Annotated in this window: 112 protein-coding genes, 1 tRNA gene and 3 pseudogenes (1 of these 116 only partly in view); 60 read left to right on the top strand and 56 right to left on the bottom strand. The window is 61.7% G+C overall.

All coding sequences use genetic code 11. The features are described from left to right. From BS629_RS34040 to BS629_RS34025, 4 genes are all read left to right on the top strand, one after another. Positions 1–724 carry the 3' portion of an ABC transporter ATP-binding protein gene (locus tag BS629_RS34040; protein WP_018244606.1) on the top strand. 221 nt of this gene lie to the left of the window's left edge, so the window shows 724 of its 945 coding nt (coding positions 222–945); the start codon falls outside the window, past its left edge; it ends in the stop codon at positions 722–724. Beyond that, positions 721–1,470, top strand: coding sequence for an ABC transporter permease (locus tag BS629_RS34035; RefSeq protein WP_018244605.1), 750 nt, complete (start codon positions 721–723; stop codon positions 1,468–1,470). Before BS629_RS34040 ends, BS629_RS34035 begins: the two co-directional genes overlap by 4 nt. A gap of 146 nt (positions 1,471–1,616) precedes the next feature. Further along, the gene (locus tag BS629_RS34030) at positions 1,617–2,012 is read left to right on the top strand and encodes a VOC family protein (protein ID WP_018244604.1); all 396 of its coding nucleotides are present in this window, start codon (positions 1,617–1,619) and stop codon (positions 2,010–2,012) included. 88 nt (positions 2,013–2,100) lie between these two features. Next, positions 2,101–4,554 (top strand): glycoside hydrolase family 2 protein, encoded by a 2,454-nt coding sequence (locus tag BS629_RS34025; RefSeq protein WP_018244603.1) that lies wholly within the window; start codon positions 2,101–2,103, stop codon positions 4,552–4,554. 49 nt (positions 4,555–4,603) lie between these two features. On the opposite strand, the gene BS629_RS34020 is transcribed toward BS629_RS34025, so the two are convergent. Then, on the bottom strand, positions 4,604–4,996 hold the full coding sequence (locus tag BS629_RS34020) for a PRC-barrel domain-containing protein (RefSeq protein WP_018244602.1): 393 nt from the start codon (positions 4,994–4,996) through the stop codon (positions 4,604–4,606). A 247-nt stretch (positions 4,997–5,243) separates the two neighbouring features. Here BS629_RS34020 and BS629_RS34015 point away from each other — a divergent pair, with 247 nt between their 5' ends. Together BS629_RS34015 and pgi are read left to right on the top strand one after the other, a co-directional pair. Beyond that, entirely contained in the window at positions 5,244–6,944 is a 1,701-nt protein-coding gene (locus BS629_RS34015) for a long-chain fatty acid--CoA ligase (protein WP_018447689.1), read from the top strand. A 184-nt stretch (positions 6,945–7,128) separates the two neighbouring features. Further along, positions 7,129–8,754, top strand: a complete 1,626-nt coding sequence (gene pgi / locus BS629_RS34010) for a glucose-6-phosphate isomerase (RefSeq protein ID WP_026188603.1) — start codon at positions 7,129–7,131, stop codon at positions 8,752–8,754. Between the two features lie 202 nt (positions 8,755–8,956). On the opposite strand, the gene BS629_RS34005 is transcribed toward pgi, so the two are convergent. The 3 genes from BS629_RS34005 to BS629_RS33995 form a co-directional block, all read right to left on the bottom strand. Next, a complete protein-coding gene (locus BS629_RS34005; protein ID WP_018244599.1) occupies positions 8,957–9,883 on the bottom strand; it encodes a carbohydrate kinase family protein in 927 nt (308 codons plus the stop codon). 62 nt (positions 9,884–9,945) lie between these two features. Next, complete coding sequence (locus BS629_RS34000) at positions 9,946–10,635, bottom strand: orotate phosphoribosyltransferase (RefSeq protein ID WP_018244598.1); 690 nt, start codon at positions 10,633–10,635, stop codon at positions 9,946–9,948. 72 nt (positions 10,636–10,707) lie between these two features. Continuing rightward, on the bottom strand, positions 10,708–11,364 hold the full coding sequence (locus BS629_RS33995) for a TetR/AcrR family transcriptional regulator (protein ID WP_018244597.1): 657 nt from the start codon (positions 11,362–11,364) through the stop codon (positions 10,708–10,710). Positions 11,365–11,465: 101 nt separating this feature from the next. Here BS629_RS33995 and BS629_RS33990 point away from each other — a divergent pair, with 101 nt between their 5' ends. From BS629_RS33990 to BS629_RS33980, 3 genes are all read left to right on the top strand, one after another. Beyond that, positions 11,466–12,290 carry an NmrA family NAD(P)-binding protein gene (locus tag BS629_RS33990; RefSeq protein WP_018244596.1) on the top strand — a complete coding sequence of 275 codons (825 nt, stop codon included), beginning with the start codon at positions 11,466–11,468 and terminating at the stop codon, positions 12,288–12,290. Further along, on the top strand, positions 12,278–12,775 hold the full coding sequence (locus BS629_RS33985) for an anthrone oxygenase family protein (RefSeq protein ID WP_018244595.1): 498 nt from the start codon (positions 12,278–12,280) through the stop codon (positions 12,773–12,775). Before BS629_RS33990 ends, BS629_RS33985 begins: the two co-directional genes overlap by 13 nt. Before the next feature lie 98 nt (positions 12,776–12,873). Further along, positions 12,874–13,515: a glutathione S-transferase family protein gene (locus BS629_RS33980; RefSeq protein ID WP_018244594.1), complete on the top strand. Its 642-nt coding sequence runs from the start codon at positions 12,874–12,876 to the stop codon at positions 13,513–13,515. Position 13,516: 1 nt separating this feature from the next. Here the strand turns inward: BS629_RS33980 and BS629_RS33975 are convergent, their stop codons facing one another. From BS629_RS33975 to BS629_RS33945, 7 genes are all read right to left on the bottom strand, one after another. Next, the gene (locus BS629_RS33975; protein WP_018244593.1) at positions 13,517–14,053 is read right to left on the bottom strand and encodes a glyoxalase superfamily protein; all 537 of its coding nucleotides are present in this window, start codon (positions 14,051–14,053) and stop codon (positions 13,517–13,519) included. A 202-nt stretch (positions 14,054–14,255) separates the two neighbouring features. Further along, positions 14,256–15,434 (bottom strand): GGDEF domain-containing protein, encoded by a 1,179-nt coding sequence (locus BS629_RS33970; RefSeq protein WP_026188602.1) that lies wholly within the window; start codon positions 15,432–15,434, stop codon positions 14,256–14,258. Positions 15,435–15,611: 177 nt separating this feature from the next. After that, the gene (pyrC, locus tag BS629_RS33965) at positions 15,612–16,658 is read right to left on the bottom strand and encodes a dihydroorotase (protein WP_018244591.1); all 1,047 of its coding nucleotides are present in this window, start codon (positions 16,656–16,658) and stop codon (positions 15,612–15,614) included. 112 nt (positions 16,659–16,770) lie between these two features. Next, positions 16,771–17,403 (bottom strand): nucleoside triphosphate hydrolase, encoded by a 633-nt coding sequence (locus BS629_RS33960; protein ID WP_018244590.1) that lies wholly within the window; start codon positions 17,401–17,403, stop codon positions 16,771–16,773. Beyond that, on the bottom strand, positions 17,400–18,182 hold the full coding sequence (locus BS629_RS33955) for an ATP-binding cassette domain-containing protein (protein WP_018244589.1): 783 nt from the start codon (positions 18,180–18,182) through the stop codon (positions 17,400–17,402). The genes BS629_RS33960 and BS629_RS33955 overlap by 4 nt, the downstream gene beginning before the upstream one ends. 2 nt (positions 18,183–18,184) lie before the next feature. Continuing rightward, on the bottom strand, positions 18,185–19,249 hold the full coding sequence (locus tag BS629_RS33950; protein WP_012755861.1) for an ABC transporter permease: 1,065 nt from the start codon (positions 19,247–19,249) through the stop codon (positions 18,185–18,187). A gap of 155 nt (positions 19,250–19,404) precedes the next feature. Then, entirely contained in the window at positions 19,405–20,424 is a 1,020-nt protein-coding gene (locus BS629_RS33945) for a sugar ABC transporter substrate-binding protein (RefSeq protein ID WP_018244588.1), read from the bottom strand. Between the two features lie 224 nt (positions 20,425–20,648). Here BS629_RS33945 and BS629_RS33940 point away from each other — a divergent pair, with 224 nt between their 5' ends. Both BS629_RS33940 and BS629_RS33935 read left to right on the top strand, forming a co-directional pair. Next, a complete protein-coding gene (locus tag BS629_RS33940) occupies positions 20,649–21,896 on the top strand; it encodes an ROK family transcriptional regulator (RefSeq protein ID WP_018244587.1) in 1,248 nt (415 codons plus the stop codon). Next, the gene (locus tag BS629_RS33935) at positions 21,880–22,356 is read left to right on the top strand and encodes an RbsD/FucU family protein (protein WP_018244586.1); all 477 of its coding nucleotides are present in this window, start codon (positions 21,880–21,882) and stop codon (positions 22,354–22,356) included. The genes BS629_RS33940 and BS629_RS33935 overlap by 17 nt, the downstream gene beginning before the upstream one ends. Positions 22,357–22,359: 3 nt before the next feature. On the opposite strand, the gene BS629_RS33930 is transcribed toward BS629_RS33935, so the two are convergent. Both BS629_RS33930 and BS629_RS33925 read right to left on the bottom strand, forming a co-directional pair. Further along, complete coding sequence (locus BS629_RS33930; RefSeq protein WP_018244585.1) at positions 22,360–22,842, bottom strand: RidA family protein; 483 nt, start codon at positions 22,840–22,842, stop codon at positions 22,360–22,362. Positions 22,843–22,861: 19 nt separating this feature from the next. Continuing rightward, on the bottom strand, positions 22,862–23,296 hold the full coding sequence (locus BS629_RS33925; protein ID WP_018244584.1) for a cupin domain-containing protein: 435 nt from the start codon (positions 23,294–23,296) through the stop codon (positions 22,862–22,864). A gap of 117 nt (positions 23,297–23,413) precedes the next feature. On the opposite strand from BS629_RS33925, the gene BS629_RS33920 reads away from it, so the two are divergent. From BS629_RS33920 to BS629_RS33895, 7 genes and pseudogenes are all read left to right on the top strand, one after another. Next, positions 23,414–24,946: a winged helix-turn-helix domain-containing protein gene (locus BS629_RS33920; protein WP_018244583.1), complete on the top strand. Its 1,533-nt coding sequence runs from the start codon at positions 23,414–23,416 to the stop codon at positions 24,944–24,946. 184 nt (positions 24,947–25,130) lie between these two features. After that, on the top strand, positions 25,131–25,805 hold the full coding sequence (locus BS629_RS33915) for a hypothetical protein (RefSeq protein WP_018244582.1): 675 nt from the start codon (positions 25,131–25,133) through the stop codon (positions 25,803–25,805). Between the two features lie 521 nt (positions 25,806–26,326). Next, positions 26,327–27,007: pseudogene (locus BS629_RS40615) on the top strand (diguanylate cyclase domain-containing protein); the annotation flags it as partial. A 21-nt stretch (positions 27,008–27,028) separates the two neighbouring features. Continuing rightward, positions 27,029–27,874 carry a putative bifunctional diguanylate cyclase/phosphodiesterase gene (locus BS629_RS40610; protein WP_245268259.1) on the top strand — a complete coding sequence of 282 codons (846 nt, stop codon included), beginning with the start codon at positions 27,029–27,031 and terminating at the stop codon, positions 27,872–27,874. Between the two features lie 244 nt (positions 27,875–28,118). After that, complete coding sequence (locus tag BS629_RS33905; protein ID WP_018244581.1) at positions 28,119–28,700, top strand: TetR/AcrR family transcriptional regulator; 582 nt, start codon at positions 28,119–28,121, stop codon at positions 28,698–28,700. Next, on the top strand, positions 28,697–29,059 hold the full coding sequence (locus tag BS629_RS33900; RefSeq protein WP_018244580.1) for a nuclear transport factor 2 family protein: 363 nt from the start codon (positions 28,697–28,699) through the stop codon (positions 29,057–29,059). Before BS629_RS33905 ends, BS629_RS33900 begins: the two co-directional genes overlap by 4 nt. After that, positions 29,052–29,431: pseudogene (locus BS629_RS33895) on the top strand (TfoX/Sxy family protein). The gene BS629_RS33900 and the pseudogene BS629_RS33895 overlap by 8 nt, the downstream one beginning before the upstream one ends. Before the next feature lie 75 nt (positions 29,432–29,506). On the opposite strand, the gene BS629_RS33890 reads toward BS629_RS33895, so the two are convergent. Then, on the bottom strand, positions 29,507–30,247 hold the full coding sequence (locus tag BS629_RS33890) for an SDR family NAD(P)-dependent oxidoreductase (RefSeq protein WP_018244579.1): 741 nt from the start codon (positions 30,245–30,247) through the stop codon (positions 29,507–29,509). Positions 30,248–30,328: 81 nt separating this feature from the next. Between BS629_RS33890 and BS629_RS33885 the strand changes: the two genes are divergently transcribed. Next, complete coding sequence (locus tag BS629_RS33885; protein WP_018244578.1) at positions 30,329–31,012, top strand: TetR/AcrR family transcriptional regulator; 684 nt, start codon at positions 30,329–30,331, stop codon at positions 31,010–31,012. Positions 31,013–31,262: 250 nt separating this feature from the next. Here the strand turns inward: BS629_RS33885 and BS629_RS33880 are convergent, their stop codons facing one another. The 4 genes from BS629_RS33880 to BS629_RS33865 all read right to left on the bottom strand — a co-directional run bounded on the left by BS629_RS33880 (position 31,263) and on the right by BS629_RS33865 (position 35,745). Further along, the gene (locus tag BS629_RS33880) at positions 31,263–32,300 is read right to left on the bottom strand and encodes a 4-hydroxyproline epimerase (protein WP_018244577.1); all 1,038 of its coding nucleotides are present in this window, start codon (positions 32,298–32,300) and stop codon (positions 31,263–31,265) included. Positions 32,301–32,315: 15 nt separating this feature from the next. Next, complete coding sequence (locus BS629_RS33875; RefSeq protein WP_018244576.1) at positions 32,316–33,026, bottom strand: SDR family oxidoreductase; 711 nt, start codon at positions 33,024–33,026, stop codon at positions 32,316–32,318. A gap of 9 nt (positions 33,027–33,035) precedes the next feature. Then, positions 33,036–34,286 carry an NAD(P)/FAD-dependent oxidoreductase gene (locus BS629_RS33870; protein ID WP_026188600.1) on the bottom strand — a complete coding sequence of 417 codons (1,251 nt, stop codon included), beginning with the start codon at positions 34,284–34,286 and terminating at the stop codon, positions 33,036–33,038. A 181-nt stretch (positions 34,287–34,467) separates the two neighbouring features. Next, positions 34,468–35,745: an alpha/beta hydrolase gene (locus BS629_RS33865; RefSeq protein WP_018244574.1), complete on the bottom strand. Its 1,278-nt coding sequence runs from the start codon at positions 35,743–35,745 to the stop codon at positions 34,468–34,470. Positions 35,746–35,944: 199 nt separating this feature from the next. Between BS629_RS33865 and BS629_RS33855 the strand changes: the two genes are divergently transcribed. After that, positions 35,945–36,328 carry a hypothetical protein gene (locus tag BS629_RS33855; protein ID WP_026188599.1) on the top strand — a complete coding sequence of 128 codons (384 nt, stop codon included), beginning with the start codon at positions 35,945–35,947 and terminating at the stop codon, positions 36,326–36,328. A gap of 419 nt (positions 36,329–36,747) precedes the next feature. Here the strand turns inward: BS629_RS33855 and BS629_RS33850 are convergent, their stop codons facing one another. The 4 genes from BS629_RS33850 to BS629_RS33835 all read right to left on the bottom strand — a co-directional run bounded on the left by BS629_RS33850 (position 36,748) and on the right by BS629_RS33835 (position 40,068). Further along, positions 36,748–37,644, bottom strand: a complete 897-nt coding sequence (locus BS629_RS33850) for an aldo/keto reductase (protein ID WP_018244572.1) — start codon at positions 37,642–37,644, stop codon at positions 36,748–36,750. 274 nt (positions 37,645–37,918) lie between these two features. After that, complete coding sequence (locus BS629_RS33845; protein WP_018244571.1) at positions 37,919–38,554, bottom strand: TetR family transcriptional regulator; 636 nt, start codon at positions 38,552–38,554, stop codon at positions 37,919–37,921. A gap of 19 nt (positions 38,555–38,573) precedes the next feature. Next, positions 38,574–39,239 (bottom strand): class I SAM-dependent methyltransferase, encoded by a 666-nt coding sequence (locus BS629_RS33840; protein WP_018244570.1) that lies wholly within the window; start codon positions 39,237–39,239, stop codon positions 38,574–38,576. A gap of 271 nt (positions 39,240–39,510) precedes the next feature. Further along, positions 39,511–40,068 carry a TetR/AcrR family transcriptional regulator gene (locus tag BS629_RS33835; RefSeq protein ID WP_018244569.1) on the bottom strand — a complete coding sequence of 186 codons (558 nt, stop codon included), beginning with the start codon at positions 40,066–40,068 and terminating at the stop codon, positions 39,511–39,513. Positions 40,069–40,175: 107 nt separating this feature from the next. On the opposite strand from BS629_RS33835, the gene BS629_RS33830 reads away from it, so the two are divergent. Both BS629_RS33830 and BS629_RS33825 read left to right on the top strand, forming a co-directional pair. Then, positions 40,176–41,207, top strand: coding sequence for an NADP-dependent oxidoreductase (locus tag BS629_RS33830; protein WP_018244568.1), 1,032 nt, complete (start codon positions 40,176–40,178; stop codon positions 41,205–41,207). A 5-nt stretch (positions 41,208–41,212) separates the two neighbouring features. Continuing rightward, entirely contained in the window at positions 41,213–41,536 is a 324-nt protein-coding gene (locus tag BS629_RS33825) for a putative quinol monooxygenase (RefSeq protein ID WP_018244567.1), read from the top strand. On the opposite strand, the gene BS629_RS33820 is transcribed toward BS629_RS33825, so the two are convergent. From BS629_RS33820 to BS629_RS33810, 3 genes are all read right to left on the bottom strand, one after another. Continuing rightward, on the bottom strand, positions 41,530–41,832 hold the full coding sequence (locus tag BS629_RS33820; protein WP_018244566.1) for a hypothetical protein: 303 nt from the start codon (positions 41,830–41,832) through the stop codon (positions 41,530–41,532). The two genes, BS629_RS33825 and BS629_RS33820, sit on opposite strands and share 7 nt — an antisense overlap. A gap of 154 nt (positions 41,833–41,986) precedes the next feature. Next, positions 41,987–42,358, bottom strand: coding sequence for a hypothetical protein (locus tag BS629_RS33815; protein ID WP_018244565.1), 372 nt, complete (start codon positions 42,356–42,358; stop codon positions 41,987–41,989). A gap of 191 nt (positions 42,359–42,549) precedes the next feature. After that, entirely contained in the window at positions 42,550–42,870 is a 321-nt protein-coding gene (locus tag BS629_RS33810; RefSeq protein WP_026188598.1) for a hypothetical protein, read from the bottom strand. Positions 42,871–43,070: 200 nt separating this feature from the next. Between BS629_RS33810 and BS629_RS33805 the strand changes: the two genes are divergently transcribed. Next, positions 43,071–43,772 (top strand): class I SAM-dependent methyltransferase, encoded by a 702-nt coding sequence (locus BS629_RS33805; RefSeq protein WP_018244563.1) that lies wholly within the window; start codon positions 43,071–43,073, stop codon positions 43,770–43,772. Between the two features lie 86 nt (positions 43,773–43,858). On the opposite strand, the pseudogene BS629_RS33800 reads toward BS629_RS33805, so the two are convergent. Further along, a pseudogene (locus tag BS629_RS33800) lies at positions 43,859–44,445 on the bottom strand (hypothetical protein). Between the two features lie 211 nt (positions 44,446–44,656). Here BS629_RS33800 and BS629_RS33795 point away from each other — a divergent pair. Further along, positions 44,657–45,112: a hypothetical protein gene (locus BS629_RS33795; RefSeq protein WP_018244562.1), complete on the top strand. Its 456-nt coding sequence runs from the start codon at positions 44,657–44,659 to the stop codon at positions 45,110–45,112. A 187-nt stretch (positions 45,113–45,299) separates the two neighbouring features. Then, positions 45,300–46,778, top strand: a complete 1,479-nt coding sequence (locus BS629_RS33790; protein WP_018244561.1) for a hypothetical protein — start codon at positions 45,300–45,302, stop codon at positions 46,776–46,778. 88 nt (positions 46,779–46,866) lie between these two features. Here the strand turns inward: BS629_RS33790 and BS629_RS33785 are convergent, their stop codons facing one another. Further along, the gene (locus BS629_RS33785) at positions 46,867–47,424 is read right to left on the bottom strand and encodes an SEL1-like repeat protein (RefSeq protein ID WP_018244560.1); all 558 of its coding nucleotides are present in this window, start codon (positions 47,422–47,424) and stop codon (positions 46,867–46,869) included. Next, positions 47,421–48,221 carry a hypothetical protein gene (locus BS629_RS33780; protein ID WP_018244559.1) on the bottom strand — a complete coding sequence of 267 codons (801 nt, stop codon included), beginning with the start codon at positions 48,219–48,221 and terminating at the stop codon, positions 47,421–47,423. The genes BS629_RS33785 and BS629_RS33780 overlap by 4 nt, the downstream gene beginning before the upstream one ends. A 160-nt stretch (positions 48,222–48,381) precedes the next feature. Here BS629_RS33780 and BS629_RS33775 point away from each other — a divergent pair, with 160 nt between their 5' ends. Beyond that, positions 48,382–48,903, top strand: coding sequence for a hypothetical protein (locus tag BS629_RS33775; RefSeq protein WP_018244558.1), 522 nt, complete (start codon positions 48,382–48,384; stop codon positions 48,901–48,903). 171 nt (positions 48,904–49,074) lie between these two features. Continuing rightward, positions 49,075–49,320 (top strand): DUF982 domain-containing protein, encoded by a 246-nt coding sequence (locus tag BS629_RS33770; protein WP_003588894.1) that lies wholly within the window; start codon positions 49,075–49,077, stop codon positions 49,318–49,320. Positions 49,321–49,645: 325 nt separating this feature from the next. Here the strand turns inward: BS629_RS33770 and BS629_RS33765 are convergent, their stop codons facing one another. The 4 genes from BS629_RS33765 to BS629_RS33750 all read right to left on the bottom strand — a co-directional run bounded on the left by BS629_RS33765 (position 49,646) and on the right by BS629_RS33750 (position 54,355). Beyond that, positions 49,646–50,422 (bottom strand): hypothetical protein, encoded by a 777-nt coding sequence (locus tag BS629_RS33765; RefSeq protein ID WP_018516580.1) that lies wholly within the window; start codon positions 50,420–50,422, stop codon positions 49,646–49,648. 58 nt (positions 50,423–50,480) lie between these two features. After that, positions 50,481–50,557 (bottom strand) — tRNA-Arg (locus BS629_RS33760). Positions 50,558–50,679: 122 nt separating this feature from the next. Beyond that, the gene (locus tag BS629_RS33755) at positions 50,680–52,200 is read right to left on the bottom strand and encodes an ATP-binding protein (RefSeq protein ID WP_018244555.1); all 1,521 of its coding nucleotides are present in this window, start codon (positions 52,198–52,200) and stop codon (positions 50,680–50,682) included. A gap of 157 nt (positions 52,201–52,357) precedes the next feature. Next, positions 52,358–54,355 (bottom strand): methyl-accepting chemotaxis protein, encoded by a 1,998-nt coding sequence (locus BS629_RS33750; protein WP_018516581.1) that lies wholly within the window; start codon positions 54,353–54,355, stop codon positions 52,358–52,360. Between the two features lie 120 nt (positions 54,356–54,475). Between BS629_RS33750 and BS629_RS39045 the strand changes: the two genes are divergently transcribed. The 9 genes from BS629_RS39045 to BS629_RS33710 all read left to right on the top strand — a co-directional run bounded on the left by BS629_RS39045 (position 54,476) and on the right by BS629_RS33710 (position 60,360). Next, entirely contained in the window at positions 54,476–54,619 is a 144-nt protein-coding gene (locus BS629_RS39045; protein ID WP_155256975.1) for a hypothetical protein, read from the top strand. Positions 54,620–54,773: 154 nt separating this feature from the next. Continuing rightward, positions 54,774–54,908 carry a 50S ribosomal protein L34 gene (gene rpmH / locus BS629_RS33745; protein ID WP_003545006.1) on the top strand — a complete coding sequence of 45 codons (135 nt, stop codon included), beginning with the start codon at positions 54,774–54,776 and terminating at the stop codon, positions 54,906–54,908. Between the two features lie 21 nt (positions 54,909–54,929). Further along, the gene (gene rnpA, locus BS629_RS33740) at positions 54,930–55,331 is read left to right on the top strand and encodes a ribonuclease P protein component (protein WP_018068735.1); all 402 of its coding nucleotides are present in this window, start codon (positions 54,930–54,932) and stop codon (positions 55,329–55,331) included. Beyond that, complete coding sequence (gene yidC / locus BS629_RS33735) at positions 55,331–57,124, top strand: membrane protein insertase YidC (RefSeq protein ID WP_077988771.1); 1,794 nt, start codon at positions 55,331–55,333, stop codon at positions 57,122–57,124. The genes rnpA and yidC overlap by 1 nt, the downstream gene beginning before the upstream one ends. A 153-nt stretch (positions 57,125–57,277) precedes the next feature. Next, on the top strand, positions 57,278–57,931 hold the full coding sequence (yihA, locus tag BS629_RS33730) for a ribosome biogenesis GTP-binding protein YihA/YsxC (protein WP_011650240.1): 654 nt from the start codon (positions 57,278–57,280) through the stop codon (positions 57,929–57,931). Between the two features lie 268 nt (positions 57,932–58,199). Further along, positions 58,200–58,409, top strand: coding sequence for a cold-shock protein (locus BS629_RS33725; protein ID WP_018244551.1), 210 nt, complete (start codon positions 58,200–58,202; stop codon positions 58,407–58,409). Between the two features lie 133 nt (positions 58,410–58,542). Beyond that, positions 58,543–58,767: a hypothetical protein gene (locus tag BS629_RS33720; protein WP_018244550.1), complete on the top strand. Its 225-nt coding sequence runs from the start codon at positions 58,543–58,545 to the stop codon at positions 58,765–58,767. Positions 58,768–58,886: 119 nt separating this feature from the next. Beyond that, positions 58,887–59,162 carry a hypothetical protein gene (locus tag BS629_RS33715; protein WP_026188596.1) on the top strand — a complete coding sequence of 92 codons (276 nt, stop codon included), beginning with the start codon at positions 58,887–58,889 and terminating at the stop codon, positions 59,160–59,162. A gap of 121 nt (positions 59,163–59,283) precedes the next feature. Further along, positions 59,284–60,360, top strand: a complete 1,077-nt coding sequence (locus BS629_RS33710; protein WP_032981392.1) for a sensor histidine kinase — start codon at positions 59,284–59,286, stop codon at positions 60,358–60,360. Between the two features lie 166 nt (positions 60,361–60,526). On the opposite strand, the gene BS629_RS33705 is transcribed toward BS629_RS33710, so the two are convergent. The 3 genes from BS629_RS33705 to BS629_RS33695 all read right to left on the bottom strand — a co-directional run bounded on the left by BS629_RS33705 (position 60,527) and on the right by BS629_RS33695 (position 62,480). Next, on the bottom strand, positions 60,527–61,081 hold the full coding sequence (locus BS629_RS33705; RefSeq protein WP_018244547.1) for a fasciclin domain-containing protein: 555 nt from the start codon (positions 61,079–61,081) through the stop codon (positions 60,527–60,529). Positions 61,082–61,224: 143 nt separating this feature from the next. Further along, a complete protein-coding gene (locus BS629_RS33700) occupies positions 61,225–61,944 on the bottom strand; it encodes an anti-sigma factor (RefSeq protein WP_026188595.1) in 720 nt (239 codons plus the stop codon). Then, positions 61,941–62,480: a sigma-70 family RNA polymerase sigma factor gene (locus tag BS629_RS33695; RefSeq protein WP_018244545.1), complete on the bottom strand. Its 540-nt coding sequence runs from the start codon at positions 62,478–62,480 to the stop codon at positions 61,941–61,943. The genes BS629_RS33700 and BS629_RS33695 overlap by 4 nt, the downstream gene beginning before the upstream one ends. A 143-nt stretch (positions 62,481–62,623) precedes the next feature. Here BS629_RS33695 and argB point away from each other — a divergent pair, with 143 nt between their 5' ends. Both argB and BS629_RS33685 read left to right on the top strand, forming a co-directional pair. Next, on the top strand, positions 62,624–63,511 hold the full coding sequence (gene argB, locus BS629_RS33690; protein ID WP_018068726.1) for an acetylglutamate kinase: 888 nt from the start codon (positions 62,624–62,626) through the stop codon (positions 63,509–63,511). 69 nt (positions 63,512–63,580) lie between these two features. After that, positions 63,581–64,729 carry an alpha-hydroxy acid oxidase gene (locus tag BS629_RS33685; RefSeq protein WP_018244544.1) on the top strand — a complete coding sequence of 383 codons (1,149 nt, stop codon included), beginning with the start codon at positions 63,581–63,583 and terminating at the stop codon, positions 64,727–64,729. 67 nt (positions 64,730–64,796) lie between these two features. Here the strand turns inward: BS629_RS33685 and BS629_RS33680 are convergent, their stop codons facing one another. After that, positions 64,797–65,567, bottom strand: a complete 771-nt coding sequence (locus tag BS629_RS33680) for an isocitrate lyase/PEP mutase family protein (protein WP_018244543.1) — start codon at positions 65,565–65,567, stop codon at positions 64,797–64,799. After that, positions 65,564–66,637, bottom strand: a complete 1,074-nt coding sequence (locus BS629_RS33675; RefSeq protein ID WP_018244542.1) for a bifunctional transcriptional activator/DNA repair enzyme AdaA — start codon at positions 66,635–66,637, stop codon at positions 65,564–65,566. The genes BS629_RS33680 and BS629_RS33675 overlap by 4 nt, the downstream gene beginning before the upstream one ends. Before the next feature lie 102 nt (positions 66,638–66,739). Between BS629_RS33675 and BS629_RS33670 the strand changes: the two genes are divergently transcribed. Further along, on the top strand, positions 66,740–67,465 hold the full coding sequence (locus BS629_RS33670) for a pyrimidine 5'-nucleotidase (RefSeq protein ID WP_018244541.1): 726 nt from the start codon (positions 66,740–66,742) through the stop codon (positions 67,463–67,465). Positions 67,466–67,638: 173 nt separating this feature from the next. Next, positions 67,639–68,265: a CREC-EF hand family protein gene (locus BS629_RS33665; RefSeq protein WP_018244540.1), complete on the top strand. Its 627-nt coding sequence runs from the start codon at positions 67,639–67,641 to the stop codon at positions 68,263–68,265. 245 nt (positions 68,266–68,510) lie between these two features. Here BS629_RS33665 and BS629_RS33655 read toward each other — a convergent pair whose 3' ends face one another. After that, positions 68,511–69,377 carry an LOG family protein gene (locus tag BS629_RS33655; protein WP_026188594.1) on the bottom strand — a complete coding sequence of 289 codons (867 nt, stop codon included), beginning with the start codon at positions 69,375–69,377 and terminating at the stop codon, positions 68,511–68,513. A 193-nt stretch (positions 69,378–69,570) separates the two neighbouring features. Here BS629_RS33655 and dapD point away from each other — a divergent pair, with 193 nt between their 5' ends. The 3 genes from dapD to BS629_RS33640 all read left to right on the top strand — a co-directional run bounded on the left by dapD (position 69,571) and on the right by BS629_RS33640 (position 72,309). Next, positions 69,571–70,431, top strand: coding sequence for a 2,3,4,5-tetrahydropyridine-2,6-dicarboxylate N-succinyltransferase (gene dapD / locus BS629_RS33650; RefSeq protein ID WP_018244538.1), 861 nt, complete (start codon positions 69,571–69,573; stop codon positions 70,429–70,431). Positions 70,432–70,532: 101 nt separating this feature from the next. Then, complete coding sequence (gene dapE, locus BS629_RS33645) at positions 70,533–71,726, top strand: succinyl-diaminopimelate desuccinylase (protein ID WP_018244537.1); 1,194 nt, start codon at positions 70,533–70,535, stop codon at positions 71,724–71,726. After that, entirely contained in the window at positions 71,713–72,309 is a 597-nt protein-coding gene (locus BS629_RS33640; protein WP_018447757.1) for a hypothetical protein, read from the top strand. Before dapE ends, BS629_RS33640 begins: the two co-directional genes overlap by 14 nt. Positions 72,310–72,334: 25 nt before the next feature. Here the strand turns inward: BS629_RS33640 and truA are convergent, their stop codons facing one another. The 6 genes from truA to BS629_RS33600 form a co-directional block, all read right to left on the bottom strand. After that, a complete protein-coding gene (gene truA / locus BS629_RS33635) occupies positions 72,335–73,135 on the bottom strand; it encodes a tRNA pseudouridine(38-40) synthase TruA (protein WP_018244535.1) in 801 nt (266 codons plus the stop codon). Next, the gene (fmt, locus tag BS629_RS33630; RefSeq protein ID WP_026188593.1) at positions 73,135–74,070 is read right to left on the bottom strand and encodes a methionyl-tRNA formyltransferase; all 936 of its coding nucleotides are present in this window, start codon (positions 74,068–74,070) and stop codon (positions 73,135–73,137) included. The genes truA and fmt overlap by 1 nt, the downstream gene beginning before the upstream one ends. Positions 74,071–74,090: 20 nt before the next feature. Continuing rightward, positions 74,091–74,510, bottom strand: coding sequence for a type II toxin-antitoxin system VapC family toxin (locus tag BS629_RS33625; protein WP_018244533.1), 420 nt, complete (start codon positions 74,508–74,510; stop codon positions 74,091–74,093). Beyond that, positions 74,507–74,767, bottom strand: coding sequence for a FitA-like ribbon-helix-helix domain-containing protein (locus tag BS629_RS33620; protein ID WP_018244532.1), 261 nt, complete (start codon positions 74,765–74,767; stop codon positions 74,507–74,509). The genes BS629_RS33625 and BS629_RS33620 overlap by 4 nt, the downstream gene beginning before the upstream one ends. Positions 74,768–74,832: 65 nt before the next feature. Beyond that, positions 74,833–75,348, bottom strand: a complete 516-nt coding sequence (gene def, locus BS629_RS33615; protein WP_020397424.1) for a peptide deformylase — start codon at positions 75,346–75,348, stop codon at positions 74,833–74,835. A 368-nt stretch (positions 75,349–75,716) separates the two neighbouring features. After that, positions 75,717–77,213: a globin-coupled sensor protein gene (locus tag BS629_RS33600; protein WP_018244531.1), complete on the bottom strand. Its 1,497-nt coding sequence runs from the start codon at positions 77,211–77,213 to the stop codon at positions 75,717–75,719. 205 nt (positions 77,214–77,418) lie between these two features. Here BS629_RS33600 and BS629_RS33595 point away from each other — a divergent pair, with 205 nt between their 5' ends. From BS629_RS33595 to BS629_RS33585, 3 genes are all read left to right on the top strand, one after another. After that, positions 77,419–78,645, top strand: a complete 1,227-nt coding sequence (locus BS629_RS33595) for a DNA recombination protein RmuC (RefSeq protein WP_018244530.1) — start codon at positions 77,419–77,421, stop codon at positions 78,643–78,645. Positions 78,646–78,725: 80 nt separating this feature from the next. After that, complete coding sequence (locus BS629_RS33590) at positions 78,726–79,625, top strand: ribokinase (protein ID WP_026188592.1); 900 nt, start codon at positions 78,726–78,728, stop codon at positions 79,623–79,625. Between the two features lie 347 nt (positions 79,626–79,972). Then, complete coding sequence (locus BS629_RS33585) at positions 79,973–82,312, top strand: methyl-accepting chemotaxis protein (protein ID WP_018516583.1); 2,340 nt, start codon at positions 79,973–79,975, stop codon at positions 82,310–82,312. Between the two features lie 88 nt (positions 82,313–82,400). On the opposite strand, the gene ptsN is transcribed toward BS629_RS33585, so the two are convergent. The 7 genes from ptsN to lptC form a co-directional block, all read right to left on the bottom strand. Continuing rightward, complete coding sequence (ptsN, locus tag BS629_RS33580; RefSeq protein ID WP_018244527.1) at positions 82,401–82,865, bottom strand: PTS IIA-like nitrogen regulatory protein PtsN; 465 nt, start codon at positions 82,863–82,865, stop codon at positions 82,401–82,403. A gap of 73 nt (positions 82,866–82,938) precedes the next feature. Further along, positions 82,939–83,514, bottom strand: coding sequence for a ribosome hibernation-promoting factor, HPF/YfiA family (gene hpf, locus BS629_RS33575; RefSeq protein ID WP_017958734.1), 576 nt, complete (start codon positions 83,512–83,514; stop codon positions 82,939–82,941). A 292-nt stretch (positions 83,515–83,806) separates the two neighbouring features. Next, positions 83,807–84,730 (bottom strand): DMT family transporter, encoded by a 924-nt coding sequence (locus tag BS629_RS33570; RefSeq protein WP_018244526.1) that lies wholly within the window; start codon positions 84,728–84,730, stop codon positions 83,807–83,809. Between the two features lie 129 nt (positions 84,731–84,859). Then, on the bottom strand, positions 84,860–86,419 hold the full coding sequence (rpoN, locus tag BS629_RS33565) for an RNA polymerase factor sigma-54 (RefSeq protein ID WP_018244525.1): 1,560 nt from the start codon (positions 86,417–86,419) through the stop codon (positions 84,860–84,862). A 155-nt stretch (positions 86,420–86,574) separates the two neighbouring features. Beyond that, entirely contained in the window at positions 86,575–87,351 is a 777-nt protein-coding gene (gene lptB, locus BS629_RS33560) for an LPS export ABC transporter ATP-binding protein (RefSeq protein WP_003556077.1), read from the bottom strand. Between the two features lie 40 nt (positions 87,352–87,391). Next, a complete protein-coding gene (locus BS629_RS33555; protein WP_018244523.1) occupies positions 87,392–88,027 on the bottom strand; it encodes an LptA/OstA family protein in 636 nt (211 codons plus the stop codon). A gap of 15 nt (positions 88,028–88,042) precedes the next feature. Then, positions 88,043–88,708 (bottom strand): LPS export ABC transporter periplasmic protein LptC, encoded by a 666-nt coding sequence (gene lptC / locus BS629_RS33550; RefSeq protein ID WP_018244522.1) that lies wholly within the window; start codon positions 88,706–88,708, stop codon positions 88,043–88,045. Positions 88,709–88,933: 225 nt separating this feature from the next. On the opposite strand from lptC, the gene sppA reads away from it, so the two are divergent. The 3 genes from sppA to BS629_RS33535 all read left to right on the top strand — a co-directional run bounded on the left by sppA (position 88,934) and on the right by BS629_RS33535 (position 90,708). Next, a complete protein-coding gene (gene sppA / locus BS629_RS33545; RefSeq protein ID WP_026188591.1) occupies positions 88,934–89,884 on the top strand; it encodes a signal peptide peptidase SppA in 951 nt (316 codons plus the stop codon). A gap of 29 nt (positions 89,885–89,913) precedes the next feature. After that, entirely contained in the window at positions 89,914–90,213 is a 300-nt protein-coding gene (locus BS629_RS33540; protein ID WP_003544934.1) for an integration host factor subunit beta, read from the top strand. A 162-nt stretch (positions 90,214–90,375) separates the two neighbouring features. Next, the gene (locus tag BS629_RS33535; protein WP_018244520.1) at positions 90,376–90,708 is read left to right on the top strand and encodes a LapA family protein; all 333 of its coding nucleotides are present in this window, start codon (positions 90,376–90,378) and stop codon (positions 90,706–90,708) included. Positions 90,709–90,760: 52 nt separating this feature from the next. Here the strand turns inward: BS629_RS33535 and BS629_RS33530 are convergent, their stop codons facing one another. Together BS629_RS33530 and BS629_RS33525 are read right to left on the bottom strand one after the other, a co-directional pair. Beyond that, positions 90,761–91,195, bottom strand: coding sequence for a GNAT family N-acetyltransferase (locus tag BS629_RS33530; RefSeq protein WP_026188590.1), 435 nt, complete (start codon positions 91,193–91,195; stop codon positions 90,761–90,763). A 37-nt stretch (positions 91,196–91,232) separates the two neighbouring features. After that, positions 91,233–91,688: an SRPBCC family protein gene (locus BS629_RS33525; RefSeq protein WP_018244518.1), complete on the bottom strand. Its 456-nt coding sequence runs from the start codon at positions 91,686–91,688 to the stop codon at positions 91,233–91,235. 121 nt (positions 91,689–91,809) lie between these two features. On the opposite strand from BS629_RS33525, the gene BS629_RS33520 reads away from it, so the two are divergent. The 6 genes from BS629_RS33520 to olsB all read left to right on the top strand — a co-directional run bounded on the left by BS629_RS33520 (position 91,810) and on the right by olsB (position 98,367). Further along, on the top strand, positions 91,810–92,400 hold the full coding sequence (locus tag BS629_RS33520; protein WP_026188589.1) for an NUDIX hydrolase: 591 nt from the start codon (positions 91,810–91,812) through the stop codon (positions 92,398–92,400). A gap of 187 nt (positions 92,401–92,587) precedes the next feature. Further along, complete coding sequence (locus BS629_RS33515) at positions 92,588–93,685, top strand: class I SAM-dependent methyltransferase (RefSeq protein ID WP_018244517.1); 1,098 nt, start codon at positions 92,588–92,590, stop codon at positions 93,683–93,685. Beyond that, entirely contained in the window at positions 93,682–94,542 is an 861-nt protein-coding gene (locus BS629_RS33510; protein WP_018244516.1) for a TrmH family RNA methyltransferase, read from the top strand. The genes BS629_RS33515 and BS629_RS33510 overlap by 4 nt, the downstream gene beginning before the upstream one ends. Further along, complete coding sequence (gene lspA / locus BS629_RS33505) at positions 94,539–95,042, top strand: signal peptidase II (protein WP_018244515.1); 504 nt, start codon at positions 94,539–94,541, stop codon at positions 95,040–95,042. Before BS629_RS33510 ends, lspA begins: the two co-directional genes overlap by 4 nt. A 55-nt stretch (positions 95,043–95,097) precedes the next feature. After that, positions 95,098–97,380, top strand: coding sequence for a hybrid sensor histidine kinase/response regulator (locus BS629_RS33500; RefSeq protein ID WP_018516596.1), 2,283 nt, complete (start codon positions 95,098–95,100; stop codon positions 97,378–97,380). Positions 97,381–97,488: 108 nt separating this feature from the next. Beyond that, positions 97,489–98,367, top strand: a complete 879-nt coding sequence (gene olsB / locus BS629_RS33495) for a l-ornithine N(alpha)-acyltransferase (RefSeq protein WP_018244513.1) — start codon at positions 97,489–97,491, stop codon at positions 98,365–98,367. 29 nt (positions 98,368–98,396) lie between these two features. On the opposite strand, the gene BS629_RS33490 is transcribed toward olsB, so the two are convergent. Together BS629_RS33490 and BS629_RS33485 are read right to left on the bottom strand one after the other, a co-directional pair. Beyond that, on the bottom strand, positions 98,397–99,386 hold the full coding sequence (locus tag BS629_RS33490) for a helix-turn-helix transcriptional regulator (protein WP_018244512.1): 990 nt from the start codon (positions 99,384–99,386) through the stop codon (positions 98,397–98,399). Positions 99,387–99,710: 324 nt separating this feature from the next. Beyond that, positions 99,711–101,996, bottom strand: a complete 2,286-nt coding sequence (locus tag BS629_RS33485) for an NADP-dependent malic enzyme (RefSeq protein WP_018244511.1) — start codon at positions 101,994–101,996, stop codon at positions 99,711–99,713. A gap of 113 nt (positions 101,997–102,109) precedes the next feature. On the opposite strand from BS629_RS33485, the gene mutS reads away from it, so the two are divergent. The 4 genes from mutS (at position 102,110) to murJ (ending at position 109,770) form a co-directional block, all read left to right on the top strand. After that, complete coding sequence (gene mutS / locus BS629_RS33480; protein ID WP_018244510.1) at positions 102,110–104,836, top strand: DNA mismatch repair protein MutS; 2,727 nt, start codon at positions 102,110–102,112, stop codon at positions 104,834–104,836. A gap of 12 nt (positions 104,837–104,848) precedes the next feature. Beyond that, complete coding sequence (locus BS629_RS33475) at positions 104,849–105,124, top strand: hypothetical protein (RefSeq protein WP_018244509.1); 276 nt, start codon at positions 104,849–104,851, stop codon at positions 105,122–105,124. A gap of 134 nt (positions 105,125–105,258) precedes the next feature. Further along, positions 105,259–108,165, top strand: a complete 2,907-nt coding sequence (locus tag BS629_RS33470; RefSeq protein WP_018244508.1) for a [protein-PII] uridylyltransferase — start codon at positions 105,259–105,261, stop codon at positions 108,163–108,165. Positions 108,166–108,189: 24 nt separating this feature from the next. Then, positions 108,190–109,770, top strand: a complete 1,581-nt coding sequence (gene murJ, locus BS629_RS33465; RefSeq protein ID WP_018244507.1) for a murein biosynthesis integral membrane protein MurJ — start codon at positions 108,190–108,192, stop codon at positions 109,768–109,770. A 24-nt stretch (positions 109,771–109,794) separates the two neighbouring features. Here murJ and BS629_RS33460 read toward each other — a convergent pair whose 3' ends face one another. Beyond that, complete coding sequence (locus BS629_RS33460) at positions 109,795–110,223, bottom strand: YcbK family protein (RefSeq protein ID WP_018244506.1); 429 nt, start codon at positions 110,221–110,223, stop codon at positions 109,795–109,797. A gap of 187 nt (positions 110,224–110,410) precedes the next feature. Between BS629_RS33460 and BS629_RS33455 the strand changes: the two genes are divergently transcribed. Further along, positions 110,411–110,809 (top strand): VOC family protein, encoded by a 399-nt coding sequence (locus BS629_RS33455; RefSeq protein WP_018447784.1) that lies wholly within the window; start codon positions 110,411–110,413, stop codon positions 110,807–110,809. The last annotated feature ends 73 nt before the right edge of the window (positions 110,810–110,882 follow it).

Genomic DNA, 110,882 nt, shown 5'->3' with positions numbered 1-110,882 from the left:
GCTTCGCCGCAAGATCGGCTATGCCATCCAGGGACACGGCCTGTTTCCGCACCGGACGGTGGCGCAGAATATCGCCACCGTGCCGCAGCTTCTCGATTGGGATTCCGCCCGCATCGCCAAACGCGTCGAAGAACTGCTCGGGCTTTTCAACCTCGATCCGGCAACCTTTGCCGACAAATATCCGCACCAGCTCTCGGGCGGCCAGCAGCAGCGCGTCGGTGTGGCCCGGGCGCTGGCGGCCGAGCCGGAGCTGCTGTTGATGGACGAACCCTTCGGTGCGCTCGATCCCGTCATCCGCGGCAAGGCGCAGGACGACCTTTTGGCGATCCAGAAACAGTTCGGTACGACGGTTATTCTCGTCACCCACGACATGGACGAGGCCTTCCATCTCGGCAACCAGATTGCAGTGATGAGCCAGGGCAGGTTGCTGCAATGCTCGACGCCGGAAAAGATCCTCACCGAACCCGCCGATCCCTTCGTGCAGCAATTGACCGGCACGTCCGACCGGGCCTTGAAGCTGATGTCGCTGCTGCCGCTGAAGGAGAGCATGGAGCCGGCCAAGAACGGTCTCGCCTATGCCCTGCCGCAGTCGCTCAGCCTGCGTGATGCGCTGGCCGAAATGATCTGGCAGGGGGTCGACGAGGCAGCCGTGCAGGACGGCGAAAAGGCGCCGGTTGGCTCGATCTCGATGACGCGGCTTCTCGAACTGGGCCGCAAGGCATGAAGCTCCTCGTCGCCAATCTCTTCCGCCTGGCGGCGCTGGCTTTGCTGCTCATCCTGCTGTTCAGGACGGAGTGGCTTTCCCTCCTGCTGGTGCCGCTGACCAGCAACAATGCGCCTGCCGTCTATACGCAGAACAGCCTTGCCTCGCTGGCCGCCGGGCACCTGCAGCTGGTGATCGGCTCGATTGTCTGCAGCGCCGTGCTTGCCGTTGTCGGCGGCATCTTCGTGACGCGGGAAAGCGGGGCTGACTTCCTGCCGCTGTCGCGCGCCATCGCCAATGCGGGGCAGACCTTTCCGCCGGTCGCGGTGCTGGCACTCGCTGTTCCCGCCACCGGGTTCGGCGCCATGCCGACGCTGATCGCGCTCTTTCTCTACGGCCTGCTGCCGATCTTCGAAAACACCGTCGCCGGCTTGAAGCAGGTTTCGCCGCAAGTGCTCGATGCCGCCGACGGCATGGGCATGAACGGCACGCAGCGGCTGCTGCGGGTCGAGCTGCCGCTTGCCCTGCCGCTGATCCTCGAAGGGCTGAAGGTGGCGACCGTGATCAATATCGGCACGGCGACGATCGGCTCGACGGTTGCGGCAAAGGGCCTCGGCGAGGTCATTATCGCCGGGCTGATCTCCGACAATACCGCCTTCATCCTGCAGGGCGGCCTGATCGTCGGCCTGATGGCGGTGCTGATCTATGACGCCATGGGTCTGGTCGAAGGGGCGATCACCCGAAGAATCGGCTTGCGCGCGGCGTAGGAGGACGAGTACCAAGACTGCCGTGACTACTGCATAATTCCTTAAATCGATTCCGATTTAAGGAATTATGCAGCAATTCAAAGTGCTACAGCGTCCTTTGCGCGTCTAAAAAGACGCGCGGCGCTGTAGTGCAATGGGAGGCAGAATTGGCGAAGATGATCCACTCCATGATCCGCGTTCTCGATGAGGCGCGCTCCGTCGAATTCTACGAGAGGGCCTTCGGCCTTTCGGTGGCCGACCGCGTCGATTTCGAAACCTTCACGCTGATCTATATGAGCAATGCCGAGACCGGCTTCGAGCTGGAACTGACCGTCAACAAGGGCCGGACCGCGCCGTATGACCTCGGCAATGCCTATGGCCATCTCGCCGTCTCGGTCGAGGAGGTGGCGGTCGAGCGGGAGCGGCTGTCGAAGCTCGGGCTCAATCCGGGTGAACTGGTAGAGCTCAACCGCGACGGCAAGCTCTTCGGCCTGTTCTTCTTCATCAGCGATCCCGATGGCTACAAGATCGAGGTGCTGCAGCGCCACGGCCGGTTTCTCTGACGCATCGTGCCGAGCCGGATTGCGGCCGCACCGTTCCAATCTCCCGATAATCCCACAGCTTCGAGCGGCATGAACTAGGAGCCCGCCCATGATCGAGAAGACCGAGCTCAATTCCGGCTGGACGCTCTCCTGTAACGATACAGCAAGGCCCGGACTGCCTGCCGCAATCCCCGCAACGGTGCCGGGCTGCGTGCATCTCGACCTGATCGCCAACCGGCTGATCCCCGATCCCTATATCGACGTCAACGAGATCAGCAGTGACTGGATCGGCAGGACCGATTGGACCTATCGCTGCACGTTCGAGGCGATGCCTGACGATGGCAGGGTGCAGGAGCTCGTCTTCGACGGGCTCGATACGATCGCGGTGATATCCCTCAACGGGGAAGAGATCGGCCGCACCTTCAACATGCACCGCACCTATCGTTTCGATGTTTCCCAGCTGCTGAAGGCTGGCCAAAACGAACTCACCGTCACCTTCCGCTCGGCTTACGCCTATGGTGCGGAGATGGAAAAACATTACGGCTACCGTCCCAACAACTATCCGGGACCGGGCAATCTGATGCGCAAGATGGCCTGCAATTTCGGCTGGGACTGGGGGCCGACGCTGGTGACGGCCGGCGTCTGGAAGCCCGTCCGGCTGGAAAGCTGGGATCGGGCGCGGCTTGCCGAAACACGGGTGTCGGCAACGCTTGCCGGCGGTGACGGGCTGGTGAAGGTGCATACCAGGTTGGCGCGGCATGGCGGCACGACGCCGTTGAGGCTTGTCGCCGAAATCGGCGGCGTAACCAAAACGCTGGCGATTGACGCTGACGAAGACGAGATCGCCTTCGAGCTTACCCTCCCCTCGCCGCAGCTCTGGTGGCCGCACCATCTCGGCGCGCAGCCGCTTTATCCCCTGACTCTCCGGCTGATCGGCGACGGGAGCGACGATCTGCTCGACGCTCACGAGCGCGAACTCGGTTTCCGCTCACTGCGGCTCGACACCGCAGCCGACGAGCACGGCTCGGCCTTCACCTTCGTCATCAACGACGTACCGCTTTTCATCTGCGGGGCGAACTGGATTCCCGACGATTGTTTTCCCCCGCGGGTGACGGCTGAGCGTTGTGCCGCGCGGATCGAGGAGGCAAAGGCCGCCAATATCCACATGCTGCGCGTCTGGGGCGGCGGCATTTTCGAGGCCGACGAATTCTATGAGGCCTGCGACCGCGCCGGCATGCTGGTCTGGCAGGATTTCCTCTTTGCCTGCGCCGCCTATCCGGAGGAGGAGCCGCTCAGAAGCGAGATCGAGGCGGAGGTGCGTGACAATGTCGTGCGGCTGATGCCGCATGCCTCGCTGGTCCTCTGGAACGGCAACAACGAGAACATCTGGGGCTTCGACGAATGGGGCTGGCGGCCGATCATCAAGGCGGGCGAAAGCTGGGGCCTCGGTTATTATCTCGACCTGCTGCCGAAACTCTGCGTCGAACTCGATCCGGACCGGCCCTATTATCCCGGCAGCCCCTATTCCGGCTCGATGGAGATCGAACCCAATGCCGACGCACATGGCTGCAAACATATCTGGGACGTGTGGAACGATGTCGGCTACGAGGTCTACCGCAATTATATCCCGCGCTTCTGCTCCGAATTCGGCTGGCAAGCGCCTCCGGCCTGGGCAACGATCGAAGAAAGCGTGCACGACGCGCCGCTGACGCCGCAATCGAACGGCGTCTTCCACCATCAGAAGGCCACACAAGGCAATGAAAAGCTGATCCGCGGCCTGTCCAGCCATTTGCCGGAGCCGCGGACAATGGATGACTGGCACTTCGCCACCCAGCTCAACCAGGCGCGCGCCATCCGCTTCGGCGTCGAACACATGCGCTCGCATCGGAATATCTGCAAGGGTGCGGTGGTCTGGCAGTTCAACGATTGCTGGCCAGTGACCTCATGGGCCGCGCTCGATTCGGCCGGACGCCGCAAGCCGCTCTGGTATGCGCTGAAGGCAGCCTATGATCCGCGCCTGCTGACGATCCAGCCGCGCGACGGCGGACTTGCGGCGGTGGCCGTCAATGAACGGACGCTGTTCTGGCGGGCGAAGATCAGCGGCAAACGCGTGACGCTCGACGGCACCGTGCTGGCCGAATTCGAATTCTGGCGCCTGCTCTGCGATCGTTTCGAGGCAAAGGAATTCCCGCTGCCCGAGGATATCGTCACCCCCGGCTTACCGAAGGACGAGCTCATCGTCGTGCAGATGCTCGACCGGCGGGCCTTCCATTATTTCGTCGAAGATATCGAGCTTGCCCTGCCGGCACCGCAGCTGACGGTCGATGTCGTCGGGATCGACGGTGGGTATGAGGTCAAGGTGACGGCGCAAAACTTCCTCAAGGATCTCTGCCTGATGGCCGATCGGCTGCATCCGGATGCCGTTGTCGATTCGATGCTGGTGACGCTGCTGCCGGGCGAGAGCCATGTCTTTGTGATCAAGACGGCAAAGACGATCGTGGCAGACGATATTGTCATCGGCACCGTGCTGCGATCGGCCAACGATCTCTTCGCCAAACACTAAAAAGGCCCCGCATCCGCGGGGCCCTTCCAGCTCGGCCTATCGGACGACGTTACATCCAGTAAGGCGGCACGCCGTAGTAATCATAGACCCGGCGGCCATTGTCGTTGTACCAGGTGTCGTCATCGTCCGAATAGCTCGGGGCGCCTTCGATCTGCTCCTTGGTCAGGTCGATGCGATAGCCATCCAGCTGGGTGTCGTAGTTCAGCTTTTCCCAGGGAAGCGGATAGTGGTCGTGACCGATGCCCAGGAAGCCGCCGAAACTCAGCACGGCATAGGCGACACGGCCGTCGAGCTTTCCGATGATCAGCCGTTCGATCGAGCCGATATGCCTGCCATCGGGCCCATAGACACGGGTGCCTTCGACGCGGTCGCTGGCGATCAGCGAGTGCGTGACCTTGACATTCGGGTCACGGCGGGTGGCGTCAGTATCCTGGTTCAACATTGTGCACCTCCTTTTGGTGTTTCCTCATGGTGAGTATGCAAGATCAACGTCATGGCGGACTCAAAGTTCCCCATCCTTTCCATGATCGTGCGCTGGCGGAATGTTGACGTTTACGTCAAGGTTAGTATAGCGTCATTCGGCTTGAACCATTCAGGCAATCGCATAAGCTGCCGGACTGGAAGATGGAGGATCTTTCCGGTTATCTGCCGAATGATGTCGGCGCGGCGGCCTCACGGGAGAGAGACAGATGAACAGCATTTCCGTCCATCCAAACGGCGCCAGGCCGGACAAGCCCTGGCTTGCCGCCTATCCCGATATCGTTCCGGCAGAGATTCCGCCGCTGGAATATGCCTCGCTTGCCGAACTGCTGGAAAAATCCTGCGCCCGTTACGCCGACCGGACCGCCTTTTCCAGCATGGGCAAGGGGATGCGCTACCGCGAACTGGAGAGCCAGACGCGCAAGGTCGCCGCCTGGCTGCAGAGCACCGGCCTTCAGAAGGGCGACCGCGTCGCCGTGATGATGCCGAACGTGCTGCAGAACCCGATCGCCACCTACGCCATCCTGCGCGCCGGTCTCGTGGTGGTGAACGTCAACCCGCTCTATACGCCGCGCGAACTCGAACATCAGTTGAAGGATTCCGGCGCCAAGGCGATCTTCGTGCTGGAGAATTTCGCCCGCACGGTGGAGCAGGTTCTCAACAAGACCGACCTTCGCCATGTCGTCGTCACCTCGCTCGGGGAAATGCTCGGGCCAAAGGGGCTGATCGTCAATTTCGTTGTGCGCAAGGTGAAGAAGCTCGTTCCCTCCTGGTCGATCCCTCAGCACAAGAGCTTCGGCCAGGTGCTCCGCGAAGGTGCCGGAAAAAAGCTCCAGCCGGTCACGCTGACAGGCAGCGACATCGCCTTCCTGCAATATACCGGCGGCACGACGGGCGTTGCCAAGGGCGCGGTGCTGACGCATCAGAACCTGCTCGCCAACAAGGTGCAGCTGTCGCTCTGGCTTCGATCGGCCTTCGAGCGCAAGAAAGAGCCGGAGGTGCTGAATTTCCTCTGCGCCCTGCCGCTCTACCACATCTTCGCGCTGACGGTGAATTCGCTGATGGGCATGTCGCTCGGCGCCCACAATATCCTGATCGCCAATCCGCGCGACATTCCCGGTCTCGTCAAGGAATTCGAAAAGTCGAAGGTCCATATCTTCCCCGGCCTCAACACGCTGTTCAATGCGCTGATGAACAATGCCGATTTCGCCAAGCTCGACTTCTCCTCGCTGATCATGTCGCTGGGCGGCGGCATGGCTGTGCAGCGCCCGGTCGCTGATCGCTGGCTGAAGATGACAGGCACGGCAGTGACGGAAGGCTACGGCCTTTCCGAGACATCGCCGGTTGCCACCGCCAACCGCTTCGATTCGGCTGAGTTCACCGGCACGATCGGCCTGCCGCTTCCCTCCACCGACCTCGATATCCGCGACGAGGCCGGCAATTCGCTGCCGCTCGGCGACGTCGGCGAGATCTGCATTCGCGGACCGCAGGTGATGGCCGGCTACTGGCAGAAGCCGGAGGAAACGGCGCGGGTGATGACCGATGACGGCTACTTCCGCTCGGGCGACATGGGCTTCATGGACGACCGCGGCTACACCAAGATCGTCGACCGCAAGAAGGACATGATCCTCGTCTCCGGCTTCAACGTCTATCCCAACGAGATCGAGGAAGTCGCCGCCATGCATGCCGGCATCCTCGAGGCCGCAGCCATCGGCGTGCCGGACGGACATTCGGGCGAGGCGGTAAAACTCTTCGTGGTCAGGAAGGATCCGAACCTGACGGAAGCGGAGGTCAAAGCCCACTGCATCGCCAACCTCACCAACTACAAGCGGCCGCGCTTCATCGAGTTCCGCACCGAGCTGCCGAAGTCGCCGGTTGGTAAGATCCTGCGCAAGGACCTGCGCGGCTGAATTTGACGAATTTAAAGTGTTACAGCGTCCTTTGCGCGTCTTTCGGACGCGCGGCGCTGTAATGAAATTAAAGCATCCGCTTGCGGCGGGTGGCTTTTTTCAATTTCGGCAGGTGGCTGAACTTGATTTGCGAGTGAGAAAGCGAATAGTTTCCGCAACCTTTCCGCCTCCAAAGGAGCCTCCCATGAACGCCATCGTCGAACAGCTGAAAAGCACCGCTGATGCCACCAAGGTGACCGATATCCGGGCCGCCTTCGCCGCCGATTCGCAGCGCTTTTCGCGCTTTTCCGTCTCGCTTGACGACCTGTTGATGGATTTTTCCAAGACGGCGGTGAATGACGACATCCTCAAGCTCTTGGTGAAGCTCGCCGAAGACGGCGGCGTCGAGAAGAAGCGCGAGGAAATGTTCTCCGGCAAGGCGATCAATTTCACCGAGGACCGCGCCGTTCTGCACACCGCGCTGCGCAACCGCTCCAACACACCGGTTCTGGTCGACGGCAAGGACGTCATGCCCGACGTCAATGCCGTGCTTGCCGCCATGGGCAAGTTTGCCGACGACGTCCGCTCCGGCACGCTGAAGGGCGCCACCGGCAAGGCGATCACCGATGTCGTCAATATCGGTATCGGCGGCTCGGATCTCGGCCCTGTGATGGCGACGCTGGCGCTTGCTCCCTTCCATGACGGTCCGCGCGCGCATTTCGTCTCCAATATCGACGGCGCCCATATCGCCGACATCCTGAAGCTGGTGCAGCCGGAAACGACGCTGTTCATCGTCGCCTCGAAGACCTTCACCACCGTCGAGACGATGACTAATGCGCAGACGGCGCGCAATTTCATCGCCAAGGCGCTCGGCGAAGCCGCCGTGCAGCACCATTTCGCCGCCGTCTCGACGGCACTCGACAAGGTCGCCGCCTTCGGCATCGACAGCGCCCGCGTCTTCGGCTTCTGGGATTGGGTCGGCGGCCGCTATTCGATCTGGTCGGCGATCGGCCTGCCGCTGATGATCGCCGTCGGGCCGGAGAATTTCGGCAAGTTCCTCGACGGCGCGCATGCCGTCGACAATCACTTCCGTAAGGCGCCGATTACCGAAAACCTGCCGATGCTGCTCGGCCTGATCGGCTTCTACCATCGCAATGTGCTGGGCTACCCCACCCGCGCCATCCTGCCCTACGACCAGCGCCTGTCGCGCTTCCCGGCCTATCTGCAGCAGCTCGACATGGAATCGAACGGCAAGGGCGTCACCATTGACGGCACGCCGGTCGAAGGCAATTCCGGCCCTGTCGTCTGGGGCGAGCCCGGCACCAATGGCCAGCACGCCTTCTACCAGCTCATCCATCAGGGCACGAGCATCATCCCGGCCGAATTCATGATCGCCGCCAACGCCTTCGAGCCGGAGCTGCGCCACCAGCACCAGCTGCTGATCTCCAACGTGCTTGCCCAGTCGGAAGCACTGATGAAGGGACGCAGTTTCGAAGAAGCCAAGAAGCAGCTGACCGACAAAGGCATGGACGACAAAAAGGCCGATTTCATCGCGCCGCACCGCGTCTTCACCGGCAACCGGCCGTCGATCACCTTCGTCTACGACAAGCTGACCCCTTACGCACTCGGCCGCCTGATCGCGCTTTACGAACACCGCGTCTTCGTCGAAGGCGTGCTCTTCCGCATCAACTCCTTCGACCAGTGGGGCGTCGAGCTCGGCAAGGAACTGGCGACGGGCCTGCTGCCGGTCGTCGAAGGCAAGGAAAGTGCGGCATCGCATGACTCGTCGACGCAGGGCCTGGTTGCGGCGCTGGCGAAGCTAGCGAAGTAACCGTTCAAGATTTGCCCCTCACCTAACCCTCTTCCCGCGCGCGGGGAGAGGGGACGTGCCACGCGAGACGTCAATGGGAATCGGGAGGCCGCGGCATTGTCCCTTCGCCCCGTTTACGGGGGTCCGAAGGACGGGGCGAGACACGTGGCTCGACCCCGGTTGGTGGCGGCAGGCGGATGAGGGGCAGTCTCGGGCTTAAGCCTTAAAGCCCAATCTCGCGTGCCCAGGGGGGGTTGGCGCCGGCGCGGGAGACGGTGACGGCGGCGGCTTTGGCGCCGAGGGTCAGGGCGTTGCGCAGCGCCTTTTCGTCAAGATTGGCCACCTGAGGCTTGGTCAGCAGATTATCCATCTTCAGCGACGCGAGGATGCCAGCGTCGAAGGTATCGCCGGCGCCGACCGTGTCGACGACGGTGACCCGTTCGCTCGGGACCGTCACCTTGCGCTCCTTGGTATAACCGGAGGCGCCTTCCGCGCCCTTGGTGATGACGACGAGCTTGGCGCCGTGGTTCAGCCAGTGGGCGGCGAGCGCATCATGGTCTCCCTGCAGGCCGAACCATTCGAGGTCCTCGTCGGAGAATTTGACGATGTCAGATTTAGCGGCCATGCGCTTGATGCGGGCCATATGCGCCGGCTTGTCCTTGATGAAACCCGGACGAATATTCGGATCGAGCGAGATGACCCGGCGAGCGGCTTCGCGGTCGAGAAGCGCCTCGTAGGTTTCGCCGCAAGGGCTCGGGATCAGGCTGATTGCGCCGAAATGCAGCGCCTCGCAATCGTCACCGAGAACAGGCAGGTCGGCCGTGGTGATCATGCGGCCGGCGGTGCCTTCGTCGTAGAAGGCATAGGTCGCCTGGCCGTTGACCAGCTTGACGAAGGCGATGGTCGAGGGACGCGGCGTAATGGCGCATGGGCTGTAATCGACATTGCTCGCCTTCAGCGTTTCCAGCAGGATTTCGCCCATCATGTCATCGGCGATGCCGGTGAAGAAGGCCGTGGGGATGCCGAGGCGGCCGAGCGCGATTGCGGTGTTGAAGATCGCGCCGCCGGCATAGGGCGCGAAGCCCTTTTCGCCCAGGGTCGTGTCCCTCGGCAGCATGTCGATCAAGGCTTCGCCGCAGCACAAAATCATCGTATTCCTCCCAACAGCATCTATACGTTCATCAACCGATTAAGCGAGCTTTTGTCAACTGGCTAGAGCGAAAGCTCACTAACCCCACCATTCCTTCCCGACCAGGCCAGCGGCGCATCGAGGAAGGCCTCGACTTCCGACAGCGTCTTGTCGTCGAAGAGCTTCTGCTCCTTGGCGACGGCCAGAACATTCCGCCAGGTGGCGATGTGATGCAGCCTGACCTTGCCGTCGGCAAAACGCTGTTCACCGAAGATGCCGTAGAAGAACAGCGCGATGCCATGATCGACGATGCCGCCGGCGGCACGGACCGCGTCGATGAACTTGAACATGCTGCCGCCGGCTGTCGTCAGGTCTTCGATGACGAGCACGCGCGACCCTTCCGGCATGTTGCCTTCGATCTGGGCATTGCGGCCATGGCCCTTCGGCTGCTTGCGGACATAGACCATCGGCAGGCCGAGACGATCTGCCAGCAGGGCGGCGAAGGGGATGCCGGCGGTCTCGCCGCCGGCGATGCAATCGAACTGCTCGAAACCGGCATCGCGCAGCAGGGTGCTGGCGGCGAAATCCATCACCGTCGAGCGGATGCGCGGGAAGGAGAGCAGCTTGCGGCAATCGATATAGACCGGGCTCGCCATCCCGGAGGAGAGTTTATAGGGCTGCGCGGCATTGAAATGCACCGCCTTGATCTCCCAGAGCATCTTGGCCAACAATTCGGCCATCACGGCGCGGTCGGGAAATGTGGTCTGGATCATGCGGCTCTCCTTCGGCTTGGATCCTTGCGGGAATAGCAGCAAGAGCCCGACGTTTCCAGACGAAAGGCGCGCTCATGACAGTAGCAGGCGGCCGATATCGGCGATCTGCATCTTCTTGAACAAGGCAATCGCCTGAGCGCCCTCCTCCGCATCTAGCGAAACGGCATAACGTACGCCGGCGGCAAGCAGCTGCATCGTCAGCCGGGCGATCGCCAAGAGCTCCTTGCGGTCGCGATCCGGCCATAGACGGATAAGCACGGCGAGAAATGCCTGGGCATGAAATTCCATGTCCTCGGCATCGACCTGCTGCAGCAGCTTGTCGGTATGGGTCGCATGCCAGATGTCGCGCATGACGGGCTCGCGGCGGAAGAAGGCATAATATTCATCGGCGATATTGGCGAGCGCGCGCTGCAGGGCCGCAGCGTCGGTCACCTTCGCCAGTTCCTCTTCGACGCACCGCCTGCCCTGCTCGTTGAAGCGCTCGGCCAATGTGCGGATGATCGAGGTCTTGTCGGGGAAATATTGGTAGAGGGCGCCGAAGGAAAGACCGGCCTTTTCGACGATCTCGCTCATCTTCAAGCCATCGCTGCCGTGGCTTTCGATCAGTTGCGAGGCAACCGCGAGGATCTTTTCGAAGCGCTCGCGGCCGCGCTGCTGGCTGGGGATGCGGCGCGGCTGGCCGGTAGACTCCTGCTGGCGCCTGCGCGTTGCGACCGGCTGTTCCGACATGATCTCTCCTTTTCCACGTTGACAAACAAAATAAGAGAGATTATCTCATTTTGCAAATGAGAGAGTTTCTCTTGTTTGCAAAATATGGAAGGAGTTTTGACATGCAGACGTCCGAAATCGTCCTCGTCGGTGGATCGGGAAAGACCGGCGGCCGCATCATCAGGCGTCTGGAAGCGCGCGGCCTGACCGTCCGCGCGGCATCACGCTCCAGCGCCCGTCCCTTCGACTGGGAGGACAGGTCGACCTGGCGCGGCGCACTTCAGGGCGCATCGAGCGCCTATGTCGCCTTCCAGCCGGACCTTGCCGTCGCCTGGGCGGCGGAGGCGATCGAAGCGCTCGCCAAGGTCGCCGTGGAATGCGGCCTTGAGCATATCGTACTGCTCTCCGGCCGCGGCGAAGAGAGCGCGCAGCGCAGCGAAGCGGCGCTGACCGCTTCCGGCATCGATACCACCATCCTGCGCGCCTCCTGGTTCTGCCAGAACTTCAGCGAGGGCGCCTTTGTCGAGCAGATCATTGGCGGCCGGCTGCAATTGCCGGCGGGCGAGATCGGTGAACCTTTCATCGATACCGACGACATCGCCGATGCCGCCGTCGCCGCCTTGACCGACCCGCGCCACCGCAACCAGACCTACGAGTTGACCGGCCCTCGGGCGCTGACCTTCCGGCAGGCGGTCGGCGAAATCGCCGCGGCCGCTGGGCGGCCGATCGAATATCAGCAGGTCTCGACGGCGGATTTCACCGGCGGGCTTGCGGCTGCCGGCCTGCCGCATGGCCTGATCGATCTTCTGGAGGAGCTCTTCGGCCAGGTGCTCGATGGGCGCAATTCCAATGTGATGGGCGGCGTCACCGAAATTCTTGGCCGCCCCGCCACCGATTTCAGCGAATATGCCCGCCAAACCGCGGCAACCGGAATATGGAGCGCCTGACCATGCAGATCATTCTCATCCTCTCCCTCGCGGCGGCGGCGATCGGCAGCGGCCTTGTCGCCGGCATCTTCTTCGCCTTCTCGACCTTCATCATGACCGCCTTCTCGCGGATTCCGGCAGAGCAAGGCATCGCGGCGATGAACTCGATCAACGTGACGATCGTCCGCTCGCCCTTCATGGGCCTCTTCGTGCCGACGGCGATCCTCTGCATCGTCATCGCCGTGCTCGCCCTGATCGACTGGCGCGGCGGGGCATCTTTTCTGATGCTGGGCGGAGCAGCCCTCTATGTCTTTGCCTCTTTCGTCTCGACCATCGTCTTCAACGTGCCGATGAACGATGCACTGGCGAAGGTCGGCGGCAATGGGCCGGAAGCGGTTCAGCTCTGGACCAGCTATGTCAGGGACTGGACATGGTGGAACCATGTGCGGACCATCGCCTCGCTGCTCGCCTCGGTCGCCTTCGTGCGGGCGCTGATGATCGTTTGAATGATTGCTTCCCGACGATCCGACGCCCCCGTCAGGAATCGGGTGGTTGGTTCGGGGCCGGCGTGTGAACATGAGCCGATTGCCGCGAAAGGACCGCCATGTTCACACTTCACGATTATCTGCCGTCGCAAAATGGCTGGAAGGTCAGGGTTTTGCTCGGCCTGCTCGACATACCCTACCGCAGTCGTATCGTCTCGATCTTCGAGGGCGAGAGCCGCACCGAGGCGTTCCTGAAACTCAATCCGGTGGGCGCCATTCCGGTCCTCGAACTCGACGACGGGCGTCCGATCGCCGAATCCAATGCGATCCTCACTTTTCTCGCCGAGGACACGCGCTTCCTGCCGTCAGACCACTATCTGCGCGCCAAGGTGATGCAATGGCTGTTCTTCGAACAGTATCATGTCGAGCCGGTCATCGGCTCGCTGCGCTTCTGGACATTGACGGGACGGCTGGAGCGTAGCCAGAGCATGGTTGCGGGCAAGCGCGAAGCCGCAACCCGCGCCCTCGCCGCCATCGATCGCGGCCTGACCGACAGCCCATTTCTTGTCGGCCAGGAGCTGACGATCGCCGATATCGCCGTTTACGCCTATAGCCACCGGGCCGAGGATTGCGGGTTTTCTCTTGCGGCCTATCCCGCCTTCGTCGCCTGGTCTGACCGCGTTGGAGATGCCATCGGGGCCGATTATCCAGTCTATCCCTATAGCATCGACCCGCACTCCAATGCCGGCGCGATGCCCTAGACTACGTCTGCTCGCAGAAGACGATGCGGTTGCTGAAGGGGTCGATGACGGTCATCTCCAGCCCCCACGGCTCTTCCTCGACACCGGGCTTCATGTAGCGGTAGTCCTTGCCTGAGAGTTCGGCGTGATAGGCCTGGACATTGGCGACGCGGACGAATGCCTTGGCGCCGGGGCTGGCGTCGCCGGAATGTTCGCTCAGGTGCAGCGCCATGCCGTCACGCGAAACCTGGCAATAGAGCGGAAAATTTTCGCCGAAACGGTGCTCCCAATCGAGACGGAAGCCCAGGAAGCCGCAATAGAATTCCATGGCTTTTTCGACCGAGAAGATGCGGAAGATCGGCATTGGCGGCTCGATGCCGATGACCGAGCGGGAGGCGCCCGCCTCCTCTATCTTGGCCGAGAGAATATTCCATTGATCGAGCCCGAACTGCCGGGCAACGATTTCGAGCGTTTCGCTGTGGGTGAGCGAAATGTCGCGGTCGGCCAGGGCCTGCCGCAATGTTTTTGCCATGAGCTTGGCATCGCGAAAATCGCGCATGAAGTCATCCTTCCGTTGACGGCAAACAGGAAGATCAGTGCCCGCGTCTGCTGACCCGTTCGCCATCGATCGCCTAACGGCAAGGATGTGAAGGATGTTGTCTGGATGCATTCACCATAACGCCAGAGCGTCAAACTCGAGCGTCGCGGGGCGGCTGGCCGCATCCGGCCGAAGGCGATAGTATGAGAGGATCGATCGGCGATCAAGACGCGGTGCGCGCTGCCTCGACGGGAACGGCCTGCAGATGGCCGGCAAGCTCGACACGGTTGCGGCCGGCGCGCTTGGCGACATAGAGCGCCTTGTCGGCGGCACTCAGCATGGCGTCGAAATCCTGTGGCTTCGAGCGGCCGGGCGCGACGCCGACGCTGACCGTGCATGTCAGCACCTCGTCATCGATATGGATCTCGCGCGCCTCGAAAGCCCGGCGGATGCGCTCGGCCGTCAGTTCCGCCCGGCCGGGCATGATTTCCTTCAGCACCAGCGCAAATTCCTCGCCGCCGAGCCGGGCGGCGGTGTCGCCGGTGCGGCAGCTGGCCGCGAGTTCGCCGGCGAAGACCTTGAGCACGCGATCGCCGGCAGCATGGCCGAAGCGGTCGTTGACGGATTTGAAATGGTCGATGTCGAAGACGATGACGGCGGTGGTCGTGCCCATCGGGCGCGTGCCGTACTCGTCGAACAGGGCGCGGCGGTTGAGCAGGCCGGTCAGCGGATCGGTGATCGCATCGAGACGGTGGCGGGCAGCGAGCCGCCATTGATGCAGCGCCAACGACAGCGCACCGATCCCGGTCATGCCGGCGATGCAGACGGCGAGGCTGAGATCCTCCGCCCAGTTGCTGGGGGCCTTGCCGAGAACCAGCTTGCCGTCGGAGATCAGCACGGCGGCGCAGAGAACGAAGGAGATCGCCGTCAGCGTATAGAGCGCGGTAATGCCGAGGAGCGGCGCGGGTGCTTCGGCACGGGCGAGCCAATATTGCCGGGCGGTGGCAAAGAGCAAAAGGGCGATAGCGAGATTGTCGGCGATGAAGGCCAGGCCGTCATACCCTGATAGCATAGGCACGATGGAAAAGACCATCGCGGCAAGCGCGCGGATCGCGATGGCCGGGATAGACAGGCGGCCGGTGAGGAACTGTCTGCCTGCCCCCCATATGGTGGCAAAGCCGGCATGAAACAGCACGAAATTGGCAACGCCCAGCCATGTCTCCGGCGTATTGACGTAGGCGCTGTAGACGAAAATGCCGCTGACGACGAGGACCAGGCCGATGGTGGCGGTGAGCAGCACCGTTTCCGCCCGGCGGACAATCCAACTGCCCATCAGCGTGACGGCAAGGCATGCCGCGGAGACGCCAAGCGCCAGCAAGAGAGAGTTATAGTCAAGCGTCATGCTTTTCAGTCTCCGCAGCTGTTGCCGCGCCAGATGTTGGCAGCTTATGGGCTCCGCGACGAGGAATGTCTTATGCATCCGTTAACAAATGATGCACTGCACAATGCAAATGTTACGCGTTTAACGTCGCGCCGAAATTTAAGATGAATATTCTATTTAAAATTGAATTCCGAAAGCTTACGCCTGCTGCACCACCTGCCAATGCAGGGGAAACATCGGATCGAACACCGTCACCGGACCGGCTCCGGTTTCAATCCTCGCGGGAAAGACGACCGGCTCGGCCTGCCTTGACAGGGTGATGCGCTCCTCGTTCGGCTGGAGCCCGTACCAGGCCGGCCCGTTCAGCGACACGAAGGCTTCGAGCCGCTCCAGGGCGCCCTCCTGTTCGAAGACATGGGCCAGGCAGCTCATCGTATTGACCGAGGTATAGATGCCGGCGCAGCCGCAGGCGCATTCTTTCAGCGGATCGACATGCGGCGCGGAATCCGTGCCGAGGAAGAAGCGGGCGTCACCGCTGACGGCGGCCGCACGCAGAGCCAGCCGGTGGTTTTCGCGCTTGGCGACCGGCAGGCAGTAGTAATGCGGGCGGATGCCGCCGACGAGGATGGCGTTGCGGTTAATGATCAGATGGTGGGTGGTGATCGAGCCGGCGAGATTGCCCTTGGCCGCCTTGATGTAATCGACGCCATCCGATGTCGTCACATGCTCCATCGTCACCTTCAGCTCCGGCAGGCGCTGCCGCAGCGGATCAAGCACGGTCTCGATGAAGACGGCCTCGCGATCGAAGATATCGACCTCCGGCGTCGTCACCTCGCCATGCACGCAGAGCGGCAGGCCGATCTTTGCCATGCGCTCCAGCACCGGCATCGCCTTTTCCATGTCGCGCACGCCGCCATGCGAATTGGTCGTGGCGCCGGCGGGATAAAGCTTCACGGCGGTGATGAGACCGCTGTTCTTCCCCTCCTCCACGTCATCGGGGCTGGTATGTTCGGTGAGATAAAGCGTCATCAACGGCTGAAAGCGATGGCCGTCCGGCAAGGCCTCGAGGATGCGCTCGCGATAGGCCTTGGCGTCAGTGGTGGTGACGACAGGCGGCACGAGATTGGGCATGATGATGGCGCGGGCGAAGGTGCGGCTCGTATCGGCGATCACGCCTTCCAGCATGGCGCCATCGCGCAGATGCAGGTGCCAGTCATCAGGACGGCGGATGGTGATCGATTGCATGGCAGACCTCCGAAGCGATGCGTCTGCGGCCTCGATAACACTAAAGCGCGTCGCATTGAAATTGAATCATGCGACGCGCTTTAGCTCTTTTTTTCGTGAATGTCGCGCGGCATCACGCCAGCGCGATCTCCAGCGTCACATCGGCCGGGCGGCGGTTTTCGAGGATCAGCCGGCCGTTCGGCAGGTCATTGCCGTAGACCTTGGCGCTGGCGGCCTCTTCGGTGAGCTTATAACCGCGCCAGCGCGCCCAGAGCCTCTCCTCGAGCACCTCGATCGGCGGCGCCAGCATGATCGAAAAGTCGAAGACGCCTTCGAGTTCGGCCCATTTGCCCAGCGAAAACAGCAGATAATTGCCCTCGACGATGATGAAACGGTGATCGGGCGAAACAGGCCGGGCCGAGGCAATGGCGAGTTCACGCGAGCGGTCGAAGACCGGCACCAGAACCTCCTGATCGGCCAGCCTGACGGCGCGGATGATATCGAGGAAACCACGAACGTCGAAGGTCTCGGGGATACCCTTGCGCGCCAGCAGGCCGCGTTCGATCAGGATGGCGTTGTCCATGTGGAAGCCATCCATCGGCAGGACTTCGGCACTTTCGCCCCTGGCTTTCAGCGCTTCCGCCAGGTTGTCGGCCATGGTGGATTTGCCGGCACCCGGCGGTCCGGCGATGGCGACCAGGAAACGTCTGGAATGGCCGGCGCGGTCAAGAACTGCGCCGGCGATTTCGTCGATGCGTGCCGTCATGCCGCGACGGGCTCCGTCGGCACCGCCTTGGCGCCGGTCATGAAGGCGACGGCGTCGGACATGGTGTATTCCTTCGGATCGATCACCGTCAGCCGCCGGCCGAGACGGTGGATATGAATCCGGTCGGCCACTTCGAAGACATGCGGCATGTTGTGGGAGATCAGCACGATCGGCAGCCCGCGGGCCCTGACATCGAGGATCAGTTCCAGCACGCGGCGGCTTTCCTTGACGCCAAGGGCTGCCGTCGGTTCGTCCATGATGATGACCTTCGAGCCGAAGGCGGCGGCGCGGGCGACCGCGACACCCTGGCGCTGACCGCCGGAGAGCGTTTCCACCGCCTGGTTGATGTTCTGGATGGTCATCAGGCCGAGTTCGGACAGCTTGTTGCGCGCCAGCTTTTCCATGGCCGGCCGGTCGAGCATGCGGAACATGGAGCCGAGCACGCCCGGTTTGCGGATCTCGCGGCCGAGGAACATGTTGTCGGCGATCGACAGCGCCGGCGACAAAGCGAGATTCTGATAGACGGTCTCGATGCCGGCCTCGCGCGCTTCCATCGGCGAGCGGAACTGCACCTGTCGGCCTTCGAGGGTAATCACCCCCTCGTCCGGGGTGACAGCTCCCGATATCGCCTTAATCAGCGAGGACTTGCCGGCGCCGTTATCGCCGATGACGGCGAGAATTTCACCCGGATAGAGGTCGAAATCGGCATTGTCGAGCGCGGTCACGCGGCCATAACGCTTGACGAGACCGCGGGCGGTGAGAAGGGGTTCGCGAGCCATGATTACACCGAAACCTTTCTGATCCACTGATCGATGGCGACGGCGGCGATGATCAGCACGCCTGTCAAAAGGACTTTCCATTGCGGGTCGGCGCCGAGCATGTTGAGGCCCATCGAGACGACGCCGACGATCATGGCACCGAAGAGCGTGCCGAGAATGGAGCCGCGGCCGCCGAACAGCGAGATGCCGCCGATCACAGTCGCGGTGATCGCCTGGAGGTTAAAATCGGTGACGGCCGAAGACGGAGAGATCGAGCCGTTGCGTCCGATCGAGACCCAGGCGGCCAAGCCGGCAATGACGCCTGATATGGCATAAACGGTCAGCAGCACCTTCTTGGTCTGAATGCCCGAGAGCTTGGCTGCCTCCGGATCGTCGCCGACCGCATAGACATGCCGGCCCCAGGCGGTGTGATTGAGGACATACCAGAGCACCAAGACGAGCAGCACCATGGCGATGACGCCGAGGGTGAGCACGGCGCTGCCGAGCTTGAAGCTCACGGCGAAAAGATGCAGCAGCGGCGCCTTTTCGTCGACATCGGTGTCGCGGATCGTCTCATTGGCGGAATAGATGAAATTCGTCGCCATGACGATGTTCCAGGTGCCGAGCGTGACGATGAAGGGCGGCAGTTTCATGTAGGCGACGAGGAAGCCGTTCAGCAATCCGCAAAGGCCGCCGACAAGCATGCCGGCTGCGACCGCGATCGGCGTCGGTATGCCGTAGGTGATCGCGACATTGCCCATGATGACCGCCGAGATCACCATGATGACGCCGATCGAAAGATCGATGCCGGCGGTCAGGATGACCAGCGTCTGGGCGGCGCCGAGAATACCGACGATGGCGATCTGCTGCAGGATCAGCGTCAGCGTATAGGACGAGAAGAACCGTCCGCCGATGGTGATCCCGAAGATGACGATCGCCAGCACCAGCACGATCAGCGGCACGGCGGCCGGCGTCGAGTGCAGAAAATGCTGCGCGCGCTTGATCAGCGAGACTTTCTCGTGCTCGAAGGAGGCAACGCTCTTGTCGCTGCCATCGAGGACACGTTCGAATTCCTGTGTTCCGGTCATGGTTCCTCCTCCGCATCCGCGCGCCGAACTCGCGCGGGGGCCGTCACCGATATCCATCCGGTCTTTGATTAGCCGGTTCGTGAGGCGACGGCACATCGTCCGTCGAAAACGGCCGGGGATCAAGCCCCGGCCGCTCTGCTTTCAACAATCAGGCCTCAGCCCCAGCACTTGTCCGTGCCTTCCTTGGTGTCGATCGACTTGACGCCGGAAACCGGCTTGTCGGTGACGAGCGAAACGCCGGTGTCGAAGAAGGACTTGCCTTCGGTCGGCTTCGGCTTCTCACCGCTGTCGGCGAACTTCTTGATCGCCTCGATGCCAAGGGCTGCCATCATCAGCGGATATTGCTGCGAGGTGGCGCCGATGACGCCTTCCTTGACCGACTTCACACCTGGGCAACCGCCGTCGACTGAGACGATCAGCACGTTCTTTTCCATGCCGACGGCCTTCAGCGCCTGATAGGCGCCGACAGCGGCCGGCTCATTGATCGTGTGGATGACGTTGATGCTCGGATCCTTCTGCAGAAGGTTTTCCATGGCCTTGCGGCCGCCTTCTTCATTGCCGTTGGTCACGTCATGACCGACGATGCGGGCATCGTCCTCGTCGCCGATCTTGTTCGGGTCCTTCGGATCGATGCCGAAGCCCATCATGAAGCCCTGGTCGCGCAGAACGTCGACCGTCGGCTGCGACGGGAGCAGGTCGAGGAAGCCGACCTTGGCGTCCTTGGCCTTGTCGCCCATCGTTTCCTTGGCCCACTGGCCGATCAGCTTGCCGGCGAGCAGGTTGTCGGTAGCGAAAGTGGCGTCGGCGGCATCGGCCGGCTCGAGCGGTGTGTCGAGAGCGATGACCAGCAGGCCGGCATCACGGGCCTTCTTGACCGAAGACACGATGCCCTTGGTGTCGGAAGCAGCAATCAGGATGCCCTTTGCGCCGTCGGCAATGCAGCTTTCGATCGCGGCCACCTGGCTTTCGCTGTCACCGTCGACCTTGCCGGCATAGGACTTCAGCGAAACGCCGAGTTCCTTGGCCTTGGCCGTCGCACCTTCCTTCATCTTGACGAAGAAGGGGTTGGTGTCGGTCTTGGTGATGAGGCAGGCAGCAACATCAGCCGCCATGACAGGAGCGGAAAAGGTGACACCAAGCGCGAGCGCGCCGAAAGCGAGAACAGATTTCTTCATGGAACTCCTCCCAGAGTTTGCCGGCGCCGCCCCTGCGGGGCCGGAATTTAAGATATAGCACTTCGCCGTGGATCGAATGCCTCCAGCGGTCCTGTGCCCTTGACGACGGCAATTAAGAGCGAAAAGAAATCGCCTTGTCAATAAATAAATCCAATTGAATTATTAATTCGATGTGGCATGCTCATTCGAATTAGGGCATAGGCCAACAATCGGGAGGAGCGGCCATGTCGTCCTTGGATGGACCGGCAAACATACCGGTCCCGCCACCAATTCTGAATCCGGCCGGCGGTGCGAACCAGGTCAGGGTGCGAGCCTATAACGAACGGCTCGTGCTGTCGCTGGTGCGTCTCTACGGCGCGCTGTCGAAGGCCGATATCGCGCGCCGCAGCGGGCTGTCGGCGCAGACCGTCTCCGTCATCATGCGGGTGCTGGAGAAGGAAGGGCTGCTGTCGCGCGGGGAACCGGTGCGCGGCCGTGTCGGCCAGCCGTCGATCCCGATGCATATCAATCCCGATGCCGTCTATTCCTTCGGTTTGAAGATGGGCCGGCGCAGCGCCGATCTGGTGTTGATGGATTTCGTCGGCCGCATCCGCATGCAGCTGCACCGGACCTATGCCTATCCGCTGCCGGATGAAATCCTCGCCTTCGTCACCTCAGGCATCCGGGAGCTGGAAGATCGGCTCGACGACAAGCAGCGCGGCCGCATCGCTGGCCTCGGCATCGCCGCCCCCTTCGAGCTCTGGAACTGGGCCGAAGAGGTGGGTGCGCCGCCAGGCGCCATGGATGTCTGGCGCGACGTCGACCTGCAGGCCGACATCGCCGCCCGCGTCTCCCATCCGGTCTTCATGCAGAACGACGCGACCAGCGCCTGCGGCGCCGAGCTCGTCTTCGGCGTCGGACCGTCCTATCCGGATTTCGTCTATTTCTTCATCGGCTCCTTTATCGGCGGCGGCATCGTCCTGAATTCGGCGATCTTTTCCGGCCGCACCGGCACGGCAGGCGCGATCGGGCCGCTGCCTGTGCGCGGCAAGAACGGCGAGACGATGCAGTTGCTTGAAATCGCCTCGATTTTCGTGCTCGAGAACATGCTGCGCGAGCGGGGCATCGATCCCGAGCCGCTGTGGTATTCCGCCGACGGCTGGGTGGATTTCGGCGAGCCGATGGAAGCCTGGATCCAGGATAGCGCCAAGGCGCTGGCGCAGGCGATCGTTGCCGCCGCCTCGATCGTCGATTTCAGCGCGGCTGTCATCGACGGCGGCTTTCCCGATTGGGTGCGCAGCCGCGTCGTGCAAGCCACGATCGACGAAGCCGCCAAGCTCGACCTGCAGGGCGTCGTCATGCCCGAAATCATCGAGGGCGCGGTCGGCGCGCAGGCGCGCGCCATCGGCGGCGCCAGCCTGCCGATCTTTGCGCGTTACCTCACCGACCAGAACGTACTCTTCAAGGAGGTAGACCATGCTGAAAGGACTTGATCCGCTGTTGAGCCCGGAGCTGCTTTTTACGCTTCGCGCCATGGGCCACGGCGACGAGATCGCCATCGTCGACGGCAATTATCCGGGCGTCGAACATGCCCGCCGGCTGATCCGGCTCGACGGCCACCACCTCATCCCGGTCCTCAATGCCGTGCTCAGCGTGCTGCCGATCGACGATTTCGTGGCGGAGGCGATCTTCCGCTCGACCGTCAAGGCCGAGCGCGACAAGCTCGATCCCGTGCATGAGGAGATGATCGACTGCTGCGCCCGCCATGAGCCGCACCGGCAGGTGGTGCCGCTGATCGGCCAGGATTTCTACGGAAGGGTGAAGACCGCCCATGCGGTGATCCAGACCGGCGAGCCCAGGCTCTATGCCAACATCATCCTGCGCAAGGGCGTGATCTATCCGAAAGAGCCGGGCGTCCACGGAACCGCCGGGGTAGACCCGTTCGTCTACTAGCGGTCACCCGTCGATTTCGACCTCCGCTTCACAGTTTACGGGCGCATTTAAAGGGATGGCCATGCCGATGGACGAGCGGGCGTGGGCGCCAACGTTGGGCCCGTACAGCTCCAGTATCAGATCGGAATAGCCGTTTGTGACCAGCGGCGTCTCATCGAAACCCGGAGCAACATTCACCATGGCGAAGACGCGCAGCCAAGCCGTGACCCGATCAAGGTCTCCGACAGCACGTTTGAGACTGGCGAGATGGGCCAGGGCAACGAGCCGGGCCGACGCGTAACCCTGCTCTGGCAAGACCTCCGCTCCGACCTTGCCAAGCGGGGTTGCCAATGTCCCATCGCGGTTGCACGCGACGTGACCCGAAATGTAGGCGCGGTTGCCGCGCACCCGAACCCAGACGAAGGGCATTCGCAGCCCTTCGCGAACTTTCAAGGGCTCGGGCAATTCAAGACCCATTTCGGCCAGACGTTGTTCGATGATGGCCACGGTGCACCTCCCGGCATGATCAAGGTACGATGTTGTCGAGCTCCGGCATCAGAACGACGCTCTCGTTTGCGGCGGGGTCATTGCGGGCACCGAGGAACTCGGCGTTTTCGTTGCTGCGATTGACGGCCACATGGGGAACGCCGGCCGGAATGAAGAGATAGTCGCCGGCGTGGACCAATTCGCACTGTTCGAGCTTCGACCCCGACCAGATCTCGATCTCTTGGCCCGCGGTCATGAGAAGGGCGGTCTCGTGTCCCTCATGGCGATGGGCCCTGGTTCGTCTGCCTGCGGGAAGCGAAATCGTCCCGAGCCACAGCATGGTTGATCCGACGCTTTCCGCCGAGACACCTGAGCGATAGACAGACCCCTGCTCGGCGACATGGCTGCCGCTCCCGCGTACGACTTTCGCGGTTGATACCTGCGGATTTTTCGGTTGCGTTGCTCCGTTCTTCATCACTCTCACCACTTCAACCGCTGCACTGAAGCGGAATCTGCGCGCTCAGCCGGCGCAAGTCCTGAAGCGGGGCCGAAAAATTCCGAAAAACTGCGAAATCGGGTATAATTCCGGGCCATGAACACCAAGCACCTTGCCTTCGGCCACTTCGAGTTCATTGCCGAGAACGGATGCCTGTTTCGCGACAATAGGCCAGTCGCTATCGGCGCCCGAGGTGCTTCGCTGCTTGCCGTTCTGCTTTCGGCTCAGGGGGGTGTCGTCCCAAAGTCCGCCCTGATGGATGCCGTTTGGCCGGGATTGGCCGTCGAGGAAAGCAATCTTTCCGTTCAGATTGCTGCCCTTCGCAAGCTGCTCGGCCCTGCATCAGACGGCAGCGAATGGATCGTCACGGTTCCGCGCGTCGGGTACAGATTCTCCGGCCCGGTGGAGAGCCGGACCGACGCAGCCGATAGCGGATGGCATGCGCAGACCGGTTCGATCCCGGCGATTGCGGTACTGCCGTTCGAAAATCTCGGCGGCGATGGTGAAAGACAGTATCTGGCCGACGGCATCACCGACGACCTGATCATGGCGCTCGTCCGGTTCAGATGGTTCCGGGTCGCGTTACGTGGGGCAAGTTTCACAAGGAGGAATGGCTCGAGGGATCCGCAATCTATCGCGCGCGAACTTGGCGTCGATTTTCTCGTGGATGGAGCTGTTCGGTATATCGGCGATCGGATCCGAATATCGGTGCACCTCGCCGTCGCAGCGAAAGGCGCCACCGTCTGGTCCGAACATTACGATCTTCAGATGGCCGAGGTATTTGCGGTGCAAGATGCCATCGCCGAGCGGATTGCAGCGGCGATCGAGCCCGAGCTGCTGTTGCGCCATGGGCTTCAGGTGGCTCCGCACACCGGCAACATCACTGCCTGGGATCTTGTCCGGCAAGGCACATTCCATTTCCACAAGGTCACGCAGTCCACCCACCTCATGGCACGGCGATTTTTCCGCGAGGCCACGGAGCTCGATCCCCTGCTGCCAGAGGCACAGATCTGGCGGGCGCGGGTCAATGCGGGCCTCATTGCCTACGGCTGGGCTGATAACCCCGCCGCGGACGGGAAGGAAGGGTTGGATGCGGCGCTGCGAGCGATCTATCTCGATGCGCGAAATCCGTACTCGCACTATGCGCTGGCGATTGTGTCGGCCTATACAGGCAGGGCTGACCAGGCGATCCTCGCAGCGGAACGGTCCATCGAACTCGGTTCGAGTTTCGCCTTGGGCTATCTCGTCCTCGGCATGGCCCGTCTTTTTTCGGGTGATGCGGCCGGCGCGCGCCAGCCCCTGGCTCGCGGCCTCGAACTCAACCCCCATGATCCGCAGAATGGGGTTTGGTTCAGTCTCTTGATGCTTGCATTGTTCTTTTCGGGTGACGTGGAGCGCGCGCTCGAAACGGGGCGTACGGCGCTAAAGGCGCGGCCTGACTGGCCGGCGCTTCTGCGCATTCAGGCGTGCTGCCATACGGCCGTGGGACATCGTGAGCAGGCTCGCCGCTTTGCTGCGGCGGCCAGCGACCTTCCCGAAGCTGCCGGCGATGCGCTTGGTCCTTTCAGAGACGGCAACCAGGAATGGGCCACCCGCCTGGACGAGCTGCTGCAAGAGGCGGAACGTTAAAACGACCGGTTAGGCATTCGGCCGGCCGAAGGGCAGTCTTCGCCATTCGTTCGATGGATGTTATTGTGCGGCCGGTGCGTTGGTCCACCGCGCCGGCAAACCGCTCGGCTGCGAACGGCGCCTCACCACCAGGAGCCGACGTCGCGGGATCAGGCCGGTGAAGCGATGAGAAGACGGATCTCACATGGCACCTGACATGAGCACGACTCCTCGTCGCAGCACCACCGGTCTGCGCAAGTTTCTCGATCCTGAGCAGCAGCAGGCGTGGATAGACGGCGAGGCAGACTTGATCGACGCCGAAGAGCGTCTGGAGTCCCTGGAACAGCGGTTCAAGTACGTCGCACGGTTCCAGAAGCTGCTTCGTCGCCCGCAGGCGCAAGACGTTCTGGAAATTCTCGGGGTATACGGGCAGACCTGCATCCCCATCCCGCGCAAGACCGAGCGTCACTACTGGTCAGCTTCCTGCCTGCCCACGACTTCCGACAAGCCGCTCGTCCGCGTTAATGCGAGCTGGATGGAGCTTTTCACGCTCTACGCCGACGGCGAAGGGCTGCGTGCACGATTCCTGGTGCATCTTTCGCATTTCACCACCGACCATTCACCCGCGCAGGGCGACGTGGACGAGGCTTTTCTCGAGCACTGCGTCACGACACCCGAAGACGTCGGTTACTTTTTTCCGCGCGGCGAGGACATTTTCGGCATCAATGTGCGGGGCTCGGCCTCGATCCGCAAATTCCTCGCGGAGCGCCGCATCTTGCGCGCCATTCGGACTTTCAATGTGACGCACATGAACCGGGGCCGGAACGCCTATCAGGCGAGCCACTGCTACAGCCTGGCGGATACCATGCTGGCAGGTTGATCGGCTCTGGGATGCGCCCTGCACCCATCCAGCGGCCGGGTCGATCCCTTTCGTGTACTAGCCAGGAAGTTTCTTCCCTCTCTCCCGCCTAGCTGTAAACGCGTTGGCAATTGTTATCTGTATTGGGTCTGTCAGCGGTCGGTTTGACGCCGATCCTCCGGCGGATTCTTCAGCCGATCGAAAGAATGGCTGTTTGCGGCGACCGATGGACAGGAACCGAATCCTCATCCGATTTACGGCAAAGATATCCATTGTGCGCAGCGAAACTCCCGTGCCTTCGTAAAGGCAACCCACCATTAACCTGCCAAGCGCACGATCTTTGGGATTTGTCGGTGCTGCGCGGCTTCATCAGCCATTGCGATACCGGCCCTCTTAATTCCGCCCGAATGAATTGAGGCGGTCTTCGATCACGGCGTAGGATCGCCGATGCCGTGAAGTTGCGCCATCCGTCGTCGGCATTCGCTGATACGAGCGTAGCAAACTGGCCATGACGGCTCTTCACACAACAGGAGCCTGTTCATATGCCTCGCATCCAACCAACCAGACCGCAGATGGAGATCGTTGCCTGGCTCGCGATCTTCCTGCTTCTCTTCTGCCTGTCTTGGCTCTTCCAATGGCATGAAGGGCTGGATGGATTCATCGAAAAGCATCATGACTATCCGCTGGACCACGCGCTCCTCGCCCTCAATATCTCCGGGTTTCTCGGGATCATTTATTCCGCGCTGAGGATCCGGGATCTTTCGAGGGAGGTCAATCGCCGGCTGCAGGCCGAAAAGAACGTAGACTGGATAGCCTGTCACGACACGCTGACCGAACTGCCTAACCGCAGGTTTCTGGATTCCGTATGCGCACAGGCGATGACCGATCAAAGGACACAAGAAACCTACGCCGTGTTCAGCATCGATCTCGACGGCTTCAAAAAGATCAATGATCTCCTCGGGCACGATCACGGTGATGCGGTGCTGAAGACTGTTGCCCAGCGGCTCTCTTCCCTCTTTCCCCGTGAGCACGTTTTCCGCCTTGGCGGAGACGAGTTCGTTGTTCTGGCGCGGCGCACTGGAAATCCCGATCTTGTCACCTTGGGGAACCGCATAGTGACCGTGATCGGCAAGCCGTTCACATTCAATGGAGTCGCCGTCGACCTCGGCGCCAGTGTCGGCTTCGCGCTTTATCCGGAGAACGGCGATGACCTCAGTCAAGTCATTCGACATTCGGACTGTGCGATGTATGTCGCGAAAAAGCAGGGGCGCAATCTGGTGAAGCCCTTCGTGCCCTCGATGCAGGACGAGTTGGCAAAGCGGATTCGAGTGGAAGCGGATCTGAGAGCAGCCATCAAGAAGGCCGAGATCGTTCCCTACTATCAACCGCTCGTAGACCTGAAGACGAATAGGATTATCGGCTTCGAGGCGCTGGCGCGCTGGAAGACGGCCTCCGGCGAATTCATCCCACCGAACGAATTCATTCCTGTGGCAGAGGAAGCCGGTCTGATCGTCGAATTGACAGACCAACTGCTTCGCCACGCCTGCACCGATGCGCTTTCCTGGCCAAATGAGCTCGTCCTGTCATTCAACCTTTCTCCGATCCAACTGAGCGATCGACTGCTGGGCCTGCGAATTCTCAAGATATTGGGCGATGTCGGTCTGCCGGCGCACAGGGTCGAGCTTGAGGTGACGGAGAGCGCCATCATCCAGGACGCTGTCACGGCACGAATCGTCCTTGACGATCTGGTGAATGCGGGGGTCAAGATTGCTCTCGACGACTTTGGAACAGGATATTCCAGCCTCTCACAACTATCCAATTACCGGTTCGACAAGATCAAGATCGACAGGAGTTTCGTCTCTTCATTCGAGACCAATGACAAGCAAGACAAGGTGATCAAGGCGATCATCGCTCTTGGTGTGGGACTTGGCGTGACGATAACGGCAGAGGGTATCGAAGAGGAGAGCCAACTTCAGCGGCTTCAGGACCTGGGTTGCGACATCGGCCAAGGGTATCTGCTTGGCAGGCCAGCGCCGGCCGAGAAGCTTGCCACAGGCCAGGTCAGCGCCAGAATTTTGCAACGCGGTTGATGGGGGCCGCGGTATGTCGGATTCATCCTGGAGATGCTGGAGGCTGTCGTCGAACAAGCGCCGTCCACCTGGCCGACCGGCCATTCCACCGAAACATCATCCTAAACCTTAAGCGATGGGTGCCCACGCGCTTGGGATGACCGAGGTCGTCCAGGCGAGAACTTGCGCCGAAAGTCACTGAGGCAGTTGCGTTTGAATTCTTTATCGGTCATTCTAGAACAATCGATAAAGAATCGGAGTGACGATGGGCCGAACGCGGGAATTCGATGAGCAGGCGGTGCTGACGGGGGCGATGCACATCTTTCGCAAGCAGGGCTATCAAGCTGCATCAATCCGAGACCTCGAGGAGGCGACGGGGCTCAAGGGCGGAAGCATCTATCACGCCTTCGGCGACAAGGCCGGCCTCTTCGACGCAGCGTTCGAACATTACCACCGAACCGTGCTGGGGGGACGGATCGAGCGGTTTGCGCCGCCAGGAAGCGGGCTTCAGGGGTTGCGCGAATTGTTCCTCTCGCTCCTGCATGAGCCCGACGATGGCTCCCTTGGCTGCCTGATCACCAATATGGCGGTGGAATTCGGCGGCGGCGTCAATCCGCATCCCCGTGTCGAAGCGGCGCTCGGCCTCCTTCGTACCACATTCCGCTCGAGGCTGACCGAAGTGCCGACCATCGTTCGAGACGGTGACGGAGCCAAGGCGAACAGGACAGCCACCCGCCTTCTGGCCTTCTATCAGGGACTCCTCGTGCTCATTCGCGGCGGCGATGACAAGGCCGGCCTGCGGCAGGCGATAGAAGATGAATTCAATCAACTGGAGACGATGTCATGACACCTGAGGCACTCTGGAATCGATATGCAGCCATCTGGTCGCTGGACGCTGACGCTCGCGAGCCGGAAATGCTGGCTTGCCTCGCGGACGATGTGACCTATTGCGACCCGAATGGAGCGATCGCGGGGCGCGCCGGTCTCTCGGCTTATATGGCCGGCTTCAAGGAGAGCATGCCGGGAGGCCGGTTCAAGATATTGAGCGTTCTCCACCATAATGATCGTTCTCTGGCGCGCTGGGCACTGCGCCACGAAGACGAGAGGGTCTTGCAGACCGGCACGAGTTTCGGGGTGATTTCCGATGGCCGGTTCGGCGCGATCACCGGCTTCTTCGATCTTCTGGCGGAGCAGCAGCATGACTAGCGAGGCGACACGCGGGCTGGCGCTCGACTTTGCCGGCCAGATCGCCCCAGCCGGCTGCATCGATATCAGGCGCTTCTTCGGCGGATCCGCCCTGGTCCGAAACGGCGCGCAGTTCGGGTTCGTCATGAAGGGCACGCTGTATCTCCGCGTCGACGAAGCGATGCGCGCGGAGTTCGAGGCAGATGGCTCCGAACCGTTCAGCTACCGCGCTGCCGGCAGGGAGGTGACGGTTCGCCGCTACTACGCCGTCCCGGCACATGTGATCGACGACCCTGCGCTGCTGCACAGCTACGCGGAGCGCGCATTGCACGCGACCCCCACGCCGGCCATAGGCTCTCCGACACGATCCTGGCCGTCACCCCGTTTGGCTAATGCATAAGTGAGAGAGAAGGGCCGACATCTGTCGGTCCCCCTGTCTTTTGAGGGCCGGAAGCAACACCTCCCGATTCAGGTGTTCAGGCCGCCATCCACTGTGAGAATGGTTCCGGTGATGTGCCTTGCAGCAGGGCTTGCGAGGAAAGCCACAGCGGCCGCCACATCTTCCGGCTCGCCATAACGGCCAAGTGGGATGAGGGCGCGCTGGAAGTCGGCGAAGTCGCCGTCTGCGGGATTCATATCGGTGTCGGTCGAACCCGGCTGGACGAGGTTTACGGTGATATCGCGAGATCCGAGTTCCCGCGCGAGGCCACGGGTAAACGAGTGGAGCGCGGATTTTGTCATGAAATAGACCGTACCGGTATCACCGACGATGCGTTCGGCGCCGACCGAGCCGATCGTGATGACGCGGCCTCCCGCCTGCAGATAGGGAATCGCGGCCTGCGAAGCGAGCAAGGGCGACCGCACATTGACGTCCAGCAGCGCATCGATCTGCTCGACGCTGACGTCGGCGATCGCACCGTAAAGCGCGATTGCGGCATTGTTGACGAGAATGTCGAGACCGCCAAGTGCCTGGGCTGCCTCGTCAACCGAGCGCTTCACGGCTGCCGGATCGGCGCTGTCGGCCTGGATGGCAAGCGCTTTGCGGCCCTTGCGCTCGATCGCCCGGACGACTTCGGCGGCGCGATCGGCCGAACGCTCATAAGTGATGGCGACATCGGCGCCTTTGTCGGCAAGCGCCAATACGATGGCGGCGCCAATGCCGCGCGAGCCGCCTGTTACCAGGGCACGCTTTCCAGCCAGTTCTGTCATGATCTTCTCTTTCTGTAGTGATCGACACATAAATAGCTAGGCACGTTGCGATGGGGTGTCAATGGGTTTATATAATGATCGATGCAAAAATCGGATGAGATCTCGGAAGTCGATAAAACCCCTGCCCGCAGTCGCGGGCGGCCGCGGGCGTTCGATCGGGAAACAGCCTTGGCGCGGGCAACCCGCCTGTTCTGGATCAAGGGCTTCGAGGCGACCTCGATCGCCGACCTCACCGAGGCGATGGGGATCGGATCGCCGAGTCTTTACGCGGCATTCGGCTCGAAGGAGGCGCTCTATGCCGAGGCGTTGCGCCACTATCGCGACAACAACGAGGCGCTCGTCTGGGCAGGCTTCCTCTCCGCGGGCACGGCCCGTGAAGCGGTGATGTCGTTTCTGATGGATTCGGCCGCTGCCCTGACCGGCTGTGTCGTGGATATTCCCCGCGGCTGCATGGTGGCGCTCTCTTCGGTCGGCAGCGAGGGCCATGTGGAACTCGGCGAACTCGTGCGAGCCGCCCGCGCCGTCACGCTCGACCGCCTGAAGCTGCGCCTGAACCAGGCGATATCAGCCGGCGAAATTCCGGTCTCGACCGACGTGCACGCGCTTGCCCGCTTCGTGCAGACCGTTCAGAATGGCATGTCGATCCTGGCCCGCGACGGCGCGACCCGTGGCGAACTGGAGGCCGTGGCCGAGCTGGCCATGCTGGGTTGGGACACTCGAACCGGGGATGCTGAGCGCAGGCAGACTTACGCCGATCATGCATAACCTCTAGGCAGTCGGTCGCGGAGGCTTCGCAGGATCGTTGGAGCGCACCGCTGCCCCTCATCCGGCTGCCGCCACCTTCTCCCCGTAAATGGGGCGAAGGGGACATGTCGCGACCTCTCCGTTCCCCACTGGCCTGTCGCAGGGCACGTCCCCTCGCCCCGTTTACGGGGAGAGGGTTAGGGTGAGGGGCAGCCATCGGCGCGAACCGTCAGGAACCCGCCTCACAGTTCCGGCATCCCGCCCTGAACGCTCAAATCTCTCCCGCCGACGGTCCCCAGACATCCGTCAGCGCAAAACCGTTCGGATGCGGGTCAAAGGGGTCGAGGGCTACCTGGGTCAGGCCGAAGGTGAAGCCGCGGCCGGTGATGGTGGGGATGACGGCGGGGCGGCCGGCAACCTCGGTCACTGCCTGGAGGCCGACCTCGAATTCGGAACCGATGATCGATTTCGAGGTGAAGACGTCGCCGACCTTGGCCTTGCCGCGCGCATAAAGCGTGGCGAGATTGGCGGAGTTGCCGGTGCCGCAGGGCGAGCGGTCGGCGCGGCCCGGCCACATGGTGGTGCAGGTGCGCACCGTGCCGTCGGCTTCGGTATCGCGGAACATGACATAGGCGACGCCTGAGATCGCCGGGATCTCGGGATGGACGACCTTGATGTCGCGGTTGATCAGCTCCTTGAGGATCATGCCGGCCTGGACGAGGCCGGCGGCATTGGCCTTCTCGATCGTCAGACCGATCTGGCCGACATCGACCAGCGCATAGAAGATGCCGCCGTAGCTGATGTCGGCCTTGATCTTTCCCCAATGCGGCGTGTCGATTGCGACATCGAGCTCATGCACGAAGGAGGGCACCATGGTCAGCCTGACCTTTTCGCAGCGCCCGTCGCGGCAGGTTGCCGTCGCCTTGACCAGGCCGGCGGCGGTTTCGAGGGTGACGATCGTCTCCGGCTCCTTCATGTCGACGATGCCGGATTCGAGCAAGGCCGTGGTGACGCAGATCGAGTTCGAGCCGGAGCTCGCATGCGCCTGGTCGGGCTGCAGGATGATGAAGGCGGCGTCGGCCTCCGGGTGCCGTGCCGGCAGCAGCAGGTTGACCGAGCCGATCGGCGCGCCGCGCGGCTCCAGGCAAAGGAAGCGGCGAAGCTCGTCACCCTTCGGATCGGTGTTCAGCCAATGCAGCTGGGCGGCAATGGTATCGCCCGGGATCTTCGGCACGCCGCCGATCGCGACGCGGCCGATCTCACCTTCGGCGTGGACATCCAGCAACTGGATCGTGCGCTTCCATCTCATATCGAAAACTCCAGATCAGACGTGACGGGTGACGCCGCCATCGACGCGAATATTCTGGCCGGTGATATATCCGGCGCCATCGGAGAGCAGGAAGGCAGCGGTCTTGGCGATCTCCTCCACATGGCCGATGCGCTTCATCGGAACCTTCTCGGCGGTCTCGGGCTTGTGGTTCAGGCTGTCGATATAGCCCGGCAGTAAGCAGTTCATGCGGATATTGTCGGCCGCATAACGATCGGAATAAAGCTTGGTGAAGGCGCCGGCAGCGGCGCGATAGGTGCAGGACACCGGGAAGACCAGCGACGGCTCGTAGGCCGCGAAGGTGGTGATGTTGACGAAGGCGCCCTTGCCCTGTTTCAGCATGACCGGCGTCACCAGGCGGGCCATGCGCACCAGCGACAGGATCATCATGTCGGAACCGAGCGTCCAGTTCTCGTCTGAAATATCGAGCAGGTCGCCCTTCGGCGGGTGACCGCTCAGGTTGACGACGGCATCGATACGGCCATAGGTCTTCATCGTCAGATCGACGATCGCCTTGAGATCCTCAGCTTTTTCGGCAACGCCGCGCGAGGCGACGCCGCCGAGTTCGGCCGCCAGCTTCTCACAGCTTTCCGACGGCGACATCAGCGCCAACTGATAGCCCTGGGCGGAGAGCTCGCGGGCGATCGCCTCGCCCATGCCGCGGCCGCCGCCGGTGATCAGCGCTACGGGTTTGCTGGTATCGGACATCGGGGCCTCCTAATAGCGGTCTATGCGGAACGGGGTCACATCGAGGGATGGTTTGAGCCCGGTCACCATATCGGCGATCACGAGCGCTGTCGTTGCCGAAAAGGTCAGGCCGAGATGGCCGTGGCCGGTCGCATAAAAGACGCCGGGCATTTTCGACGACGGCGAAATGATCGGGATCGTATCGGGCAGCGCCGGACGATGACCCATCCATTCCGTCGTCTCCTCGACCTTCAGGCCGGGCAGCGCGCGCTGGGCATGGCGCACCAGCACCCGCGGACGGCGGAAATCCGGCGCGGCATCGAGACCGGCGAGCTCGACATTGCCGCCGACACGGATGCCGCCCGCCGTCGGCGTCACCATGAAGGCGCGATGCGGCCAGATCACCGAATAACGCATGGAGATGCCGGGCTTCATGATCTGCGTGTGATAGCCGCGCTCGGTTTCGAGCGGGATCGGCTCGCCGAGCTTTTCGGCAAGGAAACGGGTGTGGACGCCGGCGGCAAGCACCACCGAACCGGCCTCGATCCGCCTGCCATCCTCGAGTAGAACGACGGCCGTGCCATCGTCCCGGCGCTCGATATTCCGCACAGTGCCGGAGACGAAGGTCGTGCCCGCAGCCTTGGCGGCGTCGGCGAGTTTCACCACCAGTTGATAAGGGTCGCGGATCGACTTGTTGTCGGGAAGCAGCACGGCTTTGGCAATCGCCGGTGACAGGGTGGGTTCGTAATATTGGATGGCGCCGTTGCTCAAAACCTCGAATTCGAGGCCGTAGCGCTGCATCATGGCGAGATGGCCGCGATCGGCGGCAAATTCCGCCTCGGTCTCGTAGATCGCCAGGCAACCTTCCTCGGTCATCAATTCGGGTGCGCCGATCGCCTGGAGCATCTGCCTGAAATCGCCGAGCGCGCGGTTGGACAGGCTCATGCCGGCATCCTCGATCGCTCTCAGCCGCGAGGGCCGGCCGGCTGCGAGGAAGCGCAGGAACCAGGGCAGCATCCTGGCGGCATAGGAGGGCCGCAGCCAGACCGGGCCTTCCGGATCGAGCAGCCAGCCGGGGATCTTCTTCCAGGTCGAAGGGCCGGAGCCGGCGGCAAAATCGAGCGCGATGCTCGCCATATTGCCGAAAGAGGTGCCGCGTCCCGGCTCGCCCTTGTCGATCAGCGTCACCTCAAGGCCGCGCCGCTGCAGCTCGAAGGCGATCGAGGCGCCGATCACGCCCGCGCCGACGACCGCTACCCTCTTCTTCATCTCATCCGCCATGCCATCAACCCATCGCACGGCAGACAGAATTGCCGTCGTCAGCCTGATATATCACATCAAGATGGGATGCCTAGAGAATTTCCGTTTTCTCCGAATTACGGGAAATTCCCTATCTCTTTGGTTTTCGCAATTCCGAAACGCAAAACCGCAGTGCACTTTTGCTGGAATTGCTCTGTGGAATTTATTGGCTTTCCGGCAGGCTGGCACCGACGCTGTCGCCGACCGAACCGACGGTGTTGTTCATCGACTGGCCGAGACGCTTCAGCTGGGCGTCGTAGTTGCGCCGGGTGCGCGGATCGAAGATCGCAATCGGCGTGCTGACGGCGACGCTGACGGCACTTCCTGCAGTCTGGGCAGCGCCCATCGCCACCGCGCCGACGGCCTCGCCGAGCCCGACATTGGAATCGGTGATCGCCTGGCCGGCAATCAGCCGGTCGCCGATCAGCTTCACCACCTCGGGGCTTTCGGCGAACTTGCCGTGATTGAGCCGGTCGCCGCCCTTGAGCTTGGTGAGGTCAAGCACGGTGATGCCGGCTGCCTCGAGCTTGCTGCGATAGGGTTCTACGGAGGGATCGATCTGGCCGAGCCGGTCGACATTGCCGGAGATGCGCCGCGACAGCGCCAGAGCCCGGTCGTCCTGCGAGACGAAGATGGTGAAGTGCGGCCTTTCCTTGCCGAGGCTCGCGAACTGGCGGCCGAAGACATCGACATCGAGATCCGGCGAAGCGAGGATGACATTGTTGATCTTCGAGGCGACATGACCATTGCGGATCGCCATCTGCCGCAGCGCTTCGACGGTGAGCCAGGTGCCCATCGAATGGGCCATGATGGTGACGTCGCTGACGGCGGGATTGGCGGCGGTGCGGGTGAGCAGCTCCTCCAGCGCGTCGCGGGAATAGTTGGTGCTTTCCTTGTCGTAATTATAATCGAAGATGCTGCCGCGCGACGGCCAGGTGAAGACGACCGGGGCGACGTCGGCATGCGAATCATGGACGATCTGCGCGAAGCGGTAGACGGCATCCTCATAACGATTGTTGAAGCCGTGCACGAAGACCAGCACCCGGCGGCTCTTCGGCATATGGGTCTTCAGCCAGGTCTCGCCGGCCCGCTCGCCTTCCAGCGGATCGACGGAAATGGTGACGAAGTCGCGCAGCGGATCGGCCGGCAGGCGGCTTGGCCATTGCACCTGGCCGACCTTGCGATTGGCTTCCGGCGGAATGGAGACGTCGACGGCATTGACGGCGAGCCCAGTGCCACGTTCGCCGGAGAAAAGCACGGCGGGATTGTCGTCGGCAGCGCGCGTCGTGGCGACGAGAAGATCGACCTTGGAGGTGCCGGGGGCGACGGTGCCGGCCGCCTGCATGACACCGACCGGCCTGCCGCCGCAGCCGGCGAGCACCATCGTTGCAACCAGAAGACCTGTCAGGGCCGCGCGCGGAGCGCGCCTTTTGCCGATCATGACCAAACTCCAATCGGTTCACGCACCGGACAGGCGGCGCCCGTTCAAATAGTCCGACGAGGCTTGCCGAGTCAAACCGCGGGAGGTGGACAAGAGCTTTCCTGTAAGAACCGCTGCGCGCTTTTGCTGGAATTGCTCCTGAAACTTTAGGCTGTCCACGGCGTTTTGTCCGATCACATTCAATCGATGGATCAGGGTGATGAAGTTGCTCGCGATCACAGGCTTATCGACATTGATGCTGATGCCTTCTCTCGGCTCGACGGAGACGCTTGGCGAGGCCGATATCCGCCGCGACATCATCGGCAAGACGGTCTACCTCTCCACACCGCTCGGCGGTGAACTGCCACTGATCTTCCGCTCCTCCGGCAAGGTCGACGGCAACGGCCAGGCGATCGGTCTCGGCCGCTATGTCAAGCCAAGCGATACCGGCCAATGGTGGATCGACGCCAACCGCCTCTGCCAGAAATTCCAGAGCTGGAACAAGGGCAAGCCGATGTGCTTCGAACTCGAACGCGCCGGCGCCAACAAGGTCAAATGGACCCGGGACAACGGCAAAAGCGGCGTTGCCCGTATTGGCAATTGATCGATTCGACTTGGGAGAAAACAGACTTGCAGGAAAAGAAAAAAGCCCGACGCGGGAGGAGGTGCGCCGGGCTCTTGATCCTGACTGACAACTGGGAGGAGGAGTGTTGTCAGTCCGATGTAAGAGCGCTGGGAGGAGGAGTGCGCTGCTTACGAAGATAGTGATACCCAATTCTTTTGATTCGGAATAGCGAAAATACCGCAATGCAGCAATGCACTGGATGCAATGCTTGCCCTCAAAATAACAGGTCACCGCCTCATTTTGCAGCATGTTTGACCGGATGGTCAAAATTATGCCGAAAATTGCGGCCTCGCGGATCGCCGATGGCTTGCCCCGCATCCGCCTGCCGGCACCAACCGGGGTCGAGACGAGTGGCTCGACCCGGCAAGGTTAGGGTGAGGGGCAGCTGTCAGCGCCCGTCAAGCCGCCTTGAAGAGCTTCCGGCCTTCGGCGTCGAGGGCGGAGAATTCCTCGCTCGAGAGGGTGATGTCGACGGCTGCGACGTTTTCCTCGAGATGCTTGACCTTGGAGGTGCCGGGGATCGGCAGCATGACCGGGCTGCGTTTCAGCACCCAGGCGAGCGCGATCTGGCTTGGCGCGGCATTGTGCTTTTTGGCGATCGTATCGAGCAGCGAGCCCGGCTTGGCGAGGTCGCCGGCGGCCAGCGGGTACCAGGGGATGAAGCCGATATTATGCTTGGCGCAGTAATCGAGCACGTCTTCGCTGGTGCGATCGACGAGATTGTAGCGGTTCTGGACGGTCGCGACCTTGAAGTACTTCGAGGCGGCTTCAATGTCGGCAACGGACACTTCGCTCAGACCCGCATGGCGGATGAGGCCGCTATCGAGCAGCGATTTGATCGCATCGAACTGTTCCTTGGCCGGCACCTTCTGATCGATCCTATGAAGCTGCCAGAGATCGATCTGCTCGAGCCCAAGATTGCGCAGGCTCTTATGCGCCTGCTGGATCAGATATTCCGGACGGCCGACGGGCAGCCAGATATCGGGACCGTGGCGGGTCAGGCCGCCCTTGGTGGCGATGATCGACTTGCCGCCATAGGGATGCAGCGCTTCCTTGATCAGCCATTCGGAGACATCGGGGCCGTAGGAATCGGCCGTATCGATGAAGTTGACGCCGAGTTCCGGCAGGCGCTTCAGCGTGCGGATGGATTCGGCATGATCGGCCGGTTCGCCCCAGATGCCCTTGCCGGTGACGCGCATGGCGCCGAAACCGAGACGGTTGACCTCGATCTCGCCGCCGATCTTGAAGGTGCCTGACTTCGCTGCGTTGTAGTTGGCTGCGGTGTAACTGGACATGGTCTTTCCTCTCTTGGTCAATAGATCATTGAAAGTCGGTGGAATGGTCGGAGATGCCTGGGCTTTTGGAGACGTCTTCGGACGCGAATGCCTGCCCTGATCGAAAGTGATGCCGGCATGGTGATGACCCGCCCATCGAGATGATAAATGAGAATGTGGTCGCTGCGACGCTTGCAGATATAGGATCGCACCGCGGGGATAACAGTGACGGCGATGAAAACATTACAGGCCACTGGCGCGCGGGGTGTGCACGCTGATCCTCAGGCGACGTACGTCAAAGCCTGGTCTTCGCCTGGTCGCCGAACTCCGCCAGCATCTTCCAGAGGTCGGCGAAGATCTCCCGGGCGAAATCCTCAAGCGAGGCGCCCGGCGGGCGCTGCTGCCAGAGTTCGCCACCGACGCGCAGCGCGCCGATGACGATCGCCGCAAGGAGGCGCATGCGCGACCGCTGCTCTGGATCATTTCCCTTGCGCAGCAGCAGCGCCTCGGCGAGCTTCTGTTCGAGCCTGGCGTATTTCAGCTGATCGCGGGCCTTCAGCGCCGGCGTGCGACGGATGAGTTCGCCAAGCGCGAGGCCGCGCTCGTCAACCGAGGCGATGACGGTTGCGGTGATTGCCGCCTCGACCGCCTCGACGGAAGAATCATCTGCAGGCCTTGCGGCGATTGCCGCCATCAGCCGATCGGCAAAGCTATCCTGCCAAGCGAAAACCACCTCTTCCTTGGAGGGGAAATAATCGAAGAAACTACGCTTGGAGACATCGGCCGCTTCGGTGATGTCCTCGATGGTCGTGGCGTCGAAGCCGCGCTGGAGAAACAGGGTCATCGCAGCGTTTTCGATGCGCTCGCGCGTCTGCCGACGCTTGCGTTCCCGCCTGCCTTCCGTGGTCTCCGTCCGCTTGTTCTCAGCCATTCCGGCCCGGCATCATCGTTCAGCCGCCGGTTTCGTTGGAAAAGGCGGCGACGTCGTCGATTTCGGTGTCGCTCTGGCGATAGCGCTCGCTCGACAATTCCAGCGGCTTGCGGCGCGAAATCCGGTAGACGGAGGCCGGCGGCAGGTTGCGCACCGTGCCGCCGATGCGCACCGCCTTCAAGCCGAGACGGTCGAGGATCGGCCGCGACACCGGGCAGCGCGGACCATAGGTAAACTGATAAACCGCCCCGCCCGGCCGCATATAGGCGAAGGCGCCAGCCATGATCGAGGTGATCTTGCGCGGCGACATGGACAAAAGCGGCAGGCCGCTGACAACTGCGCCGACCGGTTCGCCTTCGAAAATATCGGCATGGGAGAGATGGGCGGCATCCATTTGTAACACGCGCGCCGTCGGGAACCGCGCCTGCAGCGAATTGATGAACTCCGGGCCATACTCGATCAGGGTCAGATCCGCCTCACTGACGCCGCGCGCCAACAGCGCACGGGTGAAGACGCCGGTTCCCGGGCCGAGTTCGATGATCGGACCGTCGAGTGCGGCAATTTCACTGGTCATGATCCTGGCAAGCGAATCCCCCGACGGCGCGATGGCCGCGACCCGAAGCGGGTTGCTGATCCAGGAGCGGAAAAAATGCAGGAAATCGGAGCATGCGGCCTTTGCAGTCATGACTATCCCCACCTGTGTCTGAAATTCGATTGATTATGAAATGCGACCATCGCGGCGAGCATGGCAATTCCAAGGCAGACGCGTCAATCGCTCTTGGCTGCGGCTTTTCGCAACACCCACTGTCACCAGTTTGCACGATTCTGTACTTATTGCATTTTTGCATTCGACGCAACATTTGTGCCGCAAATGCGAGAGGAATGACTGTCATCGTTGCAGCCACCGATCATCCCGTCGCCTGTCGGTCGCCGAGATCGAACGGATTTCAGCCTGGTCATCGCACTTTGCCCGTCAGGATCGCGCTCGAGATGATGTCGAACAGATGATCCGCGCGTGGGGCGAGCGAAGGCTGGTCGCCGATCCATGCCAATGCTCCGACCATTGCAAACAGATCCGTCCCGTCCATGTCGGATCGCGCCACGCCTTCGGCCTGGGCGCGGACAAGCAGGCGCGTTCCGGCTGCTTTCATGGTGACGCAGGAGGCATGAAGCGCGGAGCCTTCGTCGGCGATCGCGGCGACCACCGCGGCAATGGCACCACTATAATGATGCGCCATAGCGACGACCTCCCGCAGCCAGGTCACCAGAGCGGCATCGGGCTCGTTCGACGTTTCGAGTGCGTGCGCCCTTTCCTTCAGCGCGTCGAAGCCGTTGCGGAGAAGCGCCTCCAGCAGCGCCTCCCGCGTCGGAAAGTGGCGGTACAGCGTCCCATCCCCCACCCCCGCTTTGCGGGCAATGTCGCGCAGCGAGGCATCGGCACCTCCTCCCGTCAGCAGTTCACGGGCAACGGCGAGGATGTGATCGTAGTTCTTTTTCGCGTCGGCTCTCATCATACCTCTTGACAAGCGGCGCAGTGCTCCGCTTAAACGGGGCGGCGCTCCGGATAAACCGGGGCAGCGCTCCGAATTCAATAGCACATCTGTCCTGATGGAGAAAAGCGATGTCGGGTGAAACAATGAAAGCGATCCGGATTCATGCCTTTGGCGGCCCCGAGGTGCTGCGCTACGAGAACGCGCCGAAGCCTGAGCCGAAGCCGGGAGAGGTCCTTGTTCGCGTGCACGCTATCGGCATCAATCCTCCCGACTGGTACCTGCGCGATGGCTATAAGGCGCTTCCGCCGGAATGGCGGCCGCAAGTGCCGTTCCCGATCATTCTGGGCACGGATGTCTCAGGTGTCGTCGAAGCGGTCGCCGACGATGTCGGAGGTTTCTCCGTCGGCGACGAGGTCTACTCCATGGTTCGATTTTTCAGTGTCGGGGAAAGCAGGGCCTATGCCGAGTATGTCAGCGTGCCGGCGTCGGATCTTGCCCTCAAGCCTGCCGGCATCGATCACGTGCATGCCGCCGGCGCGCCGATGTCGCTGCTCACCGCGTGGCAGTTCATGATCGAACTGGGGCACAACGAGCCCAATCCGCTTCAGCCGCATAGGCATCAGCCCGTGCCGCTCAAGGGCAAGACCGTGCTCGTCAACGGGGCGGCCGGCGGCGTCGGGCATTTCGCGCTGCAGATCGCCAAACTGAAAGGCGCTGACGTCATCGCCGTGGCATCGGGCAAGCATGAATCCCTCTTGCTCGAACTCGGCGCCAACGCATTCATCGATTACACCAGAACGCCACCCGAGAACGTCGCGCATGACATTGACCTTGTCATCGACGCGCTTGGCGGGCCGACATCAGGTCGCTTCCTGCGCACGCTGAAGCGCGGCGGCGCATTGTTCCCGGTGTACCCCTTGGGCTTTGCCGGTGCCGAGGATGCCGAGAAGCTGGGCGTCACGGTCTCGGCAACCCAGGTCCGGTCGAGCGGGGGCCAGCTGACGGACGTCGGCCGCTTGCTCGATGACGGGACGATCCGCGTCGCCATAGACAGCACCTACCCGCTCGCCGAGGCTCGCAAGGCGCACGAACGCGCCGCCAAAGGCCACATCCAAGGCAAGATCGTGCTCACGGTCATGCCATTGAAGAAGGGGGCGTAACAAGCATGCTTATCCTCATGGGCTACATCCACCTTGATCCGTCCGACCTTCATGATTTCGTCACCGACGTTGAGGCGATCAGCCTCGGCACGAGAACTGAAGAGGGATGCCTCTTTTACGGCATTGTCCTGGAGGACGGGCCGACCGGACGCTTTCTGGTCGCTCAACGCTGGCAGGATCGGGAATCATTGACGGCCCATCTTGAGGGAGGCGAGACCCTGGCATTTCTGGAGACCTGGAGGGACAGGATGAAAGTCGATCTGCCAGCCTATGACGTTCTGGAAGAACGGCCGCTCGCGATGGCGAACGGCCGAGCGTCTCGTCAGTAATTGCAGCTGGAGCTGCTCGTCGGGTTGAAGCCGAGCTTGCAATCCATGTTGAGCGGCTTCTTCGGGTTCATCATATAATGTGTCGAGCCCGTGGTTTCCGAGGCGCGCTCGCCGATCGAACCGGTCGTGCGCCTGTCGTGCTGCACCGTGGTTTCTTGCTGGGCAACCGGACGCGTGGCTGCACCCTGCTCCGTCGCGCTCGACTGGAGGGGAGCTGCCGTGGCCGAGAAGGCCGAGAGGCCGAGGATTGCGCCGAAGGCAGCGGCCATCAGGTCGTGCTTGAAAGTCGTGGTCATGATCGTCTCCTTGGGAGGATTCGTGGAATTTACGCCCCGGAGTTAGGAAGGCGATCTGTCACATACTACGGTGCCAAAGCGGGGGTCACGGATATGTGAGCGGCGGCCCGATCGAGAAAAAGGCGGCTCATCGCCGCCTCTTTCATTTGCCGGCTCAATAGCCGTTATCACAGGGCATGCTACCGGGGCCGATCGATCCAGAAAACGTAGGGTTGCACATTTCCGGAGCTGCCGGCCTGTTCACCGGCGGGCGGACGATGGAGCCCGTGGTGCCGGCCTCGACGCCGAAAGCGGCAAGTGGATACCAGTAGCCATCGGAATGGCGGCGGGTGCCGGGGCGCTCGGTGCGGAAGCCCTGATAGCCATGCCAGGACCCGGCATGTGGTTTATATTGCACCATTTTCACGTCCGAGACAGTTGGCGGGGAGCCCGTCTGGACGGGTGCGGCTCGCGCGGGGACAATCGACGCGAGGGCGAGAAGGGCGCCGAGTGCGGCGCTGGAAGGGGTGAGCCTGAGCATCTTCATGATAAACCCTCCTTACTGGATTTATCTCGAGAGAATGCCTTTCCCGGGTGCGGAGTTCCGCGGCTCACATGTAATTCCAAAACTCGTGATTGCAGGCGATCCGACGTGACTAAATCGCTGAAAAACGTGAAAAGTCGCGATCAGCAGAAGGGCTCGAACGGCGCTGGTGAGGAAAGCTGAATTCTCTGTTCTCAATTCGCGTATAATGTCCGGTAGCCCTGGCCGGAGAGGCAGGCGACATATTGCCGGTGGGCGGCGGCGCGCGCCGTCGTTTCGGCCTCCAGCTCATCGGCTCCGGCATACCCGGTCAGCTGGGCGCGCAGCTGATACTGCTTCCTCGCCTCATCATACATGGCGTTGCCGTCGGTCATGCACAGGCCGTGCGCAACAGCAGGCGGATTGACCGGCACGCCGACCGCCAGGAGTACGGGATCATTGGCATGGTCGATGCAGCCGGCAAGGCCCGTCATCATCGCCAGGGCAGCCAGAGCCCGAATAATTCCCACCGTCATGCATTCCTCCGGCTGAAGCGCCTCAAAGATCATCAGACCTGCGGATACATCAGGAAGGTTGCGCGAAACTAGGCTGACGAGTTGCCTGCCAATTCCGACCAGACGGCGCCACTCAACTAGATATGTTTAAAATATTGCTAAAATATTATATTAATGCTTACTTATAGTCGTAAACGCTAATCTTTCAGGAGGGAAAGATTATGGCTTCGCCGTGGGTAAACGACGCGCTGTCGCACGCACAATCAGCGTTTTCCAGCAAGACCGACACAAATATCCTTGAGGTTGGAGGTGGCTCTCGCACGCATATCCCCTTGCAAGGAGCGAGATATACCGTTGTCGATATCTCCAAGGAGCAGCTCGAGAAGAACAAGGACGCCGCTGAGCGGATCCTCGGCGATGCTCAAACCATCGACTATGGAGATCGCCGCTTCGACGCCTGCGTCTTCTGGGACGTTCTCGAGCATTTGGAAAGCCCGCGCTCTGCCTTGTTGAGAGCCCATGACACCCTGTCTCCCGGTGGTCTGGTGTTCGTCAAGGGTCCGATCCTGAACTCAGCCAAGGGGATCTTCACCGATCTGACACCCTGGTGGACCCACGTCTTGTTCTATCGCTACGTGCTCAGGCAGAAAAACGCCGGAAAACCGGGCTATGCCCCCTTCCGCGTCGAGCACGCCGCGGAGGCATCCCATTCGGAGATTGCAGGAACATTGAAGGAACTCGGCATGGATGTCGTCTTCGTCGGCGAGTATGTGTCGACGCAGGTGTACGCGCTCAAGGACCGAATTCCCCCGCTTTATTGGCTCTATGAAGCTTTCGGCCTTCTGCTTCGCACGACTTCGGCTGGGAAGATCGGGGGGCGGGAGACGGAGTTCCTGATCGTGGCAAAGTGTCTTCGTCAGTAACTCCCCACCAAGATCTATATAGCACTTCGGAATCCCGAAATTGGTTGCGACATTGAAATCATTCAACGTTTCTCGCTGTCGATACCTCACGAAGCGCGGCGGATTTCGGAATCCCGAAGCGGGGGAATTTCGGGATTCCGAAGTGGGATTTTTTCTTCCTGCCGACGCGCCCGCGTTTGTCGGCGGCAATCTTGCGGTCGGTCTCGGACCATTTCCGGCACCTTTCCGCCGTGCATCGCTTCCACTCGTCGGTGGGTGGCGCGCCTTCATGGTCACCGACAAAAGTCAGCGTGAACCGGTTGGGATGCGCGACACCGCTGCCCGCCCGGCCGCGGCGAACTTTTATCAGCCCCTTATATTCGAGCTCATCGATCGCATCGGCTACATATTCGCCGGTCACGCCGTAAGACACGAATTGAGGATGGGTCACGACAAGCTTGCCGTTTTCCAAGGCGGCGTGCGACGCGTGCTCGATGACGATGCGGAAGAAGGCGCGGCAGGCATTCGCACTCAATGTCGTGAAGGCCGCAGATTCCAGCAACTGAATGGTGAACCATTGCCAGCGAAGGCTACCGTCATCCGTCCGGCTCGGCGGAGCGATATGCTTGCGCACCATTGCCCGCGTCTTTCCCTGACTGGTTCGACTTTTGTCGCGAGGGTTGAATTCCGCCATCAGCCCCTCGCCCGTGTTGTCGATCGGTATCCGCCCGCCCTCCGGAGCCTGTTGCGGGAACTCCGTTCATGCAGCGCGTGACGGCCAAAGCTCGTCCACACCATCATCTCATCTCTGAGAAAAAATTTGCTCAACATCTGACAGTCCATGGTTGCAATGGCGGCAAACCTAGCGCAAGAACGATCCATGAACTAGGAAAATATTCTTAGTTATGATCTTCTATTATCCAGTCCCTTCTGCTAGGATCCCTGCAATGAATCTCGGGGGTAGAAGCACGATGCGAATAAGCGGTATGGGGGAGAAGAGCGTGGTCGTTTGCATCCGGCGATTGTCGGCATTGGTTTCGATCTTACTGGCAAGCGCTGTCCAAGCCTTTCCCTGCGATCAGACCATCGTGCTGTCCAACTGGAAGTCTTGCCAGGTCGCCCCCTTGAGCGATGAGGGTGGCGCCGCTGATTGGAAGGCGGTGCCTGAATGGACCCGCGACAAAGCCATAAGCCCCTATTTCTTGAATGATCCGCGTGCGCTGGCAAACCACGGGCTTTGCAACGCCAAATTCCATCGCGTCGTGATCTGCTGGCCGGGATGGGATGAGGGCAATAAGGACGAATGCTCCTATATCATTTGCAACGGCGCGTCGTGGAAAAGAGAATCCGAAGGGGGTTGAGAGAGACCCTATAGCCGAAGAAGCTGAGCCTTGATCTCCTGATCTCAATCTTGAAAACCTGAAGCAGTTTCGCGCAAAACGATTATTGCGGCAACGGCACTACCCATCCTCTTCATATGCAAATATGCTCGCGGGCCGGCAGCCGGACGGCGCCCCACAACCCTCAATGTTCAGAGGCCCTGCACGCATGACATCACCGCACTGGAAGAGATTTGCCTGGTTTTGCCTGTGCCTCACACTCTCCCATCCGGCGTGGTCTGCCGGCGGCATCGAGATCCCGGGCTACGCGCCGGCGACGGGCGTCGAGCGCAGCTACCGCGTTCAAAAAGCGACCGAGACCGATATGTCGTTCTGGTTCGACAAGCCAGGCGCCTCGGCCATGACGATGCGCGGCGCGTTTCGCCAACGTATGACGGTCCTGTCGCGGGATGAAGACGGCATGCGGGTTCGCTGGTCCCTCAGCGCCGACTTGCCGGAAGGCATTGCGGGCCTTGCCGACAGCTATCAGATGAACCTGCTCTATCGGAATTCCCTCACGGCCTATGGCACCGCTGCGCTCGAACTCGAAACCGACCTGAACGGCAACCCGCGCGATCTCTCCGGTGTCGATCAGATCGTGACGCACATGCGGGAGATGGCGGCCAATGGACCGGATGGAGTTCCCGCGGCGGCGGAAAGCGGGGTCTATGACATCATCGCCAAGCTGGAGGCAGACCCTCTTCAGATTGTTGCCGCCTTGGTGCCGGAGGCGCAACTGCTTGCCACGGGGCAATCCTATCGGGCGGAGACCATGGAGATTGGTCAGGCCTCGGCGACCTCGCGAGACGAAGATTATGGCGGCGTCAATGTCCCGGTGACGTCGAGCTGGACCCTGGAATCCACCGACGCAACCGCACGCACGGCAACCCTTTCCCTGTCGGAGGAAGCCGACGCCGCAGTTTTCAGCCAGTCGCAGCAGCCGGCGATCGCAAATTTGATGAGCAACTTTGCCGAGCGGGCAAAGAACCTCACGGCCGATCAACTGGCTTCCCTCAAACGCGCCAGCAAGAACCGAAGCGTCGAGCTCGTGGTGTCCCTCAACGATGGCTCGACGCTCGAAGCGTCGGAGATCGTGACTGTCGCGGCAGGAGGGACGACGTTGCGCACATACACCCACATCAAACGCGAGGATATACCGGCCAGCCTGCAGCTTCCCACCGTGCTGACGGCAAAAGACTTGCAGACGCCCGATTTGCATATCGAGCCGCTGCCATCGGCCAAGGCCGGGCCGAGCATCCTGGATGAGCTTTCGACACCGCCTGCCCCACCGACGGCATCGCAAGATACAACCGTTGCTGCAGACAATGACGCGGCCAAGGCGATCGCGCCTGTCTCGGTTGAGGTGAAGAGTGCGGAGGTAACCCTGTCCCCCGTGTCCTACGACCATGGCCTGAATATCGAGCTCACCCCGGAAAGCGCCGTCACATTCCGCGATTTCACCCAAGCGGTATTGGGACGACAAACGCAGATGCTGATCAACGACAAGGTCGTCATGGAACCCTGGATGAGGGAGCCGATCATGGATGGTCACATCGTTCTGGCGGAAACGGATAGGAAAGATTTGGAAGCGATGGCGGAACAGCTGAGGGTTCCCGGGGCCAAGATTCTCGTACGGTTACGCCCATGAGGGCGCCACCTGTGTCGTCCGCGCCTCTGTCTTTGGTTTTGCGCATGTCACGGTCGCTAAACCGCTGCACAGTTTTGCGCGACATGCTTTAGCGAAGCCGTTCATCATATGAATCGGCACGAGCCAGACGGAACAGATCGGGATAGACACCCAACCATAGAAACAAACCCTGGAGTCGTGTCCCGAAGCGCTTGTGCCCTTTCATCATTCGAAACGCCACATCGCGTTTCGCGAACAGGTGGCCGCTATCGGCTGCTTCCAACAGAATCTCGTCGGCTTCGTCGGCATATCGCGCCAAATGGGGATGCGCCTCGATCGTCCTGTATTGCCAATAGAGCGACGATATCGGGTAATGGCGATCTTTCCGGAACCATTCCAGCGCGAGTTGGGCGCGTCCCGCGTCGAAATGGCTGAGCCCAAGAGGATTTGCAGCGGACTCGTCTCCGCCGTCATAGGCCAGCTGGTAGTGGTGAAGCGATCGATCTCTATCCTTTCGAACAGCGTGGCCATACCAATACATCCAACCAAGCACTCCATGAGCCCAGGCAGATCCGGCATTTGCGGCCTCCTCCAGAAGAGGGAGGGCTTCTTTATAACGCTTCTGTTTGTACAATTGTTGGGCCATCTCCTCATTGGACGCAGTCATGTCAGCATCGCTCCGATCAGTAGAACTGCCTCTCTGACGTCCGGGCCGTCACGCATGTCGAGCCGACCCACCAGCTTTCGCCCCAATTTCTGCCACCGGTCGATATGGGTGTCATAGCCAGTTCCCGAAACCAGCCACGATCCGCTTGCGCCCAAGACGATGGATTTGCGGCGCCTGGCTGCCTCCTCGGTGACCATGATCCACTCGCAGAGACCGAGAAGTGCTGCGTCGTTCCATTGGTGCCTGCTGCCGAGCGCGAACCACAGCATGGCCAGTCCGAAGAAGGGGATTTCTCCCGCTTCATGTTCGGGCAGGCGCGGAATAAGCCAGGATAACAGCGACAGAACCTCATCCTCGACGTCCAACCCGAGCGCTTCCAGGCTGCCGACCAAGCTTATGAGTGTCTGGTTGCTGCCATAAGAAGCACCCGCGTTGCGCGGATCGCCATAGGAGACGAGGAGAACCGTGCACGCGAACGCGCACTGCCTCGATAGTCTCGCCGCCATGCCGGGATCCTGTTGTTCGGGTTCAGACCACCGGGTCAGTTCCAGAACCTCACGGGGATGCCATTTCAATGGCGAGGGCAATTCGCACAGCCGGACGATGTCAACGAGTTGGGTGAGATGTTCATGGGTGTCGTTGCCGTAGTCAGCACGCGCGATGCTCTGCAGATCGTCTTCATCCAGCAGGCTAGCCGTGGCCTTGAGAAGAGACTTTGGATCGCTTGGTGAAATCGATGGAGCATTGCCTGCGATGCCCTGAAATTTGGCGATTTGCGCCTGGGTGAGTGACGTCATTTAAATTTCCGTCTCCACCGCCACCTTCCGCTAAACATTTGGCAGCCCTTTCGAAAATGTCGAGAGGTAAACTTAAGGTAGCACAATTGCTTCGAATCCCCTAAGCATCCGGATGCATTGCACGACTACCAACCCGCTACAGCATTCTCAGGAATATTCCATGCACAACGCTCAATTCATTCGTTACGCCGCCTTCTCTGCGTGCGTCGCTTTTGCGGCATTTCAGGCCGGACCGGTTCTTGCCGATTCGGCCAATGACAAATTCTTTGACGCAGCCCTTTGTAAGCCACCCTATACGATGACATCGGCAATGAAGATCTATGATGTCGTGGAAGCTCTGGCCAAGCCGGACACGTCATCCTTGGGCGCGGCGATCTACAAACTCCCGAACCAGATAGACCGCGACGGCTTTAAGTCGACCGAGATTTTCTTTGCAAGCAACGCTGTTGGCGTCTTGATCGAGGGCGAGCGCGCTGACGATCTGGCCTTGAAATACGGTTTGAAGCCGGAGACCTCCGATCTGCTCGGCACAGCCACCAAGGGCTATTCGCGCGAGCTGCCGGCAGATCTGCAGCCGGAACCCGGAATGGCCGGCCCCGGAAAGGTCTCCATCGTTGCCCGCCAAGGCGACGCCCTGCCAGGCAAAACCTTGCTGGCGTGTGAATTCGTGCAGGAATTCTAGGAGGCTCCGCATAAGCGCGTAAAACGGCGGCACGAAACCCCTTTCGAAAAGCATATCCCAGCAATTCACTGATTAAGAAAAGCATCTCGTTCATCCCTTCACCTCGCCACGCTGGATCAACCGCGCTATGTGAGCAGCCTACAGAGAGCACGCAGCGGAGATCCTGAGATCATGCAGACCATTTGGAAGAAACCGGTGACGCTCGCCCTTGAGGGCCCGGATCAGTGGGTGGTGATCCAGACGACCCAGGCCGCAACATGGGCGCTGGTTGAGGACTGGCCGACCGAAGAGGGTCCCGCCTTGGATAGGGCTTGTGCGGTTTGCGCGGATGTGATGTCGGGCAAACGAAACCGGGAAGAGGCGCGGCAGGCGTTCATCGAAGCGGCGATCGAAGCCGGAATCCCGATCAAGGAATGAGGCCACATGCCTGGTTTATTGTTCGGCTTGATGCCTCCACGAAGGAAGCGCGACGCGGCGGCTTCCAGCGAGCGATGACCGCAGCGTCGGCGCTGTTCATCGTCTTATATCGCACAAGCAAGGCCTGGCCGGGCACCTCTCGTCTCGTTGTCGAATTGAGATTTCACAGAGACGGAATTTGAAAAGCTTTTACCCAGCTCGGGCACGTAATGCCGCCAGTGCCCACCGGAGAGGATGAAACTGCAACCACATCTTGCTGGCGCACTATGATACGCGCAGCCTTAGCGCTATCAGCGGCACGCAGTGTCATTGCTGCGTCCTGCTTCTATACGTTATCGGCAGAATGAATTTCCCAGTACATGCCGCCCATTGTAGGGCGTTCAAAGCATTCAAGGGTGCACGATCCGCGTGCTAGATCATCCTTTAACATTCCCGCTAAGTTGTCGCAGACATCGACCCCCGGATCGCCATGAAGATAATGGGTCAATACTCTGAGATTGCCACTCACTAGACGCAGGTTCGCAGCACTGTTTGCCGCAATGGAGAACAAGGCGGCCATCGGTCCATCAACTCCAAGAGGGAAATTGTCCGGACTGATTTGCCAATCACATGATACGAATTGGGCTCCTTCACCGTCGCGCAGCTCATCGCGAATCAACGCGTGCATACGACAGATAAAGTGCATGAGATAAATGACGGATGCGGCTTGAACGGTAGAGATGGTAAAGTTCGGGCCGGACGCTAGGCCGACGATCGTCACTTGTTGTCCCGAAACACGTAGGTTCTGATCGAGACCCATTTGGGCAATCAACTCGGGCAAGGAATCAATTATTGTTCCGCCCTGAACGCTTAGCCCAAGGGCGAAGACGCTGCTACCCGCCAACACCATGGGAAACTGCCGACGAAACTCGCTTCGGTAACGATCGGCGCGCCTTGCCGCCCATTTCCGCAATTTCTTTCTTTGTGGATTTAGCAACGGTCCAAGCGTCTCGCCCCAACCCCACTGTTCGGCGCTGACAGACACCAGAAGAGCGGAAGTGTGCCAAACGTCACGATGATTGGGTATTTCTTGAGGACTGTGGTCCATGGAGGCAATGAGCATAGTCACTGCGAGCGCCTCATACTGGCCCTTATTTGCCACCCACAATCGCTATAAAGAATGGCGCACCCGAAGAGATTCGAACTCCTGACCCCCAGATTCGTAGTCTGGTGCTCTATCCAGCTGAGCTACGGGTGCGTGCAAAATGCGGCGGTGCCGCTTGCGTGGCGATCCTCTAAAACGTCCTTCGGGACAATGCAAGAGCATTTCTGAAAAAATCGCGTCTTTGCCTGTTTGCGGCCGCGCCTTGCGAAACCCTGTCACTTTTCGATGTGCGTCCGGCTGCGGTAATCCTCCAGCGAAACCGGGCGATCGGGGATCTCGATGCGGAACTGTGTGCCGACCGTCGGTTTTTCCACCAGCGCGATCGTGCCGCCATGGGCAAGCACCAGTTCGCGGGCGATGGTGAGGCCGAGGCCGGTGCCGCCGGAGCGGGCCGAGCCGCGGAAGGCGGCAAAGAGGTTCTGGCGCGCCTTCAGCGGCATGCCGGGGCCGGTATCATCCACCGTGATGCTGACGACGCTGCCGACGCGCTGGGCGGAGACGGTGATGCGCCTGACGGAGCCCGGCCCCCCCTCGCCCGGCGACGTCAGCGCCTGCAGGGCGTTGCGGCAGAGATTGTGGATGACGCGGAAAAGCTGCTCGCCATCGGCATCGACCTCAAGCTCGGCGCCGATCTGCTCTGCGAATTCGATGCCGCTGAGCGGATCGATCGCCAGCATGTCCTTGACGTCCTGGGTCAGTTCCAAAAGGCGGATGTGGCGACGGCGCGGCGCGGATTCGCTCGCCTTGCCATAGGACAGCACCTCGGTGGTATAACCGACGGCGCGGTCGATGGTGCGCAAGAGCTTCGGAGCGAAGCTCTTGACCATCGGGTCATCGACATCGACCAGCCGGTCCGACATCAGCTGCGCCGACGCCAGGATATTGCGCATGTCGTGATTGATCTTGGAAACGGCAAGGCCGAGAGCGGCAAGATTCTTCTGCTGCTTCAGCGTCTTTTGCAGCTCCATCTGCATCGAGGTGAGGTTGCGGCCGGCGACCGCCAGTTCGTCGCGGCCGCCATCGCCGATATAGATATGGGCCGGGTTGTCGGGATCGGAGGAGAATTGCTGCATGCTGCCGGTCAGCCGGCGGATCGGGCCGATGAGGATGCGGTTGATCGCAAAGAAGATCAGCGTCGCCGTGAACAGCGAGATCAGCACCGACAGCAACAGGACATTGCGGGAATAGACGAACATCGCCCTGCGCAGCGGCCTGTCCTTCATCACCACCTCGACGCCGGTATTGGTGTCGCCGACGGGACCATAGACGCGGATCATCCTGCCGCCGCCGAAAACCAGCGTGTCGAGCGCATCGCGGATTGCCGTTACCGGCGGCACGTCGGTGAGATCGTAGGATTCGTCGACGGAGGTCGGCATATCGGTCGTCGCCAGCAGCCGCGAGGTGCCGTCCTTGCGCAGCACGATCGCCTTGGTGCCGGTCGCCTCCAAGGTCTCTTTCTGCAGCGCGCGTGGCAGCTCGACCGGCTGCAGCCCATCGATGACGATGGCGGCGGCAGCGGCCGTATTCAGCCTGTCCTGCAGCCAGCGTACGCGCATGCTGGCGACAGAGGGGAAGAATATCAGGATTTCGGCGAGCATGATAAAGACGACGGTGAGCCAGAGCAGCTTGCCGGAAAGGCCGCCGAACAGGCCGGCAGGCGGGCACGGCGCCCTTGCAGCCTCGCCGGCCGCCGGGTTTTCCGCCGAAGGATTATCGCCCTGATCTTGGTTCGGCATTCTGGTCTCGCCCGATCGGCAGCACGTCGGCCGCCCTTACCGCTGAGCTCTATATTAGACCAATACGCTCCGCTTTCAAATCTTTGCGAGCAGCGTCATGTCGCCACAAGAAAACGCCGCCCGAAGGCGGCGTTCGAAGTCGCGTGATCAGTAAAGCTTAAAACTCTTCCCAGCTCTGCTCGGCTGCGGCCGCATTGCCGCCGAAGGCGCGGGCGACCTTGGCGATCGCGCGGCGGGCGGGCGAGGCAACCGGTCTTTGCGGCTCGTTGCGGACAAGCGCCACAGCTGCCGGCGCATCATCCGACAGTTTGAAGCGGGCAATGAGGCGCACCAGTCCACCGGCTTCGGCCGAAAGCCTGTGCGTGGCAGCAGAGGTCTCTTCCACCATCGCAGCATTCTGCTGGGTGACCTGGTCCATCTGGTTGACGGCGGTATTGACCTCCTTGAGGCCGGTCGACTGTTCGGTCGCAGCCGTCGCGATCGAATGGATATGGTCGTTGATGGCGATAACGCGGGTGCCGATTTCGGCCAGCGCCTCGCCGGTTGCCTGGACCAGCTTGACGCCAACCTGCACCTCGTTGCCCGACTTGGTGATCAGCGCCTTGATGTCCTTGGCAGCCGTTGCCGAACGCTGGGCGAGTTCGCGCACTTCCTGCGCCACCACCGCGAAGCCCTTTCCGGCATCGCCGGCGCGTGCGGCCTCGACGCCGGCATTCAGCGCCAGCAAGTTGGTCTGGAAGGCGATCTCATCGATGACATTGATGATCTGACTGATTTCGCGCGAGGCCTGCTCGATGCGGCCCATGGCCTCGACGGCATTGCGCACGACGACGCCGGAGCGGCCGGCATTCTCCTTGGCTTCCGACACCATGATGGTGGCTTCATGCGCCCGCTCGGTGGAATTCTGGACGACGGCGGTGATCTCGTCGAGCGCCGCCGAGGTCTCTTCGAGGGCGGCTGCCTGCTGCTCGGTGCGCTTCGACAGGTCGTCGCTGGCATTGCGCAGCTCGGCGGTGTTGCCGTTCATCGCTTCCGTCGTCTCGCGCACTTCGCGCATCGTCGCCTGCAGGGTGACGAAGGTATTGTTGACGTTCTGCTGCAGCTCGGCGAAGGCGCCTTGGAAGTTGCCGCTCATCGTCTGGGTGAGGTCGCCGTCGGCAAGGCTTGCGATGACCCGGCGGGTCTCGCCGATGCCGGCATCGACGCTCGACAGCAGCGTGTTGATGTTGCCGGCGAACTGGTTGAGGTTGTCGTCCTCGTAGTCCTTACTGATGCGGTGGCCGAAATCGCCGGCCGCAGCCGCAGCCACGACGACGGACATGCTCGACTGCAGGTCGTCGCTCTTGGCGCGCATCGCCGCCTCCTGGGCGTTCAAGCGCTTGACGGCGAGGCCGTTCGCCTTGAAGACAGCAACCGCTGCGGCCATCTCGCCGATTTCGTCCGGACGGCCGGCAAAGGGGACCTCGGCGTCGAAATTGCCGTCGGCGACTTCCTTGATCGCATGGGTGACGCGCTTGATCGGGCGGCTGAGATGGCTGGTACCGATATAGAAGCCCATGCCGATGCCGACCGCGATGCCGATGCCGGTGATGCTGAGCACAAGCATCAGCACCTGGGAGCGGAAGCTCTCGATCTCGGCGTTGACGGTTTCCAGTGCTGCCTTGTCGGTGGCGACCACAGCATCGATTTCCGCCTGGAACGCCTTGCGGTTGGCGCGGTTGGCGTCATTGTTGCCCTGTTGGCCGGCGGCTTCGGGGCCGACTTCCGTGCCGAGGCGGGCGGTCTCCGTGCGGAAGGTGCGGAATTCCGCGGCGCGGGCGACAAGCTTGGCAAAATCGGCCTTCTGGCTCTCGGGAACGAGCGGCGCCCAGCCCGAGATGACCTTGTCGATCTCGTCGAGGTCGGCCATCAGGCCCTTGGCGAAGTTCGGCGTATCCTTGATCGTCTTGGCCGCATAGATGCCGCGCGATTCCATGACCACCGCCGTGACGAAACGGTTGAGCCGTTCGCCGGCATAGGCGCGGGCGGCGGCATGCTCGTAAGCCGTCAGGTTGCGACTGTATTCGTGCATGGCCGACAATGCCGTTGCGCCGATCAGAAGTGCGACCGCACCCATCACGCAAACCAGCAGATTAATTTTGCCCCGGATCTTCAATGCAATGCTCCTAGCTACGCCACTGCCTGGAAAGCAAATTCCCAGTCGATGGTTGAATATCGGCGAAATTTATTAAAGTTAGATTTCTAATATTTACGATTATGGCTTCGGAAATGATCCGTGCCGAATGCGGTCGGGCGGCGTAAACGCCTGAAAACCGGGGAGATCGATCTGCCGCGGCGCAAAACTACAACCACTCAGGGCATGCCTTATTTCTTAACACCAGAGTGCGAAATTACTTTCGAGGCCGGCAGTGCAGAGTGAAATTATCCGGCATAATTGACTTTTGCGGGCTTCATCCTTATAAGCCCGCGCACGTTCGGTCACTCAAGCCTTTCATGGCCCGCCCGTTCGAAAAACAACGCTCCTTGCATTATGCAAATTCAAGAAGGGCCGCACTCCGCGGTGTTTAAAATAAATGAAGCGTACCTACCAACCATCCAAGCTTGTTCGCAAGCGTCGCCACGGTTTCCGTGCCCGCATGTCCACGAAGGGTGGCCGCAAGGTCATCGCAGCCCGCCGCGCGCAGGGCCGCAATCGTCTGTCGGCGTAAGGCCGGGTAGCCCGGTAAGAGATGGCGGGCGAATTGACGACCAGTGAGAAGAAACACACTGTCGGGCGGCTGAAGAGCCGCCCGCAGTTTCTTGCCGTACGCGAGGGCGAAAAACGCCGGGGCGGCCTCTTCCTTCTCGAAGTCCTCGACCGGAAGGAACCCGACAGCCAGGCACGCGTCGGTTTTACAGTCACCAAAAAACATGGCAACGCGGTCGAACGGAACCGCATGCGCCGCCGCCTGAAAGAGGCGGTGCGGCTTCATGCGGGGTTTGCAATGCAGCCCGGACACGACTATGTGGTTGTCGCGCGCAGGGACGTGCTTGACGCGTCCTTCCAGGAATTGGCCGCGGAACTGAAATCCCGCGTGGAAACCAGGCCGAAACACCGGCGCTCCGGAGACGGACGCCCCAGGAACGTATGATGGAAAACAACCGCAATTACTTCATTGCGATCGCTCTCTCGGTGCTGATCGTCCTCGGCTGGCAGTTTCTCTATATGAATCCGCGCATCGAGGCCCAGCGCAAGGCGCAGGAAGCCCAGAAGGCGCAGCAGCAGACCGAGCAGGTGCAGCAGCCGGCAGCGGCCGGCGAGACGCCGGCCCAGCCGAGCGGCACGGCCCCTTCCGGCCAGGCAGCCGCGACGGCGACGCTCGAGCAGGCGCTGGCAAAGACCCCGCGCGTCGTCATCGACACCCCAGCACTTTCCGGCTCGATCAACCTTGCCGGCGCCCGCCTCGACGATCTGAAGCTCAAGGGCTATCACGAGACCGTCGACGACTCGAGCCCGATCATCACGCTGTTCAGCCCGGCCGAGACCAAGGACGGCTATTTCACCGAGCTCGGCTATATCGGCAGCGACGCAACGGGCAACGTTCCCGGCGCCTCGACGCTGTGGACCGCGCCTGACGGCGCCAAGCTCACCGAAAAGACGCCGGTGACGCTCTCCTATACCAACGACAAGGGCCTGACCTTTACCCGCACGATTTCGGTCGACGAACGCTACATGTTCACCGTCGCCGACAAGATCAGCAATGCCGGCCAGGCGCCTGCTTCGCTGTCTTCCTACGGCCGGGTGACGCGCTACAACAAGCCGACGACACCCTCCGTCTACGTGCTGCATGAAGGCTTCATCGGCGTCATCGGCGAAGACGGCCTGATCGAAACCAAATATAGCGCCGCCGAAAAGGAAGCCGTGATGCCGGCGAAATCCACCGGCGGCTGGCTTGGCATTACCGACAAATACTGGGCGGCGACGATCGTTCCGCCGCAGAGTGCGGCCTATGAGGCGCGCTTCTCGCACTTTGCCGATGGCCAGCCGCGCTATCAGGCCGATTACAAGGACGATGCCTTCACCGTTGCGCCCGGCCAATCGATCGAGCTGAAGAACCTCGTCTTCGCCGGCGCCAAGGAAGTGCCCGTCATCGACGGTTATGAGGCCAGCTACTCGATCCCGAAGTTCGACCGGCTGATCGACTGGGGCTGGTTCTATTTCATCACCAAGCCGATGTTCAAGCTGATGGACTTCTTCTTCCGCTACTTCGGCAATTTCGGCGTGGCGATCCTGTGCACGACCATCGTCGTCAAGGCTCTGTTCTTCCCGCTCGCCAGCAAGCAGTACGCTTCGATGGCGAACATGAAGCGCATGCAGCCGAAGATGGAGGAGCTGAAGGCGAAATTCGCCGACGACCGCATGGGGCTGCAGCAGGCGACGATGCAGCTTTACAAGGAAGAAAAGATCAATCCGATCGCCGGCTGCTGGCCGGTGGCGCTGCAGATCCCGATCTTCTTCTCGCTCTACAAGGTGATCTACATCACCATCGAAATGCGGCACGCGCCGTTCTTCGGCTGGATCAAGGACCTTTCGGCGCCCGATCCGACGACGATCGTCAATCTGTTCGGCCTGCTGCCGTTCGAGGCGCCGACCATTCTGCATCTCGGCGTCTGGCCGCTGATCATGGGCATCACGATGTTCCTGCAGATGCGCATGAACCCGACGCCGCCCGATCCGACGCAGGCGATGATCTTCACCTGGATGCCGCTGGTGTTCATGTTCATGCTGGCAAGCTTCCCGGCCGGCCTGGTCATCTACTGGGCCTGGAACAACACGCTCTCGGTGGCGCAGCAGTCGGTGATCATGAAGCGCCACGGCGTCAAGGTCGAACTCTTCGACAATCTGAAGGGTCTGTTCCGACGAAAAACGGCGCCATCGAAATGACGCTTGCCAAGCCCCGCTCCGGCGGGGCTTTTCTTTTCCGGCAGCGGAAGAAGGAGGCAAGGCAATAGCCTGCAAACGGCCTCGAAGCTTGACATCCGCCCGCAAAACCACGAAGCCCGGTAAAAGACCCAACCCAGAGATTGCAGAGCCCGCATGCCCGAAACCGAAAAGCCGCTCTTCGGCCACCCATGGATCTTCATCCGCGGCGTACCGTCCCTGAACTTCCTGCCGCCGGAAGGGCCGTTGGAAGTGGCCTTTGCCGGTCGCTCGAATGTCGGTAAATCCTCGCTGATCAATGCGCTGGTCGGCCAGAAGGGCCTGGCGCGCACCTCGAACACGCCGGGACGCACGCAGGAACTCAATTACTTCGTTCCGGACGGCTATTCCGGCGAAGGCGGCGACCTGCCGCCGACGGCCATCGTCGACATGCCGGGCTATGGATATGCGCAGGCGCCGAAGGAGCAAGTCGACAAGTGGACCAAGCTCGTCTTCGATTACCTGCGCGGCCGCGCGACGCTGAAGCGCGTCTATGTGCTGATCGACAGCCGCCACGGCATCAAGAAGAACGACGATGACGTGCTTGATCTGCTCGACAAGGCCGCGGTCTCCTATCAGATCGTGCTGACCAAGACCGACAAGATCAAGGCGGCTGGCGTGCCGAAGCTGCTTGCAGAAACGGCGGAAAAGATCCGCAAGCGCCCGGCCGCCTATCCCGGCGTGCTGTCCACTTCGTCCGAAAAGGGCGATGGGCTGGACGAATTGCGCCAGGCGATCGCCGAAACCGTCGGCATCGCCCGCTGGAAGTAAGAGGGCGTACGCGCCCCGGACGCGGAACGCTGTTTGGTGTAAAGGTTTCCGCGACATCCCATAGTTGAACATGGCGCCAATGGAAAACTAACGGTTGACGACGCAAGCTTGATGAGCTAGATAGCGATCATCGAATTTTGCTTGCTGGCTTGGTTATCGCGCGATTGGCACCGCGCCCTGAACGAACTTCCTTTCAAAAATCGCTATCACCATCCGCATCGCCTCAGCGTTGCGGTTCTTCAATGTTGCTATGAAAGGGTTCATCATCATGGCCACTGGCACAGTTAAATGGTTCAATTCCACCAAAGGCTTCGGCTTCATTCAGCCCGATAATGGCGGCGACGACGCCTTCGTTCACATCTCCGCCGTCGAGCGCGCCGGAATGCGCGACCTCGTCGAAGGCCAGAAGATCGGCTTCGACCTCGAGCGTGACAACAAGTCGGGCAAGATGTCCGCTTGCAATCTCCAGAACGCTTAAATCGGTATCTGCTTCCCTTTGACCACGGATGTACTGGCACTGCCGGAAGCACGTTATCAATCCAAGGCCAGGCGATTTGCCTGGCCTTTTTTGTTTTCGCTCGCGCGTCGAGCCCTCCCGTATCGGAGCCAACATGACAGAGACATACAGCAAATCCCGCCAGCGGGCGGAGATTGCCTTCGGCAGCGTCCAGACCCAATTCTTCGCGAAGAACCAGGCGGCCGAAGAGCTCGAATCCGACGCCCAATCGCAACAGGCAAAGACGTTGCGGCTGCGGGAAGCCCGGCTTGCGAGGGAGCAGAGTGACCGGGTGTCGGCAACCTCTGCCCTCATGGCCAAACGCGCCAGGGCCCGCTGATCTCAACCCGATCGACAGGGCTCGAGACTTAAACCGCGTCTGAAATGACGAGCTTGCAGATCGCGCGCTGCAGCATGGCCGAAGGCATGCTGGCATTCACTCGCACCAAGGAAGCGTCAATGACAGAGACTGCGAACGAACTTCAATCGATCAATACGGCCTGGCAGATCGCCATTCAGGAGATCCTGCGCATGGTCATCAGAGACATGTATCACGGCGGCGGCGAAGCGTCGTTCAGGACGCATATCAAACGTATCGAAGAAGCGGCCGTCGACAGCATTTACACGGATTTGCGGCTGCGCGGGACAGATGAATGGACGGAAGTCCTGGTCAAGGAAAGGGCGAGCAACTTCGTCACGACCCTGCTGACATCATTTACCTATGACCGGGCTTAAATCACCCTGTGGCCGGCAATCGATGGACGTGCCGCTGATCAGCGCTTGCGTCCCCGCAGTTTTTAAAGCAACCCTAGTTCTCCTGCCGTGCGGGAGCAGCCGCGTCCACGAGTAAAATTTGATGACCGATAGCAAAGACCCGCCGATTTCGCCGGAAGGCGTCGGCAACTTGCCCCATCTTGCCGAAGCCCTCGATGACGACCGGTTTCGACACTTTCTCGATCATGTGCCATTCGCGGTGGCTGTCTCCGAACTCGGTGGCGACGAGCCGCTGATTTACGTCAATCTCGAATTCGAACGGCTGACGGCGCTTGAGGCAACCGAGGTTCAGGGAAAACCCTGGCCGGAGATTAAATTGAACTCCACCGCGGTCTCCGGAGAGGTGCCGCTCACGGCCGCCGTGACCTCTGCGGAGGAGTATATTGGTGCCTTCTCCCTGGTGGCCGAACCCGAGAGCACCGTCGTTATCGATGTTTGGTCGAATACGATCGTCGACGATGATGACACGCCACTTTTCCGGTTGGTAGCCTTTGCTGCCCGCAATGAGGCGACGGCCGCTGAGAGCTTCAGCGAACTGCTGACGGAGAAAGATGTCCTTCTGCGGGAACTTCAACATCGCGTGAAGAACAATCTTCAGATGATCACGGCGCTCATCCGAATGGAGGCGCGCAATGCTCAACAGAATGAGGAAAGCGAGAGGTTTGCACGGCTGGCCGGGCGGATTGAAGCCTTGGCCCTGCTCTATCGCTCGCTGTCGGACGAAGAGAAAGGCGCCACAGTCGATCTTGGCACCTATGTCAGCCAGATTGCCGCCTCGGTAATGGCGGCCCACGCCGTGGAAGGGATCCGCCTGGACATGAAGGTCGATACCTGGCCGGTTTCGGTCGATGTCGCCATGCCGGCCGGTCTCGTCATCAACGAACTCCTCACCAATACGCTGAAGCATGCCTTCGTGGGGCGTGATGGCGGCGAAATCACGCTCCGCTGTGTCGTCAGCGATACCGGATGCAGGATCACCGTTGCTGATAACGGGGTCGGTCTTCCCCAGGATGTAACCTGGCCGCAACCGGGAAAGCTGAGCGCCATGATCGTACAGTCGCTGAAACAGAATGCCCGCGCCGAGGTTGAAGTGAGCTCGTCCCCTGACACCGGCATGAGTGTCTCCCTCGTCTTCCCGAGAGTTGAAGCGGCCCGATAGAGCGCCGCGCGTCTTTTCAGACGCGCTAGAGCCTATCACTTTGAATCTGCGCGTAATCCTTTCCGAAAATCGATTCCGATTTTCGGGGTTATGCGCTAGCCACCTTATCGATTTGTGTTTGGGGCGCCCCAAGAGCGCCCCAATGCGTATGCCGATACGAGCGGGCTTACATCTTCGGCAGCAGCACCTTGTCGACGACGTGGATGACGCCGTTCGACTGCTTGACGTCGGCAATCGTCACATGGGAGACGCCGCCGTTTTCATCGGTCAGCGTGATCTTGCCCATGCTTTCTTTGGCTTTCAGCACGCAGCCGCCGACGGTCTTGATGTCGTGCTCGCCGCCGTCATCCTTGATCATCTTGGCAACGGTCTTGGCCATCGCATCGGCAGCAACGACGTGGCAGGTCAGAACCTTGGTCAGCGTCGCCTTGTTTTCCGGCTTCAGCAGCGTATCGACGGTGCCTTTCGGCAGCGCGGCAAAGGCTTCGTTGGTCGGCGCAAAGACGGTGAAGGGGCCCTTGCCCTCGAGCGTGCCGACCAGGCCGGCGGCCTTGACGGCGGCGACCAGCGTCGTGTGATCCTTGGAGTTCACGGCGTTCTCGATGATGTTCTTGCTATCGAACATCGCAGCACCGCCGACCACCGGGTTCTTGGCGGCAGCAAAGGCGACGGCGGACATGGCTGTGGCGAGCGCGAAGCCGCGCAATACGGACTTGATCATGATTTTCTCCTCACCGGACACCATCCGCGGGGCTTTATGCCTGAGCGTCGTCCGGACAATTCGAACTACGGAGGGCCACCCGAAAGAGTTTCAGACAGGAGAAATTTGATTGACAGCCGGCACGATCATGGCCGGCGCCCGATTTACGGCCTGTGCAAGGGACCGCTTGCGATCACCGGACCGGTCGCCTGTCCGGTCGGCGAGCCGCCGAAGGGTTCGAGGCTGACGGCAAGCGTTGCGCCATCGGCGACTTGGCTGCGCAGATCGGCAGGAATGACAAGTTCACCGTTTTCGCCCGGCTGGAAGATGCCGAGCGATCTCGTCATGCCGCTACCCGGCACCAGCCAGAGTTCCAGAGACTTCTCCTCCGGCTTACCGGCGGCGACCGGCACGATCTTCAGCCGGCCGCTCTGCAGCTCATAGGAGGCGAGAAGATTGATGGTGCTGTTCTGGCCCGAAAGCGAGGCTACCAGCGGTGCCGGCCCCTGCGGCTCCGGCACCACGCCGGAGGCGAAGATGACGGCGCTGACGGCGACGACGATGCAAGCAAAGCTCAGCGAGCGCCAGAATACGGCGGAATTCCAGAGCCCTTGCGAAAAGGATGCGGGCCTTTGGCCATCGCCGAAAAGCCGCGCCTCGATCTGCTTGAAGGTTTCCCGGTTCGGAGCGGCGGCTTCATACTCGTCATTGAAGGAGGAGAGGTTGGTTTCCCAACGGCTGACGATCGCAGCGAAAGGCCGATCGTGGCGCATGCGCTCTTCCACCACCCGGCGATCCTGCAGCGACAGGACGCCAAGCACATATTCGCCGGCGAGAACCTCGTCGCGGGAGCGGTCTCCCTTGCTTTTGTCGGGCGATGTCATCGTTCCATGCACTCTCTCAGTTTCAAGAGGCTGCGCCTAAGCCAGGTCCGCATCGTGTTCAGCGGGACACCAAACTGATCGGCCAGTTCCTGATAGCTCAGCCCTTCGACATAAGCCCGTTTCACCGCGACCGCGCGATCAGCTTCCAACTCTTCCATGCAGGTGTCAATCCGCCTTCCTTCATCCTTCGTCACCGTCTGCATTTCCGGGTCGGGCCCGGCATCGGCAAGATCATAGACCGTGTCCAATTCGTCGGCGACGGGCTTGCGCGCCCGCAGCGCATCGATCGACCGGTTGCGGGCAATCGCAGCCAGCCATGCCGATGACGAACCCGAGGCGACGGAGAAGCTGCGTGCGCGCTGCCAGATGCTGATATAGACTTCCTGCAGGGCCTCGTCGGCTTCCGTGCGATCCTTCAAGATACGCAGGCAGATCGAGAAAAGTTTCGGTCCGGTCTGATTGTAGAGGGCCACGAAAGCCCTGCGATCGCCGAGTGCGACGCGGCCGATCAGGTCTGCGATGTCATCGCCTTGCATGCCGTTCCTCATCTCAAGCTTGCGTGCGCCAGACGGTAACGGCGTCCGGCTCCGCGCCAGATACGAAAAACTATTGCCCTCTGGATTATTCCCTCTGTCAGAAACTTGCGATAAAAGGCCGCGAACAATTCTGCGGGGTTCCCATGAACGAAACCGAAAGCGAAATGCAGGCACGGCTTCTGGCCAAGGCACTGCCCTTCATGCAGCGTTACGAGAACAAGACGATTGTCGTGAAATATGGCGGCCACGCCATGGGCAATCCCGAGCTCGGCAAGGCCTTTGCCAGCGACATCGCCCTGTTGAAGCAGTCCGGCGTCAACCCGATCGTCGTTCATGGCGGCGGCCCGCAGATCGGCGCCATGCTGAGCAAGATGGGCATCGAATCGAAATTCGAGGGCGGGCTTCGCGTCACCGACCAGAAGACGGTCGAGATCGTCGAGATGGTGCTCGCCGGCTCGATCAACAAGGAAATCGTTGCGCTCATCAACCAGACCGGCGAATGGGCGATCGGCCTTTGCGGCAAGGACGGCAACATGGTCTTCGCCGAAAAGGCGCGCAAGACCGTCAAGGATCCGGATTCGAACATCGAGCGCGTGCTCGATCTCGGATTCGTCGGCGAAGTGGTCGAGGTCGACCGCACGCTGCTCGATCTGCTCGCCCGCTCCGAGATGATCCCGGTTATCGCCCCCGTCGCGCCTGGCCGTGACGGCGCCACCTACAATATCAACGCCGATACCTTTGCCGGCGCCATTGCCGGCGCGCTGAACGCCACCCGGTTGCTGTTCCTCACCGATGTGCCCGGCGTGCTCGACAAGAACGGCCAGCTCCTCAAGGAGCTTTCCGTCGCCGAAGCGCATGCGCTGATCGCCGACGGCACGATTTCGGGCGGCATGATCCCGAAGGTCGAGACCTGCATCGATGCGATCAAGGCCGGCGTGCAGGGCGTCGTCATCCTGAACGGCAAGACCGCCCACTCCGTGCTGCTCGAGATCTTCACCGAGCACGGCGTCGGAACACTGATCGTTCCCTGACCGAGGCTGCGCCCTTCACTTGCGAAGGGCGGATCTTCCTCACACGGGAACAGGGTATCGGGGAAAGAAATGCGCCTGACAGACTGCTATAATTTTCACGATTTCCGGCGCATGGCCAAACGGCGTCTTCCCGGACCGATATTCGACTATATCGACGGCGGTGCCGATGACGAGGTGACGTACCGGCGCAATACGGCGGCCTTCGAGGCTTGCGATCTGGTGCCTGACGTTTTGCGCGGTGTGGCCGAGGTCGACATGTCGGTGACCGTCATGGGGCAGAAGCTCGCAATGCCGGTCTATTGCTCTCCGACGGCGTTACAGCGCCTTTTTCACCACCAGGGGGAGCGGGCGGTCGCGGCGGCGGCGGCAAAACACGGCACGATGTTCGGCGTCTCCTCGCTCGGCACGATCAGCCTGGAGGAAGCCAGACGGATCAGCAACGGGCCGCAGGTCTATCAGTTCTATTTCCACAAGGACCGCGGCCTCAACCGCGAGATGATGGCGCGAGCGAAAAATGCCGGCGTGCAGGCGATGATGCTGACGGTCGACAGCATCACCGGCGGCAACCGCGAGCGCGACAAGCGCACCGGCTTTGCCATTCCCTTCAAGCTCAATCTTGCCGGCATGACCCAGTTCGCGATCAAGCCTTCCTGGGCGATCGACTGGCTGACGCATGAGCGCTTCCGGCTGCCGCAGCTCGAAAACCACGTCAAGATGGATGGCGGCGCGCTGTCGATCAGCCGATACTTCACCGAGATGCTGGACCCCTCGATGTCATGGGACGACGTGGCGGAGATGGTGCGCGAATGGGGCGGGCCATTCTGCCTGAAGGGCATCATGTCGGTCGAAGACGCCAAGCGCGCGGCCGAGATCGGCTGCAGCGGCATCGTGCTTTCCAATCATGGCGGGCGCCAGCTCGACGGCTCGCGCAGCGCATTCGACCAGTTGGCCGAGATCGTCGACGCCGTGGGCGACCGGATCGACGTGATGATGGATGGCGGCGTGCAGCGGGGAACGCATGTTCTTAAAGCGCTGTCGCTGGGGGCGAAGGCCGTCGGGCTCGGGCGCTACTATCTCTTCCCGCTTGCCGCTGCCGGACAGCCCGGCGTCGAACGGGCGCTGGAGACGATGCGTACCGAGATCGAGCGCGGCATGAAGCTGATGGGCTGCACCTCGGTCAGCCAGCTCAGCCGGCGGAATCTGCGCTTCCGTTCCTGAGCAGAACGAGATTTCATTCCGGGCCGCAGCCTTCCACACCAGACCTGCGGCCCTCGGGCATTCGACGTCAGAGCAGGCTATAAATCGCCGCTGCCTCCTGTTTCAACTTTTCCATCATCGACCGGTAAGGCCCCGGGCCATAACTGACGCGGCCGACGCCGAGCTTGGCGAGCGCCTTCACCTCAGGGGCGCCTGTCCGCATCATGATGTTGACCGGCAGCGGCGATGCGGCGCAGATCCTCTCGATCAAGGCGGGATCGATCAGACCGGGAACGAAGAAGCCGCTGCCGCCAGCCGCCGCATAGGCCTTGCCTCGCTCGATCGCCTCGTCCACCAGACCGGCATGTTTGGAAAGATCGCTCTCGGCCAGGAAGAGATCGGTGCGGGCGTTGATGAAGAAGGCAATGCCCTTGCCTTCTGCCATGGCGCGAATGGCCCGGATGCGGGCCGCCTGCCTCTCGGCCGGATAAAGCCCGCCACCGCCGACCACCTGATCCTCGAAATTGATGCCGACGGCGCCGACCTCCACCAGCTTGGCGACGTTGGCGGCGGCCCCCTCAGGCTCGGCCGAATAGGCGCCTTCGAAATCGACAGAAAGCGGCAGATCGACGACAGCGGTGATGGATTTTGCTGTCTCGACCAGCACCGACATCGGCAGCTTTTCGCCGTCGGCATAACCATGGGCTGCGGCGACCGACCAGCTTCCTGTGGCAAGCGCCTTGGCGCCTGCATCGGTCACCGCCTTCGCCGTCCCGGCATCCCAGATATTGTAGAGAACAACCGGAGCGCCCTTGCGGTGCAATGCGCCGAATGCCTTGGCCTTTTCGTTCTGGTTCATGCTGTCTCCTCCATCCTTGCTTGCGTGCTGATCTTCTCTTCATGCCGCAGTAGCCATTGCTTGCGCCAGAGCCCGCCGCCATAGCCTGTCAACGAACCATCGGCGCCGAGGATGCGATGGCAGGGCACGATGATGGCAAGCTGGTTGGCCCCGTTGGCGCGGCCGACGGCACGCACCACTTCAGGCCTTTCCATCTCCCTTGCAAGATCGCCATAGGCGCGCGTCTGGCCGGCAGGGATATCGATGAGCTTTGCCCAGACATGTTTTTCGAAGGGCGTGCCGCCGAGTGCCAATGGCGTCCTGAAGACAGTCAGCCGCCCTTCGAAATAATCCCGGATTTCTGCCTCGATCTGGTCGATCGCCGGCGTGCGGCCGATCGCAACTGAGGAGCGGACACGCTTCTGCAGCGCCTCAAGCTCGGTCGGCAGTGCCTTGCGATCGTGGAATTCGAGAAGGTGGAGATGCGTCTGGTCGGCAACGGCCACCATCGGTCCAAGCGGCGTCTCGAACCAGTCGGCAAAGAGAAGTTCACGGTTCTGCGAGAGCGCCGGCGCCTTGCCGACGAGCCGCTGAAAAGCCGTCCGGAAACCACTTGGAGATTCATATCCCGCCTCAAGCTGCGCATCGATGACGCGTGCGCCATCGGCCAGTTGCCGGGCCGCTTCACCCAGCCGGCGATAACGGACGATATCGTGAAAGGTCATGCCGAGCGCCCGCTTGAAGGCGCGACGCACGGTCGAGGGATCGTGGCCCCGGCGCACAAGTTCATCCTCGGTCCAGCGCAGCTGCGGCTCGCGGTCCAGTGCGGCAAGCAGCTCGTCGACGATTGGTTCCCTGCCCAGCTGCTCCAGCGGCCTGCAGCGCTGGCACGGACGGAAGCCGGAATGCATGCAGGCGGCGATCGTGTCGAAAAAGATGGTATTTTCCCGCTTCGGCTTGCGCGCCGGGCAGGTCAGGCGACAGAAAATGCCTGTCGTCTTGACGCAGACATAGGCCTGACCCTCGTAATCGGCGCTGCGCGCGATCAGGGCATCATAGAGCGTATCATCATCGGGGCGTTCGAAAAGCATGACCGCTTTCTAACATTCCGTGCCTGCGCCGTCCGCCGAAAATCGGGCGTCTATTCTTTCTTGTCGATTTCCTTGCGGCAGCAGCCGTGCCATAAGACCGCCATGACCAAGATCGACCGCACGCCTGATAAATCCGATTTCGAGCACGTCACAGACTGGGTCTTCGACCTCGACAACACGCTCTATCCGCATCATGTCAATCTCTTCGCGCAGATCGACAAGAACATGACCGCCTATGTCGCGGCACTCCTGCAGATGGAGCGGGAAGAGGCGCGCAAGCTGCAGAAGCAATATTACCTCGACCATGGCACGACGCTGCAGGGCTTGATGATCCATCACGGCATCGACCCGAACGACTTCCTCGAGAAGGCACATGCGATCGACTACACGGCGCTGACGCCGCAGCCGGAACTCGGCGAGGCGATCAAGGCGCTGCCGGGACGCAAGTTCATCTTCACCAATGGCAGCGTCAAGCATGCCGAAATGACGGCAGAGGCGCTCGGCATTCTCGATCATTTCGACGACATCTTCGATATCGTCGCTGCCGACTACGTGCCGAAGCCGGCGCAGGCGACCTACGACAAGTTCACGGCGCTGAAGCGGGTCGAAACCACCAAGGCCGCCATGTTCGAGGATCTACCGCGCAACCTGACGGTGCCGAAGGCGCTCGGCATGCAGACCGTGCTGCTCGTGCCGCGCAATCTGGAAGAGACGGTCGTCGAATGGTGGGAAAAGACCAGCGGCGAGGAGGATCATATCGATTTCGTCACCGACGATCTCGCCGCTTTTCTCCGCAAGATTATCGGCCTCGGCAAGGTTACCGGCTGACGGCTTTAGGTCTTTATTTGATACATGTCGCTCTCCCAAAACCGCTGCACAGTTTTGGGCGACATGCATTAGATTACCAAGTTTTCACTTAGCTTACCGATGTTTAACTGGGTCTTCCGGGGCTGCGGCCATATCTTCTTTCGTGAGGGGACACCTTACGAAAGGCAAACACGATGTACCGCAACAAGCTGATACTGGCAGCGCTTTCCTCCACCCTCATCTTCGGTGCAACCGCCGGGGCAGGCTTTGCCGCACCCGGCGACGGGCCGCGCCAGCACGCCGGCATGCACGGTCCGGGGGCTGCTGCCTTCCGCGAAATCACCTATGTCCGCATGCTCAAGCAATTCGACGCGAATAAGGACGGGAAGGTCTCCAAGGACGAGGCGACGGCCGGCATCGACAAGCTCTTCGCCGCGATCGACACCAACAAGGACGGTTCGCTGACACCGGGCGAAATCCGTGAGTACCGGCAAACGCAGATGCAGGCGATGAGAGATCAGCGCAAGCAGGAGGCCGGCGAAAGCAAGGATGCGAATGCCGCAGCCGCGACGCCGGACAACAACGACCAGGGACGGCCGCCGCGCGATGGTCATGGTGGTCGTGACGGACAGCGCTGGATGCGCCATGGCGGCAACATCATGCGTGCCTCGATCATGATGCACCGGGTCGACACCGACCAGAACGGCCAGATTTCCAAACAGGAAGCCGAAGCCGCCTTCGACAAGCTGTTCACCCGGATGGACCGCAACAAGGACGGTGTCATCTCGATCGACGACATGCCGGACCGGCCGCTGCTCTAGAACAGGATTTTTAGGCCGGATCGGCCTAAAATCTCAATCCTGTTCTAAGTTAAAGAGTGAGAGCATGATGCCGAAAACCGCTCACACTTTTCGGCATCATGCACTATCTCGTTGTTTTCACGCAATTCCGGACGCAAAACCGCTACGCACTTTTGCTGGAATTGCTCTAAGGCCGGACGGCGACATGCCCTTGCCTTTCCCCGCCTCGACGGGGAGAGGCTCTGCAGCTTACCCCTCCGAAGCGCCTATTCGCGGTGTTCGTAGAAATTCTGGACGATCTTCCATGCCTCTTCGGCCGTATCGACGAAGCTGATCAGCTTGACGTCGTCGGGCGCAATCGTCCCGAATTCCGCCAATGCGTCGAAATTGATGATGCTCCGCCAGAACGCCTCCCCGAAAAGGATCAGCGGCAGGCGCTCCATGCGGCCGGTCTGGATCAGCGTCAGGCATTCGAAGAATTCGTCGAGCGTGCCGAAGCCGCCGGGAAAGACGGCGATCGCCTTGGCGCGCACCATGAAATGCATCTTGCGGATGGCAAAATAGTGGAAGTTGAAGCTGAGTTCCGGCGTCACATAGGCGTTCGGCGCCTGCTCATGCGGCAGTACGATGTTGAGGCCGATCGAAGGGGCGCCCTCGTCGGCCGCGCCGCGATTGCCGGCCTCCATCACGCCCGGGCCGCCGCCGGTGACGATGACATATTCGTGGAAATTGAAGGTGGCAGAATATTTCGAGCAGAGCCGGGCGAATTTGCGCGCCTCCTCATAATAGACGGAAGCCGCCTCCAGGTTGACGCGCTGGATATCGTTGCGGGCCGCCCAGGCGCTCTGGCCGGGGGCGGGAATGCGGGCGCCGCCGAACATGACGACGGTCGACCTGATGCCGCGTTCGGTCAGCATCATCTCCGGCTTCATCAGTTCCAGCTGCAGGCGGATCGGCCGCAGCTCCTCGCGGCAGAGGAAATCCTCGTCGACATAGGCAAGGCGGTAGGCAGGCGACATCGTCTGCGGCGTCTTCGGCACGGCTTCGGCGCGCTGCCTGTCGGTTGAGCTGCTCTTCAGCGGGTCCCATACGCCATCCTTGCGCCGCGAACCGCCGTTTCGTCCCTTCGCCATCTCGAAATGCCTTTCAGTATTGCCGGCTACGAAGCCGGATATGTCGCTATAACGCCTTGAATCCAGGTATGATCTTGTCGGAAAAATCATTCCGTTCTACGGCTTCATGCTGTAGAGCAGGGTAAACCCCGCCAACCGCAGTTCCGGAGACCCCGCCGTCTCCACGATAAAGATCGAAGTTTAAGGAATTCTCATGAGCGCCACCGACCTCGCATCCCTCGAAAAGATCATCGAAGCCGCCTTCGACAATCGCGACAATGTGAACACGTCGACGAAGGGCGAGGTTCGCGATGCAGTCGAATCAGCACTCGATCTGCTCGATGCCGGCCGGGCCCGCGTTGCCGAACGCTCCGCCGACTGTGCCTGGACGGTCAATCAATGGCTGAAGAAGGCCGTGCTGCTGTCCTTCCGCCTCAACGACATGGATGTGGTCAAGGGCGGCTCGGGCAACTCGACCTGGTGGGACAAGGTTCCTTCGAAATTCGAGGGCTGGGGCGAGAACCACTTCCGCGCCGCCGGCTTCCGCGCCGTGCCGAACTGCGTCGTGCGCCGCTCGGCCTATATCGCCCCGAACGCGATCCTGATGCCCTCCTTCGTCAATCTCGGCGCCTATGTCGGCGAAGGCACGATGGTCGATACCTGGGCCACGGTCGGCTCCTGCGCGCAGATCGGCAAGCATGTGCATCTCTCCGGCGGCGTCGGCATCGGCGGCGTGTTGGAACCGATGCAGGCCGGCCCGACGATCATCGAGGACAATTGCTTCATCGGCGCCCGTTCCGAGGTGGTCGAAGGCTGCATCATCCGCGAAGGCTCGGTGCTCGGCATGGGCGTCTATATCGGCAAGTCGACCAAGATCGTCGACCGCGCCACCGGCGAGGTGACCTACGGCGAAGTGCCGCCCTATTCCGTCGTCGTCGCCGGCTCGATGCCGTCGGGCAATGCGACGATGGGCAACGGCCAGCCGGCGCCGCATCTCTACTGCGCCGTCATCGTCAAGCGCGTCGATGAGAAGACCCGCTCGAAGACCGGCATCAACGAGCTGCTCAGAGATTGATGACACCGGGACGTTGATCCGGTAAACAGACGGCGTCTTTTTACGCGAGGCGGCCCCGCCTTGCCATGTCTTTGCCATTCCCGCCGGATAGTTCGACCGCCATGACCGCTACCGACCCCGTCGCCAATCTCCAGACACTGATTCGCTGCCCGTCCGTGACGCCCGCCGAAGGTGGCGCACTGTCGGCGCTGGAGGCGATGCTTGGGCCGCTCGGCTTTACGGTCGACAGGGTGAAGGCGAGCGAGGCGGGAACGCCCGACATCGAAAACCTCTATGCCCGCCTCGGCAAGGATGGCCCGCATCTGATGTTTGCCGGCCATACCGATGTCGTGCCGGTCGGCGACGAAGCCGCCTGGACGCATCCGCCGTTTGCCGCCGAGATTTCCAAGGGCGAGCTTTTCGGCCGCGGTGCCGTCGACATGAAGGGCGGTATTGCCTGTTTCGTCGCCGCCGTCGCCCGGCATATCGAGAAAAACGGGCCGCCCAAGGGCTCGATCTCCTTCCTGATCACCGGCGACGAGGAAGGGCCGGCGATCAACGGCACGATCAAGCTGCTGCAATGGGCGGCCGAACGCGGCGAAAGCTGGGATGCCTGCCTCGTCGGCGAGCCGACCAATCCGGACAGGCTCGGCGACATGATCAAGATCGGCCGGCGTGGCTCGCTGTCGGGTAAAATCACTGTTCATGGCGTCCAGGGTCATGCCGCCTATCCGCATCTTGCCGACAATCCGGTGCGCGGCATGCTGCAGCTGACTCACGCGCTGATGAACCCGCCGTTTGACGGCGGCACCGACGATTTCCAGCCGTCGAATCTCGAAGTGACCACGGTCGATGTCGGCAATCCGGCGACCAACGTCATTCCGGCCAAGGCATCGGCAAGCTTCAACATCCGCTTCAACGACAGCTGGACCGTTGAAACGCTACGTGCCGAAATCCTGCGCCGCCTGGACGTTGCTGCCCGGGACGGCGCGTTGCGGCCGGACCGCAAGCCGGTGGCCTACGATATCGTCTGGGCCGATCGGCCGAGCCATGTCTTCCTGACGCGCAACAATGCGCTGATCGCCTCGCTGTCTTCAGCCGTCGAAAGCGTTTCCGGCCAGTCGCCGCGACTTTCGACCACCGGCGGCACATCGGATGCGCGCTTCATCAAGGATTATTGCCCGGTCGTCGAGTTCGGCCTCGTCGGCCAGACGATGCACATGGTCGACGAGCGCGTCGCTGTCGCCGATCTGGAGACGCTGACGGCGATCTATGAAACCTTCATCGCCCGCTGGTTCGCCAATGCCGGGCTTTAGGGAGGTTCAATATTACCTGGCCGGCCTCTGGCTGCTGATCCGGCTGGATCCGCGCGGCTTCCGCTACCTCGATATGTCCGAGCGCGGCGTCAATCGTTCGTTCTGGGCGATGCTCTGGTGCCTGCCGCCGATGGGTATTTCCTGGCTCTGGTGGCGACAGGCCTTTCTGCGGTCGATGCCGCCCGAAGCCGATGTCAACTTTGCCTTCTATATCAGGCTCGGCCTCGTCGAGGTCGCCAACTGGTTCGTGCCGCTGGTCTTTGCCGGGCTGCTGCTGCTTGCCGTCCGCATGGGCGAGCGTTTCGCCCCGGTCGTCGTCAGCGTCAACTGGCTCGGCGTGCCGCTCTCCTATATCAACGGGCTGCTGCTGGCGCTGGTGTTCTTCCTGCCCGGCTCCGTCGGCCTCGTCTCGCTGCTGCTGCTCGCCTTCATGCTGGCGCAGGTCTTCGTGCTGGCGCGCATCCTCCGGATGATCTGCCACGGTCACGCGCTGATGGTCGGAGCGCTGACGCTGGTGCTGCTCGTGCCATCGATGATCCTTTCGGAATATCTGCAGCACTTCCTCGGCATCTATCCCGCCTGATCAGGCTCCTGCTGGAGCGGAATTTTCATGACAGATCATCATCAGTATCGGTGACCGGCCTTCGGCGATCGACGATCACCTCGGGATAATCCACCTGCATGAAATAGAGTCCGTCCGGCGGCGCCACCGGGCCGCAGGCCTTACGGTCGCGCGCCTCAAGCGCTGCCTCGACATCATCAGGCGTCCATTTGCCTTCGCCGGCGAGCTTCAGTGTGCCGGCGAAGGAACGGATCTGGTTGTGGAGAAAACTCTGCGCCGTGGCGCGGATCTCGATCAGTTCGCCATTGCGCGTCACATCCAGCCGGTCGAGCGTGCGCACCGGGCTGTTTGCCTGGCAATGGGCGGCGCGGAAGGTGGAGAAATCGTGCCTGCCGACCAGCCTCTGGGCGGCAGCGTGCATGACCTCGTGATCGAGCACCTTCGGCACCCACCAGGCCTTGCCGGCTTCAAGCGCCAGCGGCGCCCGGCGACTGACGATGCGATAGAGGTAATGGCGCCGCAGCGCCGAAAAGCGCGCGTCGAAGAATTCGGCAACCGCCTCGACGTCGAGTATGGAGACGCGCTCGCCGGCGAGCCTCAGATGCGCGTTCAACGCATTCTGCAGCTGGTAGGGCGACCACTCCTTCGAAAGATCGGCATGGATCACCTGCCCCATGGCATGGACGCCGGAATCGGTGCGTCCGGCGCCGCGGATCGACACCGTCTCGCCGGTCAGCGACAGCACCGCGGCCTCGATCGCGCCCTGCACCGAGGGGCCGTTCTCCTGCCGCTGCCAGCCGACATAGGGGCCGCCGTCATATTCGACGGTCATGCGGAAACGCGGCATCAGGTAAGCCTCGTGCCCGCCGCAAGCGGCGTGCCCCTGAGGAAATCGGCGGCCGCCAGCGGTTTGCCGCCGGCCTTCTGCAACCTGGTCAGCCGCACCGCGCCCGAGGCGCAGGCGACCACGAGATCATCCGTCAGCAATTTCCCGTCAGCACCCTGCCCCTCAGCCAGTTCGGAAGCCAGCACCTTCACCCGCTCCGGCTTGCCGCCGATTTCGAGCTCGAACCAGGCCCCCGGAAACGGCGCCAGGCCGCGGATGTGATTGTGCACGTCCCTGGCATCCCTGGAAAAATCGATGCGCGTCTCGGCCTTGTCGATCTTGGCGGCATAAAGCACGCCGTCTTCCGGCTGCGGCGTCAGCGGCAGGTCGTTTATCTCGAGTTTCACCATGGCTTCCGCCATTGCCTTCGCGCCCACGAGCATCAGCCGGTCGTGTAGCTCGCCAGCCGTCATGTTCGGGCCGATCTCGACCTCGCGGGTCTGTGCGACGGCGCCGGTATCCAGACCCTTGTCCATCTTCATCACCATCATGCCGGTTTTTGCGTCGCCGGCCATGATCGCCCGCTGGATCGGAGCAGCACCGCGCCAGCGCGGCAGCAGCGAGGCATGGCCGTTGTAGCAGCCATCCCTTGTGCCGTTCAAAATCGCCTCCGGCAGCAACAGTCCGTAGGCAACGACGACGCCGACATCGGCATTGAAAGCGCGAAACCTCTCGCGCTCCTCGGGGTCCTTGAAATTGACCGGGGTGAAGACCGGGAGGCCCAGCAGTTCGGCCGCCTGATGCACCGGCGATTTCTGCAGATCGAGGCCGCGCCGCCCACCCGGCCGTGGGGGCTGCGTATAGACCGCAACGATCCTGTGCCCGGCATCGACGAGCAGGCGCAGGGTCGGGACCGAGAACTCCGGCGTTCCCATGAAGATGATGCGAAGAGACATGTTATCTCGCCAATTGAGGATCAACCGTCTTCAAACGGGTTTACGAGCTTGAGATCAAGCCCCTCGAAATCTCTGGTATTGCGGGTCGCAAGCGTCGCGCCGTTGGCAAGGCAGATGGCGGCAATCATAGCATCTTTGGTTTCCATCGGCCGTCCCGCCTTTCTGCGCTCCCCAGCCAACAGGCCGTAGCGATGCGCCGCACTCAGGGAAAAACCGAGGATGCGGCCCGAAAATTCCGACTCGATCCGATTGAAGTCGGACACCAGCGCTGTCTTTCGCCTGCCATCATCAAGGAGTTCAAGACCGTAACGCATTTCGGCGACGGCAATCGTCGTCAGAAAAAGCGTCTCGACGTCGTAGACGTCCAGCCAGTTCAATATCCGCTCGCTGTGGGTCCTCCCCTGCATTTCGGAAATCACATTCGTATCGAGGACGATCATCTGTCGAAGCGCGGCGGTTCGCGGTCGCGTTCGTGGCGAGATGCGGCGATAGCCTCAACTTCATCTTCGCTCAATCTTTCGTCACTCATCAGAGAGCGCAGGCGCTGCCCGGCGGAAGCTCCTGAGCGCTCGACGGCAATCTGTCGGCGCATGATTTCGATCGCCTCTTCCGAAAGGCTGCGGCCGTTGCGCTGCGCGCTTTCCTGAAGCTGCAGCTTCATTGCATCCGGAACATCTCGAATAAGCAGGTCACCCATTCGGCACCTCCATCATGATATCGGTGATATCATAGTGCCTCGCCTGTGAATTTTCAACGCAGCGCTCAGAGCGCCTTGGACTTTGCCGCCTTGGTGAATTTCTTGATGACCATCTCCCGCTTCAGCCGCGAGATATAATCGATGAAGAGCACGCCGTTCAGGTGGTCGATCTCGTGCTGCAGGCAGGTGGCGAGCAGTCCGTCGGCTTCCACGGTCTGTTCCTTGCCGTTGCGGTCGAGATATTTGACCGAGACGACAGCCGGGCGCTCGACCTCGGCATAATAATCCGGAATCGAAAGACAGCCTTCCTCATAGACGGAGCGCTCGTCGGAGGATTTGACGATCTCTGGATTGATGAACACCTGCGGCTGCTTTTCCTCGCCTTCGCGCGAGATGTCGATGACGAGCATGCGGCGCGGCACGCCGATCTGGATGGCGGCAAGGCCGATGCCCGGTGCGTCGTACATGGTTTCGAGCATATCGTCGGCAAGACGCTGCAGGTCGGAGTCCACCCGCTCGATCGGCTTGGACAGCTGGCGGAGAACGGGATCAGGAAGAATGATGAGTGGCTTGATGGTCATGGCGTTCCCATAACCCATCTTTTCCGACTATGGAATTATCCGGCAGGCGGGGAATACGCTTTTTTGCATCCCCGCCTGGAATTTCGCCATAGAACCTTTCCTGGTCAGATTGAAACATTCTGTTGGCTCAAACGGAGTCGGATGGTCGACCGGCCGGCGCGCGTCGTAGCCAAGCGCTACGGCCAAGCCGGCCGGTCGATCAGCCGGCCCGTTTCAGCCAACCCGAAGGGCCGGCCATCTTTCCGCCAGGATCAGAGGCGATCGGCTCGGACGTACCAAGAGGTATGCCCGTCGCCAATCGCCTCTGCCCTGACGAAAACCTGCTCCGGCAGAATGATTCAAGCTGACCAGGAAAGGCTCTATTCGCCTCAGGCCGCCCGGCGGGCAGCACCGGTGGAACGGCCTTCCGGCCGGGCGCGGAAGCGCCGCAGCAGCTCGATCAGGGTTTCCACCTCGTCCTTGAGGCGGCGCGTTTCCGCCGAAGACTGCTCGACCATGTCCGAATTCTGCTGGGTGATCGCACCCATGTTGCGGACGGCGACGCTGACCTCGTTGACGCCGGTCGCCTGATCGCGGGCGGCGGCGGCGATATCGGCGACGAAACGGTTGATGATGTCGATGCGGCTGATCATGTCGTTCAGCGCCTCGCCGGTGCTGGAGACGATGCCGACGCCCTGATTGACCTGGGTCGAGCTCTGCGAGATCAGGTTCTTGATCTCCTTGGCCGCTTCCGCGGTGCGCTGGGCGAGCTGGCGGACTTCCTGGGCGACGACGGCAAAACCCTTGCCGGCATCGCCGGCGCGCGCCGCCTCAACGCCAGCGTTCAGCGCCAGCAGATTAGTCTGGAAGGCGATCTCATCGATAACGCCGATGATCTTGGAGATCCCGGTCGAGGATTTCTCGATGCCGGCCATCGCCGAGACGGCGCTGGTGACGAGTTCGCCGGAGTTCTTTGCCTTCTCTTGCGTCTCGCGCACGGCGTCCGAAGCCTTCTCGGCATTGGCCGCCGTCTGGCCGACGCTGACGGACAGCTGCTGCAGGGCGGCCGAACTCTCCTCGACGCCTGCCGCTTGCTGGGCAGTGCGCAGCGCCAGATCGTTGGTTGCATTGGAAATGACGTCGGCGCCGCTCATAATATGGCCAGAAGTCTCGCGCACGGAGGCGAAGGACTGGCGAAGGGCGCTGACGGCGCGGTTGTAGTCCTCGGCCATCTGCCGGAAATTGCCCGGCAGGTCGGACGGAAGGGTGGCTTCGAGATCGCCGTTCGACAGCGCTTCCAGACCGTGGCGCAGCTGCTCCAGCGCGATCGCCTGATCGGATTCGGCCTGGGCACGCTCCTCTTCCAGGGCGCGGCGCTTGGCTTCGAGCGTCTCGAGATAGACCGAGATGGAATAATCCACGTCGAGCATGCCGGCCTTGATGACGGCCGACAGCTTCTCGGCCAATGCCTTGCCCTGCTGGCGCGCAAAGATCGACGGCCACTGCTTCTCCATGATGCCCTTGACGAGCTCGGACATGACGATGGCGTAACCGCCAATATACCAGCGCGGCTCCAGCCCGATGCGGGCGTGCGTCCGGCCGACCGCGGTCACGCCGTTGACATAGCTCTCGTCGAACGCGCCGCCGGCCAGATTGGCCCAATGATCCTGCTGGCGCTTCTTGGCATGGTCGACATGGCTCTTATCGGCGAAGAAGCCTGAGACCGCGGGGGTCTTGGCGATCTTGGCGTAGAATTTATCGAGGGCACCGCCGATCAGCTCCGATATGACCGGACGCAAATCCCGCATCGACTTGCGCGCTGCCTCATCCAGTTCGATGAAATCGAGGCGCTGCCTGAGGGCGTTGTCGGTCTGCTGGGCGGTCATGGGGATCTCTGTACTTGGCGCGACGCGCGCGGGAAGGAATTTCTGCGCCGCAGGTTTTGGCCAATATGGTTGAGCAATCGTTAAATCGGCGGCGATTTCTTCTCGCCGAGCGAGGAAGAGCGATGGCTTGCGAGGATATTGGGGGCCGCCCATTCCGTTCACGTTTTGATCTATATATTGCCGTTTCTTCTGTTATGCTCGCGGCATGACCATCCATTCCGAATCGCTCGCCCTTTCCCTTGCCTCGATCAACCCGGCCATGCTGGCGCTCATCGGCGGAGTTCTCGCCGCCCTCGCCCTGCTGGTGGTCGTGCTTCTCCTGCGCAGTGCCAGCCTTCGCCGCGAGCAGGCGGAGGAAGCGAGCTTTCGCGCTGAGGAAAACGAAGCGCGGATGGCAGAGCTTTTGAAGATCCAGGCGGAGATGCAGGGCCGCATCGCTGTCATGACCGAGGTCTTCGGCGCGCGGCAGAGCGAACTCAACCAGACGATCAGCCAACGCCTCGACGGCATGTCGCAGCGGGTCAGCTCGACAATCACCGAGCAGACGAAATCGACGCATGAGAACCTGCAGCGGCTGCAGGAGCGGCTGGCGGTCATCGATGCCGCACAGAACAATATCCAGACGCTCGCCAAAGATGTCGTCGGGCTGCAGGCCATTCTGTCCAACAAGCAGACGCGCGGCGCCTTCGGCCAGTCCAGGATGGAAACGATCGTCGCCGACGGCCTGCCGATGGGCGCCTACGCCTTCCAGCAGACGCTGTCCAACGGTTCGCGGCCGGACTGCACGATCCGCATGCCGAACGGCGCGCCGCCGCTGGTGATCGACGCAAAATTTCCGCTCGAAGCCTGGAACGCGATCCGCGACGCCGGCAGCCCCGAGGCCGGCAAGATCGCCGGCCAACAATTTCGCCGCGACATGGAGGTCCATATAAGGGACATTTCCGAGAAATATCTGATCCAGGGCGAAACCCAGGATACGGCCTTTCTCTTCGTGCCGTCCGAATCGATCTTCGCCGAGATCCACGAGCACTTCGAACCGGTGGTGCAGAAGGCGCACCGCGCGCGTATCGTCATCGTCTCGCCATCGCTGCTGATGCTGTCGATCCAGGTCATCCAGGCCGTGCTCAAGGATCAGCGCATGCGGGCGCAGGCGCATCTGATCCAGGGCGAGGTGGCGATCCTGATGGACGATCTCAGCCGCCTCGACGAACGGGTGCGCAAGCTGCAGGGCCATTTCGCCATGGCGCAGAAGGATATCGACATGGTGGTCACGTCAGCCGACAAGCTCACCAGGCGCGGCGCCAAGATCGAAGCGCTGGAATTCGAGGCGGGCGGCGGCGATGCAAAACCCGCCCGCGACAGCGAAACCGCGGCCAAATCGGTGGAAAGCCGCACCGGCCTTCTGAAGCTCCGGGTGGTTGACGAGGAGTGACCGCTTCGGGCAGTGTCTCGCCCGCATGAAACAGTTGGAGCATGATTTCATTTGCAGGCTCCAGAAGACGGGACACATTCATGATCACAGTTTTCGGGTCCATCAACATGGATCTCATCGCCACGACCGAGCGCCTGCCGAAGCCCGGCGAGACGGTGGCCGGCAACGGCTTTGCCACGGCCGCCGGCGGCAAGGGCGCCAACCAGGCGCTGGCGGCCCGGCGCGCCGGCCGCTACGTGCATATGGCCGGCGCCGTCGGCAAGGATGCTTTCGCTGCGGAGGCGCTGGCCTTGCTCGATGATGCAGGCACCGACCTTTCTCTGATCAAACATGTCGACGGTCCCACAGGCACGGCGCTGATCCTTGTCGGCGGCGACGGCGAAAACATGATTGCCGTCGTTCCCGGCGCCAATGGCCAGGTCACGCCCACCGATGCCGAGACGGCGATCGGCCGCATGAACGAAGGCGATATCCTGATGCTGCAGCTCGAAGTGCCGGCTGCTGCCGTCGAGCGCGCGCTGTCGGCCGCCCGCGCCAAGGGCGTCACCAGCATCCTCAACCTCGCGCCGCTGATCCCCGATGCCCCGCGTCTCGGCCGGCTCGCCGATATCGTTATTGCTAACGAGACCGAATTCGAGCGGCTTGCCGGACAGGAAGGCATGGACGCCGCAGCGCGTGAGGCAGCCCTTGTGCGCCTGCACGCGGAGACGGGCCAGACGCTGATTGTAACGCTCGGCGGCGATGGGGTCATCGCCATTCGCGACGGGGCGATTTCAAGGGCGCAAGGTCTCAAGATCGAACCTGTCGATACGGTCGGCGCCGGAGACACTTTCTGCGGTTATTTCGCCGCGAGCCTCGACGACGGCTTCGATTTTGTCTCGGCGCTGCGCCGTGCGGCGGTTGCCGGTTCGCTCGCCTGCCTCAAGGCCGGGGCGCAACCGTCGATCCCTTTGAGCGAGGAAGTCGCAGACAGGATATAGTCCGCGTCTCTTTGCGAAGCCGCCGGCAAAACTCCCTGTAATTCAGGGCGTTCCGGCGATTTTCATGGCCCTGATCGATAGGGTTTCATTTAAATTTAAGAGATTTCCGGCGATGTTCCTCGTGGTCGCCGGCGCCTCCCGCCTTTCGGATTCCGGACGTCCACTGCATAATTCCTTAAATCGGAAACGATTTAAGGAAAAAATTATGCAGCCATTCAAAGTGCTACAGCGTCCTTTGCGGCCCTCGAAAAGACGCGCGGCGCTGTAGGCGGCTGCCCCATGATGGGGCGAGCCTTTGCTCCTGTGCCGGAGAATGCCCGTTCGGCGCATCCTTGCCCGAGGACCCCATGTTCATTTTTCGCATGAAATCGCTTGCCGCGAAACTCATCGTCATCACCGGCATCGCCATCGCGCTTGTTCTCATCGTGTCGAACTTTTTCCTCATCGGCCAGACCCGGGATCGCGTCCAGACGCTGACGATGGATCAGGCCAACCTCGAGGCAAAGTCGATCGCCAATGAAATCGCTGCCAATGTCGGCGAACTTGCCAGTGCCGCGCGCACCATGTCAGGCGTCATCGGCCGTGGCCATGAAGGCAAGTCGCTCGATCGCAAGGGCATGATCAATGTGCTGAAGGCCAATCTCGAGCAGAATGCCTTCGCCTTCGGCAGCTGGTTCTGCGAGCAGCTCGGCGCGCTTGACGGCAAGACCACCGAGATCGCCAACAATAATGACGAAGGCACCAACAAGAACGGCGCCTTCACGCCCTACTGGTCGAAGACCAAGGACGGCGGCATTCAATATTCGACCTTCGACAATGATTATACCGCCGCATGGTGGAAGCTTGCCGCCGACAGCGGCAAGGGCGCGATCACCACGCCCTATATGGCCGAGGGAACAGATGTGCCGACGCTGCTGACCTCGATTGCCTATCCGGTCATGTCTGATGGTAAGATCATCGGCGTCGGCGGCGTCGACATTTCGCTGAAGTCGCTGACCGACAAGCTGCAGGCGCTGCATCCTTTCGGTTCGGGCCGCGTCACGCTGCTGTCGCAGGCCGGCAACTGGATCGTCGCGCCGATCCCCGACCTGATGACCAAGGAATATGACGGCGAGGGCGCCGACATCGTCAAGACGGCGCTGTCCAGCAAGCAGCCCGGTCTCGTCAGGAACCTCACCTATGACGGCCTCGATCCCTTCGATCGCGTTGTCTATCCATTCGCGGTTCCCGGCGTCAACGCCACCTGGGTCGTGCTCGTCGACGTGCCGCACACGGCGATTAACGCGCCGGTGCGAGACCAGACCTACATGATGATCATCAACGGGCTGATCGTGCTTGGTGCCGTCATGCTGGCGCTCTATTTCGCCGTCCGCTCTTTCGTGCAGCGGCCGCTCGGCGGGCTCGTCGCCAGCGTCAAGGCGCTGAGCGACGGCCAATATGGCGAACCGGTCGCTGCTCAAGATCGCAGCGACGAAGTCGGTTCGGTCGCCAAGGCGCTCGAAGGCTTCCGCTTCACGCTCGCCGACAGCCGCCGCCTCGAAGACGAAGCCGCCAGAGAACGGCAGGCGGCCGAGACCGAGCGTAGCCGCTCGGAATCGGAACGCCAGGAATCGGTGTCGCTACAGCGCCATATCGTCTCGATCGTCGGCGCCGGCCTTTCCGCGCTGTCGCAGGGCAATCTCGGTCACCGCATCACCGACGAATTCCCCGGTGAATACGGCAAGCTGAAACAGGATTTCAACGCAGCGCTCGCGAGCCTGGAAGAGACCATCAACACGATGAACCTCAGCGTCGCCAATATCGGCTCCGGCACCGGTGAAATCAGCAACAGCGCTTCCGACCTCGCCAAGCGCACCGAGCAGCAGGCGGCGAGCCTGGAAGAGACGGCGGCCGCGCTCAACGAGCTCACTGCACAGGTCGATTCCAGCGCCGAGAATGCGCGCACGGCAGCCGAGAACGTCAACCTCGCCTGCCAGGATGCCGAAAAGTCCGGCGAAGTGGTGCAGAAGGCGATTGCCTCGATGCAAGGGATCGAACAATCTTCGACGGAGGTTTCGCGGATCATCGGCGTCATCGACGAGATCGCCTTCCAGACCAACCTGCTGGCCCTGAATGCCGGTGTCGAGGCGGCGCGTGCCGGGGAAGCCGGCAAGGGTTTTGCCGTCGTCGCCCAGGAGGTGCGCGAACTCGCACAGCGTTCGGCCAATGCCGCCAAGGAAATCAAGACGCTGATCAACACCTCGGCCGTCCAGGTCAAGGAAGGCGTCGATCTCGTCGGGCGCGCCGGCGGCACGCTGCACAAGATCGCCGAACAGGTGATGGGCATCAACGACCTCATCCGGCAGATCTCGGCATCGGCCAGCGAACAGGCTGTCGGCCTAAAGGAAATCAACCAGGCCATGAACCAGATGGACCAGGTGACGCAGCAGAATGCGGCCATGGTGGAGGAAGCGACCGCGGCGAGCGTCGCACTCAACGACGAGGCGCAGACGCTGAAGGCGCTCGCCACCCGCTTCAATGTCGCGGGTTCGAGGAACGCCGCAGCCCTTGCCTCCGTCGCGCAAAAGATGCGCGCGCCGGCAGCTACGGCCCCTTCGCTTCGCGTGAGCGCCCCGGCGGTCCGTCGCTCCCTTGCCCCGTCGCCTGGATCCGCGGCCGTGGCGCAGGACAGCTGGGAAGAGTTCTGATCGTTCAGCGCATCATAATGCGAAAGGCGCCTGAGAGATCAGGCGCCTTTTTGCATTCGAGAATCGATGCGTTATCGCGCGACGTGCGTCAGGCAGCGTTCGACGTCTGCTCTTCGTTGAGGAAGGCATAGATCGCCTGGGAGGAATCGGTGGCGCGCAGCTTGGCGACCAGATCGTGATCGCGCAGCACGCGGGCGATCCGCGACAGAGCCTTGAGATGATCGGCGCCCGCCCCTTCCGGCGCAAGCAGCAGGAAGACGAGATCGACCGGCTGGTCGTCCAGCGCCTCGAAATCGACCGGCTGCTCCAGCCGGGCGAAGATGCCGACGATCGAATGGATGTTGACCAGCTTGCCGTGGGGAATGGCGATGCCGTTGCCGACGCCGGTCGAGCCAAGGCGCTCGCGCTGCAGGATGACGTCGAAGATCTCCCGTTCGGAGAGCCCGGTGATCCTGGCGGCTCTTGCGGCCAACTCCTGAAGCAGCTGTTTCTTGGAATTTACTCTGAGGGCGGGAATGATCGCATCCTGATGGAGCAAATCTGCCAATGCCATTTCTTTTTCCTTCTGTCGCCGGGATCAGATAATGCAAGGAGCGGCGGCAATACCGCCGCTCACCACCCTGATCTCAGCCTTTGATACTGGCTGAATCGATCCAGCCAATATTTCCGTCGTGCCGACGGTAAACGATGTTCAGATGTTCCTTGCCGGGGCTGCGGAACAGGAGAAGCGGCTCGTCGGTCATGTCGAGCGCCATCACGGCGGTGGCGACCGACATGGTCTTCAACTGCTTCGTGCTTTCAGCGACGATCGCGGGAGCGAAATCGTCGGCGATTTCATCATCGTGATCAGGAACGGAATCCATAACCGTGTAGGAGACCTCTGCAAAACCATTCAGATGGTTTCCGGCGTGATGGTCCTTCAGCTTGCGCTTGTAACGCCGCAGCCGTTTTTCGATCCGCTGGGAGGCGGCGTCGAAAGCCAACTGCGGGTCGGTCGCCTCGCCGGCCGCATGCAACACCACCCCGCTGTCCAGATGCAGCTTGCAATCCGCCGAGTAACGAGAACTCGCCTTTTCCACGGTCACCTGGCCGGAATATCCCCCGTCGAAGTATTTCGTGATGGCCATACCAATTTGGTCCTCGATCTTTTGACGGAAGGATTCACCAATTTCCATATGTTTCCCGGATACACGCACACTCATGGAGTTTCCCTTCTTATGGTCGTTTGCGGGTATCAGTTTACGCCAAGCATCAGGTTCATCCAAGCACTTCGCGCAATCTCAAGCAAGATCGGCTTAGGCCTGCGGGTCCTTGGTGCCCTGGGGATGATGGGGATAACTCCAGATGCCGTTCACGGCACCGATTGCGGCGCGCTTCTAGCCACAGGTTACCGAAAAGTCAATAGGGCGGCGAATCACCATCAGCGGCACTCGGACAACGTGTGTCGGGTACCTTGCTGGGCAACGCATGCCGCCAATCACCACCCTAATCACCTTACGCGCTTCGCGCTTGAGTTGTATTCACCTTTGCGGGGATCGTCATGGCAGCGACGCCTGCTATGACGCAGACGAGTCCGATCCAGGCCGTCGAGCTCAGCCTTTCGCCGAGGAAGACGATGCCGATCGCAACACCGATCGGCACTCTGAGATAGGCTTGCGAGGTGGTTCCGACCGAGCCCAGCGTCTGGATGAGACGGAAATAGATCGCAAAGGCGAGCGCCGTCGAAAAAGCGGAGAGGGCAAGCAGCGCCAGCATCGATGCTGCCGAGGGATCGAGCTCCCAGGGTCGATCGACGACGAGGCTCATGGGCAAGAGAATGACCGCGCCTGAGATCAGCGAGCCGGCCGCCGGCACTGCGGGATCGAGCCCCTTGAAGTTCTTGCTGAAAATCGCGGCACCTGCATAGCAGATGGTCGCCAGGATGATGGCGAGTTGCGCCATCAGGCTTTCGCCGAGACCGCCGAGCGCTTCGACGCCGATGACGAGGCAGATGCCGGCAAGCCCGGCCATAACGCCGAAAAGCCGTCGCAGCGTCACCTGCTCATGGCGGGTCATCAGCACCGTCAGCAGGAAGGTGAAGATCGGCGTTGCCGAATTCAGGATCACCGCCAATCCGGCATCGACGGACTGTTCCGCCCAGGCGATCAGCGTGAAGGGAACGACGCTGTTCAGCCAGGCCTGAACGAAAAACCGCCGCCAGGTCGCACGATCGCGCGGCAGGCGGACACGCCGGTGGCGCAGCACGGCCAGCAGAATGCCCCCGGCAATCAGCGTGCGGGCGGCGATCAACGTTATAGGTGGGATCGTCTCGACGCCGATCTTGATGAAGCTATAGGAGGAACCCCAAAGGGTCGCCAGCACCAGCAGCAGGAAAAGCTCCCTGGCGAGGTTCGGATTTCGCGGCGTCATCGTCGGCATTTCGATCTTCGTTCAAGAAAATTCAAAGGGTTGCAGCGCCGTTGCGCGTCTGAAAAGACGCAGGGCGCTGGAGAGGAATAACGGGATTTGCGGGCAGAATGCTTCGATCCAGGTCGAAGCATGACAGCGTCAGAAGCCGGCGACCTTGGCGAGCGCCCGCTTCTCGCGGCGGCGCTGGACCGAAGACGCGATGTTCATCGCCTCCCGGTATTTCGCAACCGTGCGGCGGGCGAGATCGACGCCGCCCTTCTTCAGCATGTCGACAATATCGTCATCGGAAAGCACCGCTTCCGGGCTTTCCTGCAGGATCAGCGCACGGATCTTGTGACGCACGGCCTCAGCCGAATGGCTGTCGCCACCAGCGACGGCGCTGATCGAGACGGTGAAGAAATATTTGAGTTCAAAGAGGCCGCGCGGCGTCAGCATATATTTGTTCGAGGTGACGCGGCTGACTGTGGATTCATGCATCTTGATCGCCTCGGCGACCGTCTTCAGGTTCAGCGGGCGCAGATAGTCGACGCCGTGCAGCAGGAAGGCGTCCTGCTGGCGGACGATTTCGCTTGCCACCTTCATGATGGTTTTTGCCCGCTGATCAAGGCTGCGCGTCAGCCAGTTGGCGGTCTGCAGGCAATCAGAGAGGAAGGCGTGATCCTCGCCGTTCTTTGTCACCCGGGAAAAATAGGACTGGTTGACCAGCACGCGCGGCAGTGTATCCGGATTGAGCTCGACCAGCCAGCCGCCGTCCGAGGAGGCTCTGACGACCACATCCGGCATGATCGCTTCGGAAACACCTGCCTCGAAACCGCTGCCGGGCTTCGGATTGAGCTGGCGGATCTCGCCGAGCATGTCGAGAAGATCTTCCTCGTCGACGCCGCAGAGCCGCTTCAACGTGGCGAAATCGCGCCGGGCGAGCAGTTCGAGGTTTTCGACCAGAACCTGCATGGCGGGGTCGTATCGGTCCTTCTGCCGGAGCTGGATCGCCAGGCATTCGGCAAGGCTGCGGGCGAAAACACCCGGCGGATCGAGGCTCTGGAGGGTGGCGAGCACGCGCTCGGCCTGTGCGAGGCTCGTGCCCAGCCTCTCGCCCGCCTCGACGATATCGGCCTGCAGATAACCGCAGTCGTCGAGCTGGTCGACGAAATTCTGCGCGATCAGCCGGTCGGCCATGTCAGGCAGGACGAAGGGGATCTGCTGGGCGAGATGATCGCGCAGCGATACCTGGCCGGCGACGAAATCGTCGAGATCATAGTCGGCGCCCTCGCCGCTGCCCGGCATCGATTTCCACTGGCTGACGAGCTCGGGCGCATCGAGGCGCTGCGGGGCGCCGTCATCAGGAAAGACATTGGTATAATTGGCGTCGAGTTCGTCGTTCAGCCGGCTCGTGCTGGCACTGCCGCCATTGTCATACCAGTCGCTGGAGAGCGCCTCGGCGCGGTTGTCATAGCCATCGTCCGACCCGGCATCCTCCGGCTGATGAGCATACTGCTCATCTTCGCTTTCGCCACGTTCTCCGACCGCCTCGCCGTCATTCGACGGAAATTCGAGCAGCGGGTTCTTCTCCACTTCCATGGCGATGAACTGGTTGAGTTCGAAATGAGTCATCTGCAGCAACTGGATGGATTGCATCAGTTGCGGTGTCATCACCAGGGACTGGGTCTGGCGCAGGAAAAGATTGGCGGACAGTGCCATGACGGACGCGAAACTCCCCTCGATTCCTCCGGGAAACCGCGTCCGATCAAGGCTTCAGGCCACGGAAATCCAAGTTGGCCCAAAAATTGCTTTTTTATTGTATTTGGTCAAGCGGAACTATGCCGACAAGGTGAATTTCTGCGGGCCGCCCGGTATCAGAGGCTGAAATTGTCGCCGAGGTAGAGCCGGCGCACTTCCGGATTGTTGACGATGTCGTTCGCCCGGCCATGGGTCAGCACCTCACCGGCATGGATGATGTAGGCGCGGTCGATCAGACCCAGCGTCTCGCGTACATTGTGGTCGGTGATGAGAACGCCGATGCCGCGCGCCGTCAGGTGGTGAACGAGATTCTGGATGTCGGCGACCGAGATCGGGTCGACGCCGGCGAAAGGTTCGTCGAGCAGCATGAAGGTCGGGTCGGTCGCAAGCGCACGCGCGATTTCGAGGCGGCGGCGCTCACCGCCGGAAAGGGCGACGGCGGCACTCTTGCGCAGCTTCTGGATATGGAACTCCTCCAGCAGCTCGTTCAGCTTCTGCTCGCGCTCAGCCTTGTCCTTCACATGCACTTCGAGGACGGCGCGGATATTCTCTTCCACCGTCAGCCCACGGAAGATCGAGGCTTCCTGCGGCAGGTAACCGACGCCGAGACGTGAGCGGCGGTACATGGGCATGGTGGTGACGTCGTTGCCGTCGATCTCGATCGTGCCTTCGTCCACCGGCACAAGGCCGGTGATCATATAAAAACAGGTGGTCTTGCCGGCGCCGTTCGGGCCGAGCAGGCCGACAGCCTCGCCGCGGCGCACCACCAGCGAGACGCCGTTGACGACGCGCCGCGTCGCATAGGTCTTCGTCAGACCGCGTGCGATCAACGTTCCCTGATAACGGCTCTTGTCGGCGGCACCCGCAGCTTGTGGCCCGGGCTTGCCGAACATGGTGGATAGCGATGATAATTTCACGTGGGAGGCCGGCTTCTCAGTTCTGCTTCTGCTGCGGTGTATTCGGCTTCGATTTCGGATCGAGCTGAATTTGGACACGCCCGCCGCAGCTTTCAAGCTCCGCCTGGCCAGTCTGCATGTGAACCGTCAGTTTGCAGCCGGTAAAGACGTTCGGCCCGTCCGACAGGATAACCTTGTTCCCCTCATCTGCCGTGAGGATGAATGTCTGCGAGGCCATGTCGAAATTGCCGTCATCGGCGGTCGCCGTCTGCGTGCCCGAGGTCAAGAGGACCTTGTCCGTCACCAGGATCTTGTCGATATCTGCACTTCCCGATGCAAGCGAGGCCGATTGCTCCGGCTGGGCAGCGGGTTGCGCCCCGTCGGCAGCCGGCTTTGCCGCCTTGTCCTTGTAATAGACGGTCATCTTGCCGGACTGCATCGTCGTCGTGCCTTGAACGACCTTGACCTTGCCGGTGAAAAGCGCGGTGTGTTCCTGGTCATGGATCTCAAGCTTGTCGCTTTCGATCTGGATCGGCTGGTCGTTGGAAAGCTTCATGCCCGACATCGTGGTCGACTGCGCACCCGCGCCCGAGGCCGTCAGAATGAGGGCAAATGCGCCGGCAACGAATGCCATGCCTGTCTTGCAAGTGGAAATGCGACAATCTTTTGTCATGGATGACCCGGCTGGTTAAGTGCCCTGTTTATGGATGGTGGATGGATCGACATTCATGCGAACATTCCCCTCGAATGTGATCACCCGCCCCTTATCGGTTATCTCCATCGACTGCGCAACAATGGAGGCATTGTCCTTGGTGATGGTGACGGGATCGTCGCTCCGCATGTTTCCGCCCTTGATGTCGAGCTGGGCGGACTGGAAATTCGCATTGAGGCCGCTGCTCAGCACCAAAGTGAAGGGGGCCGTCATATGCAGATTGTCGGTAGTGCGGTTGTAGTCTGCGGTCGAGGCGACGACGCGGGCGATCAGGCCGTCATTCATCGGCACGGCGGCCTTGATGGTTTCGAGCGTGATGAGATTGGGATTGCGGATGTCCTGCAGCGCCCTTTCGGCCAGCATCGAATAGTTGATGCCGTCGGAATTGCGGCCAGCGATCGCCGGCTTTTCCATCACGACCTTGCCGTTCTCGATCTTGGCGCCTTCCAACTTGATGTTCTCGGGCAGATAGATGCGGACCAACGCCACCGCGGTGAGGCTCGCTGCGATGACCAGGGCCGCCACCGGCAGCAATATTTTCAGCCGCCGCACGCGGGCGGAATGGAACAACGCATCGCCATAGGCATTCTTGCCCGACCCTGAATAGGCGGCATGTCCGTTGTTCTTCAGGGTATCGAGCATAGGCCTCGTCCATGTGCGGTGATCGCCGCGCCTTCATAACAAAGCCGGCCGCCAATCACAGTTCGTTTCGCATTATTACATTGGCTTGCCAATATGGAATTTTTTCTGCAACAAGCAACAAAACGGAAAAACATTGAAAAGTGGCATTCGTACGGGCCGCTGCCACCCTATTTCACCGGGTCGATCGGCGCCATGCCGAAGCCGGTGCCAGCGCTGGAGGTTTTTATGGACAGTTCGATCATCGCGGATCGCCGTCGGCTGCGCCGCAAGCTCGGCTTCTGGCGCCTCATCGCGGTGGCCCTCATCGTGGCACTTGGTTTCGCCTTCTACCGCTTCGCCCTCGGCGATACCGGGACGGAGCGCCCGCACATCGCCCATGTGACGATATCGGGGCTGATCGTCGACGACGACGAGCTTCTGGAGCGGCTGAAGAAGGTCGAGACCAGCGACCAGGTGAAGGCAGCAGTGATTTCGATCTCCTCGCCCGGCGGCACGACCTATGGCGGCGAAAAAATCTTCAAGGCGATCCGCGCGATATCAGCCAAGAAGCCTGTCGTCTCCGACGTCCGCACACTTGCCGCCTCTGCCGGCTACATGATCGCCACCGCCGGCGATACCATCATTGCCGGCGACAGCTCGATTACCGGCTCGATCGGCGTCATCTTCCAGTATCCGCAGATCCAGCCGCTGCTCGACAAGATCGGCGTCTCGCTGCAGGAAATCAAGTCTTCGCCGCTGAAGGCCGAGCCCTCGCCCTTCCACGAGGCGAGCGAGGAAGCCAAAGCGATGATCCGCAACATGGTGGTCGACAGCTATAACTGGTTCGTCGACTTGGTCGCCGACCGGCGCAAGCTGCCGCGCGACGAGGTGCTGAAACTGGCCGACGGCACGATCTATACCGGCCGCCAGGCGCTGAAGGTGAAACTCGTCGATGCAATCGGCGGCGAGGCTGAGATCCGTGCCTATCTCAAATCACGCGGCGTCGACGGCGATCTGCCGATGGTCGACTGGGACAAGAAGAGCAATACGCCCTTTCTGCTCGCTGGGGCTGTTTCGCGGTTGATTACGATCTTCGGTTATGATGATCTCATGAAAACCCAGGATATCAATGGAATCCTGCCCCCAAAGTTGCTTCTTGACGGGCTGCTTTCAGTTTGGCAGGTTGGCCACGATTGATAAGAAATCAATAATTTAAGGGGGCGAATGTGATCAAGTCCGAATTGGTGCAGATTGTTGCCGCACGCAACCCGCATCTCTATCATCGCGACGTCGAGAATATCGTCAACGCGGTTCTCGACGAGATCACGGATGCACTGGCTGCGGGTAACCGAGTCGAATTGCGCGGCTTTGGCGCCTTTTCGGTCAAGAACCGCCCTTCGCGCTCCGGCCGCAACCCGCGGACCGGCGACACCGTCTTCGTCGAGGAGAAGTGGGTGCCCTTCTTCAAGACCGGCAAGGAGCTGCGCGAGCGGCTCAATCCCGGCCAGGCCGACGAAGAAGATTGAGCGGCGCGCGCCGCCTGCGGCGAAACCGCACTTGAACTCGAGGGCCGTTTTCCTATTCTGGTAACGCATCGTGCTTTGCGCGTCTTACAAAGACGCGTGGCGCCGTAAGCATGAAACGCGCCCTTCAAAAGACCGGCGCAATCTGCCGCGTGGAGACTTTAAATGGCCAAGAAGATCGTCAACCTGTTGATTTTGCTGCCGCTCGGCGTCATCCTCGTCGTCTTCTGCGTCGCCAACCGGCAGAGCGTCACGCTCGCCTTCAATCCGTTCCGGCCTGATGATCAGGTGCTTGCGGTTTCCGCGCCCTTCTTCGTCTTCCTGTTCATCGCGCTGATTACAGGCATGCTGATCGGCGCGGCCGCCACCTGGTTCAGCCAGGGCAAACACCGCAAGCGCGCCCGCACCGAGGCCAAGGAAGCCATCCGCTGGCAAAGCGAGGCCGACCGCCATAAGAACCGCGCCGAGGAAATCGCCGGGCAGCTGCCGGCGCGGTAAAACTGGTCAATATTCGATTGACTCGGTTTTCGGCGGCCGGCTTTCGGTGCCGTCAAACCGGAAAAAAGCTCAATTCCTCATAGTCGCCCTCCGGCGACGCGCCGTTGCCGGTCACATGGAAACCATGGGAAAGGTAGAACGCCTTTGCCCGCCGGTTCTTCACCAGGCATTTCAGCCGGTACCGGTGTTGCGGCCATTCCGGCAGCGCGTGCAACAGCGCCGTGCCGGCGCCCCGACCCTGGAATTCCGGTCTTAAGTAGAGCATGTGGATGAAATCGTCCTCCGGCCAGAGCGACAGGAAGCCGGCTACGCTGCCATCCGCATGCTCGCAAACGAAGACCGTCTCGCCATTGGTATGGGCGGCGAAATCCTCGCGATGGAACTTGCCGGGATCGACCCAGACGAATGTTTCGCGGCGCACGGAAAGATAAATCTCCGCGAGCATTTCCTGGTCTTCCGCCCGCGGCGGCCTGATGGTCCACGTCATCATGCCGATTTAAACGAAGCTCCAACCCGCGCCAAGCCTAACCGGCCGCCATCTTCGCGACGACCGCGGCATTGAATTCCGAAAAGAACCCTTCGGCGAGCTTTTGCGAAGCCGAATCGAGCAGACGGGCGCCGAGCTGGGCAAGCCTGCCGCCGAGTTCGGCCTTCGAGCGGTAGTGCAGGATAGTCTCGGCACCCCTTTCCTCAAGCACGATATCGGCGCTGCCCCTGGCGAAGCCGGCAAGACCGCCCTTGCCTTCGGCCGACAGCGTATAGCTCTTCGGCGCGTCGACATTGGAAAGCGTCAGCAGCCCATGGAAGGTGGCGGACAGCAGGCTGAACCTGACTTTGATCGTCGCCTCGAAGGCGCTCGGTGAAAGCCGCTCGATACCTTGGCAGCCTGGAATGCAGCCACGCATGATGTCGGGATCGTTGAGTGCTGCCCAGACGACGTCCCGCGGCGCGGCGATGCGTTCTTCGCCGGTGAAATCCATTCGATGGCCCCATCTTCGATTCGCTCATCTTATCCCAGCGGGAAAGCGCTTTGCCAAGGCGGGACGGAATGTTATCTGCCGGGTTCCGATGACACACATCTGACACACAAGGGATGGGCCGATGACCGACGAACTGAAGCCCTGGAGCGTGACGGCAAGCCGGATCACCTATGAGGACCGCTGGATCCGGGTCCGGAGCGACGATTGTGTCACCGCCGATGGAACCGTCATCGCGCCCTTTCATGTGCTCGATTATCCCGACTGGATCAACGTTATCCCTGTGATGCCCGACGGGCGCGTGGTGCTGACGCGAGAATACCGGCACGGCCGCGGCGAGATTGTGCTCGGTCTCGTCGCCAGCGGCGTCGAACGCAGCGACAGCAACACCGGCGATACGGCGTTGGCGGCAGCCCAGCGCGAACTCCGGGAGGAAACCGGCTATGAAGCCTCGACCTTCGTCAAACTGCTCACCTCCTATCCGAATGCCGCCAGCCACAGCAACGCGGTAACCAGCTGGCTGGCGCTCGGCCTGAGCAAGGCCGGCGAACCGCGTTTCGACCCGGGCGAGAAGGTCGAGCTGCTGTTTACCGATCTTGCTGCCATCCTTGCCGACCTGCAGTCCGGCGCCGTCATCATGCAGTCGATGCATGTCGCAGCCCTCTTTACGGCGGAAAGCTGGCTTCGCACACAGGCCTCCGAGGGCTTGAAATAGGCGTTGCGCCGGGAGAACCCGCTCCTCTTGCCCGGGCTCGGGCGGCTGCGCAGTTGATCCGCCACGCTTTTCTGGGCTACTGCATATTCAAAGTTCTGCAGCGTCCTTTGCACGTCTGAAAAGACGCACGGCGCCGCAGCGGACACAAAGCCGATAAGACACCCCGACAGAGATGCGGAAGAGCACGTTGAAACAGAGAGAAGGCCGGCCGGGCCAGAAGAAAACATCAGGTTCTTCCGGTGAAAGCCGCAGGAACGATCGGACAGGCCGGCCGCCGAAGCCGGTCGCGCGGCCTGCGGCGGCCCGCGAGACAGTGCGCGAGGCTGCTGTGCCTGGCGCCGTCGAGCGCCCTCTGATGACACGCAGCGGCGAACGTCCGGTCGAGCGCGTGCCCGTCATCCTCGAATCGCTCGGAGCCGGCGACTTCCACCTGATCGACAGCGGCAACGGCGAAAAGCTGGAGCAATACGGCCCCTACCGCATCATCCGTCCCGAGGCCCAGGCGCTGTGGCGGCCTTCGCTGCCCGCTCATGTCTGGGAAAAGGTCGATGCCGTCTTCACCGGCGATACCGACGAGGAAGGCTCCGGCCGCTGGCGCTTCCCGAAAGATGCGCTCGGCGAGACCTGGCCGCTCAATCTGCTCGGTGTCGATTTCCTCGGCCGCTTCACCTCCTTCCGTCATGTCGGCGTCTTCCCCGAGCAGATCGTCCATTGGAGCTGGATGAAAGAGCAGGTCGAAAAGGCCGGTCGGCCGCTGAAGGTGCTGAATCTCTTCGGTTATACCGGCGTCGCCTCGCTGGTTGCCGCCGCAGCCGGCGCCGAGGTCACCCATGTCGACGCCTCGAAGAAGGCGATCGGCTGGGCGCGGGAAAACCAGGCGCTCGGGCGCATGGAGAAGCTGCCGATCCGCTGGATCTGCGAGGATGCGATGAAATTCATCCTGCGCGAGGAACGGCGCGGCAGCCAGTACGACATCATCCTCACCGATCCGCCGAAATTCGGCCGTGGCCCCAATGGCGAAGTCTGGCATCTCTTCGAGCATCTGCCCTTGATGCTCGATGTCTGCCGCGAGATTCTGTCGCCGAAGGCCGTGGGCCTGGTGCTGACGGCCTATTCGATCCGCGCCAGCTTCTATTCGATCCACGAGCTGATGCGCGAGACGATGCGCGGCGCCGGCGGCGTGGTCGAATCCGGCGAGCTGGTGATTCGCGAAGCCGGCACCGACGGCAAGACGCAGGGCCGCGCGCTTTCCACCTCCCTCTTTTCCCGCTGGGTGCCGAAATGAGCAAAGACTTCCACGACCAGGGACCGCGCAGGGTCGGGCAGGTGAAGGAAGTCACCTCGCTCGCCAATCCGATCATCAAGGACATCAAGGCGCTGACGAACAAGAAGTCGCGCGAGGAAAGCGGTGCTTTCCTGGCCGAAGGACTGAAGCTCGTCATCGATGCGATCGAACTCGGCTGGACGATCCGCACGCTGGTCTATGCCAAGGCCGCCAAAGGCAAGCCGCTGGTCGAGCAGATGGCGGCAAGGACCGTCGCTTCGGGCGGGCTGGTGCTCGAAGTCAGCGAAAAGGTGATCGCCTCGATCACCCGCCGCGACAATCCGCAGATGGTCGTCGGCATCTTCGAGCAGCGCTGGAAGCCGCTGCGGGATATCCGGCCGAGGGATGGCGAGACATGGGTGGCGCTCGACCGGGTGCGCGACCCCGGCAATCTCGGCACCATCATCCGCACGGCCGATGCGGCCGGCGCTTCCGGCATCATTCTGGTCGGAGAAACGACCGACCCCTTCTCGCTCGAAACCGTGCGCGCCACCATGGGTTCGGTCTTTGCCGTTCCGGTCGCGCGGGCAACCCCTCAAGAATTCATCGCCTGGCGGAAATCGGCCGGCGTTTCCGTCGTCGCGACGCATCTTGCCGGCGCGGTCGATTACCGGACGATCGACTACCGGAAAAAGCCTGTCGTGCTCCTGATGGGCAACGAACAATCCGGCTTGCCGGAGCAACTGGCCAAGGAGGCCGACGCGCTTGCCCGCATTCCGCAGCAGGGCCGCGCCGATTCCTTGAACCTCGCTGTCGCCACCGCCGTCATGCTTTTCGAGGCGCGCCGCCATCTCCTCTCACTTGCCGAGGGCAAATGACCGAACAGACGCTTGCACGCCCCGCGCTGTTTTCGCGCCCGGCACCGATCCTCTTCTTCATCGTCGTCGCCGTTCTCATCGACCAGGTCGTCAAGATCGCCGTCGATCACTACCTGCCGCTACAGGAGGTCGTGCCGGTCATTCCAATGCTGGCGCTCTACCGCACCTACAATCTCGGCGTCGCCTTTTCGATGCTGTCCGGCATGGACGGCTGGTTCATCGTCGGCATGCGGCTCGTCATCGTCGCCTTCGTCATCTGGCTATGGTACCGCACGGCGAAGGATCGCTGGCTCGCTCATCTCGGTTATGCGCTGATCATCGCCGGGGCGATCGGTAATCTCGTCGACCGCTTCGCCTATGGACATGTGATCGATTACATTCTCTTCTACACCGAGAGCTGGTCCTTCGCGGTCTTCAATCTCGCCGACAGTTTCATCACCATCGGCGCCGGTTGCGTCATTCTCGACGAGCTGCTGCTGCCTAAAAAGGCCGGCCGTTAAAATCTTATCGAAATCCTGAAGGCATTCGGAACGGGCCTCATGTTAGCCAGGTAGCATGCAGAACCTGGGACAGTTGCAGGAAAGATTGTCCGCCGCCTTCGGTGGACCCGCCGCTAAGCCGCATGAGAAGCGGATGGAGGCCCTTTCCTCACGACCGAACGCAGCGGCACCCCGGGGAGCCGATGATCGCCAGAGCGGGCCCGCAGCGACAAGGCGCCTGCTGTTCTACTGGCTGGGCGGCGCCGGCCTTCTTGCCGCAACGATCCTGATGCTGCTTGCCCATGCCGGCGATCCGCTGCTGCTTTCGGGCGGTCTCGTCGTTCTTGGCCTTGCCGTCATCGCCAGTTATGCCCTTCTGATGGTTCGGTCGCGCAAGGCCGGGCAGCGTCCAGGCCAATCCATGCCGGATTGGAACGCCGGCGCAAAGCTGTTTGCCGACGTGCACGACGTGCTCGGCGACATCACGGTCGGCCGCACCATGGACCGGCGCATCATCTCCGCCAACGACACTTTTCGCCGCCTGACCGGGCGCCTGCGTCCAGAAGGACGAACCTGCGAGGAGATCGGCCTTGCCTTCCGCCCTGGTCCGATATCGCACTGCTACGATGTCGAGATCTCGACGCCGGAAGGCCAGCGCATCTTCCTCTGGCGCGACGTCGTTACCCGCGACCCGGCGAACGGCCGCCTGCTGCTGCAGAGCGTTGCCCGCGACGTGACCGACGAGCGGCTCATCGCGCAGGGCCGCGAGGAGGCCCGCCAGAAGGCTGAATATAACAGCGCCGCCAAATCGAGGCTGCTTGCCACCGTCAGCCACGAGGTGCGCACCCCGCTTTCCGGCATTCTCGGCATGACGCATCTGATTGCGGAGACGCGACTGACGCAGGAGCAGCAGAACTATCTCGCGAGCATCCGCCAGTCCGGCCATGCATTGACGCAGCTCGTCGAGGATCTTCTCGATTTCTCTACCATCGAGGTCGGCCGCTTCGCGCTGCATCCGCGCTCGGAATCGCTGCGCAAGCTTCTGGAAAGCGTCGTCGAGATGCTCGCCCACCGGGCGCATGAAAAGGGTATCGAGATCGGCGCCACCGTGTCATCCGATGTCCCTGAGAATATGAGCTTCGACCCGGCGCGGCTGCGCCAGGTTCTGTTCAACGTCATCGGCAATGCCGTGAAGTTCACCCAGGTCGGCGGCGTCTTCATCCGCGTGTCGCTCGACGCCGGCGACTTGCTGATCACCGTGACCGATAGCGGTCCCGGCATGACGGCGGAGGAGCAGGCGCGCGTCTTCGGCGAGTTCGAGCAGGGCGGGACCGTTGCCGACAAGAGCAACGGCACCGGGCTCGGCCTTGCCATCTCCGCCCGCATCATGCGCGAATTCAACGGCACTCTGACGGTTGCCAGCGAAAAGGGCAGAGGCAGCGAATTCGCCATCCGCTTCCCAGTCGATATCGGCAGCGAGCGCCCTGACCGGCGAAACACGCTGCTTGCCGGCAACAGCGTCGTGCTGCTGGCGCCGGCAGGTGCCGCGCGTACCGCCATCGCCGAGACGATCACCGCGCTCGGTGGCCTCTGTCATCTCGTCGGCGACGGCGAGACGGCGCGCACAACGCTGCTCGGATTGGCAAAGGGCGGACGGCGGCCGACCGATATCATCATCGACCATCGCATGTCGGCGGAATTTTCCGACCATCTTGCCGATCGTGCCGAAATCGCCGCCCTTGGCCTGCGCAAGGTCCTGCTCGTCAACCCGGAAGAACGCAGCGCCCATCCGCTCGACCTTTTCGATGCCTGGTTGATCCGGCCGCTGCGCGAACAGTCGCTGATCGACGTGCTGCGCGGGCGCATGCGCGGCATGGAGAAGCGCGACGCGCTGAACGACAACCAGCCGGGCTTCGGCCTTTCGGTGGCGGAGACGGTGGTTCCCGCCAGCGGGCTCAGCATCCTTCTCGGCGAGGACGATCCGATCAATGCCATGCTGGTGCGCGTCGTCCTGGAAAAGGGCGGGCATAAGGTGCGCCATGTCGAAGATTTCGAGTCGCTGCTCGACTGCGCGCTCTGCGAGGCGAATGCCCGGCCCGATATCATCATCAGCGATCTCTCGATGCCGGGTGGGAACGGCATCGACATGCTGGGACGCCTGCGCGGCCACGAGCGGCGGCTCGATCTCGCCTCGGTGCCGGTGATCGTCCTGACTGCCGACAAGAGCGACGATTCACGCCGCCAGGTCTTGCTCAACGGCGCCAACCGCGTCATGGTAAAGCCGGTCGATCCGGTGCGGCTGCTGACCGAAGTTCAGGCGGTCGCCGCACTTTCCGCCCGCCGGGCAGAGGCGCGGTGAGCGCCTCAGGAACCGGCCCGCTGCTTGCGCTTGGAAATTCAAAATGTCACTTTCCTGTCGCAGAGAAGTGTTTTATGGCGTCGATAAGCCGGCAACGGGAGAATCGTCATGTCCGCCATCGACATCCTGAATCGTGACACCACCGCGGAGGCTGCACCACCCTCGACGGCTGCTGTGCAGAAGGACGGCGATATCCTCGGCCGCATCGGCAATCTGGAGACCCGCCTTGCCCGCACGGCGCGGGAGATCGATGCTGCCCAGGCCGTGCGCTACCGCGTGTTCGTCGACGAAATGAAGGCGCAGCTGCCGCTGGATGCCATGCGCCGGCAGCGTGATGTCGACGCCTATGACGCCGTCTGCGACCATCTTCTCGTTCTCGACCGCTCGATCGAGGGCGACCCGGAAGACCAGATCGTCGGCACCTACCGGCTGTTGCGTCAGGATGTCGCCGTCGCCAATGGCGGATTTTACTCGGCTTCCGAATTCGAAATCGAGGGCCTTATCGCGAAACATCCGGACAAGCGCTTCATGGAGCTCGGCCGCTCCTGCGTGCTGCCGGAATACCGCACCAAGCGCACCGTCGAGCTCCTGTGGCAGGGCAACTGGGCCTATGCGCTGAAACACGGCGTCAGCGCCATGTTCGGCTGCGCCTCGTTCCCGGGTGTCTATCTCGAAAGCCACGCGCTGGCGCTGTCCTTCCTCTATCACAACGTGCTGGCGAAGAACGAGTGGGCCGTCGGGGCACTGCCGGATCTCGCCCGCAACATGGATCTGATGCCGGTCGAGGCCATCAACCCGAAGCGAGCGCTGATGGCGCTGCCGCCGCTGATCAAGGGCTATCTGCGCCTCGGCGCGATGGTCGGCTCCAGCGCGGTCATTGATCATGCCTTCAACACGACCGACGTGCTGATCGTGCTGCCGATCTCCAGCATTTCCGACCGCTACCTGAATTATTACGGCGCCGACGCCGGCCGCTTCGCGAGCTAATTTAGTCTACGCAGAGTGACGATCGTCTGTCACAGATCGGCTCGCCTTCTGGTGTCCGACGGGTTCTCTCCGTACGCCGCCCGATAGGTTGCCGCAAAGCGGCCAAAGTGAAAGAATCCCCACCTCAAGCAGATGTCCCGCAACGGCTGCCGGTTTGAAGGATCGCAGAGATCCTCTCGGACCGCCTGCAAGCGGATCGTCCTGAGGTAGGCAGCCGGCGTGGTTCCCTTGAAGGCACGAAAACCGCTTTCAAGAGCGCGAATGGAAATGCCTGCCGCCTCCGCGACACTCTGCATCGTAAATGGCTGTGCGATGTTCGCATGCATAAATTCAACTGCCCGACGGACATGCCGTGGTGCGATCAGATGGATTTTCTTGTCAAGAAGATGCGAGAGCCGATGAGGAACCGAGCGCACCAGCAGATCGGCAAACGCCTGGGTCAGGTTCAACATGGCGATTGGCGAGTGAAGGAGCGGCCCGTTGTTGCGCATGCCGATGATGATCGTTTGGGCGAGACTGCCGATCAACTGGCCCGCCGCCGTGGAAAGATCAATGAGCGGTACCAAGTCCATTGCCCCGGTCAAGGGGGTCTCTAATACGGCGGCGACGGTCTGAGCGATGATTGTCCAGTTCAGACTCAGTGTGTCCGACCGGTGCGGCGCTGCCCGCACGGAAACCCGTTCCGGCTCGAGATTGTTCATCAACAACAGCCGCCCAGGTGTCCCTTCGATCACAGTCCGACCAAGCGCTACATCGAGAGCACCCGTACGCGGCATGATGATTGCCAGAGTTTCCGGCGTTCCATGTGCCGTTCTTGCACCCCAGCCGCCGGAATCCTGGTTGCTGACCAGCGACAACCTTTCATCACCCCAAAACCCGACCTTCCAGTCGAGTGGTTTCTCTCGACCATTGCGCCATGCGTCGAACGAACCGAACCCCTTGGTCAGAGCCTCAACCATATCGTCGAAAGTTGCCCCCTGAAATCGGGCGATGAAATTGGGAGATGCGTTTTCTGGCATGGGAAACCAACCGGCTGGTATTAAACAACTGAGCTGCGAAACCGCATCGATTGCCCGCAGTTTTTTAGGTTCCTGCGGGCAAATTTATGCCGCCCGTATAGGGTTATTATATCAAAAGTATGACTTATCGGAAGAGTAGCACGCTCCGCTTGCTCAGGACTACCTGGGCGGGAAGAGGCTCCCGATGCACCGACATTGAAAGAGAACCGTGTCCGCTGACACCACGGGCAGAAGCTTCATCGCGGCTGCCCACGAAAACTTCTGCCCGGCCGACGGGCGGTCGGCCGGGCAGAGAATTCCGTCTCATATGTCGGCAGGACGAGTTTACGAACCAGCCCCATAGGCGGCGATCGCCGCCATATTGACGATGTCGCTGTCCTTGGCGCCCATCGAGGTGATCTGCACCGGCTTGTCGACGCCGACGAGAATCGGGCCGATCACCGTGGAGCCGCCGAGCTCCTGCAGCATCTTGGTCGAGATCGAGGCCGAGTGGAAAGCCGGCATGACGAGGACGTTGGCCGGGCCGGAGAGGCGGCAGAAGGGATATTGCTCCATCACCTTGCGGTTCAGGGCGACATCGGCGGCCATCTCGCCATCATATTCGAAATCGACGCGGCGCTTGTCGAGGATTTTCACTGCTTCGCGCACCCGCTCGGAGCGTTCGCCCGAGGGGTGGCCGAAGGTGGAATAGGCAAGCAGGGCGACACGCGGCGGATAACCCATGCGCCGCGCGAGACCTGCGGCTTCCTCGGCGATATCGGCAAGCTCCTCGGCCGTCGGCATGTCATGCACCGCGGTATCGGCAACAAAAACGGTGCGGCCGCGGCAGAGCGCCAGGGATACGCCGATGACGCGATGGCCGGGCTTCTGGTCGATGCAGCGGCGCACATCTTCGAGTGCCGTCGAATAATTGCGGGTAATCCCCGTCACCATGCCGTCGGCGTCGCCGAGCGCCACCATGGTGGCGGCGAAATGGTTGCGGTCGTTGTGGATCAGCCGCTGGGCATCGCGGTGGAGATAACCCTTCCGCTGCAGCCTGGCATAGAGATAGTCGATATACGCCTCGACCCGGGTCGAGATACGGGCATTGACGATCTCGAGGCCCGGCCGGTTGAGATCGATGCCGGCGCGTTCCGCCGTCGCCCGGATCAGGTCCTCGCGACCGAGCAGGATGGCGGTGCCGAGCTGCTGGTTGGCATAGGACATGGCGGCGCGCAGGACCTGTTCTTCCTCGGCCTCGGCAAAGACGATCCGCTTCGGATGGCGGCGGACACGCTCGTAGAGTCTCGCAAGCGTCGAGGCGATCGGATCGCGGCGCGCCGACAACTCGCGGGCGTAGCCGGCCATGTCGGTGATGACCTTGCGGGCGACGCCGCTTTCGATCGCGGCTTGCGCGACGGCAACCGGGATCGCCGAGATCAGCCTGGGATCGAAAGGAACGGGGATGATGTATTGCGACCCGAAACGCGGCCGGTTGCCCTGATAGGCGGCGACCACATCATCCGGCACGTCCTCGCGGGCAAGGTTTGCCAGCGCCTTGACGGCGGCGATCTTCATCGCGTCGTTGATTGTGGAGGCGCGCACATCGAGAGCGCCGCGGAAGATATAGGGAAAGCCGAGGACGTTGTTGACCTGGTTCGGATAGTCCGAACGACCCGTCGCCATGATGGCGTCGTCGCGGATGCGGGCGACCTCTTCCGGCGTGATCTCGGGATCGGGATTGGCCATGGCGAAGATGATCGGCCGTTCGGCCATCGAGCGGATCATCTCGGCCGAAAACGCGCCCTTCTGCGACAGGCCGAAAACGACGTCCGCGCCCTCCATCGCCTCTTCTAGCGTGCGTCTGTCGGTCTTTGCCGCATGCGCCGATTTCCACTGGTTCATGCCTTCGGTGCGGCCCTGGTAGATGACGCCCTTGGTATCGCAGAGGATGACGTTCTCAGGCGCAAAACCCATCGCCTTGATCAGTTCGACGCAGGCGATCGCCGCAGCACCCGCGCCGTTGCAGACGAGCTTCGTCGTCTTCAGGTCGCGGCCGGTCAGCTCCAGCGCATTGATGAGGCCGGCAGCGGCGATGATCGCCGTTCCATGCTGGTCGTCATGGAAGACGGGAATATCCATCAGCTCGCGCAGCCGGCTTTCGATGACGAAACAATCCGGCGCCTTGATATCCTCGAGGTTGATGCCGCCGAAGGAGGGACCGAGGAAGCGCACGCAGTTGATGAACTCGTCGACATTTTCCGTATCGATCTCGAGGTCGATGGAATCGACGTCGGCGAAGCGCTTGAACAGCACCGCCTTGCCTTCCATGACGGGCTTGGAGGCCAGCGCGCCGAGATTACCGAGGCCGAGGATTGCCGTGCCGTTGGAAATGACGGCGACCATGTTGCCGCGGGCGGTGTAATCATAGGCCGTCTGCGGATCGGCGGCGATCGCCTTGACGGGCACGGCAACACCCGGCGAATAGGCAAGCGAGAGGTCGCGCTGCGTCGCCATCGGCTTGGTCGGGTTGATCTCCAGCTTGCCGGGCCGGCCCATTGCGTGAAATTCGAGCGCCTCCTGGTCGGTAACAGACGTCACCGGCCGGTCCTTCTTATCGATATCGGGCATAAATCCTCCAACGTCCTGTGGGCGACGCTTTGCTCTTCCTCAAATGCTGTTGTCATCTATAGCGGCGCGCGGATAGGGTTGGCACCTGTTTTTTTGGGAAAAACTCCACCTCCGTGAACGCACGAATAGACACAGGGAATGAAGCCTTTTCGGCTGCCGAGCTCGCCACGGCGGAAAGCCGTGCCTCGGCGACGCCGATGATGGAGCAATTTATCGAGATCAAGGCGAACAATCCCGGTTCGCTTCTGTTCTATCGCATGGGCGATTTCTATGAGCTGTTCTTCGAGGATGCGCTGGAAGCCTCCCGCGCGCTCGGTATCACGCTGACGAAGCGCGGCCAGCACATGGGCCAGGATATCCCGATGTGCGGCGTTCCGGTGCATGCAGCCGACGACTATCTGCAGAAGCTGATTTCCCTCGGCTTCCGTGTCGCCGTCTGCGAGCAGATCGAGGATCCCGCGGAAGCGAAGAAACGCGGCGCGAAATCCGTCGTCAAGCGTGACGTCGTCCGCCTCGTCACTCCAGGCACGATCACCGAGGAAAAGCTGCTTTCGCCCTCGGAATCCAACTATCTGATGGCGCTGACCCGTATTCGCGGCAGCGGCGAGGCCTTGCTGGCGCTTGCCTGGATCGATATTTCCACCGGCGTCTTCCGGCTTGCCGAGACCGAAGCCTCGCGCCTGCTTGCCGATATCCTGCGCATCGATCCGCGCGAACTCATCCTGCCCGACACGATCTTCCACGATCCCGAACTCAAGCCGGTCTTCGACGTGCTCGGCCGGACAGCCGTGCCGCAGCCGGCCGTGCTCTTCGACAGCGCCAGCGCCGAAGGCCGGATCGCGCGGTATTTCGGCGTCGCGACTCTCGACGGCTTCGGCACCTTCTCGCGCGCCGAGCTGGCAGCAGCCGCGGCCGCAGTCGCCTATGTCGAAAAGACGCAGATTGCCGAGCGTCCGCCGCTTGGAAAGCCGGAACGGGAAAGTGCAGCCTCGACACTGTTCATCGATCCTGCCACCCGCGCCAATCTCGAACTTGCCCGCACGCTTTCGGGCGATCGCAACGGTTCGCTCTTGAAGGCGATCGACCGCACCGTCACCGGCGGCGGCGCCAGGCTTCTTGCCGAGCGGCTGATGTCGCCGCTGACCGACCCCGCCCGCATCAATGCGCGGCTCGATTCGATCGGCTTCCTGATCGACGAACCCCTGCTCTGCGGTAATCTGCGCGACACGCTGAAACATGTGCCCGACATGCCGCGCGCGCTGTCACGCCTGGCGCTCGACCGCGGCGGCCCGCGCGATCTCTGGGCGATCCGCCAAGGCCTGGAAGCGGCGGGCGGAGTTGCGGCGATGCTCGGCAAGACGATGCTGCCCGAAGAGCTCGGCCAAGCACTGTCCGGGCTGCAGGCCCTTCCCGCGGCCCTGGAGAAGCTGCTTGCCGAAACGCTCGCCGACGAATTGCCGCTGTTGAAACGCGATGGCGGTTTTCTCCGTGACGGCGCCAGCGCCGAGCTCGACGAGGTCCGGGCACTGCGCGACCAGTCGCGTCGTGTCATCGCCGGCCTGCAATTGCAATATGCCGAAGAAACCGGCATCCGGTCGTTGAAGATCAAGCACAACAACGTCCTCGGTTATTTCATCGAAGTCACCGCCGGCAATGCCTCACCGATGACGGAGACGGCAGACGCGAAAGCCCGCTTCATCCACCGCCAGACGATGGCGAACGCCATGCGCTTCACCACGACCGAACTTGCCGATCTCGAAAGCCGCATCGCCAATGCCGCCGACCAGGCGCTTACGATCGAGCTCGAAGCCTTCGACAGGATGACGGCGGCCGTCGTTGCGGAAGCCGAGGCGATCAAATCAGGCGCCCGGGCGCTTGCCGTGATCGACGTCGCCGCAGGTCTGGCGCTTCTCGCCGAGGAGCAGGCCTATTGCCGCCCGCAGGTCGACGGTTCGAAGATGTTTGCCATCGACGGTGGGCGCCATCCGGTTGTCGAGCAGGCGCTGCGGCGGCAGGCTGGCGGCCCCTTCGTCGCCAATCATTGCGATCTCTCGCCAAAGACCGGCGACCGGGACGGGGCGATCTGGCTGCTGACCGGCCCGAACATGGGCGGCAAGTCGACCTTCCTGCGCCAGAATGCGCTCATTGCCATTCTAGCGCAGATGGGCTCCTTCGTGCCGGCGACATCAGCCCATATCGGCATCGTCGACCGGCTTTTCTCGCGTGTCGGCGCCTCAGACGACCTGGCGCGCGGTCGCTCGACCTTCATGGTCGAGATGGTGGAAACGGCGGCGATCCTCAACCAGGCCAGCGACCGTTCCCTTGTCATCCTCGACGAGATCGGCCGCGGCACCGCCACGTTCGACGGTCTTTCCATCGCCTGGGCCGCCGTCGAGCACCTGCATGAAGCCAATCGCTGCCGCGGCCTCTTCGCCACGCATTTCCACGAGCTGACCGTGCTTTCGGAAAAGCTTGGCCGGCTGTCGAACGCCACGATGCGCGTCAAGGAATGGGACGGCGACGTCATTTTCCTGCACGAGGTCGGGCCGGGTGCAGCGGACCGCTCCTACGGCATTCAGGTCGCGCGCCTTGCCGGGCTTCCGGCCTCGGTCGTGGCGCGAGCCCGCGATGTGCTCACCCGTCTGGAAGATGCCGACCGCAAGAACCCGGCGAGCCAGCTGATCGACGACCTGCCGCTCTTCCAGGTGGCGGTACGCCGCGAGGATACCGCCCGCGGACCCTCCAAGGTCGAGGAGGCGTTGAAAGCGATGAGCCTTGACGACATGACGCCGCGCGAGGCAATGGATGTACTTTACGATCTCAAGAAGAAGCTGAAATAGGAGTAGCGCGCCATGTTCATGGAAAAACTGGTTCGCGAAACCGAGCGCCTCTCGCTCATCTGCTCCATGCTCGATACGATGCGGCGCGCCGACAAGGACCGCAACGCCCGCGGCTGGACTTCGCCGATCGGCATGCTGAAAATCACCCGCTGTTGCGCGATGATCTGCGAACTCGGAACGTCGATCGCCAAGGCGGGCTATCGCGAATGCGACAGGCAGGCGCTTGAAGAGATCATGCGCGAGACACGGCAGGTTCTGCATTTGCTGAATGCGCGAGCCGCCGGCTGAGGATTCCGGGAAAGCCGGCGCCTTGCGTCAAAGCGCCCTTGCATCTTGCAGCGAACCAACACCATTTCGCCAAATTTAAAGGTTCTTGCAGTATGAAAGCCCGTGTCAATCGCCGGGCAAAGGGGCTATAGCGCATGCAGACGAAACAAGCGGCAGGCCGTGAACCGGCAGCCCGGCATGAACAGGAAACCGTCCCGGCGACAGCGATGCGCGACCTCGATTTCTCCAATATCCTCGACGTTGAGCTCTTGCAGAAGCAGTGTGACGCCGTTGCCGAGGCCAACCGCAGCCGGCCCGACGTCCTGCGCGCCGATCTTCTGGCCGTGCTGAAGAAGGCGAGCACGGAAGGTCGGCAGAAGGCGCGCGCCGCACTGATGGCCGACGGCGGCGGGCTCAATTGCGCCTACCGGATTTCCTGGCTGCAGGACCAGATCATCGCCGCCCTCTACAATTTCGCCACCGCCCATATCTTTCCGCATCAGAAGGACAAGTTTGCGGTGACCGCCGTCGGCGGCTACGGCCGCGACACGCTGGCGCCCGGCTCGGATATCGACCTGCTGTTCCTCTTCCTGCCGAGGCCGGCGGAAGAGACGCACAAGGCGGTCGAATTCATGCTCTACGTGCTCTGGGACATGGGCTTCAAGGTCGGTCATGCCACCCGCACGGTGGAGGAATGCATCGCGCTTTCCAAGTCCGACATGACAATCCGCACCGCCATCCTGGAGATGCGCTACATCTGCGGCCTGCAGCGGCTCGAAACCGAGCTCGAGACCCGCTTCGACAAGGAAATCGTCACCGGAACCGGTCCCGAATTCATTGCCGCCAAGCTGGCCGAGCGCGACGAGCGCCACCGCAAGGCGGGCGACACGCGTTATCTCGTCGAACCGAATGTCAAGGAAGGCAAGGGCGGGCTTCGCGACCTGCACACGCTGTTCTGGATCTCGAAATATTATTATCACGTGCGCGACCAGGCGGAACTGGTCAAGCTCGGCGTGCTGTCCAAGCACGAATACCGTCTGCTTGAGAAAGCCGACGATTTTCTCTGGGCGGTGCGCTGCCATATGCACTTCCTGACCGGCAAGGCCGAGGAGCGCCTGTCCTTCGATATCCAGCGCGAGATCGCTGAAGCCTTCGGTTATCACACCCGCCCGGGCCTTTCGGCCGTCGAGCGCTTCATGAAGCACTATTTCCTCGTCGCCAAGGATGTCGGCGACCTCACGCGCATCCTCTGCGCTGCGCTCGAAGACCAGCAGGCGAAGTCGATCCCGGGCCTCACCGGCGTCATCAGCCGCTTCACCCATCGCAACCGCAAGATCGCCGGCAGCGTCGAATTCGTCGAAGACCGCGGCCGCATCGCGCTCGCCGACCCCGAAGTCTTCAAGCGCGATCCGGTCAACATCATCCGGCTCTTCCACGTCGCCGACATCAACGGGCTCGAATTCCATCCAGACGCGCTGAAACGCGTCACCCGTTCACTCGCTTTGATCGATAATAGCTTGCGGGAAAACGACGAGGCCAACCGCCTGTTCATGTCGATCCTGACGTCGAAGCGTGATCCGGCACTCATCCTGCGCCGGATGAACGAGGCCGGCGTGCTCGGCCGCTTCATCCCCGAATTCGGCAAGATCGTCGCGATGATGCAGTTCAACATGTATCACCACTACACGGTCGATGAACATCTGATCCGCACCGTCGACATTCTCTCCGAGATCGACAAGGGGCGCGCCGAGGATCTGCATCCGCTCGCCAACAAGCTGATGCCCGGCATCGAGGATCGCGAGGCGCTGTATGTCGCCGTTCTCCTCCACGACATCGCCAAAGGCCGCCAGGAGGATCATTCGATCGCCGGCGCCCGCGTCGCCCGCAAGCTCTGCGCCCGCTTCGGCCTGTCGCAGAAGCAGACTGAGATCGTCGTCTGGCTGATCGAGGAACATCTGACCATGTCGATGGTGGCGCAGACCCGCGACCTCACCGACCGCAAGACGATCACCGATTTCGCCGACCGCGTGCAGTCGCTCGACCGGCTGAAGATGCTCTTGATCCTGACGATCTGCGATATCCGCGCCGTCGGTCCGGGCGTCTGGAACGGCTGGAAAGGCCAGCTTCTGCGCACGCTCTATTATGAAACCGAGCTGCTGCTGGCCGGCGGCTTTTCGGAGGTCTCCCGCAAGGAGCGGGCCAATGCCGCTGCCGAAGCGCTGCATTCGGCACTCGCCGACTGGAGCCAGAAGGACCGCAATACCTATACCAAGCTGCACTACCAGCCCTATCTGCTCTCGGTACCGCTGGAAGACCAGATCCGTCACGCCCATTTCATCCGCCAGTCGGATAAGGCGGGCCAGGCGCTTGCCACCACGGTGCGCACCGACAGTTTCCACGCGATCACCGAGATCACCGTGCTGTCGCCCGACCATCCGCGACTGCTCGCCGTCATTGCCGGCGCCTGTGCTGCGGCCGGGGCCAATATCGTCGACGCCCAGATCTTCACCACATCGGACGGGCGGGCGCTCGACACGATCCATGTCAGCCGCGAATTTACCGACGATGCCGACGAACTGCGCCGGGCGGCGACGATCGGACGGATGATCGAGGACGTGCTATCCGGCCGCAAGCGGCTGCCCGAAGTCATCGCCACGCGCGCGCGCAACCGCAAGAAAAGCAAGGCATTCGTCATTCCGCCGTCGGTCAACATCACCAACAGCCTGTCGAACAAGTTCACCGTCATCGAGGTCGAATGCCTCGACCGGCCGGGATTGCTGTCCGAGATCACCGCCGTGCTCTCTGATCTGTCGCTTGACATCCAGTCGGCCCGCATCACCACCTTCGGCGAGAAGGTGATCGACACCTTCTACGTCACCGATCTGGTCGGCCAGAAAATATCAGGCGACAGCAAGCGCGCCAACATCACCGCCCGGATGAAGGCGGTCATGGCCGAGGAGGAGGATGAATTGCGCGAGCGTATGCCCTCCGGCATCATCGCGCCTGCCGCCACCGCCCGGACCCCGCCTACCACCGAAAAGAAGGCCGGTTCCCCCATATGAGCCACCACGCATGAGCCCAAACGCATGAGCCTCGTCAAGAAATTCGCGACCGTCGGCGGTGCCACCCTCGGCAGCCGCGTCTTCGGCTTCGCCCGCGAAACGCTGATGGCTGCGGCCCTCGGCACCGGACCGATGGCCGACGTCTTCTACGCCGCCTTCCGCTTTCCGAACCTGTTCCGCCGGCTGTTTGCCGAGGGCGCCTTCAACGCTGCCTTCGTGCCGCTCTTTGCCAAGGAGATCGAGGCGAACGGCACGGATGGCGCCAAGCGTTTTTCGGAAGAAGTCTTTGGCGTCTTGTTTTCGGTACTGCTCCTCATCACCATCGTGATGGAGCTTGCCATGCCGCTGCTGGTGCGCTTCGTCATCGCGCCGGGCTTTGCCGACGATCCCGACAAGTTCTCGATCACGATCCGCATGGCGGCGGTGATGTTTCCCTATCTGATGTGCATGTCGCTGACGGCGATGATGAGCGGCATGCTGAATTCGCTGCATCATTTCTTCGCCGCCGCCATCGCGCCCGTCTTCCTCAATGTGGTGATGATCGGGGCGCTGTTTTATGCCCTCTATACCGGCGCCGATCCGCTGGCGACGGCCTGGTACCTCTCCTGGGGCGTTCTTGCCGCCGGCGTCCTGCAGCTCGCCGTCGTCTATGTCGGCGTGCTTGCAGCCGGCATGAGCATCGGCTTCCGTTTCCCGAAGATGACACCGAACGTCAAGCGGCTGCTGATCCTGGCGGTGCCGGCTGCGGTGACGGGCGGCATCACCCAGATCAACCAGCTGATCGGGCAGGCGATTGCGTCGTCCCGCGACGGCGCGATCGCAGCGCTGCAATATGCCGACCGCATCTATCAGCTGCCGCTTGGCGTCGTCGGCGTCGCCGTCGGCGTGGTGCTTCTGCCGGAACTGGCCCGGGCGCTGAAGGGCGGCAACCTGCGCGAGGCCGGAAACCTGCAGAACCGCTCGATCGAATTCGTGCTGTTCCTGACGATCCCCGCCGCCTTCGCGCTCTGGATCCTGTCCGACGAGATCATCCGTGTGCTCTACGAGCGCGGCGCCTTCCATCAGGAAAATACCGCCGTCGTCGGCTCGATCCTGGCGATTTACGGCATCGGCCTGCCGGCCTTCGTGTTGATCAAGGCATTGCAGCCCGGCTTCTATGCCCGCGAGGACACCAAGACGCCGATGCGCTTTTCGGCCATCGCGGTTGCGACCAACTGCGCCACGGCGCTGACCCTCTTCCCCTATATGGGCGCGCCCGGCATCGCGGTTGCCGAAGCCACGGCCGGCTGGATCAGCACCGTGCTGCTGTTCACCACGCTTTTGCGCCGCGGCCACCTGACATGGGAATGGGCGCTGGCAAAGCGCACCGCTCTGCTGATCGTCGCCGCGGCCGTCATGGGTGCGGCCATCGTCTTCCTCAAGCAGCACTGGGCGCCCTGGCTTGCCTCCGGCGCGCCGCTTGTCACCAAGATCGGTACCCTCGGGCTGCTGATTGCGATTGCGATGCTGATCTATTTCGCCGCCGCTTTTCTGGTCGGCGGGGCAAATCTCGGCATGATCCGACGCAATCTGAACCGCAAGCCGGCGCCGGCAAAGGACGGATGAGGGCGCACTTTTCCTGGTATTGCTTCAGCAATCGACCCATCGCCTTTGCGGTCCGACGTCGACATGGATGATGCCGTTGCAATAGCTGCCGATACCGCCGATGCCCGGCGCGCTTCTTGCGGCAGCAATGATCGTGCGTTCCGACAGGCCGGGCATCCTGATATCGGCCGCCAGACATTTTCCGTGCAGCGACCCATGGCGGCGGGGATGCGGCCTGTGGCCCGAGGTTATCACAGGGCGTCGGCCGGTCTTCGCAGCAATATGCGACAGGACCGCTCGCAGGCGCCCTGGAAAGCAGCCGGCACGAACGCTGACTGTCTGGACCGTATAGGCGAGACGTGCCTGATGTTTTGGAAGATGAACGCCATGCCTTTTCATGTCTTGACCGACGGCACCCGTTGCTGATTGAAAGGCGAAAAGGCCTGCCATGGCGAGCAAAATTGCGTTCTGCATGGTCGCTCCGATCGGCTATCCAGCGACCCCAACGGCGCCGGCACCAGGCGCAGGATTTTCGGTTCAAAAAAAGCTTTTTTGTGAAATTTTATACTCAATTATGAGTAAGTCGGTTGATCAATTCGGCTTAAAATCCGGGGAATTGTGGCTCAAAGGTGGAATAAACATCTCAAACGCGAGGCAACACATGACGATCCACTCTCTTTTCCTCGTCACCCTCGTGGTCGACGATTACGACCGCGCCAAGGCTTTTTATTGCGATGGTCTCGGTTTCGCTTGCCTTCAGGACGAGCTGCAGCCGGAGGGCAAGCGCTGGGTGGTGGTGAAGCCGAGGGGTGGGGATGGAGCCGCGTTTCTGCTGGCGCAAGCGGCAGACGAGACGCAGCGCGCGGCCATCGGCAATCAGACGGGTGGCCGTGTCGGCTTCTTTCTGAAGACCGACGATTTCGCCCGCGACCATGCCGCGATGCTGGCAGTCGGCGTGCGCTTTCTGGAAGAGCCGCGTCATGAGGTTTACGGCACGGTGGCGGTCTTTGCGGATCCCTACGGCAACACTTTCGATCTGATCCAACACGCGGCTGCCTGAACCCCTTGATTGCGACCGGTCGGCCGTGCATAAGCCGCCGCGTTAGCAACATGGGCGCAAAGCCCTGGGGCCC

The sequence above is a fragment of the Rhizobium leguminosarum bv. viciae USDA 2370 genome (assembly GCF_002008365.1).
GTDB lineage: Bacteria > Pseudomonadota > Alphaproteobacteria > Rhizobiales > Rhizobiaceae > Rhizobium > Rhizobium leguminosarum.
The sequence above is the reverse complement of the archived record's forward strand: the minus strand, read 5'-3'. Positions and strand labels throughout refer to the sequence as shown.

Bases quoted from the DNA above. Each gene is read 5' to 3' on its own strand.
- BS629_RS34035 (WP_018244605.1), top strand. From the start codon at position 721: ATGAAGCTCCTCGTCGCCAATCTCTTCCGCCTGGCGGCGCTGGCTTTG.
- BS629_RS34025 (WP_018244603.1), top strand. From the start codon at position 2,101: ATGATCGAGAAGACCGAGCTCAATTCCGGCTGGACGCTCTCCTGTAAC.
- BS629_RS34020 (WP_018244602.1), bottom strand. From the start codon at position 4,996: ATGTTGAACCAGGATACTGACGCCACCCGCCGTGACCCGAATGTCAAG.
- BS629_RS34015 (WP_018447689.1), top strand. From the start codon at position 5,244: ATGAACAGCATTTCCGTCCATCCAAACGGCGCCAGGCCGGACAAGCCC.
- pgi (WP_026188603.1), top strand. From the start codon at position 7,129: ATGAACGCCATCGTCGAACAGCTGAAAAGCACCGCTGATGCCACCAAG.
- BS629_RS34005 (WP_018244599.1), bottom strand. From the start codon at position 9,883: ATGATTTTGTGCTGCGGCGAAGCCTTGATCGACATGCTGCCGAGGGAC.
- BS629_RS34000 (WP_018244598.1), bottom strand. From the start codon at position 10,635: ATGATCCAGACCACATTTCCCGACCGCGCCGTGATGGCCGAATTGTTG.
- BS629_RS33995 (WP_018244597.1), bottom strand. From the start codon at position 11,364: ATGTCGGAACAGCCGGTCGCAACGCGCAGGCGCCAGCAGGAGTCTACC.
- BS629_RS33990 (WP_018244596.1), top strand. From the start codon at position 11,466: ATGCAGACGTCCGAAATCGTCCTCGTCGGTGGATCGGGAAAGACCGGC.
- BS629_RS33985 (WP_018244595.1), top strand. From the start codon at position 12,278: ATGGAGCGCCTGACCATGCAGATCATTCTCATCCTCTCCCTCGCGGCG.
- BS629_RS33980 (WP_018244594.1), top strand. From the start codon at position 12,874: ATGTTCACACTTCACGATTATCTGCCGTCGCAAAATGGCTGGAAGGTC.
- BS629_RS33975 (WP_018244593.1), bottom strand. From the start codon at position 14,053: ATGCGCGATTTTCGCGATGCCAAGCTCATGGCAAAAACATTGCGGCAG.
- BS629_RS33970 (WP_026188602.1), bottom strand. From the start codon at position 15,434: ATGACGCTTGACTATAACTCTCTCTTGCTGGCGCTTGGCGTCTCCGCG.
- pyrC (WP_018244591.1), bottom strand. From the start codon at position 16,658: ATGCAATCGATCACCATCCGCCGTCCTGATGACTGGCACCTGCATCTG.
- BS629_RS33960 (WP_018244590.1), bottom strand. From the start codon at position 17,403: ATGACGGCACGCATCGACGAAATCGCCGGCGCAGTTCTTGACCGCGCC.
- BS629_RS33955 (WP_018244589.1), bottom strand. From the start codon at position 18,182: ATGGCTCGCGAACCCCTTCTCACCGCCCGCGGTCTCGTCAAGCGTTAT.
- BS629_RS33950 (WP_012755861.1), bottom strand. From the start codon at position 19,249: ATGACCGGAACACAGGAATTCGAACGTGTCCTCGATGGCAGCGACAAG.
- BS629_RS33945 (WP_018244588.1), bottom strand. From the start codon at position 20,424: ATGAAGAAATCTGTTCTCGCTTTCGGCGCGCTCGCGCTTGGTGTCACC.
- BS629_RS33940 (WP_018244587.1), top strand. From the start codon at position 20,649: ATGTCGTCCTTGGATGGACCGGCAAACATACCGGTCCCGCCACCAATT.
- BS629_RS33935 (WP_018244586.1), top strand. From the start codon at position 21,880: ATGCTGAAAGGACTTGATCCGCTGTTGAGCCCGGAGCTGCTTTTTACG.
- BS629_RS33925 (WP_018244584.1), bottom strand. From the start codon at position 23,296: ATGAAGAACGGAGCAACGCAACCGAAAAATCCGCAGGTATCAACCGCG.
- BS629_RS33920 (WP_018244583.1), top strand. From the start codon at position 23,414: ATGAACACCAAGCACCTTGCCTTCGGCCACTTCGAGTTCATTGCCGAG.
- BS629_RS33915 (WP_018244582.1), top strand. From the start codon at position 25,131: ATGGCACCTGACATGAGCACGACTCCTCGTCGCAGCACCACCGGTCTG.
- BS629_RS40610 (WP_245268259.1), top strand. From the start codon at position 27,029: ATGTATGTCGCGAAAAAGCAGGGGCGCAATCTGGTGAAGCCCTTCGTG.
- BS629_RS33905 (WP_018244581.1), top strand. From the start codon at position 28,119: ATGGGCCGAACGCGGGAATTCGATGAGCAGGCGGTGCTGACGGGGGCG.
- BS629_RS33900 (WP_018244580.1), top strand. From the start codon at position 28,697: ATGACACCTGAGGCACTCTGGAATCGATATGCAGCCATCTGGTCGCTG.
- BS629_RS33890 (WP_018244579.1), bottom strand. From the start codon at position 30,247: ATGACAGAACTGGCTGGAAAGCGTGCCCTGGTAACAGGCGGCTCGCGC.
- BS629_RS33885 (WP_018244578.1), top strand. From the start codon at position 30,329: ATGCAAAAATCGGATGAGATCTCGGAAGTCGATAAAACCCCTGCCCGC.
- BS629_RS33880 (WP_018244577.1), bottom strand. From the start codon at position 32,300: ATGAGATGGAAGCGCACGATCCAGTTGCTGGATGTCCACGCCGAAGGT.
- BS629_RS33875 (WP_018244576.1), bottom strand. From the start codon at position 33,026: ATGTCCGATACCAGCAAACCCGTAGCGCTGATCACCGGCGGCGGCCGC.
- BS629_RS33870 (WP_026188600.1), bottom strand. From the start codon at position 34,286: ATGGCGGATGAGATGAAGAAGAGGGTAGCGGTCGTCGGCGCGGGCGTG.
- BS629_RS33865 (WP_018244574.1), bottom strand. From the start codon at position 35,745: ATGATCGGCAAAAGGCGCGCTCCGCGCGCGGCCCTGACAGGTCTTCTG.
- BS629_RS33855 (WP_026188599.1), top strand. From the start codon at position 35,945: ATGAAGTTGCTCGCGATCACAGGCTTATCGACATTGATGCTGATGCCT.
- BS629_RS33850 (WP_018244572.1), bottom strand. From the start codon at position 37,644: ATGTCCAGTTACACCGCAGCCAACTACAACGCAGCGAAGTCAGGCACC.
- BS629_RS33845 (WP_018244571.1), bottom strand. From the start codon at position 38,554: ATGGCTGAGAACAAGCGGACGGAGACCACGGAAGGCAGGCGGGAACGC.
- BS629_RS33840 (WP_018244570.1), bottom strand. From the start codon at position 39,239: ATGACTGCAAAGGCCGCATGCTCCGATTTCCTGCATTTTTTCCGCTCC.
- BS629_RS33835 (WP_018244569.1), bottom strand. From the start codon at position 40,068: ATGATGAGAGCCGACGCGAAAAAGAACTACGATCACATCCTCGCCGTT.
- BS629_RS33830 (WP_018244568.1), top strand. From the start codon at position 40,176: ATGTCGGGTGAAACAATGAAAGCGATCCGGATTCATGCCTTTGGCGGC.
- BS629_RS33825 (WP_018244567.1), top strand. From the start codon at position 41,213: ATGCTTATCCTCATGGGCTACATCCACCTTGATCCGTCCGACCTTCAT.
- BS629_RS33820 (WP_018244566.1), bottom strand. From the start codon at position 41,832: ATGACCACGACTTTCAAGCACGACCTGATGGCCGCTGCCTTCGGCGCA.
- BS629_RS33815 (WP_018244565.1), bottom strand. From the start codon at position 42,358: ATGAAGATGCTCAGGCTCACCCCTTCCAGCGCCGCACTCGGCGCCCTT.
- BS629_RS33810 (WP_026188598.1), bottom strand. From the start codon at position 42,870: ATGACGGTGGGAATTATTCGGGCTCTGGCTGCCCTGGCGATGATGACG.
- BS629_RS33805 (WP_018244563.1), top strand. From the start codon at position 43,071: ATGGCTTCGCCGTGGGTAAACGACGCGCTGTCGCACGCACAATCAGCG.
- BS629_RS33795 (WP_018244562.1), top strand. From the start codon at position 44,657: ATGATCTTCTATTATCCAGTCCCTTCTGCTAGGATCCCTGCAATGAAT.
- BS629_RS33790 (WP_018244561.1), top strand. From the start codon at position 45,300: ATGACATCACCGCACTGGAAGAGATTTGCCTGGTTTTGCCTGTGCCTC.
- BS629_RS33785 (WP_018244560.1), bottom strand. From the start codon at position 47,424: ATGACTGCGTCCAATGAGGAGATGGCCCAACAATTGTACAAACAGAAG.
- BS629_RS33780 (WP_018244559.1), bottom strand. From the start codon at position 48,221: ATGACGTCACTCACCCAGGCGCAAATCGCCAAATTTCAGGGCATCGCA.
- BS629_RS33775 (WP_018244558.1), top strand. From the start codon at position 48,382: ATGCACAACGCTCAATTCATTCGTTACGCCGCCTTCTCTGCGTGCGTC.
- BS629_RS33770 (WP_003588894.1), top strand. From the start codon at position 49,075: ATGCAGACCATTTGGAAGAAACCGGTGACGCTCGCCCTTGAGGGCCCG.
- BS629_RS33765 (WP_018516580.1), bottom strand. From the start codon at position 50,422: ATGCTCATTGCCTCCATGGACCACAGTCCTCAAGAAATACCCAATCAT.
- BS629_RS33755 (WP_018244555.1), bottom strand. From the start codon at position 52,200: ATGCCGAACCAAGATCAGGGCGATAATCCTTCGGCGGAAAACCCGGCG.
- rpmH (WP_003545006.1), top strand. From the start codon at position 54,774: ATGAAGCGTACCTACCAACCATCCAAGCTTGTTCGCAAGCGTCGCCAC.
- rnpA (WP_018068735.1), top strand. From the start codon at position 54,930: ATGGCGGGCGAATTGACGACCAGTGAGAAGAAACACACTGTCGGGCGG.
- yidC (WP_077988771.1), top strand. From the start codon at position 55,331: ATGGAAAACAACCGCAATTACTTCATTGCGATCGCTCTCTCGGTGCTG.
- yihA (WP_011650240.1), top strand. From the start codon at position 57,278: ATGCCCGAAACCGAAAAGCCGCTCTTCGGCCACCCATGGATCTTCATC.
- BS629_RS33725 (WP_018244551.1), top strand. From the start codon at position 58,200: ATGGCCACTGGCACAGTTAAATGGTTCAATTCCACCAAAGGCTTCGGC.
- BS629_RS33720 (WP_018244550.1), top strand. From the start codon at position 58,543: ATGACAGAGACATACAGCAAATCCCGCCAGCGGGCGGAGATTGCCTTC.
- BS629_RS33715 (WP_026188596.1), top strand. From the start codon at position 58,887: ATGACAGAGACTGCGAACGAACTTCAATCGATCAATACGGCCTGGCAG.
- BS629_RS33710 (WP_032981392.1), top strand. From the start codon at position 59,284: ATGACCGATAGCAAAGACCCGCCGATTTCGCCGGAAGGCGTCGGCAAC.
- BS629_RS33705 (WP_018244547.1), bottom strand. From the start codon at position 61,081: ATGATCAAGTCCGTATTGCGCGGCTTCGCGCTCGCCACAGCCATGTCC.
- BS629_RS33700 (WP_026188595.1), bottom strand. From the start codon at position 61,944: ATGACATCGCCCGACAAAAGCAAGGGAGACCGCTCCCGCGACGAGGTT.
- BS629_RS33695 (WP_018244545.1), bottom strand. From the start codon at position 62,480: ATGCAAGGCGATGACATCGCAGACCTGATCGGCCGCGTCGCACTCGGC.
- argB (WP_018068726.1), top strand. From the start codon at position 62,624: ATGAACGAAACCGAAAGCGAAATGCAGGCACGGCTTCTGGCCAAGGCA.
- BS629_RS33685 (WP_018244544.1), top strand. From the start codon at position 63,581: ATGCGCCTGACAGACTGCTATAATTTTCACGATTTCCGGCGCATGGCC.
- BS629_RS33680 (WP_018244543.1), bottom strand. From the start codon at position 65,567: ATGAACCAGAACGAAAAGGCCAAGGCATTCGGCGCATTGCACCGCAAG.
- BS629_RS33675 (WP_018244542.1), bottom strand. From the start codon at position 66,637: ATGCTTTTCGAACGCCCCGATGATGATACGCTCTATGATGCCCTGATC.
- BS629_RS33670 (WP_018244541.1), top strand. From the start codon at position 66,740: ATGACCAAGATCGACCGCACGCCTGATAAATCCGATTTCGAGCACGTC.
- BS629_RS33665 (WP_018244540.1), top strand. From the start codon at position 67,639: ATGTACCGCAACAAGCTGATACTGGCAGCGCTTTCCTCCACCCTCATC.
- BS629_RS33655 (WP_026188594.1), bottom strand. From the start codon at position 69,377: ATGGCGAAGGGACGAAACGGCGGTTCGCGGCGCAAGGATGGCGTATGG.
- dapD (WP_018244538.1), top strand. From the start codon at position 69,571: ATGAGCGCCACCGACCTCGCATCCCTCGAAAAGATCATCGAAGCCGCC.
- dapE (WP_018244537.1), top strand. From the start codon at position 70,533: ATGACCGCTACCGACCCCGTCGCCAATCTCCAGACACTGATTCGCTGC.
- BS629_RS33640 (WP_018447757.1), top strand. From the start codon at position 71,713: ATGCCGGGCTTTAGGGAGGTTCAATATTACCTGGCCGGCCTCTGGCTG.
- truA (WP_018244535.1), bottom strand. From the start codon at position 73,135: ATGCCGCGTTTCCGCATGACCGTCGAATATGACGGCGGCCCCTATGTC.
- fmt (WP_026188593.1), bottom strand. From the start codon at position 74,070: ATGTCTCTTCGCATCATCTTCATGGGAACGCCGGAGTTCTCGGTCCCG.
- BS629_RS33625 (WP_018244533.1), bottom strand. From the start codon at position 74,510: ATGATCGTCCTCGATACGAATGTGATTTCCGAAATGCAGGGGAGGACC.
- BS629_RS33620 (WP_018244532.1), bottom strand. From the start codon at position 74,767: ATGGGTGACCTGCTTATTCGAGATGTTCCGGATGCAATGAAGCTGCAG.
- def (WP_020397424.1), bottom strand. From the start codon at position 75,348: ATGACCATCAAGCCACTCATCATTCTTCCTGATCCCGTTCTCCGCCAG.
- BS629_RS33600 (WP_018244531.1), bottom strand. From the start codon at position 77,213: ATGACCGCCCAGCAGACCGACAACGCCCTCAGGCAGCGCCTCGATTTC.
- BS629_RS33595 (WP_018244530.1), top strand. From the start codon at position 77,419: ATGACCATCCATTCCGAATCGCTCGCCCTTTCCCTTGCCTCGATCAAC.
- BS629_RS33590 (WP_026188592.1), top strand. From the start codon at position 78,726: ATGATCACAGTTTTCGGGTCCATCAACATGGATCTCATCGCCACGACC.
- BS629_RS33585 (WP_018516583.1), top strand. From the start codon at position 79,973: ATGTTCATTTTTCGCATGAAATCGCTTGCCGCGAAACTCATCGTCATC.
- ptsN (WP_018244527.1), bottom strand. From the start codon at position 82,865: ATGGCATTGGCAGATTTGCTCCATCAGGATGCGATCATTCCCGCCCTC.
- hpf (WP_017958734.1), bottom strand. From the start codon at position 83,514: ATGAGTGTGCGTGTATCCGGGAAACATATGGAAATTGGTGAATCCTTC.
- BS629_RS33570 (WP_018244526.1), bottom strand. From the start codon at position 84,730: ATGCCGACGATGACGCCGCGAAATCCGAACCTCGCCAGGGAGCTTTTC.
- rpoN (WP_018244525.1), bottom strand. From the start codon at position 86,419: ATGGCACTGTCCGCCAATCTTTTCCTGCGCCAGACCCAGTCCCTGGTG.
- lptB (WP_003556077.1), bottom strand. From the start codon at position 87,351: ATGTTCGGCAAGCCCGGGCCACAAGCTGCGGGTGCCGCCGACAAGAGC.
- BS629_RS33555 (WP_018244523.1), bottom strand. From the start codon at position 88,027: ATGACAAAAGATTGTCGCATTTCCACTTGCAAGACAGGCATGGCATTC.
- lptC (WP_018244522.1), bottom strand. From the start codon at position 88,708: ATGCTCGATACCCTGAAGAACAACGGACATGCCGCCTATTCAGGGTCG.
- sppA (WP_026188591.1), top strand. From the start codon at position 88,934: ATGGACAGTTCGATCATCGCGGATCGCCGTCGGCTGCGCCGCAAGCTC.
- BS629_RS33535 (WP_018244520.1), top strand. From the start codon at position 90,376: ATGGCCAAGAAGATCGTCAACCTGTTGATTTTGCTGCCGCTCGGCGTC.
- BS629_RS33530 (WP_026188590.1), bottom strand. From the start codon at position 91,195: ATGACGTGGACCATCAGGCCGCCGCGGGCGGAAGACCAGGAAATGCTC.
- BS629_RS33525 (WP_018244518.1), bottom strand. From the start codon at position 91,688: ATGGATTTCACCGGCGAAGAACGCATCGCCGCGCCGCGGGACGTCGTC.
- BS629_RS33520 (WP_026188589.1), top strand. From the start codon at position 91,810: ATGACCGACGAACTGAAGCCCTGGAGCGTGACGGCAAGCCGGATCACC.
- BS629_RS33510 (WP_018244516.1), top strand. From the start codon at position 93,682: ATGAGCAAAGACTTCCACGACCAGGGACCGCGCAGGGTCGGGCAGGTG.
- lspA (WP_018244515.1), top strand. From the start codon at position 94,539: ATGACCGAACAGACGCTTGCACGCCCCGCGCTGTTTTCGCGCCCGGCA.
- BS629_RS33500 (WP_018516596.1), top strand. From the start codon at position 95,098: ATGCAGAACCTGGGACAGTTGCAGGAAAGATTGTCCGCCGCCTTCGGT.
- olsB (WP_018244513.1), top strand. From the start codon at position 97,489: ATGTCCGCCATCGACATCCTGAATCGTGACACCACCGCGGAGGCTGCA.
- BS629_RS33490 (WP_018244512.1), bottom strand. From the start codon at position 99,386: ATGCCAGAAAACGCATCTCCCAATTTCATCGCCCGATTTCAGGGGGCA.
- BS629_RS33485 (WP_018244511.1), bottom strand. From the start codon at position 101,996: ATGCCCGATATCGATAAGAAGGACCGGCCGGTGACGTCTGTTACCGAC.
- BS629_RS33475 (WP_018244509.1), top strand. From the start codon at position 104,849: ATGTTCATGGAAAAACTGGTTCGCGAAACCGAGCGCCTCTCGCTCATC.
- BS629_RS33470 (WP_018244508.1), top strand. From the start codon at position 105,259: ATGCAGACGAAACAAGCGGCAGGCCGTGAACCGGCAGCCCGGCATGAA.
- murJ (WP_018244507.1), top strand. From the start codon at position 108,190: ATGAGCCTCGTCAAGAAATTCGCGACCGTCGGCGGTGCCACCCTCGGC.
- BS629_RS33460 (WP_018244506.1), bottom strand. From the start codon at position 110,223: ATGCAGAACGCAATTTTGCTCGCCATGGCAGGCCTTTTCGCCTTTCAA.
- BS629_RS33455 (WP_018447784.1), top strand. From the start codon at position 110,411: ATGACGATCCACTCTCTTTTCCTCGTCACCCTCGTGGTCGACGATTAC.